The sequence below is a fragment of the Croceicoccus esteveae genome (genome assembly GCF_031846435.1).
GTDB classification, from domain to species: domain Bacteria; phylum Pseudomonadota; class Alphaproteobacteria; order Sphingomonadales; family Sphingomonadaceae; genus Croceicoccus; species Croceicoccus esteveae.
In genome coordinates this window covers 114,823-221,667 of record NZ_JAVRHS010000004.1, presented here as the reverse complement: position 1 = coordinate 221,667, position 106,845 = coordinate 114,823, and the positions used below count along the sequence as shown (strand labels likewise).

Annotated in this window: 85 protein-coding genes (1 of these 85 only partly in view); 33 read left to right on the top strand and 52 right to left on the bottom strand. The window is 62.3% G+C overall.

Features of this window, described 5'->3' with window-relative positions:
* Positions 1–384: 384 nt before the first annotated feature.
* The 3 genes from RM533_RS07530 to RM533_RS07525 all read right to left on the bottom strand — a co-directional run bounded on the left by RM533_RS07530 (position 385) and on the right by RM533_RS07525 (position 1,878).
* Positions 385–594, bottom strand: a complete 210-nt coding sequence (locus RM533_RS07530) for a hypothetical protein (RefSeq protein WP_311340611.1) — start codon at positions 592–594, stop codon at positions 385–387.
* Positions 595–747: 153 nt separating this feature from the next.
* A complete protein-coding gene (locus RM533_RS13755) occupies positions 748–990 on the bottom strand; it encodes a DUF8462 domain-containing protein (protein WP_489752973.1) in 243 nt (80 codons plus the stop codon).
* Between the two features lie 513 nt (positions 991–1,503).
* Complete coding sequence (locus RM533_RS07525) at positions 1,504–1,878, bottom strand: transposase (protein ID WP_311340610.1); 375 nt, start codon at positions 1,876–1,878, stop codon at positions 1,504–1,506.
* A 253-nt stretch (positions 1,879–2,131) separates the two neighbouring features.
* Between RM533_RS07525 and RM533_RS07520 the strand changes: the two genes are divergently transcribed.
* The 4 genes from RM533_RS07520 to RM533_RS07505 all read left to right on the top strand — a co-directional run bounded on the left by RM533_RS07520 (position 2,132) and on the right by RM533_RS07505 (position 7,178).
* Entirely contained in the window at positions 2,132–3,328 is a 1,197-nt protein-coding gene (locus tag RM533_RS07520; protein ID WP_311340609.1) for an AAA family ATPase, read from the top strand.
* Between the two features lie 105 nt (positions 3,329–3,433).
* Complete coding sequence (locus RM533_RS07515) at positions 3,434–4,540, top strand: ParB/RepB/Spo0J family partition protein (protein WP_311340618.1); 1,107 nt, start codon at positions 3,434–3,436, stop codon at positions 4,538–4,540.
* A 91-nt stretch (positions 4,541–4,631) separates the two neighbouring features.
* On the top strand, positions 4,632–5,843 hold the full coding sequence (locus RM533_RS07510; protein ID WP_311340608.1) for a replication initiator protein A: 1,212 nt from the start codon (positions 4,632–4,634) through the stop codon (positions 5,841–5,843).
* Between the two features lie 606 nt (positions 5,844–6,449).
* Complete coding sequence (locus RM533_RS07505) at positions 6,450–7,178, top strand: FkbM family methyltransferase (protein WP_311340607.1); 729 nt, start codon at positions 6,450–6,452, stop codon at positions 7,176–7,178.
* Positions 7,179–7,471: 293 nt separating this feature from the next.
* Here the strand turns inward: RM533_RS07505 and RM533_RS07500 are convergent, their stop codons facing one another.
* Positions 7,472–7,939: a c-type cytochrome gene (locus RM533_RS07500; RefSeq protein ID WP_311340606.1), complete on the bottom strand. Its 468-nt coding sequence runs from the start codon at positions 7,937–7,939 to the stop codon at positions 7,472–7,474.
* Between the two features lie 222 nt (positions 7,940–8,161).
* A complete protein-coding gene (locus tag RM533_RS07495) occupies positions 8,162–8,311 on the bottom strand; it encodes a hypothetical protein (RefSeq protein WP_311340605.1) in 150 nt (49 codons plus the stop codon).
* On the opposite strand from RM533_RS07495, the gene RM533_RS07490 reads away from it, so the two are divergent.
* On the top strand, positions 8,306–8,707 hold the full coding sequence (locus RM533_RS07490; RefSeq protein WP_311340604.1) for a c-type cytochrome: 402 nt from the start codon (positions 8,306–8,308) through the stop codon (positions 8,705–8,707). The genes RM533_RS07495 and RM533_RS07490 overlap by 6 nt on opposite strands.
* A 19-nt stretch (positions 8,708–8,726) precedes the next feature.
* Here the strand turns inward: RM533_RS07490 and RM533_RS07485 are convergent, their stop codons facing one another.
* The gene (locus tag RM533_RS07485; protein WP_311340603.1) at positions 8,727–10,685 is read right to left on the bottom strand and encodes an alkyl/aryl-sulfatase; all 1,959 of its coding nucleotides are present in this window, start codon (positions 10,683–10,685) and stop codon (positions 8,727–8,729) included.
* Positions 10,686–10,854: 169 nt separating this feature from the next.
* On the opposite strand from RM533_RS07485, the gene RM533_RS07480 reads away from it, so the two are divergent.
* The 3 genes from RM533_RS07480 to RM533_RS07470 are packed head-to-tail and all read left to right on the top strand — an operon-like array spanning position 10,855 to position 16,449.
* Entirely contained in the window at positions 10,855–12,471 is a 1,617-nt protein-coding gene (locus tag RM533_RS07480) for a GMC family oxidoreductase (protein WP_311340602.1), read from the top strand.
* 39 nt (positions 12,472–12,510) lie between these two features.
* The gene (locus RM533_RS07475; protein ID WP_311340601.1) at positions 12,511–13,860 is read left to right on the top strand and encodes a DUF1254 domain-containing protein; all 1,350 of its coding nucleotides are present in this window, start codon (positions 12,511–12,513) and stop codon (positions 13,858–13,860) included.
* Between the two features lie 48 nt (positions 13,861–13,908).
* Positions 13,909–16,449 carry a TonB-dependent receptor gene (locus RM533_RS07470; RefSeq protein ID WP_311340600.1) on the top strand — a complete coding sequence of 847 codons (2,541 nt, stop codon included), beginning with the start codon at positions 13,909–13,911 and terminating at the stop codon, positions 16,447–16,449.
* A gap of 160 nt (positions 16,450–16,609) precedes the next feature.
* On the opposite strand, the gene RM533_RS07465 is transcribed toward RM533_RS07470, so the two are convergent.
* Both RM533_RS07465 and RM533_RS07460 read right to left on the bottom strand, forming a co-directional pair.
* Positions 16,610–17,077, bottom strand: coding sequence for a hypothetical protein (locus RM533_RS07465; protein ID WP_311340599.1), 468 nt, complete (start codon positions 17,075–17,077; stop codon positions 16,610–16,612).
* 585 nt (positions 17,078–17,662) lie between these two features.
* Positions 17,663–19,057: an aldehyde dehydrogenase family protein gene (locus tag RM533_RS07460; RefSeq protein ID WP_311340598.1), complete on the bottom strand. Its 1,395-nt coding sequence runs from the start codon at positions 19,055–19,057 to the stop codon at positions 17,663–17,665.
* A 153-nt stretch (positions 19,058–19,210) separates the two neighbouring features.
* On the opposite strand from RM533_RS07460, the gene RM533_RS07455 reads away from it, so the two are divergent.
* Positions 19,211–20,458, top strand: coding sequence for a cytochrome P450 (locus RM533_RS07455; RefSeq protein WP_311340597.1), 1,248 nt, complete (start codon positions 19,211–19,213; stop codon positions 20,456–20,458).
* Here the strand turns inward: RM533_RS07455 and RM533_RS07450 are convergent.
* From RM533_RS07450 to RM533_RS07415, 8 genes are all read right to left on the bottom strand, one after another.
* Entirely contained in the window at positions 20,455–22,017 is a 1,563-nt protein-coding gene (locus RM533_RS07450) for an amidase (protein WP_311340596.1), read from the bottom strand. The genes RM533_RS07455 and RM533_RS07450 overlap by 4 nt on opposite strands.
* The gene (locus RM533_RS07445) at positions 22,001–23,119 is read right to left on the bottom strand and encodes a CaiB/BaiF CoA transferase family protein (RefSeq protein ID WP_311340595.1); all 1,119 of its coding nucleotides are present in this window, start codon (positions 23,117–23,119) and stop codon (positions 22,001–22,003) included. The genes RM533_RS07450 and RM533_RS07445 overlap by 17 nt, the downstream gene beginning before the upstream one ends.
* On the bottom strand, positions 23,119–24,360 hold the full coding sequence (locus tag RM533_RS07440; protein WP_311340594.1) for an acyl-CoA dehydrogenase family protein: 1,242 nt from the start codon (positions 24,358–24,360) through the stop codon (positions 23,119–23,121). The genes RM533_RS07445 and RM533_RS07440 overlap by 1 nt, the downstream gene beginning before the upstream one ends.
* Positions 24,360–25,451, bottom strand: coding sequence for an acyl-CoA dehydrogenase family protein (locus RM533_RS07435; RefSeq protein ID WP_311340593.1), 1,092 nt, complete (start codon positions 25,449–25,451; stop codon positions 24,360–24,362). The genes RM533_RS07440 and RM533_RS07435 overlap by 1 nt, the downstream gene beginning before the upstream one ends.
* Before the next feature lie 28 nt (positions 25,452–25,479).
* On the bottom strand, positions 25,480–27,654 hold the full coding sequence (locus RM533_RS07430; protein ID WP_311340592.1) for an FAD-dependent oxidoreductase: 2,175 nt from the start codon (positions 27,652–27,654) through the stop codon (positions 25,480–25,482).
* 11 nt (positions 27,655–27,665) lie between these two features.
* The gene (locus RM533_RS07425; RefSeq protein ID WP_311340591.1) at positions 27,666–28,877 is read right to left on the bottom strand and encodes an acetyl-CoA C-acetyltransferase; all 1,212 of its coding nucleotides are present in this window, start codon (positions 28,875–28,877) and stop codon (positions 27,666–27,668) included.
* Between the two features lie 77 nt (positions 28,878–28,954).
* Positions 28,955–29,671 carry a TetR/AcrR family transcriptional regulator gene (locus RM533_RS07420; RefSeq protein ID WP_311340590.1) on the bottom strand — a complete coding sequence of 239 codons (717 nt, stop codon included), beginning with the start codon at positions 29,669–29,671 and terminating at the stop codon, positions 28,955–28,957.
* Positions 29,672–29,704: 33 nt separating this feature from the next.
* The gene (locus RM533_RS07415; protein WP_311340589.1) at positions 29,705–30,373 is read right to left on the bottom strand and encodes a nitroreductase; all 669 of its coding nucleotides are present in this window, start codon (positions 30,371–30,373) and stop codon (positions 29,705–29,707) included.
* Between the two features lie 285 nt (positions 30,374–30,658).
* Here RM533_RS07415 and RM533_RS07410 point away from each other — a divergent pair, with 285 nt between their 5' ends.
* Positions 30,659–32,362, top strand: a complete 1,704-nt coding sequence (locus RM533_RS07410; protein WP_311340588.1) for an AMP-binding protein — start codon at positions 30,659–30,661, stop codon at positions 32,360–32,362.
* A 432-nt stretch (positions 32,363–32,794) separates the two neighbouring features.
* Here RM533_RS07410 and RM533_RS07405 read toward each other — a convergent pair whose 3' ends face one another.
* From RM533_RS07405 to RM533_RS07375, 7 genes are read right to left on the bottom strand one after another with little or no spacing between them, the layout of a single operon-like run.
* Entirely contained in the window at positions 32,795–33,331 is a 537-nt protein-coding gene (locus RM533_RS07405; protein WP_311340587.1) for a VOC family protein, read from the bottom strand.
* Between the two features lie 4 nt (positions 33,332–33,335).
* On the bottom strand, positions 33,336–34,811 hold the full coding sequence (locus tag RM533_RS07400; RefSeq protein ID WP_311340586.1) for a dihydrolipoamide acetyltransferase family protein: 1,476 nt from the start codon (positions 34,809–34,811) through the stop codon (positions 33,336–33,338).
* A gap of 14 nt (positions 34,812–34,825) precedes the next feature.
* Positions 34,826–35,839 (bottom strand): alpha-ketoacid dehydrogenase subunit beta, encoded by a 1,014-nt coding sequence (locus RM533_RS07395; RefSeq protein ID WP_311340585.1) that lies wholly within the window; start codon positions 35,837–35,839, stop codon positions 34,826–34,828.
* A gap of 15 nt (positions 35,840–35,854) precedes the next feature.
* Positions 35,855–36,826, bottom strand: coding sequence for a thiamine pyrophosphate-dependent dehydrogenase E1 component subunit alpha (locus RM533_RS07390; RefSeq protein ID WP_311340584.1), 972 nt, complete (start codon positions 36,824–36,826; stop codon positions 35,855–35,857).
* A gap of 22 nt (positions 36,827–36,848) precedes the next feature.
* Positions 36,849–38,057 carry an acyl-CoA dehydrogenase family protein gene (locus RM533_RS07385; RefSeq protein ID WP_311340583.1) on the bottom strand — a complete coding sequence of 403 codons (1,209 nt, stop codon included), beginning with the start codon at positions 38,055–38,057 and terminating at the stop codon, positions 36,849–36,851.
* A gap of 1 nt (position 38,058) precedes the next feature.
* Positions 38,059–39,204, bottom strand: a complete 1,146-nt coding sequence (locus tag RM533_RS07380; protein WP_311340582.1) for a thiolase family protein — start codon at positions 39,202–39,204, stop codon at positions 38,059–38,061.
* A complete protein-coding gene (locus RM533_RS07375; RefSeq protein WP_311340581.1) occupies positions 39,201–39,596 on the bottom strand; it encodes a Zn-ribbon domain-containing OB-fold protein in 396 nt (131 codons plus the stop codon). Before RM533_RS07375 ends, RM533_RS07380 begins: the two co-directional genes overlap by 4 nt.
* 179 nt (positions 39,597–39,775) lie before the next feature.
* Here RM533_RS07375 and RM533_RS07370 point away from each other — a divergent pair, with 179 nt between their 5' ends.
* Positions 39,776–41,452 carry a GMC family oxidoreductase gene (locus tag RM533_RS07370; RefSeq protein ID WP_311340580.1) on the top strand — a complete coding sequence of 559 codons (1,677 nt, stop codon included), beginning with the start codon at positions 39,776–39,778 and terminating at the stop codon, positions 41,450–41,452.
* Positions 41,453–41,467: 15 nt separating this feature from the next.
* Here RM533_RS07370 and RM533_RS07365 read toward each other — a convergent pair whose 3' ends face one another.
* Entirely contained in the window at positions 41,468–42,238 is a 771-nt protein-coding gene (locus RM533_RS07365; RefSeq protein WP_311340579.1) for a helix-turn-helix transcriptional regulator, read from the bottom strand.
* 128 nt (positions 42,239–42,366) lie between these two features.
* On the opposite strand from RM533_RS07365, the gene RM533_RS07360 reads away from it, so the two are divergent.
* Positions 42,367–43,488, top strand: a complete 1,122-nt coding sequence (locus RM533_RS07360) for an acyl-CoA dehydrogenase family protein (protein ID WP_311340578.1) — start codon at positions 42,367–42,369, stop codon at positions 43,486–43,488.
* Positions 43,489–43,524: 36 nt separating this feature from the next.
* Here the strand turns inward: RM533_RS07360 and RM533_RS07355 are convergent, their stop codons facing one another.
* Together RM533_RS07355 and RM533_RS07350 are read right to left on the bottom strand one after the other, a co-directional pair.
* Positions 43,525–44,328 carry a ThuA domain-containing protein gene (locus RM533_RS07355; RefSeq protein WP_311340577.1) on the bottom strand — a complete coding sequence of 268 codons (804 nt, stop codon included), beginning with the start codon at positions 44,326–44,328 and terminating at the stop codon, positions 43,525–43,527.
* Positions 44,325–45,743: an aromatic ring-hydroxylating oxygenase subunit alpha gene (locus RM533_RS07350; protein WP_311340576.1), complete on the bottom strand. Its 1,419-nt coding sequence runs from the start codon at positions 45,741–45,743 to the stop codon at positions 44,325–44,327. The genes RM533_RS07355 and RM533_RS07350 overlap by 4 nt, the downstream gene beginning before the upstream one ends.
* A 112-nt stretch (positions 45,744–45,855) precedes the next feature.
* Between RM533_RS07350 and RM533_RS07345 the strand changes: the two genes are divergently transcribed.
* From RM533_RS07345 to RM533_RS07335, 3 genes are read left to right on the top strand one after another with little or no spacing between them, the layout of a single operon-like run.
* Positions 45,856–46,719 (top strand): SDR family oxidoreductase, encoded by an 864-nt coding sequence (locus RM533_RS07345; protein ID WP_311340575.1) that lies wholly within the window; start codon positions 45,856–45,858, stop codon positions 46,717–46,719.
* Complete coding sequence (locus tag RM533_RS07340) at positions 46,716–47,534, top strand: SDR family NAD(P)-dependent oxidoreductase (protein WP_311340574.1); 819 nt, start codon at positions 46,716–46,718, stop codon at positions 47,532–47,534. Before RM533_RS07345 ends, RM533_RS07340 begins: the two co-directional genes overlap by 4 nt.
* A gap of 18 nt (positions 47,535–47,552) precedes the next feature.
* Positions 47,553–48,332: an SDR family NAD(P)-dependent oxidoreductase gene (locus RM533_RS07335; protein ID WP_311340573.1), complete on the top strand. Its 780-nt coding sequence runs from the start codon at positions 47,553–47,555 to the stop codon at positions 48,330–48,332.
* A 2-nt stretch (positions 48,333–48,334) separates the two neighbouring features.
* Here the strand turns inward: RM533_RS07335 and RM533_RS07330 are convergent, their stop codons facing one another.
* The 6 genes from RM533_RS07330 to RM533_RS07305 form a co-directional block, all read right to left on the bottom strand.
* Positions 48,335–49,666: an aromatic ring-hydroxylating oxygenase subunit alpha gene (locus tag RM533_RS07330; protein WP_311340572.1), complete on the bottom strand. Its 1,332-nt coding sequence runs from the start codon at positions 49,664–49,666 to the stop codon at positions 48,335–48,337.
* Positions 49,663–50,277, bottom strand: a complete 615-nt coding sequence (locus tag RM533_RS07325) for a nuclear transport factor 2 family protein (protein ID WP_311340571.1) — start codon at positions 50,275–50,277, stop codon at positions 49,663–49,665. Before RM533_RS07325 ends, RM533_RS07330 begins: the two co-directional genes overlap by 4 nt.
* Positions 50,274–50,696, bottom strand: coding sequence for a GFA family protein (locus RM533_RS07320; RefSeq protein WP_311340570.1), 423 nt, complete (start codon positions 50,694–50,696; stop codon positions 50,274–50,276). Before RM533_RS07320 ends, RM533_RS07325 begins: the two co-directional genes overlap by 4 nt.
* Positions 50,693–51,937, bottom strand: coding sequence for a cytochrome P450 (locus RM533_RS07315; RefSeq protein WP_311340569.1), 1,245 nt, complete (start codon positions 51,935–51,937; stop codon positions 50,693–50,695). Before RM533_RS07315 ends, RM533_RS07320 begins: the two co-directional genes overlap by 4 nt.
* Positions 51,934–52,449, bottom strand: a complete 516-nt coding sequence (locus RM533_RS07310; protein WP_311340568.1) for a nuclear transport factor 2 family protein — start codon at positions 52,447–52,449, stop codon at positions 51,934–51,936. The genes RM533_RS07315 and RM533_RS07310 overlap by 4 nt, the downstream gene beginning before the upstream one ends.
* Before the next feature lie 82 nt (positions 52,450–52,531).
* Positions 52,532–54,757 (bottom strand): TonB-dependent receptor, encoded by a 2,226-nt coding sequence (locus tag RM533_RS07305; protein WP_311340567.1) that lies wholly within the window; start codon positions 54,755–54,757, stop codon positions 52,532–52,534.
* Between the two features lie 213 nt (positions 54,758–54,970).
* On the opposite strand from RM533_RS07305, the gene RM533_RS07300 reads away from it, so the two are divergent.
* The 3 genes from RM533_RS07300 to RM533_RS07290 are packed head-to-tail and all read left to right on the top strand — an operon-like array spanning position 54,971 to position 57,474.
* Positions 54,971–56,317 (top strand): aromatic ring-hydroxylating oxygenase subunit alpha, encoded by a 1,347-nt coding sequence (locus RM533_RS07300; RefSeq protein WP_311340566.1) that lies wholly within the window; start codon positions 54,971–54,973, stop codon positions 56,315–56,317.
* A complete protein-coding gene (locus tag RM533_RS07295; RefSeq protein ID WP_311340565.1) occupies positions 56,318–57,019 on the top strand; it encodes an SDR family NAD(P)-dependent oxidoreductase in 702 nt (233 codons plus the stop codon).
* A complete protein-coding gene (locus tag RM533_RS07290) occupies positions 57,013–57,474 on the top strand; it encodes a nuclear transport factor 2 family protein (RefSeq protein ID WP_311340564.1) in 462 nt (153 codons plus the stop codon). The genes RM533_RS07295 and RM533_RS07290 overlap by 7 nt, the downstream gene beginning before the upstream one ends.
* On the opposite strand, the gene RM533_RS07285 is transcribed toward RM533_RS07290, so the two are convergent.
* From RM533_RS07285 to RM533_RS07275, 3 genes are all read right to left on the bottom strand, one after another.
* The gene (locus RM533_RS07285; RefSeq protein ID WP_311340563.1) at positions 57,467–57,748 is read right to left on the bottom strand and encodes an EthD domain-containing protein; all 282 of its coding nucleotides are present in this window, start codon (positions 57,746–57,748) and stop codon (positions 57,467–57,469) included. The genes RM533_RS07290 and RM533_RS07285 overlap by 8 nt on opposite strands.
* 74 nt (positions 57,749–57,822) lie before the next feature.
* A complete protein-coding gene (locus RM533_RS07280; protein WP_311340562.1) occupies positions 57,823–58,617 on the bottom strand; it encodes a sugar phosphate isomerase/epimerase family protein in 795 nt (264 codons plus the stop codon).
* Positions 58,618–59,805, bottom strand: a complete 1,188-nt coding sequence (locus tag RM533_RS07275; protein ID WP_311340561.1) for an aromatic ring-hydroxylating oxygenase subunit alpha — start codon at positions 59,803–59,805, stop codon at positions 58,618–58,620.
* Between the two features lie 164 nt (positions 59,806–59,969).
* On the opposite strand from RM533_RS07275, the gene RM533_RS07270 reads away from it, so the two are divergent.
* Positions 59,970–61,625, top strand: a complete 1,656-nt coding sequence (locus RM533_RS07270; protein WP_311340560.1) for an AMP-binding protein — start codon at positions 59,970–59,972, stop codon at positions 61,623–61,625.
* 27 nt (positions 61,626–61,652) lie between these two features.
* Here RM533_RS07270 and RM533_RS07265 read toward each other — a convergent pair whose 3' ends face one another.
* Both RM533_RS07265 and RM533_RS07260 read right to left on the bottom strand, forming a co-directional pair.
* Complete coding sequence (locus RM533_RS07265; protein WP_311340559.1) at positions 61,653–62,486, bottom strand: SDR family NAD(P)-dependent oxidoreductase; 834 nt, start codon at positions 62,484–62,486, stop codon at positions 61,653–61,655.
* Between the two features lie 151 nt (positions 62,487–62,637).
* Positions 62,638–63,651: an NADP-dependent oxidoreductase gene (locus RM533_RS07260; protein WP_311340558.1), complete on the bottom strand. Its 1,014-nt coding sequence runs from the start codon at positions 63,649–63,651 to the stop codon at positions 62,638–62,640.
* 143 nt (positions 63,652–63,794) lie between these two features.
* Between RM533_RS07260 and RM533_RS07255 the strand changes: the two genes are divergently transcribed.
* Entirely contained in the window at positions 63,795–66,092 is a 2,298-nt protein-coding gene (locus RM533_RS07255) for a TonB-dependent receptor (RefSeq protein WP_311340557.1), read from the top strand.
* Between the two features lie 15 nt (positions 66,093–66,107).
* A complete protein-coding gene (locus tag RM533_RS07250; protein WP_311340556.1) occupies positions 66,108–66,872 on the top strand; it encodes an SDR family NAD(P)-dependent oxidoreductase in 765 nt (254 codons plus the stop codon).
* A 725-nt stretch (positions 66,873–67,597) separates the two neighbouring features.
* Here the strand turns inward: RM533_RS07250 and RM533_RS07245 are convergent.
* Positions 67,598–68,602, bottom strand: a complete 1,005-nt coding sequence (locus tag RM533_RS07245) for a zinc-binding dehydrogenase (protein WP_311340555.1) — start codon at positions 68,600–68,602, stop codon at positions 67,598–67,600.
* Positions 68,603–68,863: 261 nt separating this feature from the next.
* Here RM533_RS07245 and RM533_RS07240 point away from each other — a divergent pair, with 261 nt between their 5' ends.
* Positions 68,864–71,350, top strand: coding sequence for a TonB-dependent receptor (locus tag RM533_RS07240; RefSeq protein ID WP_311340554.1), 2,487 nt, complete (start codon positions 68,864–68,866; stop codon positions 71,348–71,350).
* A 64-nt stretch (positions 71,351–71,414) separates the two neighbouring features.
* Here the strand turns inward: RM533_RS07240 and RM533_RS07235 are convergent, their stop codons facing one another.
* Entirely contained in the window at positions 71,415–71,828 is a 414-nt protein-coding gene (locus RM533_RS07235) for a nuclear transport factor 2 family protein (protein WP_311340553.1), read from the bottom strand.
* Positions 71,829–71,993: 165 nt separating this feature from the next.
* On the bottom strand, positions 71,994–72,347 hold the full coding sequence (locus RM533_RS07230) for a Rieske (2Fe-2S) protein (RefSeq protein ID WP_311340552.1): 354 nt from the start codon (positions 72,345–72,347) through the stop codon (positions 71,994–71,996).
* A 558-nt stretch (positions 72,348–72,905) separates the two neighbouring features.
* Here RM533_RS07230 and RM533_RS07225 point away from each other — a divergent pair.
* From RM533_RS07225 to RM533_RS07215, 3 genes are read left to right on the top strand one after another with little or no spacing between them, the layout of a single operon-like run.
* The gene (locus tag RM533_RS07225) at positions 72,906–73,340 is read left to right on the top strand and encodes a nuclear transport factor 2 family protein (protein WP_311340551.1); all 435 of its coding nucleotides are present in this window, start codon (positions 72,906–72,908) and stop codon (positions 73,338–73,340) included.
* Positions 73,341–73,385: 45 nt separating this feature from the next.
* Positions 73,386–74,588 carry an acyl-CoA dehydrogenase family protein gene (locus tag RM533_RS07220; RefSeq protein ID WP_311340617.1) on the top strand — a complete coding sequence of 401 codons (1,203 nt, stop codon included), beginning with the start codon at positions 73,386–73,388 and terminating at the stop codon, positions 74,586–74,588.
* 11 nt (positions 74,589–74,599) lie between these two features.
* Positions 74,600–75,697, top strand: coding sequence for a phosphotransferase family protein (locus tag RM533_RS07215; protein WP_311340616.1), 1,098 nt, complete (start codon positions 74,600–74,602; stop codon positions 75,695–75,697).
* Positions 75,698–75,717: 20 nt separating this feature from the next.
* On the opposite strand, the gene RM533_RS07210 is transcribed toward RM533_RS07215, so the two are convergent.
* From RM533_RS07210 to RM533_RS07195, 4 genes are all read right to left on the bottom strand, one after another.
* Entirely contained in the window at positions 75,718–76,476 is a 759-nt protein-coding gene (locus tag RM533_RS07210; protein ID WP_311340550.1) for an SDR family NAD(P)-dependent oxidoreductase, read from the bottom strand.
* 1,053 nt (positions 76,477–77,529) lie between these two features.
* The gene (locus tag RM533_RS07205) at positions 77,530–77,880 is read right to left on the bottom strand and encodes a DUF190 domain-containing protein (protein ID WP_311340549.1); all 351 of its coding nucleotides are present in this window, start codon (positions 77,878–77,880) and stop codon (positions 77,530–77,532) included.
* Positions 77,877–80,594, bottom strand: coding sequence for a DUF2309 domain-containing protein (locus RM533_RS07200; protein WP_311340548.1), 2,718 nt, complete (start codon positions 80,592–80,594; stop codon positions 77,877–77,879). Before RM533_RS07200 ends, RM533_RS07205 begins: the two co-directional genes overlap by 4 nt.
* Positions 80,591–82,012, bottom strand: a complete 1,422-nt coding sequence (locus RM533_RS07195) for a proton-conducting transporter transmembrane domain-containing protein (RefSeq protein WP_311340547.1) — start codon at positions 82,010–82,012, stop codon at positions 80,591–80,593. Before RM533_RS07195 ends, RM533_RS07200 begins: the two co-directional genes overlap by 4 nt.
* A 111-nt stretch (positions 82,013–82,123) precedes the next feature.
* Here RM533_RS07195 and RM533_RS07190 point away from each other — a divergent pair, with 111 nt between their 5' ends.
* Both RM533_RS07190 and RM533_RS07185 read left to right on the top strand, forming a co-directional pair.
* A complete protein-coding gene (locus RM533_RS07190; RefSeq protein ID WP_311340546.1) occupies positions 82,124–82,990 on the top strand; it encodes a LysR substrate-binding domain-containing protein in 867 nt (288 codons plus the stop codon).
* A gap of 153 nt (positions 82,991–83,143) precedes the next feature.
* Entirely contained in the window at positions 83,144–84,724 is a 1,581-nt protein-coding gene (locus RM533_RS07185; protein WP_311340545.1) for an amino acid permease, read from the top strand.
* A gap of 83 nt (positions 84,725–84,807) precedes the next feature.
* Here RM533_RS07185 and RM533_RS07180 read toward each other — a convergent pair whose 3' ends face one another.
* Positions 84,808–85,983, bottom strand: a complete 1,176-nt coding sequence (locus tag RM533_RS07180) for an oxidoreductase (RefSeq protein ID WP_311340544.1) — start codon at positions 85,981–85,983, stop codon at positions 84,808–84,810.
* Positions 85,984–86,157: 174 nt separating this feature from the next.
* Between RM533_RS07180 and RM533_RS07175 the strand changes: the two genes are divergently transcribed.
* From RM533_RS07175 to gdhA, 4 genes are all read left to right on the top strand, one after another.
* Positions 86,158–88,335, top strand: a complete 2,178-nt coding sequence (locus RM533_RS07175; protein WP_311340543.1) for an oxidoreductase — start codon at positions 86,158–86,160, stop codon at positions 88,333–88,335.
* Between the two features lie 97 nt (positions 88,336–88,432).
* On the top strand, positions 88,433–89,191 hold the full coding sequence (locus RM533_RS07170) for an ATP-binding cassette domain-containing protein (protein WP_432265046.1): 759 nt from the start codon (positions 88,433–88,435) through the stop codon (positions 89,189–89,191).
* On the top strand, positions 89,188–90,771 hold the full coding sequence (locus RM533_RS07165) for an ABC transporter permease/substrate-binding protein (protein WP_311340542.1): 1,584 nt from the start codon (positions 89,188–89,190) through the stop codon (positions 90,769–90,771). The genes RM533_RS07170 and RM533_RS07165 overlap by 4 nt, the downstream gene beginning before the upstream one ends.
* Before the next feature lie 90 nt (positions 90,772–90,861).
* The gene (gdhA, locus tag RM533_RS07160; RefSeq protein WP_311340614.1) at positions 90,862–92,211 is read left to right on the top strand and encodes an NADP-specific glutamate dehydrogenase; all 1,350 of its coding nucleotides are present in this window, start codon (positions 90,862–90,864) and stop codon (positions 92,209–92,211) included.
* 310 nt (positions 92,212–92,521) lie between these two features.
* Here the strand turns inward: gdhA and RM533_RS07155 are convergent, their stop codons facing one another.
* On the bottom strand, positions 92,522–95,329 hold the full coding sequence (locus tag RM533_RS07155) for a cation-translocating P-type ATPase (protein WP_311340541.1): 2,808 nt from the start codon (positions 95,327–95,329) through the stop codon (positions 92,522–92,524).
* Between the two features lie 87 nt (positions 95,330–95,416).
* Positions 95,417–96,928, bottom strand: coding sequence for a succinyl-CoA:acetate CoA-transferase ScpC (scpC, locus tag RM533_RS07150; RefSeq protein WP_311340540.1), 1,512 nt, complete (start codon positions 96,926–96,928; stop codon positions 95,417–95,419).
* Positions 96,929–97,178: 250 nt separating this feature from the next.
* On the opposite strand from scpC, the gene RM533_RS07145 reads away from it, so the two are divergent.
* Positions 97,179–98,051, top strand: coding sequence for a crotonase/enoyl-CoA hydratase family protein (locus RM533_RS07145; RefSeq protein WP_311340539.1), 873 nt, complete (start codon positions 97,179–97,181; stop codon positions 98,049–98,051).
* On the opposite strand, the gene RM533_RS07140 is transcribed toward RM533_RS07145, so the two are convergent.
* Both RM533_RS07140 and radC read right to left on the bottom strand, forming a co-directional pair.
* Positions 98,040–100,061 (bottom strand): putative bifunctional diguanylate cyclase/phosphodiesterase, encoded by a 2,022-nt coding sequence (locus tag RM533_RS07140; RefSeq protein WP_311340538.1) that lies wholly within the window; start codon positions 100,059–100,061, stop codon positions 98,040–98,042. The genes RM533_RS07145 and RM533_RS07140 overlap by 12 nt on opposite strands.
* A 500-nt stretch (positions 100,062–100,561) precedes the next feature.
* Positions 100,562–102,100, bottom strand: coding sequence for a RadC family protein (radC, locus tag RM533_RS07135; protein WP_311340537.1), 1,539 nt, complete (start codon positions 102,098–102,100; stop codon positions 100,562–100,564).
* Between the two features lie 58 nt (positions 102,101–102,158).
* On the opposite strand from radC, the gene RM533_RS07130 reads away from it, so the two are divergent.
* Positions 102,159–102,290 (top strand): hypothetical protein, encoded by a 132-nt coding sequence (locus RM533_RS07130; protein WP_311340536.1) that lies wholly within the window; start codon positions 102,159–102,161, stop codon positions 102,288–102,290.
* A gap of 526 nt (positions 102,291–102,816) precedes the next feature.
* Here RM533_RS07130 and RM533_RS07125 read toward each other — a convergent pair.
* From RM533_RS07125 to RM533_RS07115, 3 genes are all read right to left on the bottom strand, one after another.
* Positions 102,817–103,245: a nuclear transport factor 2 family protein gene (locus RM533_RS07125; protein ID WP_311340535.1), complete on the bottom strand. Its 429-nt coding sequence runs from the start codon at positions 103,243–103,245 to the stop codon at positions 102,817–102,819.
* Positions 103,246–103,704: 459 nt separating this feature from the next.
* Complete coding sequence (locus RM533_RS07120; protein WP_311340534.1) at positions 103,705–105,069, bottom strand: surface lipoprotein assembly modifier; 1,365 nt, start codon at positions 105,067–105,069, stop codon at positions 103,705–103,707.
* A gap of 122 nt (positions 105,070–105,191) precedes the next feature.
* Positions 105,192–106,845, bottom strand: the 3' portion of a protein-coding gene (locus RM533_RS07115; RefSeq protein WP_311340533.1) for a transferrin-binding protein-like solute binding protein. 53 nt of this gene lie beyond the right edge of the window; the window shows 1,654 of its 1,707 coding nt (coding positions 54–1,707); its start codon lies beyond the right edge, outside the window; the stop codon is at positions 105,192–105,194.

The window sequence follows — 106,845 nt, the reverse complement described above, 5'->3', positions numbered from 1 at the left end:
TGAGACGGCGTAGCACGCTGCTTGTGAACACAGAAATCTTCACGCGAGCCTCCTCTCGCCCGGGGCGCCGAGTATCGACGCTGACCCGGCCTTGCACGGAAATGAGATTGCCTTAGCTGTCGAAAGCTTCGATCCCGAGGTCGTCGCCGGGTTGCTCTGTGAAGATTAATCGCACCACCTGTCTGTCGTGTTGCGCCGGTAGAACCTGCCCTGCAGACCGCGAAGCACCTCGTCAAACCGGGTTCGGCAATGTCGAATGTCGCACCCGTCGGCCGACCGAAAAGGAGTGCGTGGAGGTAGAGACGGACGCTGACTGCATGAGCCGCGTTTTCGCGGCCAAGCTGCGGCCCGGGGAAACTCCCGCTTCGGCCATGCCACCAAAACCTAGACGCTGGTGCCGCTCGATGCGCCGGGTTTGAGAAGCAGGCCGATAACCAGTTCAGGTTTGCGCCCGATGAAACTTGGCCATGGCACGCAGAATACGAGAAGATCCGCAGCTTTGCGCACGATCATTTCGTGGCCGATGGACATGCGGTGATCCTGGTTGCGCACCACTCCAACCAGATTTCCCTGAGTGGCGCCACCGGCAGCCATGTCCACTTCATCAGCTCTCTGCGCCGGATTGCGAAGGACGGGTTTGGCAACTTTCCAGGCAGTTGTGCTACGATGAGGGTTTGGATGCAGCCCTTGCCGCCTGGCGGCCGCATTGCGCCTGTTGGACACCGCTCACGATGGAGCAGAGCGAGCTCAGCCTTCGGGCATCATCCGCCGCATGAACGTGTCCATTAGGAGCACCCTAAAGGCTGGGTAACCAGGCGTGGGACTGTAAAGCATCCCTTCGACAATCAAACTGTTGCGCATGGGCGCGACACTCGACACCTTCACTCCCAGCGCGTCAGCGATGTCGCCAGAACGGTGCGACCCAAGCCAAAAGCCGGACACGGGGCGACGATAGCGAATTTGAGCGGGAGCCAAGCGATTAAATCGCAAGCAAAAAAGCGCGCATTGGGTTCGGCAAGGGTACTCTGCGTCGCCGCCTTGACTTCTTCTGCGGTGACTGATCCAGCCTTCGCTGCATTCCAGCTGTGCTTGCCTCAATCGTCAGAAGGAAAATTTGGGTATCCACCCATCGCGTTGACTATCGCATCAACTGCGCCAAGGCGCGATACTCTCGTCCTCCCGCTCGATAGGCAGGCGGATTATCTTTTGTGCGGAGTTTGCATCCGCGCAGGCATGGAAAGGATGCCCTAAAAGTCAGGTTCTGCACGGAAGCGGCTGCTCGACAGCGGCGGTTCGTTTGGCGATATAGCATAGTCAGAAAAGCGTATGGGCGCTGACGAAGTGTGACGGGATCAGTCAGAAGAGCCACCATGTAACGAAGGCTGCAATGACGATGGTTGCCATGAAGGGCTTGATGTTGCGAGCTTCGCTGCATTCCAGCTGTGCTTGCCTCAATCGTCAGAAGGAAAATTAGGGTATCCACCCATCGCGTCAACTATCGCATCAAGTGCGCCAAGGCGCGATACTCTCGTCCTCCCGCTCAATAGGCAGGCGGATTACCTTCTGTGCGGAGTTTGCATCCGACGCACGCGGCGACCCGGCGTTAGTTCTTGAAGCGGCAGAACATGCGTTTGGCCACGTTGCACTGGCGGTAGATCCTCGGTCCTCCCCGGTGCGGATTGTGCGGGTTGGACGTTGAGGGATGACAGGTGCAGTCCCTCGCTTGGTAAGCCAGCTTCGCAAGGCGTTGCTGTCGTAAGCTTTGTCTGTGGCCAGAACCTTGGACGGCGGCGCGGCATCGATCGCCAGCATGGCGACCATGGCATCATGCGTGTTGCCGGACGTCAGGAGCAGGACGTGGGGGCGGCCCTCTTTCATCGCAGACTGCATGGAGCCTGTTGTGCCTCCTACCTTTGGTGATGCCGTCAGCATGAGCCAGGCCCTTCCTTTTGTGGTGGACCTTGATGCCACACCTGTCGATCCCCTGCGAATTTCGCATTACAAGGTGTGTCAATGGGTCAAGCCAAGAGTGTCGTTAAGCTGTGGATAAGTTTTGGTCTCGTTTGCGAAATGAATGAATCTCCCTCAAGTTTGGCGAAGAAATGTTCAACCATGTACGGCGAGTGGCATAATGCATTCAGAAGTAGACCGGATTGCCGAACTTGCTGAAACAGGCGAGCGGATGATAGAGCGGCTGCGCAAGAAAGCCTTTTTACCGGAAGCGCGCAAGGGGCTGCTCGTGCGGTATGGCATCGCGGAAGCAGCAGCATTGCTGGGATGCAGCACGAACCGCATTCGCATGGCCGAAGACGACGGCCGTCTGCCCTCCCCCCAGGCTACGCAGAGCGGCCGGCGTCCTGGCTATACGATAGAGGAATTGCTTCGCATGCGTCAGGTGCTTGGCGCCAGCCCGATTCGTGCCCCACTGGACAGCCCTGCCCTCATCGCGGTGCAGAACTTCAAGGGCGGGGTCGGCAAATCCACCGTGACGACACATCTGGCGCACTTTCTCGCGGTGCAAGGCTACCGGGTGCTGGTCGTGGATTGTGACAGTCAGGCCACGACGACGACCCTGTTCGGGTTCAATCCGCACTTCAACGTGACTCGCGAGCAGACCCTCTATCCATATCTATCCATCGAGCCGACGCAGAACACCTTGAATTACGCCGTTCAGGCCACTCCCTGGCCCAACGTCGATCTGATCCCATCGAACCTTGAATTGTTTGATGTGGAGTATGAACTGGCCGCAGCAGGCTCTGACGGAGGATCCATTCTCGCAAGCAGATTTCGTAAGCTTAAACAGGGGCTTATTGAATTAGCCAGCGATTATGATGTCGTTCTGCTGGACCCGCCGCCGGCGCTGGGCACCATCAGCCTTGCGGTTATGCAAGCCGCAAATTCGCTCCTGGTGCCGCTGGCTGCAACAACTCCCGATTTCTGTTCGACCGTCCAGTTCCTGTCGATGATGGATCAGGTGAGCGGGCAATTGCGGGAGGCTGGCATTGAAGTGGAGTATGATTTCGTGCGGCTCATCTGCTCCAAATTCGATGCCAATGATCCCAGCCATGCCATGGTGCGCCAGATCATGGAGCAAAGCTTTGGCCCTGCCCTGCTCCCCGTTCCGATCCTTGAGAGCGCGGAGATCAGCCACGCGGCGCTGCGCATGATGACCATTTACGAACTCGAACGCCCGATCGGCACGCCACGCACGCATAAGCGGTGTCGCGCCAACCTCGATGAGGCACTTGCCCAGGTTGAAGCGCTGGTGCGCCGCGGATGGGGTATTGCCGCACCTGCCAGCGAGGAGGCCATCGTCAATGCTGCCTGATCGACGGGGTCGCCGCTGCAAATGCCCTGGTTCAGCAGCGACATTTATTTTCCTACATGGTTGCACACCCTTTAGCTGGCGCGCCTTTTGCAAGGAAACATCATGATGGCGCGAAAGCAATCGGATTATCTCGCTGACATCCTTCAGGAGGAAGAGCAGGTCAGCGGCAGTGACGCCGCATCGCATGGCGTCAGGAGCACGGCGAGAACGCGTGCGCTGAAGGGTGAAGGACCGGCGGATGAGCCAAGCGCCCGTCCTGCCCGACAGGCTCGATCTTCAATGACATTGCTGGGCCGCGAATCAGCACTGGCACGGGTTGCCAGCGGTGAAGTCCGGCAAGTGACACAGATGCTGCTTGACCCGTCACGCGTGCGGCCGTGGGCTGGCAACGCCCGGTCCTATTCCCACCTCAACGCGGACAATTGTCGTGAACTGATCGATTCGCTGATTGCTGAAAACGGGCAGAAGGTTCCGGCGATCGTACGGCGGATCGATGGTGATCCGCTCCACGACTACGAAGTCATTGCAGGCACACGGCGCCATTGGGCAATTTCCTGGTTGAGAGCCAATTCCTATCCTGAGATGCGTTTCGTAGCGCAGGTTGCCGATCTTGACGATGAAGCTGCGTTCCGGCTCGCCGACATCGAAAATCGGGCCCGCAAGGATGTTTCGGACCTTGAACGGGCACGAAATTACGCGGCGGCGCTGAAGACACATTATGGCAATCACATGACGCGCATGGCCGAACGGCTCAAGCTGTCGAAAGGATGGCTGTCAAAGATGATCAAGGTGGCGGGCATTCCCGACGCGGTGATCGATGCTTTCGCCTCTCCGGCAGACGTGCAGCTCAAGCCCGCATACCCCCTCGCCCAGGCACTGGACGACAAGGAACGCTCCCCGGCGATCCGAAAGGAAGCAGCACGACTTGCCAAGCGGCAGGAGGTTCTGGCCGGACGTGGCAGCCCTCCCCTCGCCACTGCCGAGGTGATCTCGCGCTTGCTGGCCGCCGGTGTCGGTAACGGCGTCAAAGCGCCTTTGACCGTCATGCCTGGAATAGACGGCCGGCCGGCGGTGACGATCCAGTCGAGCAATCGCAGCGGGGTGACGCTGCGCCTGCATGCAGGTTCGGGGCTTGATGAGGCCGACGTTCTCGAGCGGATTCGCGATGCGTTGCGCCATCTTGCAGACGAGGGCAGAGGTCTCTCCCGGTGAGTGGCCAGATGCGGACCACCGGCTGTTTCCCCGGGGAAACATGGCGGCGCGTTTCCCCGGGGAAACGGCTTTGCAACAGGAAGCTGACAAGATGACCACCGCGCGCCGGGCTCCAGTACCCGAACGGTTCGACATGTTCCTGCCTTATCTGGTTGACATGCCGATGCGCGACCAGCGCGAGATGATGGAGCGACCGTTCTTTTCGCTGGCAAAGGGCAAACGAGTGAAGCCCATTGATTACACCTCTCCTGATGGCAAGCTGTGGGTGAACGTCTCTGCCAACCCTGCATATGGCATGGCCACGATCTGGGACGCTGACATCCTGATCTACTGCGCCAGCTGTCTGGCCGACATGGCGCGGCGAGGGCTGAACGATGTCCCGCGCACCATCAGCATCATGCCTTACGATTTGCTGCGTGCGATCGGGCGGCCTACCACCGGACGCGCTTATGAGCTGCTTGGCCATGCTCTTGACCGGCTCGTATCGACAACCATCAAGACCAACATCCGGGCAGAAAACCGACGCGAAGCCACATTCTCCTGGCTGGATGGCTGGACCCAGCTGGTGGATGAAAAGACCGAACGTTCCAGAGGCATGACACTGGAACTGTCAAACTGGTTTTGGGAAGGGGTAATGATGAAGGGCGGCGTGCTATCCATTGACCGCGCCTATTTCAATATTACCGGTGGACGCGAACGCTGGCTATATCGCGTTGCACGCAAACATGCAGGCGGGGCAGGCGAGGCGGGCTTCGCCATCGCAATGCCGACCTTGTTCGAAAAGTCCGGTGCCGAGGGGCAATACCGCAGGTTCAAGTTCGAAATCCTGAAACTTGCGGACAAGAATGGGTTGCCGGGTTATCATCTCGCAGTGGAGCAGGGCAGGGGAGGCGAGCCGCTCCTGCGCATGTGCCGGCTCAAGGGTAACGGCGGCGCAGATGCCGCTTCGCTGAGCAGAGAGTGCAGCACCGCTCCTGTGACAGCGGCGATGGATCAGGAACAGGAACCGAAGGCCACGCCGCGTTCCCGTGAGGAACATCTTCAAGATGAGGCTGCACCCTTGCTGGATGCAAAAGTCCTGATCCGTTCGGCGGTCTCCAGCCTGAGTGACGCGGCAACCCGCGGTTTCATCGCCGAGGAAACAAGCGATCACTTGCGGAGCACCTGCCCCGGGTGGGACCTGCATGCCTTGCACGCCGACTTCGAACGGTGGGTTGCCGCAGATCCGGGTCGTATGCCGGCAAATTGGCAGCGTGCTTTCATCGGGTGGGTGAAACGTCACCACGCCAGACATCTGGGCTGATCATCCGGACACTTCGTCCGGCGTTCCCGAAGTGTCGCGTCCTGTCTGAGCCATGCTTTTCCAGCTTGCCAAGCGCATCACATTTGAATGATTTTGGCACTCCGCATTCAGGAAGTGTTTCAATGTCACGCTTCGAAGTGGACGATTTGCGAAACGATCGACACAATGGGAACGGTTTTCGATCCTTCAGGAACGCTCGATCGAACTTTCCGGAACACAGAAGCGACCTTTCAGGAACGATGAACCGGCTTTTCAGGAACGCCACCTGCTAATTTCTCTCCGATATATCAAACGTTTGCAGGCAATTTGCGTTACCTTAACCTCTATAACCGGCTTAACCTTCTCTAACCCGAAGGATCTTTTTGTTTTGTTAGATTCTTGGATAATCGACCATTCGCCCGTTGCGCAGACTTTCGTTTCGTAACGGTACGCTGCGCCACCAGCCCGGTTTCAGGACTGGCGCACCAAAAGATGCTGACCTAGCATGGATCCCGGTACGGTAGGACCATCAGGTCAGCAGGGGAGAGTTTCGTGGAACGAGCCGTCAAGCGTTGGATTGTGACGCACCGTCGCAACCGTGTGATGGGTGCGGCAAACAGGCTCGCGATGCGCTTCTTGAACGCGTACAACAACACCGGCTGTTATGATTTCGACAATAATGGGGAAGGTTTCGCGCTGCGTATTTTTGCGCAGCATGCACCGCTGCGGCCGGTCATATGGGATGTAGGCGCACACAAGGGGGAGTATGCGCTCGAAGCGCACGCGACAGTGCCCGATGCACAGGTCGTCTCGTTCGAGATCATTCCTCAGCTTGCCCGTCAACTGGGAGAGCACGTCGATCCGCGATGGTGCGAGATCCGGGAGATGGGTCTGTCGGACAGTGCAGGGGTCGTGGAAGTCGTCTGGAACAAGCGCGCGGATACTACCAACTCCATCAAGCCGCTCGCAAACGAATTTTTTGCCCACGACGATCTGGAAAAGGTCGAATGTCCGATATCCACTATCGATCTGCTGGTGCAGGCTGGCGCCCGGGCACCCCATTTCCTCAAGATCGATGTCGAGGGGCACGAACCTGCCGTTCTGCGCGGCGCACGCAACCTGCTGCATGGGCCGGACGCGCCGCTTGTCATACAGTTCGAGTACGGAATGACATGGATCCCTGCATCAGGCCTGTTGCATGACGTGCAGATGATGCTTGAGCAGGCAGGCTATGGAGTAGGCCGGTTGTTCCCCGATCATGTTGCGTTCAAAACCTACGACTGGAACGACGAGCATTTTCGCATGGGCAACATGATTGCTGTAAAAGATCCGGACCTGCGGCGTGCACTGGCATGATCACCATAACCGGCGTCTGATGTGGCGACGCGGGTGCTCAATCTATCGGCGGCCCGGAATACTCGTATTGATCACGTCGGGACGCTTGCACAATGCGCGAGGCAAGCGGCAGTAGGCCCCGCTGGTGCGACATAGCTCTCCTCCAGACGCCAAGCCGCCTTTACACCCTCACTCACGCTCACGCAGGCTCACGCAGCCATTCCAGCCTTGCCGCGCCTCCACCAGCTAAAGCAAACCGGGCTCCGCAGTGGAGTGCACGAGCCAGGGCAGGGCGCCTGGAAGCTCCACCAGGATTAATTGCCGGCTTCCTCAATATAAGCGATCACGGCCTTACGATCCTGCGGGTTTGCCAATCCGGCAAAGGCCATGCGGTTGCCGGGAAATACTTCGCGTGGCCGCTCAAGCCAGTGGTCAAGCAAAGCGGCAGTCCAGACCCCGTCTGCACCCGCCAATGCTTGCGAATAGCCGAAGCCGGGCTGTTTACCGACAGGCGAACCCATGATCCCGTGCAGGTTCGGACCGATCCTTGCTGCGCCGCCTTCCTCGATGGTGTGGCAGGACAAGCATTGCAGATAAACCCGCTTTCCCTTTGCAGCCAGCGGCGACAATGCCGCCATGTCGGCAGCAATGCCCGCGTCCTGCTGCACAGCTGATCCCACGGCCATTCCCGTACCCGCTGCCGCACCGGTGGCACGATCAGTCGATGCATCTTCGCTGCCGCCTCCGCAGCCGGCGAGTGCCAGCGCCAGCACAGCGGCCATCCCTATAAAGTGCCTTCGCCTCTGTGTCGGAGCCAAGCCCCAGTGATGTTCACCAGCCATGAATTTGCACACTTTCATATGTTGCAGCGCCCGTTTTTCGTGCTTGCGTTATCGGCTGCAGGGCCAATACAATCAAGCGCGTGCCGCGACCAAGACAATCGGCTCGCTGTCAGGCGATCCTGCTCGTGTCGTCAGTGCCCAGATTCGTGCGCCCGCCAGTTTCTACCGAGCCAGCACCGTGAAGGTCCGGGGGAGGGGAGTGGGGTTGAGTTGAATGGCAACAGCCTCTGGCACGACGGGACGGGTCGCGTTAGTATAGCGCAAGCTGTCGTAAGCCGGTGCCTGATCCTTGAGCGAGTAGATGCCTTGCAAAATCTGCCAATCCTGTTGCTGATCGCTCCTCTGCTTGCTGCGTGCAGCGCAACACCTGCCAGCAGGAATGAAGCCCCTCTTGCGGTTGCCGGTCGCGGTTCGGCAGTGGTGCAGCTTTCCACACCGCAGATGCGAGGGGCAGAGTTCGCGCAGGCACATTGCAGCGGGTGCCATGCAATCGCGGCGGGGCAGACATCGCCCAATCCAGACGCGCCGCGCTTCGAAGCTGTCGTCAACACGCCGGGACTGTCGCAGGCGAGCCTTGCCAGCTGGCTCGCCAATTCGCACAATTATCCTGACGTCATGAACTTTGCCATTGCTCCGGCGCAGCTTGACGATGTGGCGGCCTATATGCTGACCCTGCGCAGCGCTCATTACCGACCGCCGATCCAGTAATCAGCGTCAGACGCCCGCCTCAAGGCTCGACGATGGCGAAGTCGAGTTGCGGCATATCCAGCATGGCAACCAATTGCGCGATCGGCGCTTCCTCGCCTGTCAGGGACGCCTGCCCCGCGCCGATCGCGGCATTGATGTCGAGCTGACCATAGAGAATGCCCAGCAACACAGGCTTGGGTGCGGTCAGCGTCGGCGCGCCGGCAATGACATGCCCGGCTTCGCTGACCAGCACGGCATTGCCAAGCGTCACACCGAACTGCTTGCCATCGCCGGCAGTGACGAGGTTGAAGGCCAGCCGGGTATCGCCCGCCCGCTCAGGATCCAGTGTCGTTGCAACAAAGTCGAGCAGATCGCCAAAGGGGGTAGCCTGGGCCAGTGCGGACGGTCCCGCGCTTGGGTAGGCATCCGGCCCCTGGCGCAATTCGCGCGCGCCGGTCAGGTAGATGTTGCGCCACACCGCGCTTTCCGTCTGATATCCAAGCTGTTCGTAGCTGTCGGCGAGCAGGCGGCGCGATTGCATGTCGGCGGGATCGGCAAAGACGCCATTATGCGCAAGCTCCGCCGACCAGCGATAATCGCCCGCAGCAAAGGCCGCGCCTGCCGCACGGTGCAGCGCCTCCGCGCCGCCAAGCGCGTCGACCAGCCGTTTGGCGCGCGCGACCGGCGGATGCGGGTTGAGATTGGCGGGAATGCCATCGTACCACCCCATGTACCGGTCATAGACAGCCTTGGCATTATGGCTGACCGTGCCGTAAAACCCGCGCACGGACCAATCGTCGCGCAACGCTTGCGGCAGGCGCAGATGCTCCGCGATCTCGGCCGGGGTCTCGCCCATGTTCATTCGCCGCACCGTCTGGTCGTGGATGTATTTGTATGCGTCGCGCTGATGGGCAAGATAGGTGCGGATCGTGTCGTTGCCGAACCGTGGCCAATGGTGGGACGCGAACAGGACTTGTGCTTTGTCGCCCCACATCCGCTGTGCCTCGGTCAGCGCCTGCGCCCATGCCTTGGCGTCGCGCACTTCGGCACCGCGCAGGGTCTGGATGTTGTGCAGGGTCGAGGTGGCGGTTTCCGCCGTGCTCAGCGCCTTTAGCGCCGGGATATAGAAATTGAACTCGACCGGTGCTTCGGTCCCCTGCGCCATTTGAAACACGATGTCGATGCCATCGATGGTCACCGTCTCGCCCGTGTGGCTGATCTCGCGCGTAGGGGGGATGAAATTCTGCTCGCCCGCGGCAATGGCGGTGCCCATGCCCATGCCGACATGGCCCCTGGGATCGCGCGGCAGGAAAAGACCGAATTGATAGAACGATCGCCGCCCCATCGCATTGCCGGCCATGACCCATTCGCTGGTGACCGCATCGGTGAAGCCTTCGGGCGCGATGATCTGCACCTTGCCCGCGGCGACATCGGCGGGGTCGACGACACCTGCCACGCCGCCAAAATGGTCGGAGTGGGAATGGGTGTAGATGACGGCCAGCACCGGCTTGTTCGCCACATGTTGCCGCAAGAGATCAAAGGATGAGCGGGCAACTTCGGTCACCGTCAGCGGATCGATAACGATCCAGCCATTGGGCGTTTCGACAAAGGAGATGTTGCTGTTGTCGAAATTGCGCACCTGGTACAATCCGGGCACCACCTCGTACAGGCCTTCGTTGCGCAGCACGCTGTTGTGCCGCCACAACCCGGGGTTCACCGTGTCGGGCGCGTCGCCTTCGATGAAATCATTGCCGCCAAGGTCCATGGACGGTCTGCCATCGTCCTGCCGGATGATGCGCTCGGGCCAGGTGGCGATGAAGCCCCTGCTGGCGAAATCCCGGTCGCGCGGATCGGGCGGCGGCAGATCGCGCGCGGCAGCCGCCTGCGCCTGTTTTGTGGCGGCGGTTGCATCACGCTGGAGCGGAGCGTCCTGCGCCAAAGCGGGCATCGCGTAAGATACCATCAGGATTGTCATCAGCGAACGGCTCAAAATGGGCATCAGATCTCTCCTGTCTGGTATAAGCTTGCGGTATCGAAGAACAATCGATCCCGGCAAAGCCGTGACCTGCCCAAACTGGGCGTCTCATGGCGACAGGATACTGGCTACGTTGCGGGATGTGCCGAAGAAGAACTGCCGACAAGGCTGGTTTCGCGGAGGGAGGACGCGTTTGGACGCAGATTTCGTGATCGTGGGTGGCGGGTCCGCCGGTTGCGTGCTTGCCAATCGGCTGTCGGCGGATCCATCCTGCCGCGTCGTTCTTATCGAGGCGGGCGGCACCGGCAAAGGCTTCATGGTGTCGATGCCCGCAGGATTTGGCGACACGATCAGCAAGCCCGGACACTCCTGGCATTATCACAGCGCGGCAGAAGATGCGATCGCGGGACGCCAGATGCTGCTGCCGCGCGGCCGCGGACTGGGCGGTTCGTCCAACATCAACGGGCTGCTTTACGTGCGCGGCCAGCACGAGGATTATGACGATTGGGAACGCGGCGGCGCGACCGGCTGGGGATGGGACGATGTTGCACCCCTGTTCGCCCGCAGCGAAACCTACGCCAACGCCAACGCCAACGCCAACGCCAGCGATGCTGCTGACCCACGGGGCCGTCGCGGCCCTTTGCGCGTTGAGGAGGATGCGCATGACGACCCGACCAGCCGCGCCGTGCTTGATGCGTTCGAACAGATCGGCGTGCCGCGCAATCCCGATTACAATACAGGATCGCAGCTAGGGGCGTTCCATTACCAGCTGACGGTATACGGCGGCAGACGCTGTTCGGCGGCGGACGCTTTCCTGCGCCCCGTGATGCAGCGCCCGAACCTTCAGGTCATCACCGACGCGCATTGCCGCCGCGTGCTGTTCACCGGCCGCCGCGCCGACGGGGTGGAAATCGAGCAGCGCGGCGCGACCCGCATTATCCGTGTCGCGCGCGAAATCATCGTGGCAGCAGGGGCCTATCATAGCCCGCAGATCCTGATGCAATCGGGCATTGGTCCTGCTGGCGAGCTTGCCCGCAACGGCATTGCCGTGCTGCATGACAGCGCGCAGGTCGGTGCCAATCTTCAGGATCATTTCATCCTGACGATGAGCTGGCGGCTGCGCGCCGGCGCGTTCAGCTACAATCGCGAACTTGGCGGCGCACGGCTGGTGTGGAACGTGCTGCGCTACGCCGCGACGCGCAAGGGGCCGATGACCATTCCGGCGGCGCAGACCGGCGCGTTCGTCAAATCCGATCCGGCGGTGTACCGGCCCGACATCCAGTTCCACTGCCTGCCCGTAAGCGGCGAATTGGACCAAGGTGAGCGGGTGCTGTCCCCCTATCCCGGTCTGTCGCTGGCGCCTTGCGTGCTGCGGCCACGCTCGGTGGGGCATGTCAGCCTTGCCGGACCCGATGCGCGCACGCCGCACATCGTGCACAATTATCTGACCGACGAGGATGATCGCCGCCTTTCGCTTCGCGCGATGCGGATGGCGCGCGAACTGGTGGCAACGCCGGCGCTTTCCACCATGGTGGAGCGCGAGGCCTATCCAGGCGCTGCTGCCGGAACGGATGATGAGTTGCTCGATTACGCGCGCCGCTTCGGCAACACCGGTTACCATCCGGTCGGCACTTGCCGGATGGGCAGCGACGAAAATGCCGTCGTCGATCCGCAATTGCGGGTGCGCGGGGTCGATGGGCTGCGCGTGATCGATGCGTCTGTCATGCCGCGCATCGTATCGGGCAATACCAACGCCGCTGCCATCATGATCGGTGAAAAGGGCGCTGACATGATCATGCAGCGGGTTTGAGCATGATGTCCTGACGAATTTTATGGGAGTTGACCGCCGATGCTTTCGATCCTGCTTGCCGCCAGCGCGTTGGCGCTGCCTTCCGAAGATCAATGCCGAGCCGCCGCTCTGGACCCCGATGCGGCGCTGGCGCAGGCGATCGGCCTGCAAGGCTATATCTACGGCTTTCCCATCGTCGATCTGCTGCGGCAGCAGCATGACGAAACACACCGGGTACGCGCGGATCAGCCGGTTGCCGCACCCACCAATCGCATCGCGATCTATCCCGGTGTGCTGACGCCGGCGACGCAGGGGCAATTGCGCGCCGCAAACGCCGATACGCTGTACCTCAATGCCTGGACCGATCTTTCGCACGGGCCCGTGCTCCTCGACCTGCCGGAGCTGGGCGAGCGGTATTACACGCTCGGCTTCTTCGATCTTTACGGCAAGCCGCACCATCTGGGCACGCGCACCAATGGCGGAAAGGCGATGCGTTACGCGCTTGTCGGACCGTCGGGCGGCGAGATACCGGCGGGATACGAGCCGTTCCGCCTGCCGACCGATACCGCCTGGATGCTTGGACGCATCTTTGCCCGGGACAGCGGTGACGAGGCCCGCGCGCTCCAGCTCGCACAAGCAATGCAGATGCGCGGCGTCGCCGGCGATCCGGTGAGCGATGCGCAGCCGATGAAGCCTTATGACAGCCTGTTGTTCTACGCCATGCTCAATCAGGCGCTGAAGGCGCTGCCGCCCGTCGCGGGGGAGGAGGCGTTGATGACCGCCTTCGACACTGCGGGATTTGGCCGGAACAGCACTTTTGACACAGCCGCGTTGTCACCCGGGCAGATGACGGGGCTGGGCTGCGCCTTGCGCGTCGGACCGCAGGTGCTGCTGCAGCATGGTTTCAAGCCGACGCAGACCGGCAATGGCTGGCTGTCGTCGAGTGCAGTGGCCGCGCCGGGGCACGACCATCTGCTGCGCGCGACGATTGCCAAGGGCGGCTATGCCAATGAACCGGCAGAATCGATCTACCCCGCCGCGATCATGGACAGCACCGGGCAGATGCTGGACGGCAGCAACACCTATCGCATCCGCTTCGCCAAGGGGCAGACGCCGCCGGTCGATGCGTTCTGGTCCATGACGCCATATGATCGCACCACCTTGCAGTTGACTGAAAACCCGCTGCAACGGTACTCGATCGGCAACCGGACGCAAGGCCTGCGCACCAATGCCGATGGATCGCTCGACATCGTCCTGTCGCACACGGCACCGGCGCAGGGCACTGCCAACTGGCTGCCGACACCCGCAGGCGGATATCACCTCGTGACCCGCATGTACCTGCCCCGCGCCGAAGCGCTGGATGGCAGATATGTCCTGCCGGTGATCGAACGGCTTCCGCATAATCCGTAGCGCTTCGTTCAACACGCATAAAAACAGAACAGAAACGGGGAATTCATCATGACCAAGCAAATCGCCGCCTGTCTCATCGCCGGCACCAGCCTGCTGGCGCTGGGCACCCAGGCGTTCGCGCAGGATGCCGATGTCGAGCGGATTGAAACAGGTGCCGGCAATCTCGACGTCATCCTCGTGACCGCGCAGAAACGCGCGCAGAACCTGCAGGACGTGCCCATCGCGATCAGCGCGATCGGCGCCGACAAGGTGGAGCAACTGGGTATCCAGGATGCCCGCGACCTCAGCGGTCTTGCCCCCAACGTGACCGTGGTCGGCGGCACGGTCAGCAACACGTCCGCCGTGGTGTCGATCCGCGGTATTGCGTCGGGGGCGCAGGAAACCTTCGGCATCGACAGCAACAATGCCATCTATGTCGATGGCATCTACATCGCCCGCAACGGTGCCGCCGGGCTTGACGTCGCTGACATCGAACGGATCGAGGTGCTGCGCGGCCCGCAAGGCACGCTGTTCGGACGCAACACCACTGGCGGCGCGATCAGCTTTGTCTCACGTGCGCCGTCCGATGATCTGCGCGTGCAGGCAGAAGCCGGCTATGGCAATTTCGACAGCTGGAACGCCAAGCTGTCGGTTGATCCGGGTGAAATCGCCGGCATCCGCACCAGCTTTTCCTATTCGCACCGGGAACGCGACGGTTATGTCGACAACATCCTGACGCCAGATTCGCGCGACCCCGGCGCACTGCGGCAGGACAGCTACCGCGCGGCGGCTGCCTTCGACCTCGGCAGCACCGGCAGCGTGCGCTACATTTTCGATTATGCGAAGGTGCGCGGCGTACCAACCGCGTTTCAGCTGACCAATGTGGCCGACGGTTCCCCGCGCCCGCCGGTGAGCGTCGACGGGCAGCTCGTGACTGTCACGCAACAGGCGCCGGTCGCGCAATATCTCGCCAATGCGGAGTTTCTGGAACCCGGTTGCGCCGCCCTGGGCGTTCCCACGAAGGAATACCGTGACACGCTGTGCCTCAACAGCCAGGGTCGATCCACCGACGAGATCTATGGTCATAATTTTCAGGTCATCAACGATTTCGGCGGGTTCCAGGTCAAGACGCTGACCGGCTTCCGCTTCTGGAACAATGAAATTCTCGGCAGCGACATCGATGGGCTGGGCACCATTCGCGGCCCGCTGTTTTCGCAAGCCTCGCTGCTGAACGGCCTCCCCGAAGAACTGCTGGCCTTCATCCCCACAATCCCCGAAGCGGCGCGCCCGTTCATTGCCAATGCAGAAGTGCCAACGACGACCGCCGATCTGTTCACCACGTCCAATGATCGCAAGCACAAGCAATTCAGCCAGGAAATCGAGTTTTCCGGTGATGCGAGCGCGTTCGACTGGGTCGCCGGCGGTTTCTACTTCTGGGAAAAGGGATCGGAGGACAATCCGCAGACCAGCGTCTTCGTGCTCGACACCAATCAGATCTTCCTTGGCAGTTTCGGTGCGCTTGGTCCCGCGCTTGCCGCCGCCAATCCGGAACGGTATCGCGCGGTCGTGACGCCGGCGGTGCTGCGCTATACCGCCACCAATGAAAGCTATGCGCTTTACGGGCAGACGACGGTCTATCCCGCTGGCCGCGATGCGCCGTTGAGCGTCACGGCGGGCGCGCGCTACACCTGGGATGAGCGCACGATCGTGCGGCTGCAGAACGGTCCGGTGCCGGCGGACGGTGTCGAACGGGGCAATCAGGATTTCAGCCGGTTCACCTGGAACCTGATGGGACGCTATGAATTCACGCCCGAAATCAGCGTCTATGCCCGCGCCGCCACCGGCTATCGCTCCGGCGGGTTCAACGCGCAGGATCCGGTCATCCCCGGCACCAACCAGATCCCCTCGTTCGACGAGGAAACGGTCATGTCCTACGAGATCGGCTTGAAAAGCGAGCTGTTCGATCGTGCAGTCCGGCTGAACGTGGCGGGATATTACAACCAATATGACGATCTGGCCGTGGTGGTGCCGCTTGCCGGACCGCCGGGCACTTTCGGCTCGCGCATCGCCAATGCCGGCAGCGTCGATTACAAGGGTGTCGAAGCCGACATCCAGGCGATCCTCAACCGCAATTTTTCCGTCGACGGGTCGATCGGCTATGTCGACATCAAGTACAAGGAGTTCCTGGCCGGCCGTCCGCTCGAAGGAGGGGAGCCGGTCAACATCGCATCGGTGATCACGCCGGGCTATACCTCGCCGCTGACGGCCAATGCCGCGCTTAACGCCCGGTTCGACGTTGGCTCGCGCGGCATCGAGTTGATCGGGCGAGTAGGTTACACCTATGAGGACGGCAAATACAGCTTCAGCAGCGACATCAGTTCGCCATTCAACGAGGAGCTGAAAGGCGGCAACCGTCACCTGCTCGATGCGCAATTGACGCTGGCGGGCGTCACGCTGGGCGGCGCGGAGGCCGAGGTGATGATCTGGGGCAAGAACCTGCTTGACGATGTCGATCTGTTCCGCGGGATCGATTTTGGCCAGCTGGGCTTTGCCGGTGGCTATTACAGCCCGCCGCGCACCTATGGCACGACAGTGCGGGTGAAATATTGATGGTGGGATGAGCAGCCGCTGTCTGGCCTTCTGTCCGGCAGGGCAGCGGGCCAGACGCCTGCCAAACACGCACCGCTCTGCACCAGGGACAAGACAAGATCGGGGTCTACCACAGGCTTTAGCGCATCAACATCTGGCGGCGGATCTGGCAGAGCTGCGGTCACCGGCTCAACATCATGCACCCGATGACGAAAGCACCTGATGACAGCCAGTTAAGCAACTTTGCTGCTACCCCTGATGCTGGTCCTCGCCACTGCCATTTGCGCTTTAGCTTCAATCCAAATGCTGTTGTCCTGCCCGCTGGCAAGCTCTCCAGGTAGTGCAATCCGGATCGATCCTGAGCCTCTTGCCAGGAGGCGAACCCAGACAGGACTGCAAGGATGATCCCCGAGACAAACGGCGTCGCATCGCTGACTGAAACAAGGTTCGTGGCCAGCGCGCCACCGTTGATTGCCACCAGCGTCGCGAGCAGCCAAGCGGCCATGGCTTGTGCCCTGATGTAATGGTTCTCTGATAATCGTTTGCGCTCGGCCCGGTGCTCATTCTGCTCATCGGGCAGTTCCCACTGTTCGACAGGCTGAGGCTGGAAAATTCTGTTAAGTGAATCCATGGCAAACGGCCTTGCCAATTGCTGACGGCGTTCGCAATTGTACTATGTTGATGGTCACATATCGGATTGTATCGACCCTAAGTGGCCCATTGCTTGACTGGATCGGCCGCAGCACTCTGCGGATGTGTGACGCACAGGTGCCGATTGACAATCTCCTGTCACCTCGCGTGTCGCTCCCTCGCATTCAGATCAACAAGGCTACGGATGTTCATTTGTGTTCTGCGGCAAGGTGTTTGCCTTCCTTGCCGCAGTAGGGTTGCGGCATATGTAAACCGCGCAAGGACCGGATGGCTGTGCTAGCTATCGCGTCCGAACTCTTCGCCGTGCTCGCTGACAATACGCGCGCCGACGGACAAAGCCGTATCGATGACCATGGTGAGCACCAGAAACAGGTCAAGGTTACCATAGACCACGCGCCCGGCGAGCGACCAGGTGATGGGTCAGGGGCTCGACCTCAATGGCATGCAATTTGCCAAAATTGACAGAACTGGCCTGAAGCCCGTCATGCGCGCCGGTGCTGATCCCGGTTCTGGTTACGGTCTGGTGATTGTTTCGGCACAAGCGCAGCCCATCTGCAACCAATACAATTACTGTCGCGTCGCCCTATCGGCTGACGATGCGGCGCTGCATGAACTCGGTCAGTCCGTCGATCCCCATTTCGGCGCCAAGGCCGGACTGCCGCGCACCGCCAAAGGGAATATGCGGCGTGACATCCAGATGCTTGTTGACCCACACCGTGCCTGCCACAAGCCGCTCGGCCAGCGCTTCGGCTCTGGCAGGATCGGCGGACCATACAGATGCACCGAGGCCGAAATCGCTGGCATTGGCGCGCCGCACGGCATCATCCTCATCGGCAAAGCGAATGATGGGGAGCACTGGCCCGAACTGCTCTTCATCAACGATCCGCACGCCTTCTGCGACATCGCGCACGATCGTCGGGCGGATGAAGTAGCCAGGACCATCATTGCTGTCGCCGCCAGCAATAATGACACCTGCGCCACGCGCCTCCTCGATCATGGCGCGCACCTTGTCGTATTGCGCGCGGTTCTGCAGCGGCCCGAACTCGGTTCCTTCCTCAAGCCCATTGCCGACCACCGCCGCCTCTGCAATCCTGGCAAGCGCGTCGCACAGTTCATCGTAGATCGCATCGTGCACGAACAGGCGCTTGATCGCGATGCACACCTGCCCGCTGTTGGCAAACGCTGCTGCAAAGATGGCAGGCGCGATCTGCGCCACATCCACATCGTCGAGCACGATTGCCGCATCATTGCCACCAAGCTCAAGCGTCATCCGCTTGATGGTGTCGGCCGATCCAGCATAAACCTTGCGCCCCGTCGCGGTCGAACCTGTAAAGCTTACCTTCGCAACGTCGCGATGCGCGGCAAGTTGCCCGCCCAGATCGTTGCAATCGGCGATGATGTTGACCACGCCGGGCGGTGCAATCCGTGCGATCAGCCGGGCCACCATCAAGGTCGACAGCGGCGTGGTTGGCGCGGGCTTCACCACGATCGTATTGCCCGCCAGCAACGCCGGCGGCAGCTTGAACGCCACCATCATCAGCGGGAAATTCCATGGCACGATCGCGGCCACCACGCCCAGAGGCAGGAACTGCTCCACCACCTTGCGCTCCGGCTCATCGACGAGGGTCTGGCCGGGTGCGTCGAACTGGGCGGTCGCGCGGAAGAAATAGGCCGCGCCATGAACTTCCTGCATCGCCTGCGCGATCGGCTTGCCTTGTTCCTGCGTCAGCACGGCGGCAATATCGCTTGCCGCCCCTTCAATGGCATCGGCCATCTGCAATAGCACGGCGCGTCTGTCCTGCCATGATCGTGCAGACCAGGCGGGGAAGGCTGCCTTTGCCGCTGCCACTGCCTCTTCAAGCTGGGCGGCGCTGGCGCGTGGCGCGTGAGCGAACAGTTTGCCGGTCGCCGGGTTGATGACGTCCATCTTCTGATCGCCATCGACCATATTGCCGTTGATAAGCATCTGATAATTCATGGCATGCTCCTTGTCCTGAACGTTGATGTAGCCGCATCGGTGCCTGGAGACAGGGCCAGGCCACTCAAAATGAGCGGCAGGCGCCGCGCAGCATCGCTGCTTGTGTCTAAGACGGCATGACCGATTTACCAACTCGCACGAAAGGCAGGGTATATGAGCCGGCCCACCAGCAACATCGACATCTTTTCCCCCGAAGCCTATCTTGACGATATTGAACTGGCGAGCCGAGCCAGAGCGATGCGGGCGCAAGGTCCGCTCCTGTGGATCGACCAGGCGCCTTATCGGCCATTCTGGGCGGTGTTGCGCCGCGACGACATCATGGCGGTGGAACGCGATGGCAAAACCTGGCTTGCCGAACCGCGCCAGACGTTGATCCCGCGCGACATCGAAGATGGCATCATCGCGCAATTTGGCAAGCGCACCGGGCCTGTGCGCACCCTGCTCGACATGGATGGCGCCGACCATCGCAACCACCGCAATGTGACACAAGGCTGGTTCAATTCGCGCGCACTTGCCCGGTTGCGCGGCCGCATGGATGATCTGGCGCGTGAGTATGTGGATCGGCTTGCCGCACAAGGCGGCGAATGCGATTTTGTGGATACGGTCGCGGTGCCGTTTCCGCTGATCATGATCACCTCGATCCTCGGCCTGCCGGACAGCGATGCGCCATTGGTCCTGCGGCTGACGCAGGAATTGTTCGGCGCGCAGGATCCCGAACGCCAGCGCAGCGGCGATGCCGGACAGGAAGCGGCAAACGAGTTCTTCGGCTATCTCGCCGGGATCGTCGCGCAGCGGCGTGCACAGCCGACGGACGATCTCATGTCTGTGATCGCCAATGCGACCATCGATGGCGCGCCGCTCGCCGACATGGATGTCCTGTCGTACGGCATGCTGCTCGCCACCGCCGGACATGACACCACCAGCTCGGCAATCGGCGTCGGCATGATGCAGCTTGCCCGCCACCCCGATCAGTTCGCCAGACTCAAGGATGACCCCGCGCTCATCCCGCTCGCCGCGCAGGAGATCTTTCGCTGGTCCACCCCGGTGCGCCATTTCATGCGGACGGCAGCAGTCGATACCGAGCTTGCCGGACAGCAGATTGCCGCAGGGGAGAGCGTGGCGCTCATGTATCTGTCCGGCAATCGTGATGAGGCCGCGTTCGATGCAGCGGAACAATTCCGTGTCGACCGGTCACCCAACCGCCATGTCGCCTTTGGTCATGGCGCACATCATTGTTTGGGCCGGGCACTCGCTGAAATGGAGGTGGAGGCGCTGTTCGGCGAAATCGCGCGCCGGGTGGACAGCGTGGAGATCGCCGGCCCCATCGAATGGGTGCGCACCAATTTTACCGGCGGGTTGCGTCACCTGCCGATCCGTTACCGGATGGCAGGCGCGGCCTAGCTCTGCCTACGGACAGGCGCGGTCATGGATTTCCACCACGGCTGCGCCTGTTCCACCTGCGCGGCAAGCGAGAACAGCGTGGCTTCCGCGCCATAGCGGCCGGTCATCTGCACCCCGATCGGCAGGCCCTTGGCGGATAATGCGAGCGGCAGCGACATGCTGGGCTGCCCCGTCACATTGAACAGGCCGGTAAATGGCGTGAAGGCCGAAACCTCCTCGCCCCATGCGGTGAAATCCGCCGGCGACAGGCCAAGGCGGCCAACCGGCGGCGGCGGCGTGGCCAGTGTGGGCGACACGATGATGTCGTAATCCTCCATGAACACGCCGACGGCGTAGGCGGCGCGCTGGAATGTTTCATGCGCGCGGGCCACCGCCGCGCCATCGGTCTGCTTGCCGATGTTGTAGAACATGAGCGGCACGGGTTCCAGCACGTCGGGGGAGGGGGCGATGCCCGTCTCCTTCGCCCGCGCATCGATCCGCGCGACCATCGCCGTCGACAGCAATGCGAAATTGGCCGCGCCCAATGCGGCAACATCAACCTTGGGCGCAGCTTCTTCCACCTTGTGGCCAAGCGACTGGAGCAGGCGGGCTGCATCGCGCGCCGCCGCCACGCATTCGGGATCGACCGGCGTTCCGGCCGGCGGCGAAAGCGCCAGCGCCACGCGCAGCTGACCCGGATGCTTGCGCAGATAAGACAGGAACGTGCCATCGGGCGTTGGCGCGCTGTAACGCGAGCCGGGTTCGATCCCATGTGTCATATCGAGGAGCAGGGCGGAATCGCGAACCGATCGCGTGACCGCGTGATGCACCGACAATCCGCCCCAGCCTTCGGTCAGGCCCGGCCCCATCGGCACGCGACCGCGGCTCGGTTTCATGCCGAACAGGCCGCAGCAGCTGGCCGGAATGCGGATCGACCCGCCGCCATCTGTCGCATGCGCCATCGGCAGCACGCCTGCGGCCACCGCCGCGCCCGACCCGCCGCTCGACCCGCCGGCGATCCGCTCCGGATCCCACGGATTGCGGGTGATGCCGGTGGCGGCGGATTCGGTCGTCGCGGTCAGCCCGAATTCCGGGCTGGTGGTCTTGCCGAAGATGACCAATCCCGCCTGCTGATGACGCCGCACCAGCTCGGAAGTGAATTGCGAGATGTTGCCTGCGTAATAGCGGCTGCCTTCGCCTGCCGGCGTGCCTTCCAGATTGGTGTTGAGATCCTTCAGCAGCCACGGCACCCCCCGGAAGGGGCCATCGGGCAAACCTGCCGCGATCGCCTGTTTCGCCCGGTCGTAGAACTTGTGCGCCATGAAATTGAAGCGCGGGTTCGTCTCCTCCACCCGCGCGACGGCAAGGTCGAGTAGTTCGGCCGCGCTCACCTGCCGCGTCGTCACCAGCCGGGCCAGACCGATGGCGTCGAAATCATCCAGCAGCTCCATGCGACGCACGGCGGCCATCGCCGTGGCCGGCAGGGCCGCGACCACAGCACCGGCAGCGCCAGTCGCGAGCACCTTGCGTCGGGAAAGACTGGTCATTGCGGGCTGCTCCTCATCATGGGACTTCGTCATCGTGTTCGCCAAGTGCCGGCGGCGGGAGGCGCACGGCGAAGGTAAAATCGGTCATGCGGATCGGCAGCGCGTATTGCAATGTCGTCGCACCGCCGCCGGTCACCTGCACCACCATGCCGCGCGCCTGCGTATTGGGGTGATCCAGCGTCTCGCCCAAGGTCATGACCGGCGCGACGCAGGCATCCACATCGGCGAACACGCTGGTCCATTCGGCCAGAGTGCGGCTGGCGATCGTGTCGGCGACCTCCTGCGTGGCGGCGTCCAGCCTTGCGCCCATGTCCCATCCGCGCCCGACCAGATCCGGCCGGTCGATGGCGGCGCAAAATGCCTGCCAGAACTTGGGTTCAAGCGCGCCAACGGCAAGATAGCGGTCATCGGCGGTGCGGTAAGTGCGATAACACGGCAGTCCGCCGGTCAGGATATCGCGTCCAGGCACGGGATCGTCCCCGCCGAACATCATTTTTGATGACAGGCTCGCGATGTTGAGCGCCATGGCGGCATCGGTCATGGCGATATCGACATGACGCCCTTTGCCGCTGCGCTGCACGTCGAACAGTGCGGCGAGAATGCCGACCGCCGCGGTCAAGGATCCGCCGCCCAGATCGGCCAGCGGCACCGCGCCGGGGGCAGGGCGCCCGCCGTCGGTCGCGTTCTGGCCGACGATGCCAGCCTGGCACTGGTAATTGATGTCGTGCCCCGCCTTGTGCGCCAGTGGCCCGTCCTGCCCGTAACCGGTGATCGAGCAGTAAACGAGCGCCGGGTTGATCGCCTGCGCTTCGTCCCAGCCGAGCCCGAGCCGCGCCATCACGCCGGGCCGGAAACCTTCGACCAGCACATCGGCCTTGGCGATCATGCGGCGCGCGGTCGCCAGCCCCGCCTCGTCCTTCAGGTCGAGCACGACGGATCGCTTGTTGCGGTTGGTCATGTGGAAAATGCCGCCGGGCGGACTGCCTGCAGGGCCGCGCGCCGCATCGCCGGTGCCGGGCGGCTCCACCTTCACGACATCGGCGCCAAGATCGGCAAGGAATTGCGTGCACACCGCGCCGGGCAACAGCGCGGTAAAATCGAGCACGCTGACGCCGGCCAGCGGTTCGCCAGCCATCAGCCGCTCTCCAGATCGCGGAAGGGAACATTGCGGTCGGTGCGGATCTCGCCCGGCAGGCCGAGAATGCGTTCCGCGATGGTGTTCTTCTGGATCTGGTCGGTGCCGCCCGCGATCCGTGCGCCTGCTCCTGACAGCCAGAGCGTCTGCGGCAAAGCCCATTGCTGGCCAAGATCCTGCGCCGCAATCAGCCCTTCGGCACCGCCAAGTTCGACCGCCAGCGCGCCGCCTGTCTGAAACGCGCGCGCACCCACCAGCTTGACCGCCGCCATTTCGGGACCGGGGCTTTCCCCGCGCGAGATGGCGCTCATGCCGCGCTTGACGATCAGTTCCACGCCGAACTGCCGCAAATAGCAATCGACGATCCCGGCGCGCACATTGTCATTCTGGATCGCCGGCCGCCCACCCCAGCGCACCTGCTTGGCAAGCGCGATCAGCCGGTTGTAAAGATCGCCGCCGAACTGTTCGCCAAGCGAGAAACGCTCCTGCATCAAGGTGCCGATCATGATCTTCCAACCCTGATCCTCGGCGCCGAGCCGCATGGTGTCGGGAATGCGCACCTCGTTCATAAACACTTCGTTGAAATGCGCATCATTGGTGGCCTGGCGGATCGGCCTGACCTCGACACCGGGAGCCTTCATGTCCATGATGAACATGGTCAGCCCCTTGGACTTGGGCTTGTCCCAGTCGGTGCGGGCCAGCACGATACCATAATCGGCGAAATGCGCGCCCGATGTCCACACCTTCTGCCCGGTGAGCAGCCAGTCATCGCCCCCGTCATCGCCATCACGCACCGCCCGCGTGCGCACATTGCCAAGGTCGGACCCGGCGGCGGGTTCGGAAAACATCTGACACCAGATGTCTTCGCCCTTGAGCGCGGGAGCAAGGAACCGCTGCTTCTGTTCGTCGGTGCCCCACATGGCGACGGTCGGCAAAGCAGTGCCAAGGCTGACCTCGAACACGAGGCTGGGCACAAGAAAACGCGCTTCTTCCTGCGCATAGATGATCTGTTGGGCAGGTGTGCCGCCCAAGCCGCCCATCTCCCTGGGCCAGGGGATCGCTGCGTATCCGGCAGCCGCCTTGCGGGCCTGCCATTCTTTTGCCGCGGCAAGATAGGCGGCATGATCAAGGCCGTCGCCAAACTTGTCCTCTGCTCCGACACGGGGCGCGGCATTGGCGGCAAGCCACGCGCGAACCTCGTTCCGGAAAGAGGCTTCTGCGGCGGTGTCGTTGAAGTCCATCAGGCATCCTCCCCGATCAATTCGCGGGCAAGCCGTTCCTGCCACCAGAACCGGTTGCCGATGATCTGCGCCAGCCAGCGCGCACGCCGCAGGTGCAGATGGCAGTCCATGTCCGAGGTAAATCCGATGCCGCCATGCAGATGCAACCCTTCTTCGGCGCACAGCGTATAGGCTTCGGTCGCGGCAAGCCGGGCCGCGGCAGCCGCGCGCGGCAGTTCGGGCGCACCGGTCGCCAGCGCCCATGCGCCGTAATAGGCATGGCCGCGCGCAAGTTCCACTGCGGTATACATCTCGGCGAGCTGGTGCTTGACTGCCTGAAACCCGCCGATCGGCCGGCCAAAGGCAATCCGCTCCCGCGCAAAATCACGCGCTGCGTAAAGCGCGCGCTCGGCCCCGCCGACCTGTTCAAAGGCCAGCAACACCGCCGCGCCATCGGTGACGCGTTCGGCAATCGCGGCCCCGCCCGATGCGGCGAGGACGGCGACCGGCGCCGTGTCGCACGCGATGCGCGCCAGCGGCCGGGTAGGATCGAGCGAGGTCTGCGCCGAACGCGTCACACCCTTGCCGGCAAGTTCCACCAGCACAAGCGCATCGCCGGCAAGCGCCACCAGCACATCTGCCACCATGCCATCGGGCACCGCATTGAAAATGGCGGTCAGATGCGTGCCATCAAGCTTGGCCGGGGCGCCAGGCAAGGCATGCTGATCGTCCTGCGCGATCATGGCGGTGCCGATTGCCTGTCCGCTCGCCAGGCGGGGCAGCCATTCGCCTTGCTGCGCGTCATCTGCGGCAAGGCGCAGCGCTTCGGCCGACATGTATATGGACGACAGCAGCGGCACGGCGGCGAGCGCGCGGCCCGCTTCCTCCGCGATCAGGCACAGTTCCAGCAGGCCCATGCCCGCGCCGCCATGGCGTTCGGGCAAGGCGACGCCCAGTGCACCCAATTTGGCAAGCTGCTGCCAGGTGCCATCGTCATGCGTCGCCGCACCCTCAAGCACCCGGCGAACGGCAGCAGAGGTGCTGTGCGTCGTCAACATGCGCCGCACTTCTTCCTGAAGCCGGCGCTGATCCTCGTCAAAGTCGAAGTTCATCGGCGTGTCCCCCGATCCATACAGCTGATCATGCCGCCTGTAGCTGGCCGGGGGAGGACGCGGCATCCGGCCCGTGAAACGTGCGTCCATCCCGCGCCATGTCGCGCACGATGGCGGGCAGGACATACAGCGCGCCATAAGCTTCATGCAGCCGGTCGCATGTCGCCACGACCTTGGCGATGCCGATGGTGTCCATCGCCGCAAACGGTCCGCCCAGATAGGCGGGAAAGCCGACGCCCAGGGTGGCGCCCAGATCGCCGTCAATCACATCGGGCAGCACGCCTTGTGCAAAGCAGCGCGCGCCTTCTGCCAATTGCGCGTAAAGAATGCGTTGCTTGACCTCCTCAATCGTCGGCTGCGCATCGAGTGTCGGGAGCAGCTCGCCAAGTCCCGCCCACAGCCGCTTGCCGCCGTGCTCGTCATAGTCGAAGAAACCCTTGCCGTTCTTCATGCCATGGCGGCCCGCTTCGTAAAGCTGGCCGATGACGCCCAGCGTCGGTTCCTCGCCGCGCTCCTTCGCCTGCGCGTGACCGGCATGGTAGCTGACATCGAGGCCGATGGCATCGGAAATGGCCAGCGCCCCCATCGGCATGCCGACCATGCGCGCGCCGTTCTCGATCAATGCAGGGGTGATCCCTTCGTCAAGCATCTGCAGACTGGCGCTGATGAACGAGCCGATGAAGCGGCTGGTGAAGAACCCCGGGCCGTCATTGACCGTGATCGGCGTCTTGCGCAGCGCCTGCACGAAATCGAGCGCCTGCGCCCAGCAGGCCGCATCGGTGCGTTCGCCCCGGATGATCTCCACCAGCGGCATCCGGTCGGCTGGGGAAAAGAAATGCAGGCCGATGAACCGTTCCGGCCGGTCGGAATAATCCGCTAGGCTGGTGATCGGCAGGCCGGAGGTGTTGGAGCCGATCGGCACGCCTGCGGGCAGGGCGGCGGACAGGCGCGCGATCACGTCGCGCTTCACATGGCGATCCTCGAACACGGATTCGATCGCCAGCTGCACATCGCCAATATCGTCGTAATTATCGGCAGGATGAATGCGGGCCAGCACGCGCTCCATCTTGGCGGTGTCGGCCCGGCCCTTTTCCACGTCACGGGCAAGCCGCTTCTGCGCATAGGCTTTGCCTTTTTGCGCGGCGGCCATGTCGCGGTCGATCAGCACCACTTCGATGCCGGCGCGCGCCGCGGCAAAGGCAATGCCGGCGCCCATGGTGCCCGCGCCGACGACGGCAATGCGCGTGAACTGCTGCTTGGGCACATCGGCGGGACGGGCGGCAAGCTTGTCCGCCTTGCCCTTGTTGATGAACATCGTGCGGATGAGATTGCCGGCAACCGGGTCGAGCATCAGCTGCGCCAGATATTTCGCCTCCACCCCCAATGCCTTGTCCATCGGCAGTTGCAGCCCTTCATACAAGGCGGCAAGGATCTTCTGCGGCGCAGGATAATTGCCGAAGCTGCTGCCCTGCGTCATCACCGTGCTGATCATGATGGTGTTGCGGAAATCGGCGTCCAGCGTGCCCGCGCCGCCCGGCACCTTGAAGCCTTTGCGGTCCCAGGGCTGCACCGGGTCGCCCTTGTCGCGCAGCCAGTCTTTGGCGGCATCGATCAGCTCGCTGGCTGGAACGACCGCGTCCACCATCCCCAGTTTCAGCGCCTGCTGCGGCGCGATGCTCTTGCCCTGCATGATGAGCGGCAGCGCTTCACGCAAACCGATCAGCCGGGGCAGGCGCTGCGTTCCACCGCCCCCCGGCATCAGCCCGACCATGCTTTCGGGCAGGCCAAGCTGAATGCGCGGGTCGTCCGCTACCACGCGATAATGGCAGGCAAGGGCGATTTCCAGCCCACCGCCCAGCGCCATGCCATTGATCGCGCAGGCGACCGGCTTGCCCGCCGTTTCCATCCAGCGCAGGAGCCGCGACAGATAGGAGAACAGATGCACGACCTCGGCCGGTGTCATGTCGCCGAGACCGTAACCCCCACCACCGATCTGTTTCAAGTCCCCACCCGCGACGAAGCTGTCCTTGGCGGAGGTCAGCACGATGCCCTTGACCGCCTCATCATCCATCGCGGCATGAAGCGCCGCCTCCAACGGGTCGGTCAATGCCGGGCCGAGCGTGTTCATCTTTTCGCCCGGCAGATCCATGGTGATGACGCGGATGCCATCGGCGTCAGTGGTGGTGGTGACTGCCTCGTTCATCATCCGCTTCCTCACACCCGTTCCAGAACCATGGCGATACCCATGCCGCCTGCCGCGCATAATGTGACCAGACCAAGGCCAAGCCCGCGCCGCTCCATTTCATCGATCAGCGTGCCGGCGATCATCGCGCCCGTCGCGCCCAGCGGATGGCCCATGGCAATGGCGCCGCCGTTCACATTCATGCGATCATGCGGCACGTTCATCGTGTCCATCAGCCGCAGCGGCACGGCGGCGAATGCTTCGTTCAGCTCCCACAATTCGATGTCGGACGCTTCCAGCCCGGCGGTCGCCAACGCGCGGCGGCACACCGGCGTCGGCCCGTCCAGCATCAGCACCGGTTCGGAACCCATGCTGACGAAGGAGCGGATGCGCGCGCGCGGCTTGCGCCCGATCCGGTCACCGGCTTCTGCGGATCCGATCAGCATCAGGCCCGCGCCATCGACGATGCCTGAACTGGTCGCGGCGGTGTGCACATGTTCGATGCGGTCGATCTGCGGATAATGCTGCACCGCGACCGCATCGAAACCCATCGTCTCGCCGATTTTCGCAAAGGCCGGCGGCAGTGCGCCCAGCGACTGCATCGTGGTATCGGGACGCAGATGTTCGTCACGGTCAAGCAGCACGGTGCCCATCACATCCACCACCGGCACGATGGAACCATCGAAGCGGCCTTCGTCCCACGCCTGCGCCGCGCGTTGCTGACTGGCCAGCGCATAAGCATCCAGATCGTCGCGCGAATAGCCGTTGAGATTGGCAAGCAGGTCGGCGCTGACCCCCTGCATCACGAAGGGGCGTTCGAAACTGACACGCGGATCGACGCCGTGCGGACCGCCGCCATCCGATCCCATCGGGATGCGCGACATGCTTTCCACCCCGCCGGCGATCGCCATGTCGGCCATGCCGCAGCCGATCTTGGCAGCAACGATGCTGACCGCTTCCAGTGCAGACGCGCAGGCGCGGTTGATCTGCAAACCGGGCGTTGAATCGGCGAACCCCGCCAGCACCGGCGCGATGCGCGGCAGGGTTGCGCCTTGCTCGCCTGCTGTCGTGACCGTGCCCATGACCACTTCGTCGACGCTGTCTGCGGGCAGATCGTTGCGCGTTTTGAGCGCGACCATCAGCTGGCGGGACAGTTCGACCGGGGTTGCTTCGTGCAGGCCGCCATCGGGCTTGCCACGCCCGCGCGGGGTGCGGACATGATCGAAGATAAAGACGTCGCGCATGGATCGGATCACTCCATCGACTGCTATATTTATAATGCATTATAGTTATCGGTGCTCGCGTCAAGCGTACTGACGAATTATGGATTTGTGACGTCCCTGGCGGTGGGGGCGACGGGCAGGCGCTGCGCCGCATCCTGCATTGCATCGTTCAACCGCGCCTTGTCCGCGGGACCTACCAGCCCGATGAATACCAAAGCGAAACCTGCCTGAAGATGGTCACGCAATTGCGAAGCGGTCCAGTCCTGCGCCGCCCATTGTTCGAAATTGGCTTCGAAAATCCGGGCCAGCGTAAGTTCCAGCACATGAGCCGGCACGTTTTCGATCAGCAGCCGGTCTGTGGCCAAGCCATTGACCAGCGGGCGCACGATCTCGTTGCTGAGCGACAGGTTGAGGTCGCCCTGTTCGGCAAGATCCAGCCCGTACAGCGCGCGCCACAGGCTGCGGAACAGGCGCCCCTGCTGCTCGTAGGCAAGCGTCAGCCGGTCAATGACGCCAAGGATCCGGTCTGCTGCACCCAGCCCGCTCATCCAGGCAGGGTCGCGGTTGAAGCCATGGGCAAGCCGCTCGAATACCTGTGCCAGCACAGCTGCCTTGGACCCGAACAGATTGTAAGGCGTCGCCAGGCTCACCTGCGCCCGGCGGGCAAGTTCGGGCATAGAAAAGCTGCCGTCCTCCCGCTCGGTCAGCAATTCGGTCGCTGCCTTGATCAACCGCCGCCGGCGATCCGCCACGCCCTGCTCGCGCTTGCCGATCGCCGGACCGTCTGCATCGGCAGGAGAAGACGCAAGCTGCATGTTCAGCCGCGCCCCTGTGCGCAGAGGCAGCGCTCAGTCAAGGAACCGCACCGTATCTTCAAGCGCGACGCGCGGATTGGCAAAGCGGTTGATGGCCGCGTCCGGTTCGGGCCAGCCGATGGCGAGGCCGCAGAACAGGACATGATCGTCCGGAATACCGGCAACGCGCTTGACGGTATCGGGATAGGCAGACCACGCTTCCTGCGCGCAAGAGGCCAAACCTTGTTCGACCAGCAGCAGCATGACCGTCTGCAGCCACATGCCGACATCGGCCCATTGCGGCGGCCCCATGATGCGCGGCATGTGCACGAACGCACCGACCGGCGCGTCAAAGAAGGTAAAATTGCGCATCACCTGCGCCATGCGGCCGCCACGATCGTCCCTGCCGATACCGACAGAGGCATACATCGCCTCGCCATTGGCAGACCGTCGCGACCGCCATGGATCCGGCAGGTTTTCAGGATAGATGCGGTATTCAGGCATTTCGCTACCGGGCGGAGCCTGCAAGGCGACCTGCATCTGGCGGCGCAGATCGGCCAGCCTGTCACCTGCAAGCACGGTCGCATGCCAAGGCTGAAGATTGCCGCCTGATGGGGCATTGCCGGCCTGTGCGAACACGCGGAGAAGAATGGCCTGGTCCACCGGACGGGCGGCGAAATGCCGGGTCGAGCGACGCTGTTCGACAGCGGTTGAAACATCCACCGGGCAATCTCCGTCGATTTCGTTTCCGGTTTGCAGCCAGGTGCTGCGTAATTCTTCGATGGCCCGAAATGGGCGGGATTGATCCCGTTGCCCATGACATCGGCCTTGCGCAAGTCTTGCTGCGGTGATTTACTGCGCCGGGCGGTCCTCAGGCGCAAGGATGTTTTCCCCTGCAGGATACCGCGGACGGTGTGCGCGGGTGCCAGTGCAGCAAGTCAATGGGCCGGGAGAGATGCAGGTGAAAGCAGGAGAGGCATGTAGTCGCCAGGCACAAAGTGTGATCGCATGGGTGATCCACACGGAAGATCGGGCGAGCCGGGCAAGAGCCGCGACCGCGCAATGCGGCTGTCACGGCCAGGTGCCGCAGGGGTCTTGCTGATGGCGCGACAGTTCCATCTGGCAGATCTGTTCGAAACCATTGCCGCAACGGTGCCGGACCGCATCGCGATTATCTCCGACAGTCTCACGCTCACCTATGCGCAGCTTGACCGCCGGGCAAACAGCGTGGCCGCCGGCCTTGCCGCGCGGGGTGTGACGCGCGGCGACAATGTCGGCCTGTTCCTGACCAACCGCGCCGAACATCTCGAAGCGTTCATCGCCGTCATCAAGCTTGGCGCGGTGCCGTTCAACGTGAACTACCGTTACCGGGAGGACGAGCTGCGCCAGCTGTTTGCAGATGCGCGTGCAGCAGCCATCATCCACGATGCGCAGTTCGGGCCAGTCGTGCGCAACCTCAGCAGCGACCTGCCATCGCTCAAGACGAGCGTTGCAGTGGACGATGGGAGCGGCGCCGATTGCAGCGCTTCTGCCGCTTACGCCGACCTGCTGCAGACCGACCCTGATGGGGCCGGTTCAGGTGATACCCGGGAGCGGAGCGAGGATGACATCCTCCTGACCTATACCGGCGGCACGACCGGTTTTCCAAAAGGGGTGATGTGGCCGCACAAGGCGTTTGTCTTTGCATGCGCCGGTGGAGGGGGACATTTCAACCCCACCGGTCCGCTGGTGGAGCCAGCCGACGCGGCGGATCGCGCAGCAACCGGCTATCCCCTGCGCATGATGCCGGTGGCGCCATTGATGCATGCAGCAGCGGTGTGGGCGGTCTGGTCCGCCATGCTCAACGGCCTGACCATCGTCATCGACGAGGGAGCAAGGTTTGACGCTGAACGGATCTGGACAAAGGTGGCAGAGCAAAAGGTCAACATCGTGCAGGTCGTCGGCGATGCGATGGCGGTGCCGCTGCGCGACGCCTTGCGTGACAATCCAGGGCGCTGGAATCTTGCCCATGTGGTGAATTTCGGTTCCGGCGGTGCGGTATTCTCGCGTCAGGTCCAGGCCGACCTCCAGTCCATGTTGCCCGGGAACGCCAAGGTGACAGACGGCATGGGAGCGTCCGAGACCGGCGTTTCGGGTCAGGCGATGCAAGGCAGCGAAGGGCTCATGCGGCTGCCTTCGGGGCCGGATCAGCAGGTGGTGATCGACGGGCGGCTGGCGCATGCCGGCGAAATCGGTTTTGTCGCCCGGTCCGGTCATACGCCGGTCGGATATTTCGGAGACGCGGCAAAAACGGAAGAGACCTTCCGCATCATCGGTGACCGGCTATGGGCAGTAAGCGGGGACACCGCCCGGCTTGATGAGGACGGGATGATAACGGTGTTCGGTCGCGGCTCGACCTGCATCAACAGCGGCGGCGAAAAGATCTATCCTGAAGAGGTGGAGGAGGCATTGCGCGCCCATCCAGCCGTGTTCGATGCAGTGGTCGTCGGCAAGGCAGACGAGCGGTGGGGCGAAAAAGTGGTGGCCATAGCTTCCCTTCGCGAAGGAGCCGCCGCGCCGGAACTGACCGAACTCCGCAGTTTTCTTTCAGAAAAGCTCGCCGGATACAAATTGCCAAGGGCGCTGGTGTGGACAGATGCAGTCGAACGCTCGCCCGCCGGCAAGCAGAACTACCGCTGGGCAAAGGAGCTGGCGGCAAAAGCTGAGGGATGAAGACGCCGGAAAGTCAGGAGCGCGCCGCAGCCTGCTGAGCGGCTGGGTAGCGGGACTGGGTAGGGGAGTTGGGCCGATGCTCGATGCGCTTCGCTTTCCTGCCCCGGGCGAACAGCGCATGGCTGATCGTGCAAGAAGGCCCGCGCTTGTCGTCCAGGCATGCGTCCGGTCTTTCGGAACTGATACGATGTGCGCTCGATATTGGACGGGAGGCCCTCGCCGCAAACAGCTGCGGCCGGGCCCCCTCCCGATGCCTGCCCGACTGGTCAGGAGTTGGCGCGGTGCTGAACGTTTTAAGCAGGCGCTCACCGGTGCCGGTATCAAGGCAACCAGGCAAAGGCGAGCAGATTAACCGGCATGCCATCATGGCATGTGCCCGGGCATCGCAGCTGGGTGGCAGCACATGGCTATCAAGCGCTGCCGACCGGATGATCAGCCAAGCCTGCGCAGTGGTTCTGTGCCGTCCCAATCGCTCGCGGCTTCCTTCATCATGGCGAAAAGTTCGGCACCGCCCTGGTCGAGCTTGACAAATTCCACGATGCCTCCGGGCCCAAGACCGGGATCGGCGTAGATCACGCTGCCGGCTGCGCCCACTTTGCCTTCCACCAATATCTCAGCGCCAGCCTTGTCGCAGGCTGCGTATGCATCCGCGATGTCGTCCACCACGATGCAGACATGCTGCACCCGGTCGTGCACCCGATGTTCGCCGCTGTAATGGGCAGGGGCATCGTTTTCCGGCCGGACAAGTTCAATCTGGATGTCGTTCCAGTAAGCGATTGCGACCGAAAACACAGCGTGGGTAGGCTGTCCCTTGTAGGTCATGTCACCCAGCCGGATATTTTCCAGCAGAAAGAAAGGACCAACACCCATCGTCTGCGTCCAGTAATGCACCGCTGCATCGAAATCCTGCGGCAGGTAAGCCAGCTGCATGACGCTGCCTGTCGCAGCAAGGCTTCCCGGTTTCGCCATGGCGTTAGCCCCCGTTTCCGAACAGATGTTCAGGATCTTCAAGCATGCGTTTGAATGTCTGCAGGAACCGAGCCGCCGCAGCCCCGTCGATTGCGCGATGATCGACCGACAGGGTCAGGTGCATGCGGTCCGCAAAGGCAACCTCGCCACTGGCGGTTTCCACAGCGACCCTGCTGGTCTGTCCCACGGCGAGGATTGCACCTTGCGGCGGATTGATGATGGCATCAAAGCTGTCGATGCCGAACATGCCGAGGTTGGAAATGGTGAATGTGCCGCCGTCCATCTCTTCGTAACGCAGCGATCCGGAATTGGCCCTCGCCACAAGATCGCGCGTTGCAGCAGCGATCTGGTCGATGCGCATGCGATCCGCCTGACGGATGATCGGCGTTGTCAGTCCCTTCTCGCCGGCCACGGCAATCGCTACATCGGCATGGGCAAACTGATGCAGATCGCTGCCATGCAGCTGCACGTTCACATCGCGATGGTGCGCCAGCGCGCGCGCTGCTGCCATGACGAGAAAATCGTTGATCGTCGCCTTGCACCCAAGCAGCAGATTGGCTGCCCGACGCATCTCCAGCAAGGCTCCGGCATCGATCTGCATGCGCAGGTAGAAATGCGGAATGTCCTGCTTGGCGGCTGTGAGCCGTTTGGCCACCATCGTCCGGATCTTGTCGAAAGGCACGATGATGGCGTCATTGGCGATCAGCCGGAAAGGTGCAGCACGCTCTGCGCTATCGCCGTCATTCTCGACCTTTGCCAGCACGTCCGACTTGCAGATGCGTCCGCGCCGCCCGGTGCCGGTCAGCGTCGACAGCGCAATGCCATGCAGCGCCGCGATGCGCCGCGCCAGCGGGGAGGCGAAAATCGCGTCTTCGGGCGGCAATGGTGCCGGGCCGCGCGGCTTCGCGGTATTCGGCCCGCGCACAGCCTGCTGCACATCCTGAAAGGTGATGCGGCCGCCGCGGCCCGAGCCTGTCACATCGGCAAGATCAAGCCGCTCGACCTCTGCGAGGCGCAGCGCCTGCGGACTGATCGCGCGGTTGGTGTCGATCCTCGCGCGCCCCGGCTGCGCGTTGCTGTCGGCAGGGTCCGGTTCACCGGCCGCTGGCTGCTCCTGAGGCGCTGGCGGCGGTGTTTCCCGCCCTTCCTCCTTGACCAGCCTCCCATCGGCAGTGCCGCCTGTCGCCGGCACGAAGCTGGCGACAAAGGCATCCACCTCCTCCTCGCTGGCGTCCGCGCCATCGTCGAACACGGCGAGCAGCGCGCCCACCGGCAGCTCCTCTGCCGGCTGTGCGATGACCCGGCGCACTGTGGCGGCATATTCCGCCTCCACCTCATTGGTGATCTTGGCCGTTTCGATGAGGCAGATGGTGCCACCCTTGGCGATATCCTCGCCTTCTGCAACCATCCATTCGGCAAGCGTGCCTTCCGTCATTTCAATGCCCCATTTGGGCATGGTGAACGCGCGCAGTTTGGCCATGTTCGTTCGCCTCCTCAGCGATAGTCCAGAGCCTTGCGCGCCGCGGCCTCGATCTTGTCGGGGCTGGGCAGATAGGCGCTTTCAAGCTCACGGGCGAAAGGGACAGGCGTGTGCGGGGGCGTCACCATCTGCGCCGGCGCGCGAAGGCTGGCAAATGCCTTGTGCGCCACCAGCGCAACGATGTCCGTGGCAAGGTTGCAGCGCGGCGGAGCCTCGTCCACCACGACGAGCCGGCCGGTGACCTCGACCGAATCCAGCACCGCTTCTTCATCAAGCGGGCTGGTGGTGCGAAGGTCGAGGACATCGCAGCCGATCCCGTCGCTGGCAAGGCTGTCGGCGGCCCGTTCCGCCATCCCTACCATCATGCCGGTGGCAACGATCGTCACATCCTCACCGGCGCGGGCGAGCCGGGCATGGCCGAACGGAATGGTATAATCAGGGTCGTCGGGAACCTCTCCCTTGACCCCGTAAAGCGCCTTGTGTTCAAGAAACACGACCGGATCGTCGTCCCTGATCGCCTCGCGCAGCAGGCCGGCGGCGTCGCCCGGCGTTGCCGGCATGACGACCTTCAAACCCGGCATGCCGGTCAGGATCTGGTGCACTGACTGGCTGTGCTGCGCTGCTGCATTGAAGCCGGCACCATAGATCATGCGCAATACCGCCGGGCAGCGGGATTTCCCGCCGAACATGTAGCGAAACTTGGCAATCTGGTTCCAGATCTGGTCGAGCGAGACCCCGATGAAATCGGCGAACATCAATTCGGCAATGGGCCGCTTGCCCGTCAGCGCCAGGCCGCCTGCCGCACCGATGATCGCGCTTTCCGAAATGGGCGTGTCGATGACGCGATCCGCGCCGAAGGCATCGTAGAAACCCGTCGAGGTCGACCAGATCCCGCCGATCGCTTCTGGCCCGCCTGCCGTGCCCATGCCGCCGACGATATCCTCGCCCAGCATGACGACGTTTTCATCCCGCTCCATCTCTGCAAAAATCGTCTGTCGCACCGCATCGCGATAGGCCATCTGTGTCATCGTGCGCGCTTTCGTTCAGTAGCTGATATAGACGTTCTTGAGCACGTCCTCGGCGGTGGGGCGCGGCGCGGCGCGTGCTTCCTCCACCGCGCTGTCAATCTGCGCCATCACCTCTTCGTCGATGCGGTCGAGATCCTCTGCTGACAGGAGCCTGGCTGCTGTCACGCGGTCGCGAAACTTGATGAGGCAGTTACGTTCCGCCCACAGCCGGTCAAGCTCGCCATCGGCGCGGTAACGCTGCGGATCACCTTCGAAATGGCCGTAAAAGCGTTCCGTGTCGAACTCCACCGCAGCCGGTCCGTTGCCGGCGCGCACATGCTCCAGCACCTCGCGCATGGTGTCGTGCACGGAAAAGAAATCGGTGCCATCGCCGCGCCAGACCTTCATGCCGAACGCTTCGGCCCGGCTGGCGATGTCTCCGGCCGTGCCGACCGCGTAATCAACGCCGGTGTGTTCCGAATAATGATTGTTTTCAAAGACGAAGATTGCCGGAGCTTTCGTCACGACGGCAAAGTTCATTGCCTCGAAGGTGGTGCCCTGATTGCAGGCACCATCGCCGGAAAAGGAGATTGCGACATTGCCCTTGCCGTTGATCTTCGCGGTCAGCGCAGCACCGACCGCGATCGGTGCGCCCGCGCCGACGATGCCGTTGGCGCCCAGCATGCCTTCATCCATGTCGGCGATGTGCATCGACCCGCCCTTGCCGTGGCACAGCCCTTCGCTGCTGCCCCAGATTTCCTTCATCATGGCGGTAACGTCGCACCCCTTGGCTAGGCAGTGGCCATGGCCGCGATGGGTGGAGACGATCTTGTCATCGTCGGACAGATGTTCGCACACGCCGACCGCAACCGCCTCCTGCCCACAGTAAAGATGGGTGAAGCCGGCGATTTCGCCGGTCGCGATCTCCTCGTGGAGACGCACTTCGAATTCGCGGATGATCTTCATGGTGCGATATGCTCGCAGCAGATCTTCCCGGCTCAGCTGCATGTCAATCTCCTGTCCAACCGTGTCATAGCCCGAGCACCGTCTTGGCAATGATGCTTGCCTGAACCTCGTCAGTGCCGCCAAAGATCGTCCACGCGCGGCTGTTGAGGTAACGGGCGGACGCCACCTGCGCTGCCGGTGAACACAGCGGCACCGGCGCGTTGTCGCCGTAAAGCGGCCGCGCTTCGGGCAATTGCAGTCCGGCCGGACCGTAAAGGTCAACGGCCAGAAGGTCGATATCCTGTCGAAGGTTGGAAGCGATGAGCTTTGTCAGCGACGATTGCGGGCCGGGGGAGCGGCCATCGTTGATGCGGGCAAGGATTTTCAGCTCGATCATTTCAAGCGCTTCTGTGCGCAGGCGCAGCTCTGCCAGGCGCCGCTGCCAATCACGGTCTTGCGATAATTGCCCGCCGCGCCCGTCGGGCTGCGACTGTGCCTGATGCGCGATCTGATCGAGATCGTAGGACAGTTTGGGCGCATGGCATGACCCGCCGCGTTCATTTTCCAGCAGAAACTTGGCAATCGCCCAGCCATCGCCTTCCTTGCCGACAAGATCGCCGGCAGGTGCCCGCGCGTCTTCCAGGAAGACCTGGTTCACCTCATGGTCGCCTGCCAGCGTCCTGATCGGCCGCACCGATACCCCGGGCTGATCCATATCCAGCAGCAGGAAGGAAATGCCCGCCTGCTTCCTGCCTTGCGTCCCGGTGCGCACCAGAAGGAACATGCGATTGGCGTATTGCGCATGCGTGGTCCAGATCTTGGACCCGGTGACGCGGTAATCGTCGCCATCGCGTTCCGCCCGGCAGGAGAGCGAGGCAAGGTCGGACCCGGCGCCCGGTTCGGAAAACCCCTGACACCAGTAATCTTCACCCGACAGGATGCGGGGCAGATAATGCTGGCGCTGCTCCTGCGTCCCGAAGGTATAGAGGACTGGTGCAACCAGCTTGAGGCCAAGCACAGTGAGGTTGGGTGCGCCCGCCAGCGCGCATTCCTTCTCGAAGATATAGCGCTGGGCCGCGCTCCACCCCGGCCCGCCATATTCCTCCGGCCACTGATAGGCGAGCCAGCCCTTGCGCGCGAGGATCGCGTTCCATTCCTGTCCGATGTCGGGTTCCACGAACACCGTGGGCGAGCCTGCCGCGCCGGCCTTTATATGCGCCGGCAGGTTCTTCTCAAGAAAGCTGCGCACCTCGTCGCGGAAGGCGCTTTCGGCAGGGGAAAGGTCGATGTCCATGCTATCGTTCCAGTATCGTCACTGCCGATACGCCCGGCGCACCGTAAACATGGCTGTAGGCCGTGGCAGGATTGCCGGGAACCTGCCGCGCACCGCCATGACCGCGCAGCTGGACGACGTTTTCATAAACCTGCCGCAGACCCGAAGCGCCGATCGGCTCTCCGCACGCAAGACAGCCACCATCGGTGTTCACCGGCAGCCGGCCATCGATGTCGGTCCAGCCTTGCGCCAGATATTCTTCCTGTTCGCCGTCTGTCACAAAGCCGTTTTCGGCCATGTGCATCAGTTCGGCGCCGGCTTCTGTATCCTGCAACTGGGCAACGGCAATATCGTCAGGCGCTATCCCCGCGGCAGTGAAAGCGTCGCGGGCAGCAATCTGTGTCGCCGAACCGCCGCGTTCGATGTCGGCCGACGGCGCGAATACTTCGAAACTGCCGGGTGGCCGGGTGCGCATCACCGCTGCCTTCAACCGGATTGCGGGTTTGCCAAGCTCGCGTGCCTTCTTCTCGCTGGCAAGGACAAGCGCCACGCCCCCTTCCGCAGGCGAACAGAACATGTATTTGGAGTAAGGATCGGACACCATGGGCGCATCGAGGATCGTGTCGAGCGGTACGGGCTGCCGCCGCCAGGCATGCGGGGCGTGTTGTCCGTTGCGGAACGCTTTTTGCGCCACCAGCCCCAACGTCCTGCGGCTGATGCCATGAAGATGCATGTAGCGCATGATCTTCATGGCAAAGAACTGCGTCGTCACCATGTATCCCGCTTCGCCATACCAGGCGGGCAAATTGTATTCGGCAGGCTGCGGATCGAAAGCGCCACGCGGGTGCTTGTCGAAACCGGTGGCAAGCGCAATGTCCGCCTCGCCGGCCCTGATCGCCATCTGTGCACAGGACAGCGCCGAGCCACCCGCCGCGCAGCCGTTGCGCACATTGGTGAACTGCACGCCGGTAAAGCCAAGCTGTTCGACCATCGTGTCGGGGTTGCCCGCCGCCTCCGAGGCGCCATAGGCAATCTGCACATCGTTCCAGTCGATACCGGCATCGTCAAGCGCCTGGCGCACGGCCATGACCCCTTGCCCAAGCCCCGATACGCCATCGGTCCTGCCGAAGGGATGGATGCCGATGCCGATGATGCAGGCATCGCTCATGCGTCTGTCCGCGCTGGGCGAAATGCCGGAATGCCGACGGGCTGTGTCGCATCGGGATCGAGCGCCACCATGGTCAGCTCCATCGGCATGCCGATCGTGATCGCGTCGAACGCGACTTCGGCGAGCCGGGCCTCCACGATCGTCTCCCCCGGAAGCTCGACATAGCCGAGCGCCCATGGCTGGAATGCAGCGGGGCCGGCATAGGGTGGTGACTTGGGCCGGAAGCGCTGGACGGTGTAGCTCCACAAGGTGCCGGATCGCGACAACGCCACCTGTTCGAACCGCGGATCGTCAGGGCAGGGGAACACCGTCCGACCAGTGGCGCGGTCACGCCCGCCAATCAGCCGGGGCGGATCGTCATCGGTCAAGAGGGTGTCGCAAATGGGTTGCATGATGCTTTCTCGTGCAGCGGCAGCCGGGGCCGGCGCATGTCTGTTAAGCGGGATCAGGATCAGACACCCGTTAGAGCGCAAAAAATGCCCGGTGGCAGACTGCCCAAAACGCTAGGGTGCCGCCGCCAGCTCACGTGCAAAGCTTTGCTCCAGATCTTGGCGCACGAAGGGAGCACACGATGGGGAGCGGCATACGAACGGCCAGCTATGGCGCGCAGGAAAGCGAACCCGGCCATTGGGACTACATCGTCATCGGTGCAGGATCATCCGGCTGCGTCATGGCCGAAAAGCTGAGTGCAGACGGGAAATCGCGCGTGCTGGTCCTCGAAGCGGGCGGCGAGGACAATTTCTGGAACCGTTTGCCCAAGGGCGTTGCCAAGCTGGTGAAGGATCCGCGCAAGATCTGGCTCTACCAGGTGACACAGCCGCGCGAAACGGGCAGCGATGCAGCCGAATTCTGGATCCGCGGCAAGGGCGTGGGCGGTTCATCGTCAGTCAATGGCATGATCTGGAGCCGGGGCGAGCCTGCCGATTACGACGCGTGGGAAAGCCGCCACGGCGCTACCGGCTGGAACGCGGGCAGCATGACGCAGGCGCTGAACGCGCTGGAGGATCACGCCGATGGCGCCGGCCGCTTTTCCGGCAGCGGTGGACCGGTGCATGTCGATCCACAGGTGCACAGCCACCCGCTTGCCGCCAGGATGATCGAGGCTGGCGCGGCGCTGGGTCTGCGCCCGGTGCGCGATCTCAACGCGCAGACCGGACCGCGCGTCGGTCTGTACAGCCACAATATAAAGCGCGGGCTGCGGCAGAGCGCGGCCGGCACATTCCTTGCTCCGGCGCGTCACCGTCCCAATGTCGAGGTGATTACCGGCGCGGCGGTGCAGCGCGTGGTGGTCGCAGATGGGCGCGCGTCCGCGGTCGATGCCAGCATCAGCGGCAGGTCGCGCCGGTTTTCCTGCGCCGGAGAGATCATCCTTTGTACAGGCGCGCTCGAAACGCCGCTGCTGCTCCAGCGATCAGGTATCGGCGATGGGGCGTCATTGCACCGTGCGGGCGTCGCTCCGCTGATCGCCTTGCCTGACGTCGGCCGCCACATGTCGGAGCATTTGTCGCTATCCATGCCCTATCGCCTGCGTGGCAGTGGCGCCGCGCAACTGGGCGTGCACCGCAGCCTGACCGGGACGGGCAAATATCTTGCCATGCTGCGCTGGGCAACCCGCCGCGACGGGATCATGGCGACAGGGCCATTCGAGGTCGGCGCGTTCGACAATGTTCATCATGCAGACGGGCGTGTGGACGCGCAATACTACCTTGGCGCCTACAGCTTTGCCGTGGGCAGCGACAATGACCCGGTTCCGCTGGACAGGATCGACCCACGGCCGGGGCTCACCATCCTGGGGTCGCTGCTGCGGTTGACGAGCAAGGGGTCGCTCCACATCACCGGACCCGATGCAGGCGATGCTCCCGTCATCGAACCAAATTTCCTTGCCACGCAGCATGACCAGGAAAGCGCGGTGGCGTTGGTGCGGCGCATGCGCCGGTTTGTTCATGCGCCGCCGCTTGGCCGCCACGTCGGGACTGAGGAGGTGCCCGGCCGCGCTGTTGCAAGCGATGCCGATATTCTGGCCGCGTTCCGACGCCTGTCGTCATGCGGGCTGCATGCGACAGGGACCTGCCGCATGGGGAGCGATGCGGCCAGCGTTGTCGATCCGCGTCTGCGGGTGCGTGGGCTGGAACGGCTGCGGATCGTCGATTGCTCCGTCATTCCGGGGCATGTCACCGGCAACACCAACGCGCCGGCAATGGCGCTTGCCTGGCGGGCAGCGCAGCTGGTGCTCGACGACCGGCCCTGACGCGCGCGGCGCCCGTCAGCGGTTGAGCGAAATGTAACCCAGCTGTGCGGCCTTGAAGACTGTCTGGCTGCGGTTGACGGCGTTCAGCTTGGTGGACGCATTGTGGATGTGGAACCGCACCGTGGCGCGGCTGCGCGACATGATCATGCTTATCTCCATGTCCGTCTTGCCGATCGCGGCCCAGCGCAGGCATTCAACCTCCCGCTTGGAAAGGCGAGAGCCGGGCGGCAGCGCCTGCAGCGAACCCATGATCTTTACATAGCTTGACAGGAAGGTCCGGGCATAGACACCCAGCAGATCACCATGCTTGGCAAACGCGTCGGCAAGATCGGTAATGCCCGCCGGCGGATTGAAGCTCACTGCGCCGATCTGCCCGAACGCCATGTGCACCGGCACCACGATGGCCGCATCGGTCATGGCGCGGTTCTCGAAGTTCTTCATGTCTATCGATTCAAGATAACGGTTGGGCACAAGGGTGTGAAACCCCTGCGCATTGGCCCAGAACGGTTCTGTCTCGAACCGGCAGGCCGACGTGATCGGGCTTTCCAACGCGATGCGCGAATTGCGCCACCATACCTTTTCATCGTCGCCCCAGGCAAACACATCGCGTGCCAGCACGTTGCCGTCCATGTCGACAGGCGTGCGCTTGTCCGCAATGTCGTGAGCGGGCGCGACGGCAAGATCGAGCTTCTTGCCAATGAGGTGCAGGGCCCTGGCAGCAGGAATGATATCTTCCGGGCAGGTTATGCGCACGGAATCAATATCCTTGATCAAAAGGTCGGTCATCTTGTTATCTCTCCCGTGGCTTTTCTACGCGCGCGGCAGCGAAGGAGCAAGTTTACGGCCATCGCGCGCCTAGCTTTTTGCGGAGCCTGCGAGCGGAAGGTTTGCTGGTAGACCGGTCGGGCGAAGGGATGAAGACCGTGAACTTTGACCTCACTCAAGATCAGGAAATGCTCAAATCGCTGGCCGAGCGTTTCGTGACCGACCGTTACGATGTAGCGCGTCGGCGCGAATATCTGGACGAGCCGCAGGGCTTCGATGCCCGGGGCTGGCAGCTGCTCGGCGAAATTGGCATCATTGCCGCTCCTTTTTCTGCCGATGAAGGTGGGCTGGGGCTTGATGCCATGGGCATTGCAGTCATTCACGAGGCGCTGGGGCACGGGCTTGCCGTCGAACCGCTGATCGAAAGCGTGCTGACCGCTGGGCGGCTTTTTGCCGCGCTGGCGTCTCCGCAGCAGCGGAACAGATGGCTGGACAGCGTCGTTTCTGGCCAAGCCCGGCTGTCGCTTGCACATGCCGAACGCGGCAGCCGCAACGGCAGCGTATATGTCGCGACCAGCGCGCAGGAACGTGCAGGCCAGACGGTGCTCAGCGGGCAGAAGCCTTTCGCAATCTCCGGTTATGGTGCCGATGCCCACATTGTCAGTGCCCGCCATGATGGCGCGCCCGCGGACAGCACTGGCTGGGCATTTTATCTTGTCATGGCGGACGCAGCCGGAGTTGAGGCAACGCCATGGCGGCTTGCCGATGGTTCGCGCGCGGCGCTGCTAAAGTTTGATGAAGTGGCTGCCGAGCCATTGGGCAGTGCGCAACAGGCGCCTCTTGCGCTGGCGAATGCGGAGCGTCTTGCCTCGCTCGCCCGGTCGGCAGAGGCGCTGGGCATCATGGAACGCATGTTCAGCGATACGCTCGATTACCTGCGCACGCGCGAACAGTTCGGGCAGCCGCTTGGCAAGTTCCAGGCGATCCAGCACCGCATGGCCGCGCAATACGCCGTGCTTACCCAGGCACGCGCGCTGGTGGAACTTGCCGTGGTGAAGCAAGGCGAAGCGGGATTTGCAAGAGCGGTGCACGGTGCGCGTGCTTTTGTCGCCGGCCATTCGCTGGAGCTTGGCCATGAAATGATCCAGTTTCACGGCGGCATGGGGGTGACCGATGAGCTGGCGCTGGGCTTTGCGCACAAACGATTGCTGGTCCTGTCACGCTGGCCGGATGATGCAGGCAATACTCTGGACAGCTACATCGACAGCTGATCGAGGTCGGATCGGGGCAAGGCAAATGACGTCACGTCAGCCTTGATGCCTGCGCTCCTTGAGCCAGGCGATGCCGCGGGAAAGCAGGTCGCGGAACACCGGCAGCTCCCATGCGCCGCGATCCACGCTTGGCCACCATTCGGCCATGGGTTGCAGATCATAATGGCCGCGGCAATGGCCAAGCGTGTTGTAAAGCACCGCACCGCTGCCATGCTGCTTGATATAGAACACGGGGTGCGTGCCCGGCGCGTCCGCTGCTTCGGCAAAGCCGGTGCCTTCTTCGCTGCATTCCGCCTCCAGCAGGACATGCAGATCACCATGGCATTGAAGATGGTAAAGCTCGTCATTGGTGTCGAACGGTTCGACGCCCCGGGTCAGCTCATGATCGGGATCCGCCACTTCGACGCGATAAGGTGCGATCGGTGGGTGCGAGATGAACTGGCTGCCCAGCAGGTCCATCATCAACGGCGCGTGTCGCGGCGCGTGCCACAAGCCGTCATCCATCAGGCGCAGGATCGAATTGGTGCCATGCAGCGCATACCAGCGGCCGCCCTTGTGCAGCCATTCCTTCAGCACCTCTTGAGCGGCCAGCGATGGCACAACATCGCAGGTATAGGTGATGATGATATCGGCCGCACGCAACGCGTCGTGCTGTTCGTAATCCTCGAATACCCGCGTCCGGACCCGTGGATCCTCTGCCAGCAGCTTGAGAAGTTCCAGCCGGGCGTAATCAATGTCGTGCCACACACCACCTGCAATCAGCACGCAATCAATACGCGGCGGATGGTTTTCTTGCGTAAAACGCGCCAGCGGGTCAGGTTCGCCGTGGCCGCCCGTCACGCTTGCGTCCCGCCCAGTTGGCCGGCGATATATTTCGCCAGCGTATCCTGAAACTGGCGAATGCGGATCTCCTGGTAATTGGCGAGGTTGACAAGGCCGTTCTTGGAACAGTGCAGACCCTGCTGCACGAATGGCAGGTTCTCCATGTCCTGTTCGAAGACATGGCCCAATACGCCCAGTTCGGGCGCATCGGTCCATTTCTGGTCACGCTTGAGGAACTTGCGTTCCGCGCCGCGGGGCAGCGGATCGCCTTTTTTCACCCGGGCGATCACGCGAACCTCCATCGTGCACCAGTCGGGCGTATCGCCGGGGAGCCAACGATAGACGATGTTGGGCATGAACCCGCCCCATGGCGCGAAATTGGGAAACACATTATAGACCAGCGCATCAAGCACTTCGCTGTCGGTGGCGTCGTCATGGTCGTAGCCGGTCTGCGCCGTGTAGGCGGTGCGCATCGCCTCGCCCAGCGCCGCGCGCGCGGTCTTGTCGTCGGGCACCGCCACCGCCATCGGGTCGCCACCGGCATCGTAATTGTCGGACGATCGGCCGTTGTATTTGACGAATTCATCGACGATCCACTGCTCGCCGCGACCCTCGGTCACATGCGGCGACATGACCCCGAACGGCACCAGGTTGACGTTCACATGATCACCCCAGGTCCGGTAGCCCGAGTTGGAATCGCCGGTAAACGGCAGCAGTTGCGGGTGCGTCACCACGGTGTGCCAGCTTTCCATGAACGCTTCGGAAACCACTTTCCAGTTCGCCGGCACTTCCTTGGCGACGTACAGCACGGTCGCACATTCATCGTGCCGCCAGCGGCTGAAATGATCGGGCAGCGGGGCAAGGTATTCCTCCAGCGTGGGGCCGCCCGGCTCCTCACGGATGAAGATGTAGCCCTGCCACTGCCCGACCTGGGGCTGCGGCAGGGACATGTCGGTGTTTTCAAGATGCCGGAAATCCCATTGGCAGGGCATGTGGTCGAAGCTGCCGTCCTTGTGCCAGGTGAAGCCGTGGAACGGGCAGGTGAACTTGTCGGCATTGCCGTCCTGGGTGCGCAGCTTGCGTCCGCGATGCAGGCAGACATTGTGCATCGCCTTGACTGACCCATCGTCCTGCCGGCTGACGAGGTAGGAACGGCCCGCATTTTCGTAGATGACGTAATCGCCGACCTCGGGCAGGTCTTCTTCGCGCGCGGCGAACTGCCAGACGTGGGGCCACATGCGCTCACGCTCCAGTCTTGCCCATTCCTCGCTGGTGTAGCGTTCGGCGGGCACCGGATCGGACCCGCGATATTCGTAGCTGTCCTTGACGAGGAATTCGGGGACGGGCCGCGAATCCTGCTCCATCAATGCGTTCCAGCTTGGACCTGTACAACGGTCCGCGCCGATGGGAAGATTTGGATCGCGCTCGGCCATGGTTTTGGTCCTTAAACAAGCATCCTCGACAGGGGGTTCTGCACCCGCTTTTGTTCTTTTGTGCTCTGCCGGGCAAAATTTGTCACCTTGCCCAAATCACAGGTTGTGCATCATGACAAAGGCGTGGACCGTTCGTTACAAACGTGGATCGGCTCTGCTGCTCCTGGCAAGGACATGGGGCGAGAAGGAGAACACCTTGGTAAAAAATCTCGATGGCATGGTCGCGCTGATTACCGGAGGCACAGGCGGCATCGGTGCTGCAACGGTGCGCCGGCTGTCGCGTCAGGGGGCAAAGATTATCTTCACAGGCTCCAAGGCAGATGCGGCAAGGGCGCTGTGCGATGAAACAGGCGCTGTGTTCCAGCCCCACCGCGTCGAGGATGAAGCGGGCTGGACCAGCCTGTCGAACCGGATCATGGACGAGTTCGGCAGGCTCGACATCGCCTTTGCCAATGCCGGCACGGAAAGCGGCGACAGCAATGTGGAAGAGATCCGGCTGGAAGACTGGAACCGGATCGTGGCTGTCAACCAGACAGGCGCGATGCTGACCGTGCAGCATGCCATCCGCCTGATGAAGCGCAACGAAGGCGCGACCGGCTCCATCATCATCAATTCATCGATGAATGCACGCGCGGCGATGGGCAATTTCATGGCCTATTCGGTCACGAAGACCGCGATCTGCGCACTTGCGCGATCCGCGGCGATCCATTGCGGAAAAAGCGGCTACAGGATGCGTGTGAACGCGATATTGCCAGGCGTGGTGGAGACCGACATGATCAGGAACATCATGAATGCACAACCCGATCCGGGGGCAGCGCGCGCCGCTTACGAAGGCATGTCGCCGATGAACCGGCTCGCCCAGCTTGACGAGGTGGCAGGGCTGGTCGCCTTTCTTGCCAGCGATGATGCGGCATTCATCTCAGGCGCGGAATATGTGATCGACGGCGCCACCACGGCCGGAATGATGGGCGTATGAACCCGGCAGCATCGAACCGGCTGACCGGATGCGTCGCGCTGGTCAGCGGAGGCTTGCGCGGCATCGGTGAAGCCATCGCCGCACGGTTCGTCGCCGAAGGCGCCAGGGTCATTGTCAGCGACCTTGATGCGCAGGACAGTACGCAGGCGCAATCTGCCATGGCTGCGCTCGGCCAGGAGGCAGGCTATGTGCGCGCCGATGTGACCAAGGAGGCCGACTGGCTGGCACTTCGCGAGCACGTTGAGCAACGCTACGGCGCGCTTCATATCCTTGTGAACAATGCAGGCATTGACCAGACCGGCGCGGTCGAAACGATGAGCATGGAAGAGTGGCGCCGGATCATGGCGGTCAATATTGATGGCGTGTTCCTCGCCTGCAAGACTTTTACCCCGATGCTCGCCGAGGCGGGGCACAGCCGCAAGGGAGGGTCGAGCATCATCAACATGAGCTCGATCATGGGGCTGGTCGGCTATCCCGATATTTCGGCCTACAACGCTTCCAAGGGCGCGGTGCGGCTGTTCACCAAAGGCCTCGCGATTGAATTCGCAATGAAGCGGATGCCGATCCGCGTGAATTCGCTCCACCCCGGTTTCGTGCGCACGCCGCTGCTGGAGCAGGGCTTTACCCGCATGGCGGCGCTGGGGATCGCCGGCACAGTGCAGGAACTGGTCGATGGAGCAAGCGCGCAGACCCCCGTTGGCCGCCTTGCGGATGCTGCGGAAATGGCTGGCCCTGCATTCTTCCTCGCGAGCGAGGACTCGTCCTACATGACCGGCGCCGAGCTGGTGGTCGACGGCGGCTGGACGGCGCAATAACATGTCAGGAGATAGCCGATGACAATTGCCCTGCCTGACTGCATCGCGCTGGTGACAGGCGCCACCGGCGGTATTGGCCGGGCAGCGGTAAAGGCCCTGCATGACGCTGGCGCCACCGTGATCGCGACCGATCTTGGCGAGACTGCGCACATCGATGGGGCGCATGATTATCTGTGCCATGACGTGACCCGCCCAGGAGACTGGGACGAGATCGGCGGCTATTTGTCGGAACGATACGATCGTCTTGACGTGCTGGTGAACAATGCCGCCATTTCAATCGTCACCCGGTTTGAAGACACTGACCTTGCCGAGTTCCACAAGGTGAACGCAGTCAATGTCGATGGCGTCATCATCGGTGTGCAGGCTCTGCTGCCTTTGCTGAAGGCAGGCGGCGACCATCGTGCCGGCGGAGCATCGGTCATCAACATAAGCAGCGTGGGCGGCTTGCGCGGCGCTGCGTTCAACGCTGCCTATTGCACCAGCAAGGCGGCGGTGATGATGCTGTCCAAATGCATTGGTGCCGAATTTGCTGCACTTGGCTACAACATCCGCGTCAATTCAGTGCACCCTGGCGGAGTGGACACGCCGATGCTGGATGCGATCATCGACCGCTATGTCGAGCTGGGCGCTGCACCATCACGCGAAGCGGCGCGGCAAAACGTCGTCGGCTCTCACCCGATCGGGCGGTTGGCACGCGCTGAGGAGATTGCCGGCGGGCTGGTTTTCCTTGCGTCCGATGCGGCAAGCTACGTCACCTGCAGCGAGCTGGTAATCGACGGCGGGTTCACGCAGACATAGGTTCAGCCCTGCGGCGGCGTTCCGAGCACCACATCGTTGAGCAGTTCATGAAAGCGCTGGATGCGCTTTTCCTGATGCGAGAGGATACAGCCGTCAAATCCGCGTGAGTTCAGCCCCTGCTGCTGCGTGGTGCCGATCGACAGATCCTGATCGGCGACAAAACCCAGGCTGTTGCCATCGCCATAATACCCGTGCCGGACCAGCGCATCATGGCGCAGCGGCAGCATGCCGACCGGCGTTTCCACTTCCTTCATGCCCGCGACAGGGGGATAGAGACACCAGTGCTGAAAGACGCATTTTCCCGGATCGGTCGGGTGCGGCTCGGTGCGCAGGATCTGGCACTGCTCGGGCGACATGGTGATCGTCAGATTGGGCCAGAGCGTGCAGTGGAAATAATCGACAAGCTGCTGGTCGCTCATCCGTTCGTAATTGGCGTAGCCGCGTTCCTTGCCCAGCTTGCGTTTGGCCGCGATGACTGCCGCGCGCAATTCGCCGGTGCGCCCGTGGTAATCCTCTACCCTTATGCCCCACGCCGCCGCCACCTGCCCAAGCGTTTCGGGCACTTCGCCGCTATGGAAATCCTGCCGCGTGGTTGCCTGATGGCCAACCATCCACATTGCATTATGGCCGTTTTCATACATCTCGAACACCGTTGTCGGCAGGCCATCGTTGATGAAAGTGGACAGTTCCGGATGGATGGTGGGCAGATGGTAGCTTTCATTGAAATTGTCGCGAATGATCTTCCAGTTGAAGTCGCAATCCGCTGATACGGCAAAGACGCGGATCCAGTTTTCCAGCCCGTACGCTTCCAGACGCTGCGGATAGGGGTCGAGCCAGTCGAGCAGGGGGGCTGCGTCCATGTCCATGTTCCAGAACACGAACGGACCCCATGTTTCGCAGCGCAATGGCTTCAGCTGCACGCGCCCGCATGGATCGCCGCCGGGAAAATCATGCGGATCCTGCACATGGACCAGCGTGCCGTCGGTATCGAACTGCCAGCCATGATAGCTGCAAATGATGCGATCCGATGATGCCACATCGCCAAGGATGAGCCGGTTACCACGATGTGGGCAGGCGTTGTAGAACGCCTTCACCCCGCCGTCGTCCTGCTTGACCATGATGATGGATTCGCGGCCGAAATTGTGCCGGATGACATCGCCGGGTTCCTCAAGATCGGCGATGACGCCGCCAAGGTGCCAGACATGCGGCCACAGCCGGTCGTGTTCGCCCTTCATCCAGGCCGAAGAGGTATAGCGGTCCGCGGTGATCGTGTCGCCGCGAACAGGCTGGTCGAAGTCGGGAGAGTAGCGCGCGCCGCCTGCCTCGATGTTCATGATGCCTCGCTGTTCATGGCTTGAGTGTTGTCCTTACCGCAGGGCCGTGCCAGCATGGCCATGACCTTGGGAGGCCACTGCCGCGTGTCGCTGAAATCGCGGCCGTCGCGCCGCCCGACCGGAGCGGCCGGGTTGTCGGCAAAGAACGCGCGGTTGCCCGGACGATCGGTAACCCAGTCGGTGATAAGCGTTCGGGCAGCAATGCGCCACTCACCCTTGTTACAGGTGTATTCGTCCACATAACGTCCGGCAATGACAAGGTCGCGGCGGTCACCCGCTGGCCCGGCAATGTCGTGATAGGCTTGAAAGTAGCTCTCCGCGCTGGCCCGATCCGGACCAAGGACAACGATCTGCATCTGGCCCAGGAGGTGGTGCGTGGCGTGCATGCCGCCCAGCAGGTCCAGCGCAAAATCGCCAAAGGCCGCAGCATCGCCCTGCATCAGACCGCAGTCCACATAGGCATCGGCATGAAACGCGGAAAGCAGCATCGCCCGGTCCAGTCGGTCGAGCCCGCGCATGTAGCGACAGGCAGCATCGGCAATATCGCGACGGGCGGCAAGGTCTTGCAGCTGACTGGCTAGCGGCGACATCAGGTCGGCAGGTGCGGTCACAAACCCTCCTGCCGCTGCATGATCGTGTCGCCCTTGGCAAAGGAAAGCCAGGCAGGCGCGCTTTGTGTCCAGCAATGCACCGTGGGCCGCAGTTCGGTCGCATCATCAAGCGTGCCGCCCTTGATGAAAATGACGCCCTGCGCCCGCGCCGCGTCCGTGTCGGTCAGCACGGGCGAACCGCAGGCGGGGCAGAACTGGCGATAGACCGCATTGCCGCTTTGCGCAGTGTCGACATAAGTCGCCAGTGTGCCGCCAATCTCCAGCCCATCGCGCATGGTTACGCCAACCAGCGACAGAGGCGCGCCCGATTGCTTCTGGCAATTGCGGCATGAACAGCTGACCGCCATTGCCAGCGGCCAGGGCAGCGAATAACGCACCGCGCCGCACAGGCAGCCGCCTTCGCGCCGCTCGCCAGTCAACGCATGTCTCCGGACCTGTTCCCGGGCGCATCCCAGGCAAGTTTCAACCGTTCCAGGCTCGCCACGATCCCTTCGCGACTGGCAAGCACGCTGCCTTGTGCGACGTGGAAGTCAGGGATGCGGTGCAGCCATTCGCGAATGGTGATCGCCACTTCGCGGCGGGCCAGCTCCTGTCCCGGACACATATGTGGCCCGCTGCCAAAAGCGGAGTGGCGCCCGCGCTTTCGATCAAGGTCGATGGTGAGCGGATCGGCATTCACCGCAGGGTCTATGCCGTGGACGACGGTGGGGATCGCCACCATTTCCCCGGCCTTGAGCGTCATGCCGTGGAAGACCATGTCCGCGCGCACCTCACGTGCAATAGTGACAAGCCCGAAGCGGCGGAAGAACTCGTTTACCGCGGGCAGGATGTCGTCGGGATCGGCGCGCAACCGGTCGCGAAGGAGCTTGTCCTCTGCCAATGCCAGCATGGTAAAGCCAAGGAAATTGACCACTGTGTCAACACCCGCGATCAGCACCTGCGTCACAAGCGACAGCGCCTCTTGATGGTTCAGCCTGCGTTCGCCGCCATCGGGCATGGTCATGCGCGACTGGAGCATCATGCTGACCATGTCGCTGCCCGGATTGTCGCGTCGTTCCTGTACGACAGGGTCGACATAGGCGTAGAACGCCGCCTTGGCTTCTTCGAACGTCATGTCCTGCCCGGGCCGGGTCATGCAGGTGGCCCAGTGACGCAGTTGTTCAGAATGGCTTTCGGGCATGTCCATCAGCGACAGGAAAATGCGGATCGGAAAGATCTCCGCATATTGTGTGGTGAAATTGCACCCGCCATCATCGATGAACGCATCGATCAGCCCGACCGCTGCTGCCGTGATCGACTGCTCCAGCCCGCGAATGGCTCCTGGCGCCAGGTTCTCGTTGAGCAGCTTGCGATAGGGGCGGTGATCGGGCGGGTCGATCGTGGTCGGGATGAGCCTGTGATGCTCGCCCAGCGATTTTGGCAGCACGATCACCCGGTTGGAAAAGCGTTTCCAGTCCGCCTGCACCTCGGCAAGGATCTCTCCCGACAATGCAATCCAGTGGCCCTCGTTGCGCGGGGTCCAGACCAGCGGCGGACTGGCCGCCTGCAGATCGGCCCAGCCACGATGATAGTCATCCCCGCCGCCCGGCACCTGCATGACATCAACATCGACCAGGCGGTCGGCAGGCACATGCGCGGGGCGCGGCACGGGGTCTGTCATTGCAAACTCTCCCACAGGGCATGGACAGGGTCCGCACCATCGGTACGGCCGATGGCGACGGCGGCGTTCGTGGCAGGGCGGTTCGAGGTCCAGTCGGTGACGAACACGCGCCGCGCGATCAGCCATCTGCCGTCGCGCCGTTCATATCGATCGAGATAACGCCCGCCGGTCACTGCCTCCTGCCCATCGGCGATGACGATGGCGATAACGTAAAGCTCGCCGACGCCGCGGTCGCCATCCACTGCGATCCATTCATTGGCGACCGCGTGAAACAACGATTGGGCATTGTTGGTGACAAAGCCGGTCACATCGCTGGCAAACTGTTCGACACTGCCCTCGGTAATGCCCAGCGACACCGATGCGTCGGGGGTGAACACAGATCGGATAAGCTCCGCATCCGCGCGATCAACGCCGCGGCAATAGGCCATGCACAGATCGTGGATTTCTGCGCGCGAAAGCAGCGCATCGAGGCGCTTGGCGGCCGGGTTGTTTTGTGCCGAAGTTCCAGTCATCGGGTTCTTCTCCTGCCGCCAGGGCATGCATTCTTGCCGGTCATGACCGGCGTGCTGCGTCGAAGAAAGGCTGCCGCGATCATCAAAAGCTGTACCGCAGGTCGACGCCATATTCGCGCGGAGTGCCCACCGACGCCAGCGTGCCGATCCCCGCAAGGTCGAGCTTCTGGTTGACATATTCCTCGTCGAACAGGTTGCGTGCGTAGACGCCCACGCGCCAGCCGGCATCATCGGGTCCCCAGCCGACATTGGCATTGACCAGATGGATCGGCGCGATCCGTTCGACAGGCCGGTTGGTGTAGCTGGTGAACCGGGCCGCGGAATAGCTGTATTGCGCATTGGCGTTCAGTTCGCCGCCCATCATGGAAGCGCGGTAATTGACGCCGGCCGCCGCTGTCCAGCGCGGCGCGTTCATCAGGCGGTTGCCGGCGTAGGATACGGGCACCAGCCCACCTGTCGCAGGGTCCAGCGCCTGCGTATCGTATTCCTTGTACCGGGCATCAAGATACGCGACCGCTCCAGTGAGCGTCAGACCCGCAGCAGGCGCGGCGGTAACCTCCAGCTCGAAACCCTTTGTCTCGGCGCTGCCGGCATTGGCTATGGAGGCGGAGTTCGCACCACTTGGGAAAGTGATGTTCTGCACCACCTGCATGTCGTCATATTTGTTGAAGAACGCAGCGAGGTTGACGCGCAGCCGCCGCTCAAGCAGGTCTGCCTTGGCGCCGATCTCGAAGGTGTCCAGCGTTTCGGGATCGAACGGACCCAAGTCTTCTGCAACAGCGATCCGCCCGGTAAAGCCGCCCGATTTGAAGCCACGCGCATAATAGCCATACAACAGCAGATCGGCGTGCGGTGCGTAATCGAGCCCTAGCTTGTAGCCCAGATTATCCCAGCTGGCGCTGCCGCTGGCCAGGACCAGACTGCCCGGGATGAGCGGGGCGTCGAACTGCGCGCCGCCTGCAGGATTGAAGCTGTTGGCGGTCGTCGAGGTGGCGCGGGTCTTTTCATGGCTGAAGCGCAGGCCCGCCTGCACGGTAAGTTCAGGCGTGATCTCATGATACCCTTGTGCAAACGCCGACAGCGACCAACTGTCCTGATCCTGCGTTTGCGGCTGCCCAAGGCCGGGCAGGAACCCGTCAAGCCTGCCATCCTGATCGAGGAAATACGCCTGCTCGAAATAGAACGCGCCCACGATCAGCCGGGTCGCGTCGGACAGATCGACAAGGCTGCGCAACTCCTGGCTGAACTGGTGATGGTCAGTCTGGCGGCGGGTTTGCAACAGGACGCGCGTGGTCGCATCATCGTCGGAAAACAGGGAATTGTCATATTCGCGGTAATTGGTGATGGCGGTAATCTCGCCAAGGCTGCTGTCGAGCGTCTGTGTCAGCGTGAGGGAATACGTGTCGCGGTCGTTGTAGTCGGGCTGGTCGCCGGACAGGCCGCGACGGTAGTCGAACGGGTCCTCGGTTTCGCCCGGCACGTAGAACAGATCACCCGGCTGCGCGATGATAACGCCGGTTTGCGAGCCGTTGCGACTGCGCACATATTCGCCGATCAGCGTCGCATCATAACGCTCCTGCTCAAATTTCAGATAGGCGCGCAGCGAGGTGATGTTGCGCTCGCCAAGCCGCTCACCATTGGCATAATTGCGAAAATAGCCGTTGTTGGAGTTGTGCAGCACGCTCACCTTACCCGCAAGAACGTCAGTGATGGGGAAGTTGAGCGCGCCATTGGCCTCGACCTGGCCGTAATTGCCGATGACCAGTTGCGCCTCGCCGCCCCATGTGCCGGTCGGCTGGCGCGTCACGACGTTGATGACGCCGCCTGTTGTGTTGGCGCCGAACAAGGTGCCTTGCGGCCCGCGCAGCACCTCCACCCGGTCGATGTCGAACAGTGAGAGAAGCGCGGCGGTGTTGACCCCCACGACCACGCCATCGACAACCACCGACACTGTCGTGCCGACATAGGGATCGGCATCGTTCACGCCAACGCCGCGGATCGTGAAAACAGCGGAATCGGGTGAGTTGGCAAAGCTGTTGATCTGAACATTGGGAATGGAAGTGGACAGGTCAGCGATGGTGTTGACCTGCGCATCCTGCAGCATGTCGCCAGTGACCGCCGTGATCGAGATCGGCACATCCTGAAGGTTCTGCGCCTGCTTTTGCGCGGTGACGACAATTTCACGAATAGCTGTCGGTTCATCGGCCGGAATGGCAGCAGGTCTCTCCTGCGCGGTGGATGTCGCCGCCTGCACGAGCATTGTGCAAAGCGAAAGGGTGGCAAGGAGCCGTGTTAGCTGCGCTGTCATCCCGGTTCTCCCGCTGCATGTTGGGCATTGAAGCCGTCCGGGCACCCGTCTGGCGCCTGCGGTTACAATTTAGCCAGAGGCCCGGCGCTGCCGATACTGCGGTATTGAACAGGGGTGGGGCTGTGATATCGGCTGATTTCTCCCCCTTGTGCTAGTTTCGCGCTTGGCTCCTGCTTGCCAGTCTGTGCGCCACAAAGCGCAAGGATTGATGCGATGAACGACCAGACCCGCGTACCGCCGCCGATGAACGGGCGTGATCCGGCCAATCTGCGCGGCGATCCCATCGATGGCGAGCGTTATTACGCAAAGGATTTCGCGCAGCAGGAATGGGATCATCTGTGGACCCGGATCTGGCACGTCGCTGGCCGGATTGCCGAGATCCCGGAGCCGGGCGATTTTCTCGTGCACGAGTTCCTGAAGGAAAGCGTCATCTGCATGCGGCAGGACGATGGCACCATCCGCGCGTTCTACAACTCCTGCGGCCATCGCGGCATGCGCATGGTGACAGCGACATCATCGATGGATGCGATCACCTGCCCCTATCATGGCTGGCGCTGGGGCAAGGACGGAGTGCTGCAACACGCGCAGGACGCCGACAGCGATTTCAGCAGCGGCAATCCGTGTGGTGTGCTGTCGCTTGTCGAACTGCGCTGCGACAGCTGGGGCGGGTTCGTGTGGTATTCCATGGATGACAATGGCCCGTCGCTTCAGGATTACCTCGCCCCGATGCCGGCCTTGTACCGCAACTACCCGATGGAGACGGCGGTGCGGGTCGCATGGTATCGCATCAAGGTCGATGCCAACTGGAAATTCGTGACGGACAATTTCAGCGAAAGCTACCACACGCGCACCGCGCATCCGCAGGTTCCGCCGTGGATCGACCAGGACGTTGATACCGCCCGGCACGAGATGTGGCCATCAGGTCACGGCCGCACCGTGCAGCCGATGCGCCCGTCATTGACCGACAGGCCGGCAGGCGGGGTGGACCTCATGTTCCGACAGATCCTGACAGATTGGGGTATCGATCCCGACAGATACGACACCTACGAGGATTTCGCGCTGCAGGGCTGGAAGGATCTGAAGGAAGCCAAGCAGCGGCTGTGGCAGGAGCGGGGCTACCTCCATTACGAGCATATGGATGCAGAGGAAATCACCGACAGCCCGCATACCGTGATCTTTCCCAATGTGACGATCAGCTTCCTGCCCGACAATCTCATCTTCTTCCGCTCCGAGCCTGACCGCGATGACCCGGAAAAGTGCTGGTTCGATCTTTGGTGCATGGCCTTTCCCGTTGCGGGCGAGGACGAGGTGGAATCGATCATGGCCGGGCGGCGCCCACTGCGCGAGTGCGACGTGTGCGAGGTGCGCAATTTCGATGGCGGCAAAGGCGTGCCGGAGCTTGCCGGACAGATCGTCTATCAGGACATGATGCTGGCGCAGAATATGCAGGCAGGAATGCATTCACGAGGGTACAAGGATGCCCATCTGTCAGATCAGGAAACGCGGGTCCGGTTCTTTCACGAGGTGCTGAATGACTGGCTGGCTGAAAGGAAACCGTAAATGGCCAATGTATTTGTCGCTGGCGCTTCGCGTGGTATCGGGCTTGAACTGGTGCGGCGGCATGCAGCCCGCGGCGACCGGGTGTTTGCGCTAGTGCGCAATGTCGCGCGCCAGCAGGACCTGCAAACGCTCGCAGGCGCACAAGGTGCAGGCGCAGAAGGTAAGGTGACGCTGCACGAACTTGATGCAGGAGATATCGCGCGGGTCGATGATGCCGTCGCAGCGCTTGGCGACACGCCTGTCGACATGCTCTACCTTGTCGCCGGCGTATCCGGGCCCGCTGGCCCTGAACTGTCCACCCCGATCGACTGGAATGAATGGGACAACGCCTACGACATCATGGTGAAGGGGCCGCTGGCTATTTTCAAGGCGCTCCTGCCGCAAATGCATGATGGCACGAAAGTGGTGTGTTTCTCCAGCCAGCTTGCCGCTTCGACCTGGGAACTGGGCGGCTATTATTGCTATGCCGGTGCGAAGGCGGCGCTCAACGCGATGATGCGCGCAGTGGCACGCGACGTGCAGGATCAGGGCATCATCGTGACCTTGCTGCACCCTGGCTGGGTGCAGACCGACATGGGCGGACCGCAGGCCGAACTGCCAGTCGAGGACAGCGTGACGGGAATCGTCACCCTTGCCGACCGGCTGACGATGGCGGACACCGGCGGCTTCTTCAAATGGAACGGGGAAGCGCACCCATGGTGATGGCGTTCACAGGACCGGTTGCGGACAGGCTGGCGCTGCGCGAACTGCTCGACAGCTATTCGAATGCGGTCATGGAAAAGGACGCGCCGAGCTGGAGCGCGTGCTGGGCCGAGGACGCTTTCTGGGCACTACCGGAAGTGCCCGACCTTGAAGGGTTCAGCGGGCGCGAGGCGATTGTCGCGGCATGGGTGCAGTCGATGGATGTCTATGGCCTCGATAATTGCACCCGCCCGATGATCTATGTGACCACGCCTGGCTCCATCGCTGTAGATGGCGATGTGGCACGCGGGACTAGCTATACCTCCGAAATCTACCAGGACCCGCACACGGGCAAGGAGTTGCGCGTACGCGGGCGCTATGAAGACGAGATGGCGCGGATTGACGGACGCTGGGTGTTCACCCGCCGTACCTATCGCGTGCTGCACACCGCGCATGCTGGCGAGCCGGTCACCTGACCGCGGGCAGGGTGCTTTCCCGCTCGTCCAGAAGATAGGTTTGCATCGACGGTGCATGAAACAGCCTTGCCTCGTCGTCGGCGATCATCATCGCTACCGCGGGGTCCTGAACAATAGCAAAGAAAGCATCGACGTGCCGTTGCGAAGGAAAGTCGATTTCCAGCACCACATCCGCATCGTCGGCGCGCCATTTGCCATCAAGGGGCGTGGTAAACCGCCGGACATAGCGGGTGGCACAGCCTTGCAGCACCTGTTCCCCGATGAGGCGATGCACGGTTTCTTAGTGTTGAACGAACGCATCATGGCTCATGCCTGCGCGTCGGCGGAAGATGGACAGCAGCGTTATGGTCATGTGTTCTGCTCCAGCCAGCGGCGGGTCTGCTGCGCCACCGCACAAGCCCTGCCGACCGGGTCATGCAGAAAAGCATTGCGCAGCGCCTTTGAGCGCAATTCGATCGACAACGGTATTTCGGCAGGCAAGGCCCTATACAGTGCCAGCAGGTCAAGCGCGCCCGATCCGCATTGCTGCCGCAAATCGACGGCATCGGTGATTATGGCGTTGAAATCGGCCGGGTCCGGTCGCCGTGCCGGCGCATCGCAGAACTGCGCATAGGGCAGCAAGGCGGGATCGAGCGCGGCAATTTCAGCAAGTTGGGTGCCGGATCGATCGACGTGGATCGGATCGATCAGGATGGCGGCAAGCGGATGATCGACCGCAGCGATGATCGCGCGCGCTGCGGCAAGGTCCTTGACCGCGGTAAAGATGCCGAATTCAAGAGCGACCCTGATGCCGGTCGATTCGGCATGGCAGCACAGTTCGTTGAGCCAGCCAATCGTATCGGCAGGGTCTGGGCGCGATGACACGCACAGCGCGTTTGCCGCACCAAGCCGCGCGCCGATATCGAGGATGCGCTTGTGATCCGCGATGTCCTCGCCATCGCGGTACCAGAGCACTTCGACATCGATGACAGGCATTCCGGCTTTGCGTAAGGCATGCTCGCAAGCCTGTGTGTCGGTGCTGTTCCACACGGCGGGATCGACCCACAGGCCGACCATGTCGAATTGCGCGCGCGCCGCAGCGTCGATCACTGCCAGCGCGCCGAACTCGGGCAGCACGCCTGACGCCAGCGCGATCGGGTTCACTTACATTTCCGGCTTGGGCGCATTTTCGTCGCCGGCGACGTACCAGTTCACCCATTCGTGGAAATACTGGTTGCCGCGTTCATTCTTGCCAAAGACCAGCGTTTCGTGAGCGCCGCTTTCCAGCCCTTTCTGAATTTCCATTCCGATCAGATAATCCTCTTCATAAGTAACGTTGCGGAAAAAATCGCAGAACCCCTCGAGCCGTTTGGCATCCTCTTCGTCGCGCGGCGGATCGCGGCGCAGATAGTTGAGCACCGTCCTGTTGCTGTCCGGTGTCGGCCCGGGGAAAAGCTGTGCGACCTGCGTGATTTCGGGCGCGACGAAGATTGACACGTTGGGAAACAGGATGCGCACGAAATCATAGCCGTGGTTTTCACGTGTGCCCCATTCCTCACGCGGGTGATCCTTCAGCAGATTGCTGATTTCGTGCTGGGGAAAGCCGATCCGCATGTTGGGGCCAAACCCTTCGTAATGCATGCAGTTGGACGGTGTGCGCGGGTGGATGGTTTCGGGGTGGAGGGAGGAGAAGTGATAGCCTTCCAGATAGCCGTCGAACGCGATCTTCCAGTTGGCGCCATGAATGGTGCGGCTGCCGACATAATGCCAGTTGGCAAAGTCGAGATCCTCGAAGTCGCCAAGATACCCCTGAAAATAATCGTCAAGGTCGATGCTGCCTGCCGGGTCGAGGCAGACAAAGATCATGCCGGCACGTTCCTCGCAGGGCATCTGTCTGAGCCCGCGTTGCGCCTTGTCGATGTCCCCGAAGGTCCGCTGTTCCGATACGGCACGCAGCCGGCCGTCCTGCCCGTATGACCAGCCATGATATTTGCACACGAACACCGGACAATTGCCATGTCCTTCGGGCGCGACCGGCGCGCCCCTGTGCGCGCACACGTTCAGGAACGCGCGCACTGCGCCATGTTTGTCCCTGTTGATCAGCACCGGCATTCCTGCCGCATCCATCGCCTTGAAATCGCCGGGATTGGGGAGTTCAGCGGTGAAGGCCAGCATCAGCGGAACCTTCTTGAACACCCGATCCATTTCTCGGTCGAACTGTTCTTGGCTCGTATAGCTTGCCGTTGGCACGGTCATGGTGGTCTGTGTCTGATGCGTGGTCTTGTGCTCGACATAATCGCGCATGATTTCAGCGACATTGCCAAGCTGTTCCTTGCGGGCCTGCTGGGTCATGGGTGGGGCGCCTTTCCCTTGCGCGTCTGTAATCCTGGCAGCCTCTCTAAGCCTTTTGACATGATCGGGTAACTGCCACAGGTGACAGGTGCCGGCAGGTCCGAGCGGTGAAATAACTGGCACGGCTGGTGCAACACCAGCTCCATGATGCAGGACGCGATACGATGACCAGCGCCGACGAAATCGAGCCGGCAAGCCCGCGATCCCGGCCACCGTGGCACTGGCTTGCCACCCCGCCGCGCCATCTTGCTGCGTTCGCGCATCTTTGGCGCAATGTCACGATTGCCGGTCTGGCGCAGGAGCTTGCCCGACGCGAGCCGGATTTTGTCGCGCTGATCGACGGGCAGCGCGCAATGACCCGCAAGGAATGGCTGGAGGAAGCACAGGCACTTGCCGCTGCGATGGCTGATACAGGATTGCAGCCGGGCGATGTGGTCGCCTTTCAACTGCCCAACTGGCATGAGGCGGGTGTGCTCAATCTTGCGTGCGCAATCGGCGGGTTCGTGATCAATCCCATCGTGCCCATCTACCGCGACGCAGAGGTGCGCCAGATGCTGCAGGACTGCGGCGCACGCGCGATTTTCTCCTGTGGCATGCACCGTGGCTTCGACTTTGCGGCCATGGCCCGGCGCCTGCGCGATGAACTGCCTGACCTGCGCCACGTTTTCGTCGTCCGCCCCGAGGCAGGGGAAGTGCACGAGTGCGATTATGCCCGATTGCTGGAAACGGGCCGTGACCTGCCTCGCCATCCGGCTGCGACTGACCCCGATGCGGTGAAGATGGTGCTCTACACCTCCGGCACGACCGGCCGTCCAAAGGGCGTGCTGCACAGCCACAATACCATCGAACATATCGTGCGCAGCAGTTACGAGCATTGGGGCGTACGCCCGGGTGACACGATCATCATGCCATCACCGGTGACGCATATTTCAGGTTACGCCAACGGCCTGGAGGCGCCGCTGATCTGCGGGACACGCGTGGTCCTGATGGAACGCTGGGACGCAGATACGGCAATCGAACTTATCGCAAGGCATGGGGTAAGCGGGACAGTCGCGGCCACCCCGTTTCTCGTCGAACTGGCCGCGGCGGCGCGGCTGGCCAGCACGCGGCTACCGTCCATGCGCTGGTTTGCCTGCGGAGGGGCGGCGGTGCCGGCTGATCTTATTCCTGCGGCGAACCGCGCGTTCGACAACATGACCGCGTTCCGGGTGTTCGGTGCCTCCGAAGTGCCGCTTGTAACCTATGGCTGGCCTCACGACGAACATCTGGCGGCTACGACTGATGGGAAGGTCGTCAGCTACGATGTGAAGATCGCAGACGATGACGGAACGCACCTCCCGGCAGGCGTGGAAGGCGAGATCCTGGCGCGCGGGCCATCCATGATGCTGGGTTACGCCAATCACGAACAAAGCGCGGAGGCCATCGACGATGAGGGGTATTTCCGCACCGGAGATCTGGGCAGACTATCCGCCGATGGCGCACTGACCGTTACCGGCCGCAAGAAGGACCTCATCATCCGTGGCGGGGAGAACATCAGCGCTGCAGAAATAGAAGATGTGCTGCGCTCCCATCCTGCCGTTCGTGACGTCAGCGTGGTCGCCATGCCTCACGAGCGTCTGGGCGAGGGGGTGTGCGCCTTCGTCGTCGGCGAGGGCACGCCTGCGTCAGAGCAGGACCTGTGCGATCACGTGGCGGCGAGCGGCCTTGCCAGGCAGAAAATTCCGGAACGCTTCGTCTTTGTCGATGATTTTCCGCGCACGGCATCCGGCAAGGTGCGCAAGGATGTGCTGCGCGCCGATGCACGGACGCGTGCAGGCTGATTGCTTAGTGGCGCCGGATGAACGGGATCAGGGCGCAGCGTGCGCTGCGATGCTGGCCGCGATGTCGGCCTTGGACGGGTTGCCGCGCAGGCGCAGGCCGCCGTTCACCTGCAACACCTCGCCTGTCATGAAGCATTCGTCGCTGGCGAGGAATACGGCAGCGGCGGCGATATCGTTGCTGGTGCCATGGCGGCCGAGCGGATAACCGGGCGCAAATGCTTCATAGAGGCCCGGCACCTGCGCTGCTTCTGCCGTCATTGGCGTTTCGGTCAGTCCGGGCGCAATCGAGTTGGCCCGCACGCCATGACGTCCAAATTCGTTGGCGATGCAGCGGATGACCTGATCGGTCCCGGCTTTGGTCCCCATATAGGCGGCATGGTCCCAAAGCATGATGCTGGCTGTGGCCGAGCTGATCTGGATTATGGCACCGCCGCTGCCGCCAAGGTCCGTTGCCATCTTGCGCAGCACCGCCTGATAGAACTGGAACGGACCGACAAATTGCAGCGCGGCCATGGCATCCAGTTCAGCGCGGGTGTTGGCAAGGAATGGCGTCAGCAAACCCCAGCCGGTGGCGTTCACTGCAACATCGATCCCGCCCATCTGCTGGACTGCTGCGTCCACCAGTGCATTCACATCCTGTTCCTGCGTGATATCGCAGGGCGCGAACCGGGCACCGGTTTCCTGCGCAAAGGCGGCAAGCGCCGCTTCCTTGCGGCCTGCAACCATGACCGTTGCGCCGTCTGCCATGAAGCGCTGTGCCATCACCTGACCCATGTTTCCGGCACTGCTCGCTCCCAGGATCAGTGCTCTCTTGCCGTGCAGGCGCGGCCCGGGCCTGAGGGTATGCGGCGGCTGTGGCATCGCGATGCGTTCCTTGTTGCTGCAAATGGCACACCATCATAACGGACGCCTGTGGCTGTGGTGACTGCGCAAAAGGGCAGGAACCGTCTGTCGCGGTAACGGCCTGCCCGATAAAGCCTTCATTGAGCGAACCTCGCACGCAGCCGATCACTCAGCCGATCTTCAGGATCTGCTTTCCATTGTTGGCCCCGCTGAACAGCCGCATGAAGGTGTCATAGGCGTTCTCGATCCCTTCCTGCACATCCTCATCGATGCGCAGCCGGCCATCTGCGACCCATTCCATGATCCTTGCGCCGCCTTCGGGGAAGCGCGGCGCATAATCGGTGACGAGGAAGCCGGTCAGTGTCGCTTGATGCACGATCACCTGCCACAGGTTGCGCAGGCCGACATGCTCACTGGCGTTGTATTCGCTGATCAGCCCGCAAAGGACGACGCGCGCATGGTTGGCAAGGTTCAGGATCTCGGCCTCCATGACCAGCCCGCCGACATTCTCGAACACCATATCGAGACCATCTGGCGCCGCTGCTCCGATCGCGGCGCGCATCTGATCGAGGCTTTTGCCTTGGTAATCGATAGCCACGTCGAACCCGTAGTCCTGCGTCAGCCGGCGGCATTTCTCCGCGCCGCCTGCGATGCCGATCACCCGGCAGCCGTGGATTTTGCCGATCTGTCCGACGACCGAGCCGACCGCGCCTGCCGCACCGGACACGCACAGCGTTTCGCCCGCTTGCGGCTTTGCCACTTCGGTCATGCCGAAATAGGCGGTCAGCGATACAGCGCCCATGGCAGTGAGAAAGCGGGTCGGGCTGTCCACCGCCGATATGTCGACGGGCGCGGTAAAATGGCCGGGGGTGACGAGCGAATAATCCTCGATCGCGTTCAGCCCCATGACCCATTGGCCGACCGGATAGTCCGGGTTGTCGGATGCGTGCACCACGCCAACGGTACTGGCCCGCACCGGATCATCAAGTGCGATGGGCGGCATGTAGCTTGGCGCATCGTCCATCCAGCCGCGCATGGCGGGGTCCATTGAACAATAAATGTTGCGCACGATAAATTCGCCTGCCGAAGGGCTCGGCACTGGTTCCCTCACCAGTTCGAAATCTTCCGGCACAGGGTCGTCCACCGGGCGTCGGCGGAGCAGAAAACGGCGATTTACATCCATGCTTGTTCTCCCAACGGCAATGTCCCGAACTGGGCCATGACGCGCACCTGACACAAAAGGCAGTAATGCTGGGCAGCAAAAATTATAACAAATGCGTGCTGACAAGAACAGCCGCGTGATCGCGGTAATCCGGAGTGAGCAGAATGCACCGATTACGTTCACGCACCTTGGGCGCCATGCTGGCAGGTTCCGCGATGATGCTCGTGCAACCGGCCAGCGCGCAGGCCACAGATGTGGATGCAGATGTAATTCCCGATCCGGAAGGACCAACCCCGGCAGCCGGCCCCGTCACGCAATCAGCGAGCGCAAACCAGATCATCGTGACTGCCCGCCGGCGCGAGGAAGCGCTGCAGGATACGCCGATCGCGATCACTGCGATCAACGCCGCCATGCTGGAAAACAAGAATTCACTTAATATTGGCAATCTTCAGGGCGAAGCGCCCAATCTTCTGATCACGCAGCAGAATTCAGGCGCTGCGGCGGCCAATCTTTCCATCCGCGGGCTGACCTATGCCGACATCGAGAAGTCGCAGGAGCCGACCGTAGGCGTCGTGATCGATGGCGTATTCATCGGCACCAATACGGGGCAGTTGCTGGATTTCTTCGACATCGAGCAGATCGAAGTGCTGCGCGGCCCGCAAGGCACGTTATTCGGCCGCAACACCATTGGCGGCGTCATCAACATCCGCCGGACCCGGCCGACATTCGAGTTCGGCGGCAAGGCCGAAGCGTCCTATTCCCGTTTCGGAACCTGGAGCACGCGCGCTGTCCTCAATTTCGGCGTCGGTGACGTGATCGGCTTCAAGCCGTTCTATTTTCACAATGAAACCGACGGGTATTATCGTGATGGCGTGACAGGCGAACGGCGCGGCGCGGCGACCAACGACAATTACGGCATAGCCATGGCAGTGCAGCCAAACAGCGACCTCGATTTTCTTCTGACGGTGGAAAAGCAGGAGCAGGATTTCTCTGTCGTCAATGCTGTCATCACGAACGACACCGAACTGTTCTGCGGATTTGCACCGCCTGATCTTTGCAACCGCGACACCGGTGACGATCTGTACACCGTCTTCGGGCAGCCGGCGGGCGGCACTTACAATGCACCGGCGCTGACAGCGGAGTTGAACTGGGACACAGGGCCTGTACGACTCACATCGGTCACCGGCTGGCGCAAGTCCAGTGAAAACCAGACGCAGGATTTCGACGCCACACCTGTTGATCTTTATTATACCCGGCGGATCCAGAACTACAGCCAGTTCAGCCAGGAAGTTCGTGCAGCGGGCGACCTGTTTAGAGGCTTCGATTATGTGGTGGGTGGATATTATTTCAATTCCGATTTCGACCTGTTGCAGTATACCAAGTTCTTTGGTTTTGCACCGGATCTTGATCCGCTTGAGGCGGATACAAACCCGCAGAGCGTGATCGGCAGCACCGAAAGTTACGCCGTATTCGGTGACTTCAACTGGGCATTTGCCGACAATCTGCGGCTGTCGTTCGGCGGTCGCTGGACCAAGGACAAGAAGTCGCTCTCCAACAGCTTTGCGCAGCTTGGTCTGGTGGGGCAGGGCGAAGCGAGCTTCGACAAGTTCACCCCAAAGGTCGGCGTCGACTGGCGGCCCAATCCCGACACCATGCTTTATGCCAGCTGGTCGCGGGGGTATCGTTCCGGCGGGTTCAGCCCGCGTGCCGCCACCGCTGCAACCGCAGGAACGCCGTTTGGCCCCGAAACCGTGGACAGCTATGAGATCGGTACCAAGCTTGATCTGCTGCAGGGAAGGTTGCAGTTCAACCTTGCCGGGTTCGTCTCCAAATATGATGGGCTGCAACAGAACACCACGATACCGGGCGGGCCGACCGGAAACCAGACCATCACCTCCAATGTCGGATCGGCAACGATCAAGGGCATAGAGGCGGACGCGACGTTCAGCCCGGTAACCGGGCTGCGTTTCAACGCCACGATCGGCTATCTCGATGCACAATTTGATGATTTTGTTGCCGGTAATGTAGTGGGCAGCGTCATCCTGCCGTTCGACTATTCCGCCAACAACCCGATCTACAGCCCTGACCTTACCGCGTCGCTTGGCGCAGAATATGTGCAGCCGGTCAGCTTTGGCGAGCTTGTGGGAACGCTCGGCTATCGCTTTATCGACAATTACGATCAGCAGATCTCGCTCGGTCCCTTGTCGGGCGATCTTGTGAACGGCCCGGTCATCGTCGGCGGCAATGATCCCAGGGTGCGCACGGACAAGCAGAGCCTGCTCGATGCGACCTTGACCGCCAATTTCGCGCTGGGCCAGACGGATGCATATCTGAGCGCGTTCGGGCGCAACCTGCTCGACGACAGGGGCGCCAACGCTGCCTTTACCGTAGCCGGCCTGTTCTCCTTTGCCTCGGCGCGCGAACCGCGCACCTATGGCGTCACGGCGGGCGTGAAGTTCTGATTGAAGGAAGCATCGATGGCACGGATGAACGGCAAGGTCGCGCTGATTACAGGCGCAGGTTCGATGAACGGGCTGGGCGGGGCGACCGCGATGCGCTTTGCCGAAGAAGGCGCAACTGTATGGCTGACCGATCTTCGCAGCGATGGCATCGAGGCGGTAGCCACAGCCATCGAGGCAAGAAACGGCCATGCCCGAACGATGGTGCAGGACGTGACGAAAGAGGACGGATGGGATGAGCTGATCGACGCGATGGTTGAACGCGATGGCGGTATCGACGCACTGGTCAACAATGCCGGCATCGCCGTGCTGCGCCCGATCGAGGCGTTTGCCACCGATGATTGGCACCGCCAGCTGCGCGTGAACCTCGACAGCGTGTTTTTCGGGTCGCGACGCGCGATTGCCCGCATGCGTGAACAGGGCCGCGGTGGTGCGATCATCAACATTTCGTCCGTCGCCGGCATTGTCGGGGTGCCCTATTGCAGCGCCTATGCCGCGGCAAAGGGCGGGGTGCGGATCATGAGCAAGGTCCTGGCGGTGGAATGCGCGCGCGATGGCATCCGCGTCAACACGGTGCATCCCGGCATGATCGAGACCGACATGCAGATCGTCGCGCGGCGCGACAATCCGGACAATTTTGACAAGGTCGTGGGCTCCATCCCCATGGGCCGAATGGGCGAGCCGCTCGACATTGCCAATGCCAATCTGTTTCTGGCAAGTGACGAGGGTCGTTATGTCACGGGCACCGAGATCATTGTCGACGGTGGCATGACTGCGCAGTGACGATGGTGACGCGCGGCCTTTGAAAGCGACCCTCGAGCCTGAGCCTCATTACGCAGTCTGGACGCCATCGCCCAAAAACATTTCGTACCGGTGCTGCAGCCTGCCTCATCGAACACGTAAGAACCGATCATGGCGGCACCATCGGGAGGTTGGCCCCGGTGCTTCATCGGGGTGCTTTCATTGTTCGTATCGTGCTGTTCCGGATTGTCGCGAATGGCGACCTGCTGCGTGCAGGTGATGATGACAGGTGGGTCAGGTTGAGGCGGATGTTGCTGGCGGTGACCGCCATCACGATTTGACTGCGTCATCAGCGGCACCTTGCCCGTGCTTGCCGAACAGCCGCTGTTCCGGGAATGCCGACCGGTTCTGCCTCGGACCGCGGATTGACCACGGAACCGGTTTTTGCGCCTGAATGAGGCAGCACCGCACAGTCGGCTTCGTTCATCGGCACATCAGTGCAGCCGGTCCTCTCCTGCACCTCCTTCACCCGCGAGTCCTGGTCGCTCCTGTCAGCCATATTGCGCTGGCGAGCAGTCACGGCGGTGCTCTTGCCGGTCGATCCCGGGCAAGCGTGCGTCGACCCCATCGGCGTCGATGCGGGTGATGGACACACGCGTGCCTTGCTGCGCGAGCAGGCTGGCAGTGGCCTAGCCGGTGCAGCGCCTCGAACGATCGCATTCGCAATGGCCTCTTTCATAAAGCAGGCCGGGGCCGAACGATTGCAATCACAGCTTCAGCAGCGTCTTGCCGATGTTCTTTCCGCTGATCATGCGGCCATAGGCCACCAGCGTGTTTTCAATGCCTTGCGTCATGTCAAAAGGCAGATCGATGGCACCTGCTTTGAGCCAGTCTGCAAGCGTGCGTTCGAACTGCGGACCTTTTTCGGGCACGTCAGGCAGGAAGATCCCTCCGATGCGCAGCCGCTTCATCAGCACCTGGTCGAAGTTGCGCGGGCCGGGCATCGAGCCTGCCAGATCGTAACCGGCAATGAGCCCGCAAATGCCGATCCGACCGTGCAGAGCCATGTTTGGCATGATCGCGTCAAGGATTTCTCCGCCGACGTTCTCGAACAGAGCGGTCGGCTCCTTGCCGAAGGCGATGATGCGGGCCGCCACATCCTCGTTCTTGTAATCGATTGCCATGGCAACGCCGATCCGATCCTTGAGATATGCGCATTTCTCCGGGCCGCCGGCAATTCCAATGACCTGCGCGCCAAGCAGCCTGCCGATCTGGCAGGCCAGCAGCCCTGTTGCCCCCGCCGCCGCCGAGACTACCAGCACATCGCCTGGTGCAATGCCGATGATGTCCTGCAATCCATAGAGCGCAGTCCAGCCGTTGAGACCGAGTACTCCGAAATGCTGACGAATGTCCGGGGTCTTGGCATCGAGAGTGACGGCCCAGGCTTCATCCGGCCTGAAGGTGGAATATTCCGCCCATTGCCCGAACGCCCGCACCAGCGAGCCAACCGGCATTTCGGCGTCCGTGCTTTCGATGACTTCGCCGATCGCCTGCCCTGACATCGCCGCCCCGAAGGGCTGCGGCGGCTGATACCCGTCTTCGCGCGGTCCCATCCACATCCGCGTGCCAGCATCCATTGAAAGATAGAGATTGCGCAGCCTGACTTCGCCTTGGGCAAGTGGCAGCAGGTCAGCCTCCTGAAGGCTGAGTGCGGCAGCAAAATCATTGCCGGAAGGGTTGCGGTCAAGCCGCCAGTAACGGTTTTTCTGCATGGCGGACTGATCCTGCGCGAAATGGGCGTAATGCAACGATGCCAATCGAGGCAGGTGTAGCGCACCTGTGACATCCGATAGCTGTAACATGCACGAGGCGCGCTTTTGCCGCAGAACCCTAAGTTCATCATCAAAGCATGACGGCAACAGGCAAGGCATCCTGCCCGCTTGCGAGCCGTGCCGCGACCAGGACGGATCGCAGGCAGGCGGAGATGCACGCCGGCCGGCCCGCCAGGCGGAACACTCAGGGGAGAAGAAACGATGATGAGCAACAGGCGGTTCCTACTGCTCGGTTGCACAGGCGCTGCCCTGTGCGCCCAACCGGCATCTGCCCAATTGCCCGAAAGCGGGATCGACCTGCCTGACGCAGCACCTGCGGCTGCACCTCTGGCGCGTGGCGGGCTGTCCGAGATCATCGTCACGGCCAGAAAGCGCGAGGAAAGCGTGCAGACAGTGCCCGTTGCGGTGACCGCAATTTCGCAGGAGGTTATCCAGAACCGCGACATCACGAGCGTGGAGAAAATCGCGGCTATCGCCCCGCAGTTCAATGTGGGCCGTGCTTCCAACGGTTCAGGCGCGCAGCTGACATTGCGCGGCATCGGTTCATCGGCAACCTCGATCGGGATCGAGCAATCCGTCGCGGTGGTGGTGGACGGCGCCTATTACGGGCAGGGCCGCGTCATCAACGAAGGTTTTTTCGATCTTCAGCGGGTCGAGGTGCTTAAAGGCCCGCAGGCGCTGTTCTTCGGCAAGAACGCGACCGCAGGTGTCATCTCGATCACGACCAGCGACCCTGGGCCAGAGGCCGAGTTCATGCTGACGGGCGGTTATGAGTTCAAGGCTGATCAATACACCATTGAAGGCTTTGCCTCGTCGCCCATCACCGACAGCATCGGCCTGCGCCTTGCTGCCCGCTATTACAAGATGAATGGCGGTTATTACACCAATCTTGCCGAACCGTTCGACTATACCTTCAGCGATATTTCCGACCTTCTGGCCGGCGGCGATGGCGACCCGCTGATCCTCACCGCCCGACCCGCCGAGCGCGAGGCACCCGGCGAGGAGGAGTTCATCACGCGCGCCACAATGAAGTTCGAGCCGACCGATACGCTGACCTTTACCCTGAAGGGCAATTACAACTGGAACAGCGTCAACAACAATTCCTGGAATTATGCCGCTTTTGCCTGCGGGCGCGAAGACGGGCTGTCGCAGCTCACCGGGCAGCCCTGCCGTGAGGATTTCGTTACCTACCAGAACAATTTGCCAGATGGGCTGGGCGGCCGGGTGCCGTTCGCAAGGGACGATGGCAGCCTGTATAACCGGTACGAATCGGCATCGGGCACGCTCAACACGGTGTACGATGGCGAATACATCCAGGTCACTTCCGTCACCAATTATCAGTGGGTCAACAACCGCTGGACCTGCGCCTGCGATTTTCAGTCCTCGCCTGCCAGCAACTGGGCGACCGAAAACTCCAGCTGGACAGCCTGGTCGGAGGAGTTACGGTTCCTGACGCAGCTTGACGGGCCGCTGAACGCGATGATCGGCGGGCTTTATCAGAACACGAAGCGTAAATTTGAACAATATGCCGTGCTCGCCAACCTCTACAACAGCCAGGCACCTGAGGAATACACCTTTCTTGCCAGCGCCAAGACCAGCGAAACCGAAGGGGAGACTTTCGCCATCTTCGGCCAAGTCACTTACGCGCTGACCCCGACGCTGGAGATTGCCGGCGGCGCGCGTTACACCGACGAAACCAAGGACAGCTTCTTTGTCCAGCCTTATGTGAACCCGGGTCTTGCCACGATCTTCCGGCCGGGTGATGAACCGCTTGGCTTCATCACGGCAAGCCAGCAGTTTCAGGATGTGTCACCTGAAGCTACGATCACTTGGCAGGCAGGAGATGCGCTGCTCGTCTACGGTGCTTACAAGACTGCCTACAAATCCGGCGGGTTTTCCAACGGCGGCATCAATTCGCGTTTTTCCGATGATCCTTTTGGCGACCTGACCTTTCAGCCTGAAACCGCCGAAGGTTTCGAGATCGGCGTGAAATCGACAGTGCTGAACAATCAGCTGCGTCTGAACGTGATCGCCTTTACCTATGATTACAGCGATCTGCAGGTTGATTTCTTTAATTCGCCGATCTTTGCGTTCCAGACGCTGACCGCCGATGCGCGTTCACGCGGGGTCGAGGCGGAGTTCGAATATGCACCCTATGCGGTGCAAGGCCTGAACGTCTACGGCTCGGTCAACTACACAGAAGCGAACTATACCAGCTTTGACGAGGCGCCGTGCTATGCGGGGCAGACCGTGGCGCAAGGCTGTGTGCAGCTGAGCCCGATCGCGGCCCGACAGAACCTTACCGGCACGCAGCTGTCGGTAGCGCCTGACTGGACCGGCAATCTGGGTGTATCATTCGATCGCGATATCAGTGACCGGTTTCGTGCCGGCTTCAACGTCGATGCGCGCTATTCCGGTGATTATCTGGCCTCAGGCTTCGGCAATCCCCTGTCGCGGCAGGACAGCTACGTCACGCTGGATGCCGGACTGCGCTTTGGTGCAGCAGATGACAACTGGGTCATCAAGGTCATTGGCAAGAACCTTACCAACCAGTTCTACGTCACCGGCGTGGTAGATGGTCCCTCCACCGGCAGCGGCACTGGCACACCCGACGGAGTGTTTGCCGACCAGCTTGGCTTCGGCAGCCTGCCGCGCACGGTGAGGGTCGAGGTAACCAAGCGCTTCTGACGGCAAGCGCTTGGCGGTTCTTCGTGGCGCTCGGACTGGCAAGCAGCGCCGCCGTCAACGCGCCTCATCCGTCACGATGGATGTTGCGGAACGAGCGGCGCTGGAAGTACCATTGCCCGTCGATCTTCACGCAACGATCCGTATATTCACCACGATCCCGCCTGGTGACGCCGTCCTGCTGGTAAACCTCGGACGTGTAGGCGCGCACGTCTGCGGTGTCTGCGTCCACCTCGATACTGCCGCAATAGGCCTGAAAGATCATGCCGGGATATTGCGCCATCGCAGTGGTCCACATGGCCACGATATTGTCGCGGCCGGTCTGCGGTGGAAATTCGGGGTAGTCAGGCATGGTCCAGTATGCATCGCTCGCCCATGTCGAGGCCCATTGATCTGCGTCGTTTCGCGTGACGGCATCGGCATAGGTGTCAATGAGTTCGCGAATGGCAACGCGGTCTTCCAGCGGCCCGGTAAACGGCATGATCCTGCTCCTCCTGCCCGCCTTGTGGAGCTGCGGGCCTCGAGCTTTGATAGCGCGCGGCGCTGCCAAGCGAACCTGTGCGATTGGGCAGGGGCCGATCATTGCAGGACATCTGAGGCCGTAACGCGACGCCGGTGTGGGAGAGCTCAAGGCTCTGCATTCGTCCTAACCGGTGATGACAGGCAGCTCGTCCATGCCGGGCGGCGTATCAGGGATGCTGAGCGCGATCATGCCCTTTTCCACCCGCACGGCAAACACGCGCAGATCGGCATAGGCGCTGCCAATGCATTTGCCGGTCTTCATCTCGAACCTGGCGCCGTGCAAGGGGCAGATGATAGCGTCGCGCCGGATGCGACCACCGGACAAGGGCGAGGCCTGATGCGTGCAACGGTCGTTGACAGCGTGGAAACCATCCTCGGTCCTGGCGACCAGCACATGCCAGCCGCCGACCGTCGCTGCCAGTTTGCCATCGGCAGGGAAGTCGGCTTCAAGGACAAGATCATGCCAGTTTTCAGTCATGCAGCTTCCTTGTTGAAGGCGAAGATCCGCAGCACGTCACTACCGGTCTGCTGAACGTCGCGCTGGCAAACTCCACCACAGGAGCACGTCCAGCGACACAGTCGACGGAGCGAAGCGCAAGACTGTTCCTGTATCTCGCCGTGAGAGGCGAAGCCCAGGCTCCGGCCAGACCAGGCCCTTGTCGTGCCTTCCCCAACATCAGTGATGGAGGCGATGTCATGCAGCGTATGCCGCAGGAACAGGCAGTCTGCCGGGTAGGAAGGGCGGTTCGAACATGCAGCATCGGCTCGATCAGCAGGCTTTCACGCAGTTGAGGTGCTCTGGTGAGACAAATCCATTTCGCAGACCGTTCATAACCGCGATTGCCGCCGGCATCAGGCTAATCATTGCGATAGCTAGCGATGGTCCGGCCGATGTTCGACATTGTCGCTCCATGGCGCAAGGCGCAACCGTGCCTTGCGAGCGAGCAGCAGACCGGCCCAGACATCCGGCGCTGAAAACCCGCGTCGTCATTCTCCGCCTTCAAGGGAAACCTTCCATCATGATTGTCACTTTACCATGACCGGGTCCAAGCTGACCGATGAAGCAGCTTGCCAGCTGGTAAACGACCTGTTTGCCGCGACCGGATCGGGCGACTGGCAAAAGGCTGCCTCGATGCTGACCGACGACCTGGTCATCCACGAAGCCGATTGCGTTCCGATGGCGGGCGAGTACCATGGCAAGGATGCGCTGCAACAGCTTTACACCGATGTGTTCACGCGGCTGGACGTTGCCGAGCTGGAGCAGCTGGGACAAACAGTGGGTGGTGATTACGTGATCAATATTGCCCGGATGCACTTTGCCCAACCCGGCCCAGAACATCCCCGCCTGCGCCCGGCCGAACTTTGCGAGCGGTTCACCATTCGCGATGGCAAGGTGAGCGAGATCAAGCCCTATTATTTCGATCCCACCGCGCTTACCGCCGCGGCCGAGGCAAAACAGAAAGGCGGCTGAGTGGCGCGCGAAGACAACGGACCGGATCTGCTGCACGAAAATCCGCTGGTCGCGATATCGCAGCGCGCGCAGGACATTGGCAGCGGGGTGGAAGCGTTCGTTCGCGAGAAAATTGTTCCTTACGAACAGGACCCACGCCGCGATCATCACGGCGCGCCGACCGAGGAGCTGGTCGCCGAACTGCGGGACAAGGCACGTGCGGCCGGGCTGATGACGCCGCATATCCTGGCGGATGGATCGCATCTGACGCAGGTGGAGACAGCCTATGTCCTGATCCGCTCCGGTCTGTCGCCGCTCGGGCCGCTGGCGCTCAACACCTGCGCGCCGGACGAAGGCAACATGTATCTGCTGGGCCATGTCGGCAATGACATGCTGAAGCGCCGGTTTCTCGACCCGCTGAAAACAGGGGAGGCACGCTCTGCCTTCTTCATGACCGAGCCTGCCGACTGGGGCGGGGCAGGGTCCGACCCGTCGATGATGAAGACCACCTGCCACAAGGATGGCGACGACTGGGTGGTGAACGGCCGCAAGGTGCTGATTACCGGCGCGCAGGGTGCCCGTGTCGGGATCGTCATGGCCAGATCGACAGAGGCGGACAGCGAAGGCGGGGCCTGCATGTTCCTTGTCGATCTTCCCGATGAAGCGATCCGTATCGACCATGTGCCCAATACCATCGACAATTCGATGCCCGGCGGTCATGCGTCGATCACCATCGACAATCTGCGCGTACCGGCCAACCAGATGCTCGGCAAGGCAGGCGAAGGGTTCAAATATGCGCAGGTCCGGTTAAGCCCGGCGCGGTTGTCGCACTGCATGCGCTGGCTGGGTGCGTGCATCAGGGCGCAGGAGATCGCCAGCGCCTATGCCTGCGAGCGCCACGCTTTCGGCAAGCCGCTGGTCGATCATGAAGGCGTCGGCTTTATGCTGGCGCAGAACCAGATCGATATCTGTCAGGCCGAACTGATGATCTATTGGTGCGCCGCGGTGCTCGACACGGGCGATCTTGGCACCACGCAGAGCAGCATGGCCAAGGTTGCAGTATCCGAAGCGCTGATGCGCATTGCCGACAATTGCGTGCAGGTGATGGGCGGCACCGGTGTCACCGATCAGACGATTGTGGAGCAGGTTTTCCGCGAGATCCGTGCGTTCCGCATCTATGATGGGCCGACAGAGGTGCACAAATGGTCATTGGCCAAGAAGATCAAGAAAGCGCATCGCAGCGCGCAGGAACAGAAGCTGGCGCATTGATGGGCGGCGGCATGAGCGTTCATCCATCAATCAGCGGTTCTGCCCAAAATCGCGATGCCAATAGCGGCACGACCAAGGTGCGCAGCGGGTTCGAGCTGGATATTCCCATGCTCGAACATTGGCTGGCCGGAAATGTCGCCAGTTTTGCAGGCCCTTTGCAGGTGGAGCAGTTCAAGGGCGGGCAGTCCAACCCGACCTACCGCCTGATGACGCCGGCGCGCGATTACGTCCTGCGCCGCAAGCCTCCCGGCACGCTGGTCAAAGGCGCGCATGCCGTCGAACGCGAGGCAAGAGTAATGGCTGCCCTGGGCCAGTGTGGCTATCCTGTCCCGCAGATCTTCGGCCTGTGCGAGGATGAGGCCGTGATCGGCACGCCGTTCTTCATCATGGAGCTCGTCGAAGGACGCATCTTCTGGGACGCGACATTTCCGGGCGTCGGACGTGAAGAACGGCCTGCTTATTTCGATGCCATGAACAAGGCCCTGGCCGATCTGCACCGCATTGACCATGAGGCAGCGGGTCTTGGCGATTACGGGCGCCCGGGCAACTATTTTGCGCGCCAGATCGCCCGCTGGTCACGGCAATATACAGAAGATGCGCAGGCAGGTCGCAACGATGACATGGACCGGCTGGTGGACTGGTTGCCGCAGAACATTCCGGCGGGCGATGAAACGACGGTGGTGCACGGCGACATGCGGTGCGACAACATGATCTTCCACCCATCAGAACCAAGGGTGCTGGCAGTCCTTGACTGGGAGCTGTCGACGCTTGGCCATCCGCTGGCCGATTTTGCCTACAATGCCATGATGTATCGCATGCCGCCCGATATCGTGGCCGGTCTGGCCGGAGCCGATCTTGCATCGCTCAACATACCCGGTGAACAGGCGTATGTGGCCGCATATTGCCAGCGGGTCGGACGCCAGAACATCCCTGACTGGGAGTTTTACATGGCGTTCAACTTCTTCCGCCTTGCAGCGATCTTCCACGGTATCAAGGGCCGGGTGCTGCGCGGCACGGCTGCCAGTGCACAGGCCCAGAGCCGCGCCGAGGCCTTTCCCCGCCTTGCCAGACTGGCAGCAGAGGCAATGGACATCTGCCGGCAGGCATGAACCTGCCGTGAGAGGCCGGTTCAGAACTGCACGCGCTTGGTGTAGCCGCCATCGATGACGACATTGGTGCCCGTGGTGTAGGATGATGCAGGGCTGGCGAGGAACACGATGGTGCGCGCCACTTCTTCCGGACCGCCCCAGCGGCCCAGCGCAAAGCTTGCCTCGGTCGCGTCGTAGAGTTCGGGCATGGCCTGGTGAATGGCTTCCCAGTTTCCCCCGGGAAACTTGATCGGTCCTGGCGAAACGCAATTCACCCTGATGCCAAGTGGCCCCAGCATCTGTCCAAGCTGCCCCGAATACGCGATCAGCGCTGCTTTCAATGCGTTGTATGCCTGTGGCATCAGGAAGGTTTCCGTTCCGGCAGTCGATGCCATGATGACGATGGCGGCTGCCTGCGATTTTTCCAGCATCGGCTGCAGCGTTTCGCAGCCCAGTACCGTGCCCTTGATGTCGGCGGCAAAACAGGCTTCCCAGTCACCGGTCGCGCCCGAACCCGATGCGCTCACCCCCGGCACGAAAATGTCGCAACCGCCCAGCCGGTCAGCAGCAGAAGTGAGCCAGTCGGTGTATGCATCATGATCAAGCATGTCGAGCGGCTCACCGATGACCTTGCCGCCATGCCTGGACAGCGCATCGACGGTTTGGGACACCTGTTCGGCATTGCGGGAGAAGAATGCCACATCGCAGCCTTCCTGTGCGAACAGTTCAAGCGCCGCCCGCCCGATCCCGCGGCTGCCGCCGGTGAGGATGACCTTCTTGCCTTGCAATCCAAGATCCATGCGCGCTTTTCCTCATACTGCTTAGCGTTGTTGCAAGAGTCTTCCACAGGAGGGCACTCCTGCGCCACTCCTCATTAGAACAGGCTCTGTCACACCCCGGCTTCCACAAGGCAGCGAGATTGTCGTGGCCGTCCGGCGGGTTATCGAGCCCATGGCGCGGTGGCGACCGGGCAATGTGCGATCTCCCTTGTGCAGGCGGGCAGGGGAGTGCGTTGGGGTGCAGAGCAGGTAAAGTTTTTGCATCCGTAGAACAAATTCGCCGCGCCGCAGGTTGCAAGCTGCCACTGCGAGCAGCGCAGAAAAGCAGGTTGGATGGCGTTATTGGCAGGTGCCGCGATCCACGGATGCTTGCGACACAGACGTGTGCCTTCAGCGCGCGGTTCTTGCGTTCATATTCCGCGGCAGCAGGGGTCAGCGGGACAAGAGTTGGCGAAGCATGACAAGGCCGACGCAATGGATCGCGACACAGCGTGTGCAGCCTCGCCGAAAGCTGCACCAACGCCTCGCCTGCGAGCGGGTCTGCCTTTGCCATCCAGAGATCGTCCTACGCTCCACCGCCAACCGCAGCCGGTCAGACGAAGGCGGCACGACGGCGTTCGCCGGCACAGCGTGCCGTCCACCTGCCTCCTGAGCTTCATGAGCAGCATGCATGCCGGTCGGGGCGGACCTGGCCAAAGCGGTACAATCCAGCATTTTACCTATGGTGCAGCGGTTTTTTACGTCCAAGGCGACCAGCCTCTCCGGGCCAGACTTATCAAGCTTACCTGCGCGCCTTCGGGCAGCCGGGTCAGCATCGAGCCAGTTTTGGCCGGCTTCCCATTATGTCACACTCGGCCAACAAGGCGACTTTGGAACATCCTGCCAAGTCACGGACGCTTCGAGGTCGCACGATTTCAAAGCCGCCCCGGTCACAAGGCGTTCTGGTAGGAAGGAGAAGCACCGCAGATCGGGTCTGTCCTTCCGAACGGAGCGAGCCGGGTCTGCCATGCGCCGCTCTGGTCGCAGGCGGGTCAAATCTGCGCAGGCGTCTCTGCGCGACCTGCCCTGCTACCGCTAGCCTGCGACCTTGGCGAAATAATCGGATCGGATCACGTCCACATCGGACAGGAAGGTCACGCCCGGCCGCTTTTCAAAGAGGCGGGTAAGACCTTTTGCCACTTCGGTTACCACGTCAGGATCGGCGACGCCGACAAACATCACCAGACCCGTCTGATCATTGAAGATCGATTTGCCGTGATGAAAACCGGAATGGCCAAAGCCTGCCACGTCACGGATCATCGTCCACCCGCCGACCCCTGCCGCCTTCAGCAATTCCTCGACTATATGCCGATCCTCGGCCTGCGCGACGATCTCGATCTTCTTGAACCGGTGCAGCGCCAGTCCGTCATGTTCTGCGGTACTCATTGTCCATTCTCCTCCTGTGGCGCGGAACTGCGGGCAAGATCGTTCCAGCCCCCTGCTGCCTGTTCGTCGCGCCGCCAGCGTTGTGCCTCTCCTGTCACCGGATCGATCACCACCAGCGATACCCAGCCAAGCCCGAACAGGCGTTTCAAAACACCGTTCGACATCACCACCTTTTCAACAAGGTCGAACGGGGCCAGCACGACCGTCAACAAGCGCTGCGGCACGTGGAACGGCGTGCCATCGTCGCGGAACAGCGACTGGTAAGGCAGCCCGATCCTGAGATCGCCGCCATTGCCCTGCACCACCCCGATGCCGCCAAGCACGTTCTGGGTGACCTTGTTGCCCGAACCGAAACGGTCATTGTCGATGGTGGAGAACAGATATTGGCAGTTGATCCACTGCGCCACGACCATGGGTGCGGTAAGGATGGTGGTAAGCGCCGTGCCGTCTGCATCATCTGTCCAGTCGTAACTGTGGAGAAATGCACGGCCGCCAAGGTCCACTTCGCTGGTGAGCCACCGCGGCCCCACGATGAAGCCCGCATTGCCCGACAAAGCCCATTCCGGTCGCACTTCGCCCCAGTGCATCGCTCCCCTCTCCAGATCGTCGGGTCGCCGTTCGAGCAGGACGGCCCGACGTGCGCGGTTTGTGTCACCTGCCTGTTGAAGGTCTTGGACAAGCACGGCAAGATCGTCCCGATGCGTGTCCGGCACCTCTGCTGCATCAAGGATGGTCACGACATCCGTGGTCGTGTCATGTTCGGCGGCAACGAAGCTTGTGTGCAGCGCCACCGGCAACCCGTCTGCGGCAAGTCCTGCTCGCACCTGCGGATCGTTGAGCATCTGCGTCAGGACGCGGGCGTTGAACCCGCCTGCATGCCCGCCGCATGCGCCGCAGTCGAGCGCGGCTGCGTAAGGATTGTTCACCGTGGTCCCGCCATGCCCGACCAGGACCACCAGCCGGGCAGTGTCTGCAGGCAAGCCGGTCAGCCGGAACAGCGCGGTTGCAAAGCCGATCTTTTCTTCCAGCGTGAACACACCGCCTCGGGTGTCGATATCTTCGGCGCCTGAGTGACCAAGGCCTGAGTTACCAAGACCCTTTTGTCCGGTGCCGGTATGTTCGCCAGAACCTTCGTTCGGGATGCAGTGTCGATCGAGGCAGGGGCCAAGCGTGTTCTGCCGCGCGATCTGCCGCCGTTGCTTCATGCCGCCCACCCAGCGCGGAGCGACCGTCCTTGCCACCATCAGCAGCCCGGCCAGCGGCCCGACCGCCTCGGCAGTGGCAAAGGCCGTTGCTCCGCCCTGCTTTGCCGTGTCGAGCAGGCGCGAGAGATGTTTTTGCGAAGCCGCATTGTCGATGACCGCGCGGGCCTCGCGTTCATGCCCCGCGCTCGCCTGTTCGGCGACATCGTGCTGCGGCGACAGCAGCACCGGCAGCAGCCGCTTTCGCCGCGCGCCACCGGCGGGGTGAGCCGCAATCGGCAGGCCGAAGAACCCGGCATATCCCAGCGTCTCATAATTGCCCTGCGCCTCAAGCGCCCGGCGAAACGGTTCCGAACGCACGTCGATGCAGAACACAAGCTGTGCATCGGGCGTGCTTGCCAGCCTTGGCCGCACTGCTGCGGAACGCAGTTTTGGCGCAAGTGCATTGGCATAGGTCTGTTCGGCGGCTGTCATGAACAGAGCGGCCATGCTGTCCTCGTCGAGGCCTGCAATTGCTGCAAACTGGTCGCGTGCGTAGGGTGGCAATGCGTCGATCTGGCTGTCGAGCAGGCCGAAATGCCGGGCAAGGTCGGTTTGCGTCGTGGTCACAGAAGGCTGGCCAGCAGGCGGCCGGGCCGTGAGCGGCGGGTCTGCGGCAGCGGCGGTGTGGCTGGCGCCGCTGCGTGCCAGCAGCATCCACAAGGCCAGCAGGTCGGCCATGGTGCCGGGATTGCCGGCGCTGATTGCGGCGTCGGCATTTTCATTGCGCCAGCGGATGTGGCCAGCCCATCCCGGCAGGCGGCTGACCATGCAGCCCAGCCAGTCCACCTGATCGTCGGGCGCAATCTCCAGCTGGCAAAGCCCTTCTGCAATTGCCTCCAGCGGATTGCGCGGCACGCTGAGCAACAGCTCCTGTCCCGCAGCGCCAGTCAGCGCGCGAAAATCGGGGTCATGGCCGATCAGGGCAAGCACGGCAGGGTAAAGGCCAAGCTGGCGATGCGGCATGGCGCTGGTCGCCTGCCCCTGGTCGAAAAACGCAGCGCACCATTTGGCAATGAGAGCAGCATCACGGGCCAGCATGGCAGGCGCGTCGTGCACCGGCGCGTCGTGCACAGGCGAGACGGGCACAGGCGAGACGGGCGGGGCGGACAGCCGTGCCATCAGCAGATCGAGCCGCGATACATCAAGACCAAGCATCGAGAAGGCAGCGTCCAGCCCGCCAAGATGCTCGATCGCTGCATCGCGCAGCGCCCGCTCGTCGATATGCCCTGCCTGCATCATCTCGCGCCATTGTGCGACGGGAAGCTGGCGCCGGGCGGCGAATTGCTTGGCAGCACGCTCGACCGCGATCTCGAACGGATATTCCTCGAAACCTGACAGCGGGTTTACCGCAATCGCGCTTTCCAGCGGCCACAGCGGCGCCACGATCCGCGAAGCGAGCGCAACCATGCCCGCAATTTCCGCCCGGGTCAGCGGGGTGTCGAACCGGGAAGCAGGAACGGCCATGTTCATTGCGGCACTCCTTTGTTCTTGGCTGTTTCAGACGCAGGCGGCAGTGCACCTGCGTTGAGGAGGTGAATGTAGAGGCGGGGCGGCAAAGGCGTGCCGTTGCGCAGGATCTGCTGCTGCCAGAGCCAGAAGGCCAGGAACACGACGAGGATCGCCAGCGGCACCCATGACGGCAGGAGAAAGAGACTGTTGGCGTCCACGACCAGCCCTGCCACCAGCAACCCGAGCACATAAAAAGCAATCAGCCCGGCGATCACCAGAGCCTGCGTCAGCTGCGCCTTCATTGTCAGTTTTGCCCGCATGTTCATCGCCAGCGCCGCGCAGGCTGTTGCAACACCCAGAAGAAACGGGATGAGGCTGCCGGCAATCTGGCTGTAGGAGGCAAGCGCAATAGCGACCGCCAGGATGGCACCGGCAATGACGATCCGTTCGGGTGCAGCAAGTGCGACAGGCGCGCGCGGCTGCTTCATGCCGACCGCCGAACCGGAGCCCAGGAACAGCCAGGCCTTGAACAGGCCGTGCGCAATCAGGTGCCACAGAGCCGCGGCGTAAGCGCCAAGCCCGCAGCTCATGATCATGAACCCCATCTGCGACACGGTTGAACCAGCAAGCGAACGTTTGATGTCGGGCCGCACCATCATGATGCCGATCCCGTAAAGCGCCGCGACAGCACCCAGCACCACTGCGGCAATACGCACCCCGGGCGCTGCTTCGAACACGCTGGCAAAGCGGATCAGCAGGAAGCCGCCGGCATTGACCAGTCCTGCATGCATGAGCGCAGAAACAGGAGTCGGTGCCGTCATGGACGAGAGCAGCCAGCCGCTGAAAGGTGGCAGCGCACAGCGAGCAGCAGCGGCGGTCAGCAGCAAGGCGGCCACCAGCGTGACCAGCGCCGGCGGCATCAGCGTTGCAGCCACCAGCGACAGCCGCAGGTCGGCAGAACCCGACCACCAGGCCAGGATCGCCAGGGCAATCACCAGCGCAGTGTCGCCAATGATGAAGGACATTGCCGCCCGGCGCGAAGCGGCCTGCGCCTCGCCCCAGCCGCTGCTGTGTCCGATCAGCCGGGCGAGCAGCCAGCCGCTCGCCAGCCAAGCGAGGGCCAGCACGATGAGATTGCCTGCAAACAGGAAGGCCAGCACCGCGCCGATCAGTGCCAGCATCAGGAGGAAGAAAGCCTGGCGATGGCCGTCGGCGCGCATGTATCTGGCGGAGAAGGACGCAGCAATGGCGCCGACAAACAAGGTCAGCACGCCAAGAGCCAGCGACAGCTTGGTGATGGCAACGCTGCCGATGGCGGCGGCGATCGACAGGAGGGTCATGACCGCAAGCCCGAGCCAGAGTGCACCGGTAACGACGGTGCCGATCTCCATGGTATCGTTCGGGCGCGTTGCAGAGGTGGTGACAGATGAGTGCGGCATGAACAGTCCCTTTCCGGTGACGCGCCCTGCCACTGCTGCAAGGATTTGGATAACGAGTTATCTAAATAGCAATCATTGACATCTGAAATGGCTGCTGCTGCAAGGATGGTCATGCTTGGCACCCGCACCCTTGATCTTGATCTGCTCCGCTGCTTTGTCACCATTGCCGAGACAGGCAGCTTCACCCGCGCCGGCACCCGGCTTGGCCGCACGCAATCCACCATCAGCCTGCAGGTGAAGCGGCTTGAAGAACAGCTTGGCCGCAAGGTGCTGGCACGAACGCCGCGTTCGCTCAGCCTGACTGGCGACGGGGAACGCCTGCTGGGCCCGGCGCGCCAGTTGCTGCGGTTGAACGATGCCGCCATCGCGCAACTCTTCGAGCCGGAGATCACCGGCGCGGTCCGGCTGGGCGTGCCGGAGGATTTCGCAACAGCGCATCTCCCCTCGGTGCTGGCCGATTTCGCCAAGGCGCATCCGCTGGTCGAGCTTGAAGTGACCTGCGACCTGACGCTGAACCTGCTGGAGAAATTCTACGAACAGGCGTTCGATCTCGTGCTGGTCAAGCGCGAGCCGCTGGCCCCCATGGAAGGCATGCGCGTCTGGCGCGAGCCGCTGGTCTGGGTTGCGCAGGACCAGCTTGCGGTTACCGACATGGCGGTCGTGCCGCTGGTCGTATCGCCCGAACCTTGCGTCTATCGCAAACGCGCTCTCGATGCGCTGGAGGCGGTCGGTAGAACGGCACGCATTGCCTATACCTCCACCAGCCTTGCCGGCAGTCTGTCGGCAGTCGGCGCAGGTTTGGGAGTAACCGTGCTGCCGCGCGAAATGGTTCCGGCGCATCTGCGTTCCGTGGTTGGCGATGCCGACCTGCCGGTGCTGCACGACACCGAAATCGCCTTGATCGAAGCGCCCGGACTGTCGGACACCGCGCACCGCCTGGCGATCCATATCGTGGAAGCGCTGGAACGCGGCAGCTAGCGCAAAACTGCCGGCGCAGGAAAATTCATCTCTCGTCAATCGGCCGATTGCACATCGTGGCGAAGCGCTTAAAAGAATGGTCGCACGCCGGCGAAGCAAGAGCGTCTTGTAACGGGCTGTCTGGTTCTTTTCACATATGATGCTTGCCGGCGCATGATTTTCGACCGCGTAAAACCGCTTGAGGCCATTCTGGCGACAGCCGAAGCCAAGGGCCTGCGCCGCTCGCTCGGCGCGATCCAGCTGATGCTGTTCGGCATTGGCTGCGTGATCGGCACCGGAATTTTCGTGCTGACCGCAGCAGGCGCGCAAAAGGCAGGGCCGGGCCTGATGCTTGCCTTTGCCATTGCGGGGGCAGTGTGCATCATAGCAGCGCTGTGCTATTCCGAAATCGCTTCGATGATCCCTGTTGCCGGCAGCGCTTACACCTACAGCTACGCCAGCCTTGGCGAGCTTGTCGCGTGGACAGTCGGCTGGGCGCTGATCATGGAATATGCCGTCGCCGCCGCAGCGGTATCGGTCGGCTGGTCCGGATATTTCACAGGCACCATTCTCAATGAATTCCTCGGCGTGACCTTGCCACCATGGCTGAGCGCAGGACCGCTGGCGTTTGGCGGCGCAGCAGGCGGGCTGATCAACCTGCCCGCGCTGGTCATCGCGGTGCTGGTCACCTGGCTGCTCATCATCGGCACCAGCGAAAGCGCCAAGGTCAATGCCGTGCTGGTCGCGATCAAGGTCGTCGCGCTGACCGTGTTCGTCATCATCACTCTGCCACAGGTCGAGGTGCAGCGCTTCAATCCGTTCCTGCCTGCCGGCATTTTCGGCGGGTTCGGCACCGGAACGGGCGCGGTGGGCGCTGCGGCAACGATCTTCTTTGCCTATGTCGGTTTTGACGCGGTTTCGACGGCGGCGGAGGAAACCCGCAATCCGCAACGCAACGTGCCCATTGGTCTGGTCGGATCGCTGCTGTTCTGCACTGTTTTCTACATTCTTGTGGCGGCAGGCGCGATCGGCACCATCGGCGGTCAGCCGATCATGGGCCCGGGCGGCATACCTTTCCCGGCCGGATCGGAGGAACTGGCACGCCAGTGCGCCATGCCGATCCACGCAGCAAGGCTGGTGTGTTCGGACGAAGCTCTGGCACATGTGCTGCGGCAGCTCGGATTCTCCACCTTTGGCAATCTCATGGGGATTGCAGCCTTTCTTGCCTTGCCGTCGGTGATCCTCGTCCTGCTGTTTGGACAAACGCGCATTTTCTTTGTCATGAGCCGCGATGGCTTGCTGCCCGACGCGCTGAGCAAGGTGCACCCGAAATGGGGCACTCCGCATGTCGTCACGATGATAACGGGCGCCTTTGTTGCCATTGCCGCAGCGTTCTTCCCCGTTGGCCAGCTTGCGGACATATCGAATGCAGGCACGCTTTACGCCTTTGGCATGGTGGCGGTGGCGGTATTGCTGCTGCGGCGCCGCCGTCCCGATCAGGAGCGCAAGTTCCGGGTGCCGTTTGTCTGGGTCGTCGCGCCACTCACCATCGCAGGTTGCCTGTTCCTGTTTCTCAACCTGCCGGTGGCCGCCATGCTGATGCTGCCTGGGTGGAGCGCACTTGGCCTGCTGTTCTACTTCCTCTATGGCAGACGCCGCAGCCATCTGGCGCAAGGCATGATCCAGGTTCCGGAGTCCGAAATAGGCACGCTGGAGCCCGACATTCCCGGGATTGCAGACCGAAACCGGCCCTGAACTCTGGGCCCTGAACTCTGGGCCCTGAACTCTGGGTCCTGAACTCTGGCCCCAAACTCTGGCTCTCACATGCGTGCGGCTGGCTATTGCAGCTGCGTCAGCTTCTGAAGGTCCAGCGGGAGCAGGGTCTCATCCTGACCACTGCGAATCTTTTGCGGCCAGTCGGGATCTGCCAATAACGAGCGACCGATGGCGAGCAGGTCGAAGTCGCCGCGCGCCATCATCTTGCACACTGTATCAAGCATGGCGAGCGAAACGGTCGGCAGACCGCTGTTCTCAGCAGCACCGTCGGCACTGTTGCCGGCGGCTTCCTCCTCGGTGAACAATCCGGCAAGACCCACCGATCCGACCGCGATGGTTGGCTTGCCGGTCAACGCCTTGACCCAGCCCGCAAGGTTGCGATCGTCCCCCTTGAACGCAGGGGTCAGCACCTCGCGCTGGGAACAGTCGAACATGTCGACGCCCGCTGTCACCAGCGGCTCCAGCAGCGCGCCCAGCTCATCAGGCGTGCGCGCGATGACGGCATCGTAAGCATCGATCTTGAACTGAGAAATGCGCGCCAGGAGGGGAAAGCCGGGCCCTACTGCCTGCCTGCACGCGGCGATGACTTCTGCAGGAAAGCGGGCCCGATTGGCGCTGGAGCCGCCATATTCATCGTCGCGGCGATTGGTTGCCGGCCACAGGAACTGATCGAGGAGGAAACCGTGTCCACAATGGATTTCCACACCGCCAAAGCCCGCCTCACGCGCGGCAAGGGCCCCTTTGGCAAACGCATCGCGCACTGCGGCAAGGTCCGCAGCATCCATGGCTTTGCCCGACGGCTTGCCCGCTAAGTGGCCGGAGACGCCAGCGTCGTCATGGCTTTTAAGGTCGGCAATGGAATAGCCCGAAGGACCGATCGCCTCGCTGCTGTCGAAAGCTTCGGTACGCCGCGCCATGCCCGCATGCCAGAGCTGCGGCACGAAAGGGGCCGGAAGATCGCGCAGATCGTCTGCAATGTGGCGCCATTGTGCAAGCGCCGGGCCATGAAAGCGGGGGCCGGTGCCGTCGTAATCGGCAAGCGGGTGGTCGATTGCGGCCGCGCCCGTGATCATCATGCCGACCCCGCTTGCGCTGCGCTGCCTGAAATACCGGGCATATCCGCGCTGCGGAACGCCTGCGTCGGCATGGGCGCGGCCCATCGGCGACATGACGATCCGGCTTGGCAGAGAGAGGCCTGCCTGCTCGAACGGTTCAAACAGGATTGAACGTGTCGCCATTATTGCTCCCGTTTCAGCGCGCCAGCCATTTCATGGCGTATTGGTTGCGACAAGCGCGCGCAACCTATACGCTGTTCCGGCAAATCCGCCGATATTGCAAGGTCGCGGATTTTTTGCCGGGTACAAGAGGGGTCGGGCGCAAGGTCCTTGCCCCAGGAGAGGATTGTCCAGAACATGACATCGAACCGCTATCCCCACCTCCTGTCTCAGGGCCGGATCGGATCAATGGTGCTGCGCAACCGGATCGTGGTGACCGCCATGGGCGTCAGCCTGTCGGAGCCGGACGGAACGGTCGGCGAACGCCTCATCGCCTATCATGAGCAGCAGGCCAAGGGCGGCGCCGGTCTCATCGTGTCCGGCGTTGCAGGAGTCGCCTGGCCTGTCGGCGCCGTAGCAGTGAACCAGACGGCGATCTCGGATGACAGGTTCCTGCCGGGTCTTGAGGAGCTGACCCGCCGCGTGCACGCGCATGGCGCCTGCATCGCAGCGCAGCTTCACCACGGCGGGCTTGTTGCCGGCTATTCCGCGATGGTGAATGGTCATCCCTTGTGGGCGCCTTCAATTCCCGGAAAGCCCAAGGGCAGCGTGGGCGATTATTTCCTGATGGAAGAGCTTGCCGGCAAAGGTGCCATGCCGCCAATCGACATCAAGGTGCTGGAAAAAAGCGACATCGACCTTGTCGTCGAGCAGTTTGCAGCCGCTGCACGCCGGGCAGTGACAGCCGGTTTCGACGCGGTGGAGATCCATGCCGGACATGGCTATCTGTTGTCATCCTTCATTTCGCCTTATTCCAACAAGCGCACGGACGAATACGGCGGCAGTTTGGAAAACCGGGCCCGGTTTGCGCTTGAAGTGCTGCGGGCCGTGCGGGCCGAAGTAGGGCCGGACTTTCCGGTCTGGATGAAGATCGATTCCCGCGAAGTTGGCAGGCAGGACGGCATCACCATCGATCTTGCCCAGCAGTTTGCAAAGATGGTCGAGGATGCAGGCGCCGATGCAGTGACTATCACGGCCTATCACGACACGGATCTTGGCAAGCTCCACTCCCAGTCACATACTCCGCAGATCGAATCCTGGAACCTTGATTCTGTTGCCAGCATCCGTTCGGCGATAAGCATTCCGGTCATCGGGTCGGGACGGGTCGAAGCGCGCGTGGCGGACCGGGCAATCGGCGACCAGGAGCTGGACTTCATTGCCATGGGCAGGAAGCTGCTTGCCGATCCCTATCTGCCGGCAAAGCTTACCCGTGGCGCCCCGGACGAGGTGCGGCCGTGCATCTATTGCTACACCTGCATCTCGGCGATCTACATGGGCGATGTGGTGCGTTGTGCGGTCAACCCGGAACTCGGTCTGGAGCTCAAAGGCAAGCCGCTGCCCGCAAAGGGTGCGCGCCACGTGGCAGTGGTCGGCGGCGGGCCGGGCGGAATGGAGGCAGCGCACCGGCTGCGCGCGCTGGGCTACAGAGTTACGCTGATCGAGAAATCGGATCGTCTGGGCGGGACGCTGCGCTTTGCAGCGCTTGCCTACGAGCCGAACGGCCGCTTGCTGACCTGGCTGCAGGGGCAGATTGCCGCCATGGGAGTGGACGTGCGCCTCTCGACGCAGGCGACGCCCGAACTGCTGCGCGCGCTTGGGGTGGACAGCGTGCTGGTCGCGACAGGCGCCGTGCGCGACATGCCGCCGATCCCCGGCAGCACACGCGACCATGTCTATTCAGGCGACGATCTGCGCGGGATGATGCTGGGCGAGATCACCTCGGATCTGAAGCGCAAGACCTCGACGCTGTCACGGGTGGCGACGCGAATTGGCGCTGCAACCGGCGCGACTGCCAATCCGGCGCTGGTGCGCAAGGCGACACATGCCTGGATGCCGCTTGCCGATGAAATCGTGATCATCGGAGGAGAGCTGGTCGGGCTGGAGCTTGCCGAGTTCCTGATGGAGCGCAAGCGCACGGTCCACGTTCTTGAACAGGCGCCCCGCATGGGCAAGGGCCTGACGCTGGTGCGGCGCATGCGCATTCTGGCCGAGCTTGTCGAACATGGCGTTACTCTGCATGCAGGCGTGTCCAACATTGCGATTGGCAAGCAGGACGTGACCTTCGACAGCAAGGACGGGCAATCGCTGGCCATTCGTGCCGGCAATGTGATCGTGGCACAGGGCGCCCGCGGCGACACCGCGCTTGCAGATGCATTGAAGGCAGCCGGCATGGACGTGCATGTCTATGGCGACGCGCTTGGTGTCGGATATATCGAAGGCGCGATGCGCGGTGCAGCGGACGCCGTGGCAAGAGTCGCAGGCGGCCGGATCGGTGTTGGTGACGAACAGGCAAAGCTTGCGGAGGCAACGGCATAGCCAGCGCGGGTCGCGCGTCCTCAATGCAGGAGTGCGACCGACCTGACCGGCTGCGTGTTTTCCTGCACATCCGCGCTGCCGGTAAGCGACGCCTGCTTTGAACGCTCCTTTCATCAGCGTTGAAAACGTGTCCCACGCCTTTGCCGGAACACCCGCGGTCAAAAGCGTCGGGATCGATATTGCGGCAGGCAGCTTTGTCGCTCTGATCGGCGCGTCCGGCTCCGGCAAATCGACCTTGCTCAAGACGATCAACCGGCTGATTGCGCCGGATGAGGGGCGGGTGCTGATCGAAGGTGTCGATGTTGCAGGTCTGGCCGCGCCGGTGCTGCGCCGGCAGATCGGTTACGTGTTTCAGGGGATCGGTCTTTTCCCGCATATGAATGTGGCTGAAAACATCGCCATCGTTCCGCGGCTGGCAGGCAGTTCCCTCGCCGCTCAGCGGATTGCCGAGCTTCTGGGTCTGGTGGAATTGCCGCCGGCGCTGGCGGGCCGGATGCCGGAGGAACTGTCCGGCGGGCAGCGGCAGCGCGTCGGGGTCGCCCGCGCTCTTGCAGCGCAGCCGCGGCTGCTGCTGATGGATGAACCCTTCGGCGCGGTGGATGCCGTGGTGCGGGACGCGCTTGGGCAGAGAGTTCTGGCGCTGCACCGGCAGCTTGGCCTGACGACGATCATGGTCACGCATGATGTCGCCGAGGCGCTGTTGCTGGCCGATCGTGTGCTGGTCATGCACGAAGGCTGCATCGTTGCGGATGCCACGGCAGCACAATTGCTGGCAGGCGATGGCGGAGAGATCGCGCAGGATCTTGTCGCGGTCCCGCTCCGGCAGGCGCAGGCGCTCGCGCGGCTGGCACGGTGAGGGCGTTGTTCGCCACAACGCTGCGGCTTGGCGATGCGCTGAGCCAGCATGTGCTCCTGTGTGCAGCGGCGCTGTTGCTGGGCGTCATGGTCGCGCTGCCGCTGGCGGTATGGGCGAGCCGCTCCCGCGCGGTGGCGCAGGTGTCGCTTGGTATCGCCGGTCTGATCCAGACCATCCCTGCGCTCGCCTTGCTGGCGCTGTTCTTTCCGGTGCTGCTGGCGCTGCGCAGCGTTTTTGGCGCAGGATTGCCGGCGCTGGGCTTCCTGCCTGCCTTGCTGGCGTTGTCCCTTTATGCCGTGCTGCCGATCCTGCGCAACACGGTCACAGCGCTGGTCAACATGGACCCGCGCGTCATCGAAGCAGCAGATGGCGTGGGCATGACAGGCTATCAGAGATTGCGGCTGGTTGAGGCTCCGCTGGCCGCGCCTTTCGTGATGGCTGGCATCCGCACGGCGGCGGTGTGGACGATCGGAGCGGCGACGCTGGCGACCACGATCGGGCAGCAGAGCCTTGGCGATCCGATCTTTGCCGGCCTGCAGACGCAGAACTGGGAGCTTGTGCTGGCAGGCTGCATCGCCGCTGCTGCGCTGGCGCTGGTGGCGGACGGCCTTCTTGCCATGGTGGAGCGCGGTTTTGCCATGCGCCGGCCAATGCTGGTGTTCATCGGTGCGGGGCTTGCCCTCGCTGGCGTCGCGGGCGCTGCTGTTGCAATGCGCGATGATGGCCGCGACGTGGCAGTGGTCGGCGCAAAGAACTTTTCCGAACAATACATCCTTGCCCGCCTCATCGGGGCGCGGCTGTCGGCAGCGGGATACAAGGTGGAATATCGCGAAGGGTTGGGCTCCTCGGTGATCCACCGGGCGCTGACCAGTGGCGCGATCGATGTGTATGTCGATTACACCGGCACGATCCTTGCCAACGAGATCGGCCCGGGCAACATGGATGACGCGGGCACGGCGCCTGCCGATCTGGTCGAGGCAATTGCCCGGTGGGAGCGGGAGACGACAGGCACAAGGCTGCTGGGTGCGCTCGGCTTCGAGAACGCCTACGCATTCGCGATGCCCAAGGAGGTGGCCCGTGAACGAGGCATTGCAGCGCTCGATGATCTTGCGCCTGTCGCGTCTTCGCTGACGATTGGGGGCGATCTTGAGTTCTTCGAGCGGCCGGAATGGAAGGCGGTTCGCGAAGCGTATGGTCTGCAGGCGGCCAACACACGCAGCTTTTCGCCAACCTTCATGTATGACGCGCTCATTGCGCGAAATGCCGATGTGATCAGCGCCTTTTCATCGGACGGGCGAATTGCGGCCGATGATCTGCTGGTGCTTGCCGATCCACGCGGCGCACTTCCTGCTTATGACGCGGTGTTGCTCATCGCGCCCGACCGGGCCGAAGATCCGCGCTTCGTTGCAGCGCTGCGGCCGCTGATCGGCGCGATCAACGTGGAAGCCATGCGCAGGGCCAATTATGCTGTTGACCGCCAGCAGGCCAAGCGCACGCCGCAACAGGCAGCGCAGGAATTGGCGGAAGAACTGGCGCAGAAGCAGGCCATCACGACGGGTGGGGCGCCGGATGCGCGATAATGACCTGTGGCAGCTACGTGCTCCTGGGGGGGGTTGCGAGACGCGCCCCCATGCTGCAAATGCTCACAAAAGCATCAGAAGGAAGCCATTCTGTCCCGCATAGATGAAAAGCTGCAGCCCGTGCTGGCCGAAGTCCTGCGCCGGAACGCCGGTGAACCGGAGTTCCATCAGGCCTTCACCGAGGTTCTGGAAAGCCTGGGCCGGGTTATTGCCAAGCATCCCGAGTTTCTTGAAACGGCGCTGATCGAGCGGATTGCGGAACCCGAACGCCAGATCATCTTTCGCGTGCCGTGGGTCAACGACAACGGGAAGGTGGAGATCAACCGCGGCTTTCGCGTGCAGTTCAATTCGGCGTTGGGTCCGTACAAGGGCGGTCTGCGTTTTCACCCGTCGGTAAACCTTGGTATCGTGAAGTTCCTCGGTTTCGAGCAGATCTTCAAGAACGCGCTTACCGGCCTGCCGATCGGCGGCGGCAAGGGTGGGGCAGACTTCAACCCGCGCGGCCGTTCGGACGGGGAGGTCATGCGGTTCTGCCAGTCCTTCATGACGGAACTGCACCGCCACATTGGCGAATACACCGACGTTCCTGCGGGCGATATCGGAGTTGGCGCGCGCGAGATCGGCTATCTGTTCGGCCAGTACAAACGGCTGACCAACCGCTACGAAGCGGCCGTGATGACCGGCAAGGGGCTGGTTTACGGCGGTTCGCGCGCCCGGACCGAAGCGACGGGCTATGGCACTGTCTATTTTGTCGAACGCATGCTTGCGACCCGGGGCCACAGCATGGAGGGGCAGAGGGTCATCGTCTCGGGTTCCGGCAATGTGGCCATCTATGCGATCCAGAAGATCTTCTCGCTTGGCGGCCGGGTCGTGGCCTGTTCGGATTCGCAAGGGTTCGTCGTCGATGACAACGGGATCGATCCTGAACTGCTGAAGGAGGTGAAGGAAGTCCGGCGGGAACGCATTTCGGAATATGCCCGCCTCAAGGGCGGCAGCGCCCGTTACGTGGAGAACGCGTCGATCTGGTCAGTGCCGGCCGATGTGGCGCTGCCTTCGGCGACCCAGAACGAGCTTACGGGCAAGGACGCGCTCGACCTGGTGAAAAACGGCGTCATCGCGGTGGGCGAAGGGGCAAACATGCCGACCACGCCCGATGCGGTCCGCATTCTTCAGGAAGCCAACGTGCTGTTCGCGCCGGGCAAGGCGGCGAATGCCGGCGGTGTTGCAACCTCCGCGCTGGAAATGCAGCAGAATGCCTCACGCGACAGCTGGTCTTTCGAACAGACCGAAAGCCGCCTTGCCGAGATCATGCACACGATCCACGACAATTGCGCTGCAACAGCAGAGGAATATGGTACGCCCGGCGATTACGTGCTCGGTGCAAACATCAACGGCTTCGTGCGCGTCGCAGAGGCCATGAACGCATTTGGCGTGATCTGACCCGCTGCCGGGGAGGGTCGGCGCGAGGTCCGGCCAGGAACCCGGCTTTTCGAGTGCAGCCTTCGCGCGGTTTTGGGAAGGCCGCAGGCAAGCGTTCGCGTCTTGCCGTGCCTGCCGTTCCTGACCAAGGCGATCGTTGTCCATGCCCTTTGTCATGGCCGGTCATCGTGTTCCCGTTCCCTCGCGCGCGCTGTTCAACCTCAGGCAAATTCCAGATGGCCGGGCGCCATGAGGCGGACGGAACGCTGCCTGCCGCGCTACATCGCAAGCTGGCAGACAGCCTGAGGCCCCTGCGGATCGCACGCCACGATCACACGCGCGATCCGCGCCGCAGGAACAGCTTTCTGAACTCGGCGAACCACAGCACGCTGCTTGCCATGGCAAGGCAGACCAGCCATTGGCTGAGCGTCAGCGGCACGGTTCCAAACGCAATGTTCAGCGCGTCCAGATGGACCACCGCGATCTGGAGTGCGGCCGAAAGGAGCACCGCTGCCCAGAGCCAATGATTGACGAAGATGTGCGTGAAGGCGCTGACCGTTTCCGACCGGGCGCTGAAGCAGTTGAACAGCTGCGCAAGCACAAGCACGGTAAAGCCGGCGGTTCTGGCCTGATCAAGATCATGGTGTCCCGCTATCATTCCGCCCGGCAGATTGAGATCGATGGTGAGCAATGTGGCAATCGCCATGACAAGGCCGATCTCGACCACGCCGCGCCACATGCGAAAATCGATGGCCGGCGCATCGGTTCTGCGGGGCGGCTTTGCCATAACGTCCCCGACCGCGGGATCGACACCCATCGCTATTGCCGGTCCGGAATCGGTGACCAGGTTGATCCACAGGATCTGTGTGGCCAGCAGCGGCAGGACCAACGCATGGTCGCCGGGCGCGTTCAGCCCGATGATCCCGGCGCCCACTACCCCCAGGAATACCGTCAGCACCTCGCCCATGTTGGACGACAGCAGGTAACGCAGAAACTTTCTGATATTGTCGAAGATGTTGCGCCCTTCGCGCACCGCCTCCACAATGGTGGCGAAATTGTCGTCGGTGAGGATCATGCGCGAAGCTTCTTTAGTCACCTCGGTTCCAGTCACGCCCATGGCAATGCCGATGTCCGCAGCCTTGAGCGCAGGCGCGTCGTTCACCCCATCGCCTGTCATGGCGACAACCTGCCCATCGGCCTGTAGCGCATCCACAATCCGCATCTTGTGCACCGGTGCGACGCGCGCAAACACCGACACCTCGCGCAGTGCGGCGCCAAGGGCCGCATCGTCCATCGCGTCCAGTTCAGTGCCGGTCAGCACGTCCGGGTCGGCAGAGGTGATCCGCAGCATTGCGGCAATCCGCGCTGCCGTGACGGGATGATCGCCGGTGATCATCAACACGCGGATGCCGGCGCGATGTGCCTCGTCGATGGCAACGCCTGCTTCCTCACGCGGGGGATCCATGATGCCTGCGGTGCCGATGAAGATCAGGTCGCGTTCAAGCGTTTCCTGCGCCTGCGCATCCTCACCAGGATCGAGCGGCCGGTACGCCACGGCAAGCGTGCGCAGCGCCTCGCCAGACAGACGCTCCACCGCCGCTGCGGCTGCTGCGCGGTGTTCAGGCGTCATCGGCAGCACCTCGTGACCGATCCTGATCCGGTTGCACCTGCCGATCAGCACGTCGGGCGCGCCTTTGGACACCACGGTCAGACGGCCATCATGGTCAAGGTCGCGTTCGATGGTCGACATCATCTTGCGTTCGGACGTGAACGGGATCTGGTCCACCCGTTCGAAGCGCGCCCTGCGTCGCTGGTCTGCGCCGAGTTTGCGCTCGGCAACGAGGAACGCAGCTTCGGTAGGGTCGCCCTGCACCTGCCAGCGGCCGTCTTGCTCATCAAGCGCGGCGTTGTTGGCAAGGCTTCCGCCGTTCAGCAGCAGGGCCTGTTCAACGACAAGCGCATCTGCTTCGCCGGTAAGTTCCACCGTCTGCGCCTCGCCTTGTGGAGCATAGCCGCTGCCGGTGATCAAGCTGTCGCCTGACGCTGTGACGATGCGCTGAATGGTCATTTCGGAGCGGGTCAGCGTGCCTGTCTTGTCCGAACAGATGACTGTTGCAGCACCAAGCGTTTCGACAGACGAGAGCTTTTTCACCACCGCATTGCGTGCCGCCATGCGTTGCACGCCGAGCGCGAGCACCAGCGACAGGATCGCAGGCAATCCTTCTGGAACCGCCGCAACAGCCAGCGACACGCCAAGCAGCAGCACCGTTACTACATCGGCGATGCCGTCAATGTCCGATATGATGAGGATCGTGCCGACCACGACCAGCGCGATGATGATGACCGCCATCCCCAGCGTGCGCCCGATCCGCGCCACTTCGCGCTGAAGGGGGGTAGGCTCCTGCGTGGTTGCCTCCAGCATGGCAGCGATGGACCCCATTTCAGTTGCCATGCCGGTCGCCGTGACAATGGCGCGGCCGCTGCCCTGCACGACCGCGGTGCCCTTGAACACCATTGACGTGCGTTCGGCGAGAGGCGCTGGCGAGGGGACGGCATCTGCCGATTTGAGCACCGCTTGGCTTTCGCCTGTCAGCGAGGCTTCCTGCACATGCAGGGCAGCGGCGGTGAGTAGCCGGGCATCGGCGCCGACCGCGTCGCCTTCTTCAAGCATGAGGACGTCGCCTGCGACAAGGTCGGCACTTGGAACCTGCTGACGCCTCGCCTCCCGAAGGACGGTCGCCGTGCTCGTCGTCATCTTTGCAAGCGCGGCGACCGCGTTGGCCGCCCGGCTTTCCTGCACAAAACCCAGCGCTGCATTCACCAGCAGCACTGCTGCGATGACGACAGCATCGACCGGCCAGCCTTCGCGTCCTTCCACCAGCCAGGCTCCGAGCGCGACCACCACCGCGCCGATCAGCAGGTAGACCAGCGGGTCACGAAACTGCGCAAGCAATTTTCGCCACAAGGGTGTCGCGACCGTCTTGTCGAGGGCATTGGGTCCGTCGCGGGCGAGCCGCCGGGCAGCCTGCGCATCGCTCAGACCGGCTGAGGGATCGACATCGAAGCTGCGCGCGACGCTCGTGGCTTCCTGCGCCGAGTAATCGGCGGAACGACCGGCAGGGTGTTCGGCATGCATCATCGCATCATCCTTGCCCGCCAGAATGAGGCCGGACCTGTCCGCAGCCGATCACTGCGGTCGCAAAAGTGGCGGAAATCCTGCCGGCACTCATGGTTTCATCGTTCCTGTCTCCATGAACCGCTGATGCCAGGAGAGCGCCTCACCGGGCAGGGAGGGTGATTGCTGTCCATAGGCGCCGTTCTTCGCGCGGCTGAAATAATCGTCGAGCGCAGGGCGGAAATCGGGGTGGGCGCAATTTGCGATGATGACCTCTGCCCGCTGTTTGGGGCTGAGCCCGCGCAGGTCCGCCAACCCCTGTTCGGTGACGATGACCTGCACGTCCTGCGCGATGTGATCGACATGGCTGACCTGCGGCACGATGGCCGAGATCACGCCGCCCTTGGCTGTGGATGGCGTGACAAAGATCGAGAGATAGGCATTGCGCGCGAAATCTCCTGAACCGCCGATGCCGTTCTGGATGCGGGAACCCATCAGATGCGTGGAGTTGACCGCGCCATAAATGTCCGCCTCGATCAGGCCGTTCATGGCGATGCAGCCAAGCCGCCGGATCAGTTCGGGATGGTTGCTGATCTCCTGCGGGCGCAGGATGATCCTGCTGTGGTATTGCTCCATCTGATCGTTCAGCCGGGCGGCCGCCTCGGGGCTGAGCGAGAATGCGGTTGCAGATGCAACGCGCAGCTTGCCGGCGTCGAGGAGGTCGAGCATGCCATCCTGGATGACTTCGGTATAGGCGGTCATGTCCTCGAACTGGCTGGTGACAAGCCCGCTCAATACCGCATTGGCAATGTTGCCGACGCCCGATTGCAGCGGCAGCAGCGCTGGCGGCAGCCGCCCGCGCGCAACCTCATGCCGCAGGAACTCGAGCAGGTGACCGGCAATGGCGCGTGCACCCTCGTCAGGCGGGCTGAACGGCAGGTTGCGGTCCGGCGCGTCGGTTTCGACGATGGCCACGATCTTGGCGGGGTCGCAGCGCAGCCATGGCTCTCCGATCCGGTCGTCGGACCGGACCAGCGGAATGGGCACGCGGCCCGGCGCCAATGCGGTGCCGTAATAGATATCGTGCATGCCTGCCAAAGCCTGGTTCTGCCAGCGGTTCACTTCCAGAATGATCTGGTCGGCCCGGTCAAGCCATGTCTTGTTGTTGCCGATCGAGGATGACGGGATGAGCGCGCCATCTGCGCGAATACCGGAAACCTCGACGATGGCAGTGTCAAGCGGCCCGAGGAAACCCTGCCACGCCATTGGCGCGACCTGGCTCAGGTGCATGTCGAAATAGTCCATCTGCCCGCTGTTGATCTTCTCGCGGGCGATGGGATCGGAATTGTATGGCAGGCGAAACTCGATGCCGTTTGCCTTGGCCAGCGCACCGTCGAGTTCGGGACCCGTGGACGCGCCTGTCCAGACGCTGATCCTGAACGGGTTGCCGGCAGCGTGTTCAGCCTCGATGCGGGAAGCCAGCGCCAGCGGGACCGCCTTTGGATACCCTGACCCTGTAAAGCCGCTCATTCCGACCGTGGTGCCATCCTGAACAAGGGCTGCTGCGGCCGCCGCGCTGGTCACCCTGGCTTGCAATTGCGCATTGTCGATGCGGTTGTTCATGGTGTCGTGCAACTCCCCGGAAACATTCGGACATGCCAATCGCACCTTCGGCAGCCCGATGGCAAGCGACACGGGTCACCGGGGTTCCGGATAGTCTCCAGTGAGCGAGGTTTTCAGGCACAACAGCGGTCGCAAATCCGGGAGAAGGATCGTAGCAACACATTTGTAAGTTTGCCCGACTGACAAGCTCCTGCCGGCAGGCCTATTCTTCGCACACAGCATGATGCTGTGCACGAAAAAGGAAAAAGCCATGACCGTAGAACACTCCCTCAATCAGCCCGGCGCACGCGGCCTGTTTGAATATGACGAGCTTGAAGCAAGCTTTGACCCGCAGCTCGATACCTTGTGGACCTATATGCGGCAGAAGGTGCGGCCAAGCTTCACGCCGGCCTTGCTGGCTGATTTTGTCCAGTGGCAGAGCGATATCGAGATGGCCTGTGCATCAAGGATCATGCCGATCCGCTACGTCGTCCTTGGATCGCGTTTTCCGGGGGTGTTTTCCCTGGGCGGCGATCTTGACCTGTTTGCAGCGCATATCCGCAACGGCAATCGCGACGCGCTTGCCGGCTATGGCCATGCCTGTGTCCGGCTCCTGCATCGCAACATGCTCACGCTGGACCAGCCAATCATCACGATCGGTCTGGTCGAGGGCGATGCATTCGGCGGCGGGTTCGAGGCGTTGATGTCCTTCAACGTCGTCATCGCCGAGCGGGGCACCAGCTTCGGATTGCCGGAGACTGCCTTTGGTCTGTTCCCGGGCATGGGCGCGCATTGCTTCCTCTCGCGGCGGCTGGGAGCCGCACATGCGGAACGCATGATCCTGAGCGGGCAGACCTACAGCGCGGAAGAACTCTACGAGCTGGGGATTGTCCATGCGCTTGCAGAGCCAGGGCAGGGTCGGGCAGAGGTCGAAAGCTACATCCGGCAGAACCGCCGTCGTCACAGCGGCCATTGCGCGATCTACAAGGCGTCAAGGGCGGTGAACCCGCTGAGCGTGGAAGAGCTTGAGGAGGTGGTCGATCTCTGGGCCGATGCGGCCCTGCGCCTCACCGAAATGGATCTCAAGCTGATGCAGCGGCTGGTGAAGGCACAGACCCGGCTCCTGGCCAGATCAGCCGCGTGATTCGTCCTGGTTGCGGGACGACGCGCTGACGTTGATCCGCATGCCGGCAAGCAGGGCCGCAACTCTGCTTGCCGGCATCGGATACCCCATGAGATAGCCTTGCACCGCATCACAGCGGGTCCGGCGCAGCTGTGCAAGCTGAGCCGGCGTTTCCACGCCTTCTGCGATGGTCTGCATGCCAAGCTTGGTCGCCAGATCGACGATCGCCTGGACGATTGCCACAGATGCCGGGCTGCGGTCCAGATCCTCGATGAAGGAACGGTCGATCTTCATGGTCTGGAACGGAAAGCGGGTGAGATAGCTCAGCGATGAGTAACCCGTGCCGAAATCGTCAAGAGTGGTGCGCACACCTATTGCATTGAGCGCACGCAGGGCCGCAAGGGTCGTATCCACCTCGTCGAGCAGGATCGATTCTGTAATCTCGATCTCCAGCCGGTGTGCGGGAAGTTGCGCCGATCCCAGCGCCCGCACGATGACTGCCGGCAGTTCTGCCGATCGCAACTGTACCGGCGACAGGTTGACCGCGATATTCACATCGTCCGGCCAGGCGCCTGCGGTGCGGCATGCTTCCATCATCACCCAATTGCCGATCGTGACGATTAGCCCGTCTTCTTCGGCGATGGGAATGAACTCTGCCGGCGAGACGGCTCCGAACTGCCGGTTGGTCCAGCGCAGCAGCGCCTCGCACGAGCAGATCTTGCTGCCATCCAGAGCAAAGATCGGCTGGAATTGCAGGTGAAACTCGCCGCGCAGAAGAGCGCCTTGTAGTTCGGCGGCCAGATCGCGGCGCCGTTCGATCTTTTCGTCCATGACCGGCTCGTAAAACCGGATGGCGCGGCGCCCCGCCTCCTTTGCCCGATACAGCGCAAGGTCAGCGTTCTTCAGCAGGATATCGGCTTCACCCCCATCGGCAGGAGCAATGGCGACCCCGATCGATGCGCTGACCTGCAACTGGCGCATGGCGTGATGCACGGGCCGCTCGACCAGATCCATCACCTTGCGAGCCGTATCGGCCGCTTCGTTCCGGCTCTGGACCATGCGGATCACGGCAAACTCGTCGCCACCCAGCCGCGCGACGATGCTGCCGGGAAATGCGCCCTGCAATTGCCCGGCTATTCCCGTCAGCAGCGCGTTGCCGGCAAGGTGGCCATGGGAATCGTTGATCTCCTTGAACCGATCAAGATCGATCCAGCAGACCGCCAGCAGAAAATCGCCGGACCGCAGTGCCTGCAGCTGCAGTTCGAACTGTTCGCGAAAGGCGGTGCGATTGGACAGTCCTGTAAGATCGTCCCTGCGGGCTATGGCTGCATTATGGGCGGCAAGATCGGCCATCGCCCGCGAGGCTACCACAGCCCTCAAGATCACGTCGTAGATCTGGAGGGCAATGTCCATCATGGCGATGATGAACAGCGCAATCACCACAGCCAGCAGGATCCTTAACAGATCGCCGGCAACAACAAGGCCGATCACCAGCGGCAGCGATGCCAGGCATAGCTGCGACAGGGCGATCAGGGGCCGCCCGGCATTGCGGGCAGCCACCCCGGCAGCGTAACCGATCACGGTCGTGACCGCGAGCAGCTGCAGGAGTGCATCATCGGTGAACACCAGCGCAAGCAGGCCGAACAGGCCCAGCAGCGCGGAATAGCAGATTGCGCCCGCGCTATAGGCAAGCTCCTTGCGTCGGCCGCCCTGACCTGTCGGGGAAGGCAGGCTGTCCGGCCGCCCGTCTGCTCGCAATATGTTCGCGATCCGCGTCACGCCGACGATCGCGATGGCAAGCGCGCAAACGATGAGCAAGGCTTCGCCGCTTACGATCGCGACCGTCGCGCTGATCGTGCTGCTGGTCAGCGCGCCGATGATGAGAGTGCGCGGAGAAGCATAAAGCGACGCGACCAGCGTCGAGCGCACATGCGCCGCGATCGCCTGGTCAGAGTGTCGCAACTGCCGCAAACGTGAAACCAGCCCCGCCATTGCCGCTTCCATGGCCCGGGCAGGCGGCAAAGAAAACAACTGTTTTGTACCTGCACCCCATCCAGTGCCTGATGGTGCAGCCCTTTGGCCACAGGTGACAGCTCATCAAAGGTTAACGCTGATGACGCTGATATCTTCCAGGCAACGGCCTCAGCAGCTGGATCCGTGAGCGACCGGGCCATCGGTGCACCTGCATGCAACGCTTTGGCGGGTCCGCACGCGCAGCCGGATCGGCTGACCGGCAGTGGCAGCCTGCCAGCGCGCTGACGAAACCTTCATGAAGTCCCGCCGTTTCGCGACGAGAAGGACACACGCGAGCTGTCAAAGCCAGGCGGCGGAAAGGATTATTGCCGGGATCTGCACGCAGTGCGCTGCGTTGGCTGGAGTAGGAAGAAACATGGTTCAGGCGGGCGTAGCAGAAGAACGACAGTTCCTCGCGCGGACAATCGTGCGCGGCAGGTAATCCGTGATGAGCTGCGGCCGTGTCAACACCAGGCACAGCGTTTGCTTCGCAGTTCGCAGGACCTGGCGCAGCGCGTCTAGATCAGTCCCATCTGCTTCAACGAGACATGGCCCTGGCTGCTGATGATGATGTGGTCAACGACCGTGATGTTCACCAGACGGCCTGCTTCTGCGATGCGGTTGGTAATGGTAATGTCGGCCTTGCTTGGCTCCAGGCTGCCGCTTGGATGGTTGTGGACCAGTATGAGTGCGGCCGCACCCAGGTCGAATGCCCGGTGCATGACTTCGCGCGGGTGGATCTGCGCTTCTGCGATGGATCCTTCGCTGATGAGTTCGTCCTTTACCAGTTCAAGCCCGGTAGTCAGATAAAGAACCCGCACGCGCTCCCGCGTCAGATGGCCCATGTCGAGTTGCAGATAGTCGATCAGCGCCGGCCAGCTCTTGAGCACCGGCTTGTTGACCACCTGGCTGCGGGCAAGCTGTCTTGCTGCAACCCGGGCAATCTTGAGTGCGCCGATCGTCATGTCACCAACGCCGGGGACAAGCACCAGTGCCTTCGCGTCGGCATTGAGCACGCCTGCAAGAGAGCCGAACCGCTTGATCAGCGTCTTGGCAAGGGGTTTGGTGTCGCGGCGGCGAAAAGCGGCAAACAGCAGGAACTCGATGACCTCGTAATCTGCCAGCGCATCGATGTCGCCTTCGATCAGGCGCTTTCTGAGCCGGGCGCGATGGCCGATGCCCGGGTGGTCGGCCGCAGGGCGCTTTCCCGGTGCGGCGTGATCACCGGGCACGTTCGCCGGCATCCGGCTGCGCCATGCGTCGGGATCCTCATCCATTTGCGCTCCGCTGTGCGCATGTGCAGCGCGGTTCACCCCGCGGGCTGCATGCTCCTGCCTGCCATCGCCATGCTGCGCACCCGCCTGCAGAAGAGCACGCCGGCCAAGGTCCGGCCGGTCATTCAGCTGCAGATCGCTGAAAGGCTCTGCGACGCCGGAGACGGGCTGGTCCGCGTTAGGTGGGACAGCAAGGTGGTGCCCGGCGTCTGCATCTGCACTTTGGGCGGCAGGCGTGATCGCGGGCTCTCTCAAACTGGCAAGCGATAGCTGCTGCCGCCCATTCAGATGCTTGATGACGCTGAGCAGGTCAGGCGCAGGGACAAGCCCTTCGCCGATGATCGCATACGCTTCTTGCGCCTGACTGGCAGGGCAGATCAGCGACGCTTTGGCTTCCAGTGCGATGTTCGCAGCAGAAGTGATGCAGTCTGCAGGCAGGAGCCTGCCGTTGAGATCGAGCTCCCCCAGGGCCACACACCCGGACAATCGAGCCAGATCGCCTGCGCGCATCGCGCTCAGCAGCGCCAGAGCCACCGGCAGATCGTAATGCGATCCTTCCTTGACGAGCCCCTCGGGAGGGAGGTGAACCTTGATCCGCTTTGCCGGCAGGGCAAGCCCGGCAGACGCCAGCGCGACGCGCACGCGGCGACAGGTGTCTGCCGCTGCCTGCTCCGGCAGACCGGTGAGGTGGAACGCCGGCAAGCCGAAGGACAGGCGGCACTGCACCTCGATCAGATGCGCCTCCTGCCCGGTGCAGGCGATGGTCCATACCAAAGCGGTCATCTGCCCCAATTCGCCTCTCGATCCCCCAGCCGTTCACTTTTGAACACGCCTCCCGCAGATGGCAAAGCACACGCGCGCTGTCGAGTGCCTTGAACTGCCTGGCAGCGCCGGACCAACCCATGAAAACCGGCGGCAGGCCTTGCAGCAGGTGCCGGCTCACGCTCGTGCGGTCGCATTGCTGTCGGCATGAAAGAGGACAGGCTGGCGGCAGATAAAATGCTCGGGCGTTCCGGTGTACAGGATCTGTGATAGCGTCAGTTCCGCCAGCGCTATTCTGCCCAGCCAGTGGGTATGAAGTTCCCGCTGCAGATTTCCGGCGTGCGGCCAGCAGGTGCCGTGCCAGACCGTCGGTCGACCCCGCAATCTGGTGTGCGGCAGGCAGTGGAACGGGTTTCCGGAGCACGAATGCGCGCAGGAAACGCATGGCCTTGAGCTTGCCAAGCCCGCGATGTTACTACGCCGAAGGATTGAAGTGTCGGACGCCGTCGTGAGCCAACCCCTTGTCACGCAGTGCGCAAGCGAGACACTCGGGTGCCACAGACCCGGGATGCTTTACCGCTGAACAGCCACGAAGCAAGCGGAGCAGGGCAGGTAATTGCATGGATGCTGCTGGCCGCGTTGTCCATGACGACTGTTCGCTGGGCGATCAGTGCAACATGTGTCCAGCAGGGTGGCAGCAGCGGTGCTGGCGGCAGTCTTGCTGGACAGCACGCAGGTCAGGGAGCAGGCTCCTCTTTGAGCGCGCGCAGTTCCTCCCAATCCAGGATCAGCTCACGGCGGGTGAAGCGCCAGGTGCCGGCTTCCCGGCGCCATTCGTCCTGATAACGAATTGCCCATACCAGCAGCATGTCGCCATGTTCGCCTGCCAGCCGATGTTCGGCAGTGCTGTAGGTTTCGCCCTTGGCCCGATCTCCATCGATCTGCGCCAGTTGATTGTGAACCAGGTGGCGGGTGGCCTTGAACATCTCCCCCAAGCGGGCGAGGGAGGCAAGGTTTGCTTCGAGCCCCGCAATGGAAAAGCCGGGTCCGGCAATCTCGATCTCGTCGGCCAGAACAGCGCGCCAATCCGCCTCGCTGCGCCGGTCCGCACCGCGCGCGTAGATCTCGGCCGATCGCCGCAGTGCCATCCAGTCGCTTGCATTCATCAGCAGTCTCCGGGCAAAGGTCGAGGTAACGCGCGCATCTGGTCGCCGGGGACGAATATCGTCTGCAACCAGACTGATCGAGGAAACCCTGCACAAGTCGTTGAGCAGATGCCTGGCGACAAACTAGCGATCCTCAAGGTGACATCAAGCAGTATCATCAACCGGGCTCGATGCTGCTCTGGCGTGCTGGCGATCTGTCGCAGCCGCGACGTTGCGTAGTGTCGCGGCTGACCGATCATCATTGTCCATCCAGCGGCCCTGTCTCCTCCTGCAAATATGCTGATGGCGTCAGCGCGAAGGGGCAGCGCATGGTGGCGCGCAACTAGTCGGGGGCCAATGAACAAGCGGGGGGCAAGCGGCGCCTTGCCATCGATCTGCGCTTGCCCACAGCCGGGTCGCGAAGTGGCCTGGCAGCTGCGCCGACCGGCGTTTCTTGCAGTCAATTACCGGCGGCACCCATCAAAACGCGCCTGTGACTCCTATTTCTCCTGACAGACGATCATAATCGTAGATCGTCACGCGGGACATGTTCTTTTCATATCCGATGCGCAGCAAGGGGGCAAAGCGCCCGATGCGCAGGCCGCGAAAGGTGCTGGATATTCTGGCGCCAAGCCGGTCGTCGACGCGGCGGCGCGGGTACAAGGCCAGCCGGCGGTCCGCTTCCAGGTGCAGATAATTGACCTCCAGGACCAAGGTGGTCGCGCCCAATTCCCTGAAGGCGTAACCGTCCACTCCTCCGCTGGCGGTCGCATAGCCCGGATCGCGAGCGTTTGCGCGCGATGCCAGTAAACTTCCGCCGACACCTGTCCGCGCGTCAAGGGCAGCGTCCAGCCTTGTCCGCAAGCTATATTGCGCACCCGTTTGCAGATCGTTGACGCGGTTATCCAGACGCCCGGCCGATCCCGTGACGCGCAACTGCGCGCTTTTCGATACCGGCATCTGGTAATCTGCGTTGACGCCGATCAGCATGGAATAGGGATTGCGGCCAAACCAGCGATGCGAAGCTGTTGCCGCAAGATCCAGACGTCCTGCACCAATCGAATATTGCGGCCCGACCTGCAGGGCGAGCTGGTAATCGTCAAACTGACTGCTGCGGTAAAGATCGCCGCCGCCCGAAAGCCGGACCAGCAGGTCGGCATGCGCGCCTATGCCGGTTCTGGCAAAAGCCTGTCCCTGGAGCGTGAGGCCGATGCCGGAGGTCTTTCTTGCATCATCGTCCAGCACGAAGTCGCCAATGATGGTTTCAAGCGTGCCGGAACGCGTGGCGCGATTGATGTTGCTGTCTGGTGCAACGGCAATCTGGAAGCTGACGCCAAGCGGCCGCCTGGCGTTCAGCGCCTGCGCGTAGAACCGGACCATCTGTTCCACCGCTGGCGGCAGGCCGGTTGCCTGTGCCGCGCGCAGTTCCCGCTCGGCTGCACGCAGGTTTCCCGTCATGGCCTGCATGCGGGCAAGTTCAACGCGCACGCGGGCCGCGCCCGGTGCCTCGTCGAGGATCTGCCGCAACAGCAGGGCGGCCCGGGCGTATTCCTGCTGATTATCGGCCAGCATCATGGCTGTGCGAAACAGTGCCTCGCGCCTGAGCTCGCCCTGCTCATTGACCGCCAGCGCTTCGTAGAGTTGCCTTGCCAGTGCGTAGTCGCCCCTGTCACGAGCAGCATCCGCAAGGTCGAACAGGCGCTTGGTTGTCAGTTGCGCCGGCTGTTCAGGCGCCGTGGCTGCCTGCGCCGACACAGGAGACGGCACTAACAGGCACGCGATGAGCAGCGGTGCCATGCCGTCGACCGACGCGCCCCTGGACCGCAGCAGGAGAGCTGCAGCCACGGTGCGAAGGCTGTTTTTCAAACGCATCGCGTCCATCCGTCACCCGTCGTCCTCAGTAATCGAGCGCCGGTGTTTCTGCACATGCGATCCGCGCCTGTATCTTCACGATGGGTGCAAGATGGTCAGTTCCGCTTCGCTACCGTCGCGCCGCTGATGCCGACGTCCAATGCTTCTGCGGTACCTGCAGGTGCGACAAAATAGAAGGTGCCGGCCAGTTCCTGTGCGTCTGAGCCGAAGAAGTACCCTTCGAACGTGCCGAGTGGGTTGGCGCCGTTTGAAATGTCGCCGCTCAAGAAAGAAGCGGTGGAGTAGAGTGCGCCGTCAATGTCATACCTGCCGAAATCCGTGCTGGAACCCGTCGCATGTTCGGTGCCTTTCAAGGCAAGTTGCCCACCAAAGTTCTGGCGGCTGAAATCTATGTTGAAGCTGGATGTGCCTTCCATGGCATATCTGCGAGACGCATCGGCATTGACACCGGTGCCATACGCCACGCCCGAATATTGCGCGCGCCCGGTTCGCGCCGTCAGCAGATTGTTGGCGGTCTGGAAGCCGTAGACGAAATAATAATCCTTGTTTTCAGTCTCGCTCTTGCCGGACCAGTGTCCGAATGAGGCGTAGGTCAGCGCAACCTCGTTGTTGGCAGCACCGGGGCGGTAAAGCTCAAGAACGACATCCTGCACACCGTAACCGGCGTCCCCGGTTTTAGCGTAGGTGGTGAAATTGGCATCCTTGCTGGCGATCTTGTCGTTGACCGAAAATCGCCCGCTCAGCATGTCGGAACTCGGCGCGCTAAAAACAAAAGTTTGGGAATTCAGCACGTTGATCGAGCCAACCGAACCTCCGCCCCGCAGGTAAAAGAGCTGTTCGCGCTTGAGATTGGTCAGCGTCTGGTTTTCAGCAGTCAGACGGGAGTCCTTCACACCGACAAGGGACCCTACCGCTGCCATTCCATCCGGGCCATTGGCTTGGAAACTTGCGCCCAGTTCCTGGGCAGAGGGGCCGTAGAAGCGTCCCGCGATGGTGCCCGAAGCCAGCCCATACGGACTCCCAAGAGACGCAGGACCCGAAAAGCCGTTGGTGCCGGACGTCAATCGGCCGGAAGCCACCAGTTCAATGCCTCCTCCTGAAACTTCCCTGCCGGTCACAAGGCCAAATTGAGTAATAGGGGTGGTGGTGGTGAACACGCCTTCGGCAAAATCAACGCTGAATGCGCCAAGACCCCGGAAGGTAGCCGGCTCTTCTCCCGGTTTCGTGACCAGACCGAATACATCTGTGTCGAACGCCGCTTCACCGCTCCTTGGCACCATTGCGGCGGCAGCAGGAAGCCCATAGGTGAACGTCGAAAACTCCACATTCTGCATTTTATCGATCACGGCATTGCGTTGCAGAAAGGCGATGGCGACATATTGCGGATCGACCGTCTGCACATCGGTCGGGCCCAGCAAGGTAAACTGCTCACTGCCGCCTTCGGTCTTCCGGTCATAGCGGGTATCCAGATCATCCTGCTCGACGATGTCCTGCTCCCCGAAAGTGCTGCTGGTGCCCGCACCGACGGTATAGGTTTTCGTGTCCGCGTTGTAACTGACGCTGACCTTGTCCGCTTCGGCATCGCCTTTCACCGCAGTACCGGTCACCGTATCCCAAGCGCCCGACAGGCTGGTCGCATCATTTGTAAAGGATTGGCTGAACCGCAGATTCTTGAGACTGGTGTTGGTGGTGTCCGGTGCAGGCGGGACAGGGATGCTGGTCGGTTTGTCGCCCGATCCGCCGCCACAA

What these genes read in the sequence shown, in the direction of transcription:
- RM533_RS07195 (WP_311340547.1), bottom strand. Translation starts at nt 82,012, where the DNA reads ATGCCGCACTCATCTGTCACCACCTCTGCAACGCGCCCGAACGATACC.
- RM533_RS07310 (WP_311340568.1), bottom strand. Translation starts at nt 52,449, where the DNA reads ATGACTGGAACTTCGGCACAAAACAACCCGGCCGCCAAGCGCCTCGAT.
- RM533_RS07230 (WP_311340552.1), bottom strand. Translation starts at nt 72,347, where the DNA reads ATGACTGAAAACTGGCATGATCTTGTCCTTGAAGCCGACTTCCCTGCC.
- RM533_RS07235 (WP_311340553.1), bottom strand. Translation starts at nt 71,828, where the DNA reads ATGCCGTTTACCGGGCCGCTGGAAGACCGCGTTGCCATTCGCGAACTC.
- RM533_RS07405 (WP_311340587.1), bottom strand. Translation starts at nt 33,331, where the DNA reads ATGGCGAAACCGGGAAGCCTTGCTGCGACAGGCAGCGTCATGCAGCTG.
- RM533_RS07410 (WP_311340588.1), top strand. Translation starts at nt 30,659, where the DNA reads ATGGGTGATCCACACGGAAGATCGGGCGAGCCGGGCAAGAGCCGCGAC.
- RM533_RS07275 (WP_311340561.1), bottom strand. Translation starts at nt 59,805, where the DNA reads ATGACCCAGCAGGCCCGCAAGGAACAGCTTGGCAATGTCGCTGAAATC.
- RM533_RS07375 (WP_311340581.1), bottom strand. Translation starts at nt 39,596, where the DNA reads ATGCAACCCATTTGCGACACCCTCTTGACCGATGACGATCCGCCCCGG.
- RM533_RS07245 (WP_311340555.1), bottom strand. Translation starts at nt 68,602, where the DNA reads ATGCAGAAAAACCGTTACTGGCGGCTTGACCGCAACCCTTCCGGCAAT.
- RM533_RS07385 (WP_311340583.1), bottom strand. Translation starts at nt 38,057, where the DNA reads ATGGACATCGACCTTTCCCCTGCCGAAAGCGCCTTCCGCGACGAGGTG.
- RM533_RS07440 (WP_311340594.1), bottom strand. Translation starts at nt 24,360, where the DNA reads ATGGACTTCAACGACACCGCCGCAGAAGCCTCTTTCCGGAACGAGGTT.
- RM533_RS07200 (WP_311340548.1), bottom strand. Translation starts at nt 80,594, where the DNA reads ATGAACATGGCCGTTCCTGCTTCCCGGTTCGACACCCCGCTGACCCGG.
- RM533_RS07515 (WP_311340618.1), top strand. Translation starts at nt 3,434, where the DNA reads ATGGCGCGAAAGCAATCGGATTATCTCGCTGACATCCTTCAGGAGGAA.
- RM533_RS07475 (WP_311340601.1), top strand. Translation starts at nt 12,511, where the DNA reads ATGCTTTCGATCCTGCTTGCCGCCAGCGCGTTGGCGCTGCCTTCCGAA.
- RM533_RS07525 (WP_311340610.1), bottom strand. Translation starts at nt 1,878, where the DNA reads ATGAAAGAGGGCCGCCCCCACGTCCTGCTCCTGACGTCCGGCAACACG.
- RM533_RS07295 (WP_311340565.1), top strand. Translation starts at nt 56,318, where the DNA reads ATGGCCAATGTATTTGTCGCTGGCGCTTCGCGTGGTATCGGGCTTGAA.
- RM533_RS07445 (WP_311340595.1), bottom strand. Translation starts at nt 23,119, where the DNA reads ATGGCTGGCGAACCGCTGGCCGGCGTCAGCGTGCTCGATTTTACCGCG.
- RM533_RS07125 (WP_311340535.1), bottom strand. Translation starts at nt 103,245, where the DNA reads ATGAATGCAAGCGACTGGATGGCACTGCGGCGATCGGCCGAGATCTAC.
- RM533_RS07210 (WP_311340550.1), bottom strand. Translation starts at nt 76,476, where the DNA reads ATGGATCTTGGATTGCAAGGCAAGAAGGTCATCCTCACCGGCGGCAGC.
- RM533_RS07430 (WP_311340592.1), bottom strand. Translation starts at nt 27,654, where the DNA reads ATGAACGAGGCAGTCACCACCACCACTGACGCCGATGGCATCCGCGTC.
- RM533_RS07330 (WP_311340572.1), bottom strand. Translation starts at nt 49,666, where the DNA reads ATGAACATCGAGGCAGGCGGCGCGCGCTACTCTCCCGACTTCGACCAG.
- RM533_RS07250 (WP_311340556.1), top strand. Translation starts at nt 66,108, where the DNA reads ATGGCACGGATGAACGGCAAGGTCGCGCTGATTACAGGCGCAGGTTCG.
- RM533_RS07510 (WP_311340608.1), top strand. Translation starts at nt 4,632, where the DNA reads ATGACCACCGCGCGCCGGGCTCCAGTACCCGAACGGTTCGACATGTTC.
- RM533_RS07290 (WP_311340564.1), top strand. Translation starts at nt 57,013, where the DNA reads ATGGTGATGGCGTTCACAGGACCGGTTGCGGACAGGCTGGCGCTGCGC.
- RM533_RS07380 (WP_311340582.1), bottom strand. Translation starts at nt 39,204, where the DNA reads ATGAGCGATGCCTGCATCATCGGCATCGGCATCCATCCCTTCGGCAGG.
- RM533_RS07335 (WP_311340573.1), top strand. Translation starts at nt 47,553, where the DNA reads ATGACAATTGCCCTGCCTGACTGCATCGCGCTGGTGACAGGCGCCACC.
- RM533_RS07130 (WP_311340536.1), top strand. Translation starts at nt 102,159, where the DNA reads ATGGCAAAGCACACGCGCGCTGTCGAGTGCCTTGAACTGCCTGGCAGC.
- RM533_RS07530 (WP_311340611.1), bottom strand. Translation starts at nt 594, where the DNA reads ATGGCTGCCGGTGGCGCCACTCAGGGAAATCTGGTTGGAGTGGTGCGC.
- RM533_RS07435 (WP_311340593.1), bottom strand. Translation starts at nt 25,451, where the DNA reads ATGAACTTCGACTTTGACGAGGATCAGCGCCGGCTTCAGGAAGAAGTG.
- RM533_RS07420 (WP_311340590.1), bottom strand. Translation starts at nt 29,671, where the DNA reads ATGCAGCTTGCGTCTTCTCCTGCCGATGCAGACGGTCCGGCGATCGGC.
- RM533_RS07270 (WP_311340560.1), top strand. Translation starts at nt 59,970, where the DNA reads ATGACCAGCGCCGACGAAATCGAGCCGGCAAGCCCGCGATCCCGGCCA.
- RM533_RS07400 (WP_311340586.1), bottom strand. Translation starts at nt 34,811, where the DNA reads ATGGCCAAACTGCGCGCGTTCACCATGCCCAAATGGGGCATTGAAATG.
- RM533_RS07505 (WP_311340607.1), top strand. Translation starts at nt 6,450, where the DNA reads ATGCGCTTCTTGAACGCGTACAACAACACCGGCTGTTATGATTTCGAC.
- RM533_RS07300 (WP_311340566.1), top strand. Translation starts at nt 54,971, where the DNA reads ATGAACGACCAGACCCGCGTACCGCCGCCGATGAACGGGCGTGATCCG.
- RM533_RS07205 (WP_311340549.1), bottom strand. Translation starts at nt 77,880, where the DNA reads ATGAGTACCGCAGAACATGACGGACTGGCGCTGCACCGGTTCAAGAAG.
- RM533_RS07350 (WP_311340576.1), bottom strand. Translation starts at nt 45,743, where the DNA reads ATGGCCGAGCGCGATCCAAATCTTCCCATCGGCGCGGACCGTTGTACA.
- RM533_RS07345 (WP_311340575.1), top strand. Translation starts at nt 45,856, where the DNA reads ATGACAAAGGCGTGGACCGTTCGTTACAAACGTGGATCGGCTCTGCTG.
- RM533_RS07340 (WP_311340574.1), top strand. Translation starts at nt 46,716, where the DNA reads ATGAACCCGGCAGCATCGAACCGGCTGACCGGATGCGTCGCGCTGGTC.
- RM533_RS07370 (WP_311340580.1), top strand. Translation starts at nt 39,776, where the DNA reads ATGGGGAGCGGCATACGAACGGCCAGCTATGGCGCGCAGGAAAGCGAA.
- scpC (WP_311340540.1), bottom strand. Translation starts at nt 96,928, where the DNA reads ATGAACAACCGCATCGACAATGCGCAATTGCAAGCCAGGGTGACCAGC.
- RM533_RS07305 (WP_311340567.1), bottom strand. Translation starts at nt 54,757, where the DNA reads ATGACAGCGCAGCTAACACGGCTCCTTGCCACCCTTTCGCTTTGCACA.
- RM533_RS07520 (WP_311340609.1), top strand. Translation starts at nt 2,132, where the DNA reads ATGCATTCAGAAGTAGACCGGATTGCCGAACTTGCTGAAACAGGCGAG.
- RM533_RS07155 (WP_311340541.1), bottom strand. Translation starts at nt 95,329, where the DNA reads ATGATGCATGCCGAACACCCTGCCGGTCGTTCCGCCGATTACTCGGCG.
- RM533_RS07425 (WP_311340591.1), bottom strand. Translation starts at nt 28,877, where the DNA reads ATGCGCGACGTCTTTATCTTCGATCATGTCCGCACCCCGCGCGGGCGT.
- RM533_RS07175 (WP_311340543.1), top strand. Translation starts at nt 86,158, where the DNA reads ATGACATCGAACCGCTATCCCCACCTCCTGTCTCAGGGCCGGATCGGA.
- RM533_RS07470 (WP_311340600.1), top strand. Translation starts at nt 13,909, where the DNA reads ATGACCAAGCAAATCGCCGCCTGTCTCATCGCCGGCACCAGCCTGCTG.
- RM533_RS07215 (WP_311340616.1), top strand. Translation starts at nt 74,600, where the DNA reads ATGAGCGTTCATCCATCAATCAGCGGTTCTGCCCAAAATCGCGATGCC.
- radC (WP_311340537.1), bottom strand. Translation starts at nt 102,100, where the DNA reads ATGACCGCTTTGGTATGGACCATCGCCTGCACCGGGCAGGAGGCGCAT.
- RM533_RS07185 (WP_311340545.1), top strand. Translation starts at nt 83,144, where the DNA reads ATGATTTTCGACCGCGTAAAACCGCTTGAGGCCATTCTGGCGACAGCC.
- RM533_RS07265 (WP_311340559.1), bottom strand. Translation starts at nt 62,486, where the DNA reads ATGCCACAGCCGCCGCATACCCTCAGGCCCGGGCCGCGCCTGCACGGC.
- RM533_RS07225 (WP_311340551.1), top strand. Translation starts at nt 72,906, where the DNA reads ATGACCGGGTCCAAGCTGACCGATGAAGCAGCTTGCCAGCTGGTAAAC.
- RM533_RS07395 (WP_311340585.1), bottom strand. Translation starts at nt 35,839, where the DNA reads ATGACACAGATGGCCTATCGCGATGCGGTGCGACAGACGATTTTTGCA.
- RM533_RS07485 (WP_311340603.1), bottom strand. Translation starts at nt 10,685, where the DNA reads ATGCCCATTTTGAGCCGTTCGCTGATGACAATCCTGATGGTATCTTAC.
- RM533_RS07145 (WP_311340539.1), top strand. Translation starts at nt 97,179, where the DNA reads ATGACCGTAGAACACTCCCTCAATCAGCCCGGCGCACGCGGCCTGTTT.
- RM533_RS07360 (WP_311340578.1), top strand. Translation starts at nt 42,367, where the DNA reads ATGAAGACCGTGAACTTTGACCTCACTCAAGATCAGGAAATGCTCAAA.
- RM533_RS07315 (WP_311340569.1), bottom strand. Translation starts at nt 51,937, where the DNA reads ATGACAGACCCCGTGCCGCGCCCCGCGCATGTGCCTGCCGACCGCCTG.
- RM533_RS07390 (WP_311340584.1), bottom strand. Translation starts at nt 36,826, where the DNA reads ATGCAGCTGAGCCGGGAAGATCTGCTGCGAGCATATCGCACCATGAAG.
- RM533_RS07255 (WP_311340557.1), top strand. Translation starts at nt 63,795, where the DNA reads ATGCACCGATTACGTTCACGCACCTTGGGCGCCATGCTGGCAGGTTCC.
- RM533_RS07180 (WP_311340544.1), bottom strand. Translation starts at nt 85,983, where the DNA reads ATGGCGACACGTTCAATCCTGTTTGAACCGTTCGAGCAGGCAGGCCTC.
- RM533_RS07460 (WP_311340598.1), bottom strand. Translation starts at nt 19,057, where the DNA reads ATGAATTATCAGATGCTTATCAACGGCAATATGGTCGATGGCGATCAG.
- RM533_RS07365 (WP_311340579.1), bottom strand. Translation starts at nt 42,238, where the DNA reads ATGACCGACCTTTTGATCAAGGATATTGATTCCGTGCGCATAACCTGC.
- RM533_RS07455 (WP_311340597.1), top strand. Translation starts at nt 19,211, where the DNA reads ATGAGCCGGCCCACCAGCAACATCGACATCTTTTCCCCCGAAGCCTAT.
- RM533_RS07450 (WP_311340596.1), bottom strand. Translation starts at nt 22,017, where the DNA reads ATGACGAAGTCCCATGATGAGGAGCAGCCCGCAATGACCAGTCTTTCC.
- RM533_RS07260 (WP_311340558.1), bottom strand. Translation starts at nt 63,651, where the DNA reads ATGGATGTAAATCGCCGTTTTCTGCTCCGCCGACGCCCGGTGGACGAC.
- RM533_RS07240 (WP_311340554.1), top strand. Translation starts at nt 68,864, where the DNA reads ATGATGAGCAACAGGCGGTTCCTACTGCTCGGTTGCACAGGCGCTGCC.
- RM533_RS07500 (WP_311340606.1), bottom strand. Translation starts at nt 7,939, where the DNA reads ATGGCCGCTGTGCTGGCGCTGGCACTCGCCGGCTGCGGAGGCGGCAGC.
- RM533_RS07190 (WP_311340546.1), top strand. Translation starts at nt 82,124, where the DNA reads ATGCTTGGCACCCGCACCCTTGATCTTGATCTGCTCCGCTGCTTTGTC.